The organism is Pseudomonas anguilliseptica (genome assembly GCF_021375795.1).
In the GTDB taxonomy this organism is placed as follows: Bacteria; Pseudomonadota; Gammaproteobacteria; order Pseudomonadales; family Pseudomonadaceae; genus Aquipseudomonas; species Aquipseudomonas anguilliseptica_A.
The window spans coordinates 1,127,047-1,239,914 of the sequence record NZ_JAEIOI010000001.1; the positions used below are offsets into that span (position 1 = coordinate 1,127,047).

Consider the following 112,868-nt stretch of genomic DNA (forward strand, 5'->3'; position numbering starts at 1 on the left):
CTTTGTTGTTTATGGGCTTGGTCTTTGTTTGCGCCGCTTTTGCAGCGTTTCGGATATTGGTTCCGCCCTTACGGCGGCTCACTTTTGGCAAACGCCCCAAAAGTAAGCAAAAAGTCTTGCCCCTTGCATCCGGGTCTCGCTGCGCTCGACTTCCCTCGTTCCATCATTGCTCCAGGGGCCCGCCGCGAAGGGCCATCCCTGGCCCATCGCGGCTCTCGCGGCATCCATGCCGCTCAACCCCTTCCGCAACGATTCCACTCGGCCTGCTGATGGGGCGTTTAGCGTCGTCTGCGAGATTGTGGGCAAGACAAAAGCCAAACCATCCAACGAATGTCCGCCGAACCTGTAGGAGCGGGCTTGCCCGCGATGCTTTTGCTTCCGCTTTTCCGTTCTGCTTTTGCCTTTCGCTCTGTCGTCCACAAATCGCCCAAACAACGCGGCCCCCCGAATCCCGTCAGGAGGCCGAGCGTAGGTGCTGTGGAGAGGGGCGTTTGGCATGGATGCCAAACGAGGAACGATGGGCCAGGGGTGGCCCACCGTGACGACCCTCGGAACAGCACCGGAGTGACGACTGAATGGATGCAGGAGGTAGGGCGACGCAGGATGCCAAAGCCGAGGGGAGTTGAGCGAAGCGAAACCCGGATGCCGGGCGCGCTTTCTCTTTGGTTACTTTCTGCGCGAGTGAAGAGATACGGAGCGAAGCGCAGTAACAGCCGAAGGCTGGCCCGCAGGGTGAGCGCAGCGAATCAAGTGACTCGCCGTAAGGGCGAAAAGGTGATTAGCACTCACCGCAGATGCGACGGTAGAGCATGTGATGGTTGGTAACTGGTGGACAAGCTTCGCGTTGTCCACCCTACGGGCCTTGTTGTGGTCAGAGATCGCCCAACGCAAGCTTTTTATCGCCATGTAGTTCTTGGCAGAAATCAGAGTTGTAGATGGCAAGTGCAAGGGTTTTTCCGGGATATTTGGACTGTTCGCTTCTGTCGATTTCTTGCTCAATCCTACTTATATGTCCTTTGACGATGTCGGCAAAATTGTCGACTTTTTTTCCAACCACAAAACCATTAAATCTATGTTCGATATTCTTGATCGACTTCGCACGACTTAATTGTTGGGCTGCGAAACTGCACTCGGAAAATCCTCTGATGTTCTCTTGTGCCGAGTCTGCATAAATAAAGCGTGCAGGGCCTCTTGGGGTTCCGGAAGCATCGATATGCCAGTCTTTTGGAAGTTCGTTCTGTTGTTCTAAGGCTCTTGAAAGGTCGTTAGCAGAAATACAGGGTAGGTAGCCGTATTCATAGTCATCTTGGCTGCACTCGCGTCGGGCTATTTGGCGCTCCTGGCTTTGTTTTGCCAGCAGAACTTTGTTCTCTTCACGCCATTTTTTGGCAGAAGGTCTGAGCTTTTGGTTGTAGGTGGCAATCATGTTGTTTCGTATAGATCGAGCGTCATGGGCGTTCATCAGCAGAGTTCTTTTGTCGCTGGAGGGCGAGAGTGCGAACAGTACCCAGCGGCTAAATATTCCAGGTCTTGCATCCTCAAGGTCTGCAATATAGGGATCAACTACCCCGTTTACGAAGTTTTCCCAGGCATCTTCTTCCTCAGCGTTTTTCAGGCCAACGATCTCATCGCCATTCTTTATGAGCTGATCGCGGGTGTTGCTGAGAATGGCGATGTTGAAGTCGATTTTCCTGGTTTCGCAGGAATTGGTGCTCTTGCCAGAGCAATCGTTTCTTATGCTATTGAGTTCCGATGAAAGCGATGCATCCGTATAAGAGTCACATCCAGTGACGAATAGCATGATGAAAACAAGCGACAGCTTACGATTCATGTTTTGATCCTTGTCCTGTCAAACTGAAACGCCCTTGGTTATTCAGACGCTTTGCAGGCTCTGGTAGTGGCGTTTTGCAAACTCTACCGGCGATAGCTGATTGTTGAAACCAGGCCAGTGTTTGGGGGGAAGAACGTCTTGATGTAATTTAGCGCATCAGCGTGAGCGTCCTGCCTGATGCTTTAGGTTTCTGCTGACCCGCTTTCACTTTGGTAATTGGAGAATGTGGGAAGGGAGGGAGACTTATCCCTCAATAAGTCAGACTTTCGCACAACCAAAAAAGCCAGACCCCAAGGTCTGGCTTTTGCACATCCACGTCACCCTTCTTACAACGCCCCAAACACCTTCTTCGCCAAACTGGTAGCCGCACCCGCCGGGTTTTCCCTAATGCTGGCTTCCTGCTCGGCGATCATGGCAAACAGACCATCCAGCGCCTGCTCAGTCACATAGTTCTCGATATTCGCGCTTTTCGCGTCGATCACGCCGAAGCTCGCGGCTTGGCCGGCGAAGCTGTTGTATTGCTTGGCCAGGCCGACCTGGTCGGTGGCTTGCTTGACGATGGGCAGGAACTTGGCGCGGATCTGTTCGCGGCTGGTCTTGTTCAGGTATTGAGTGGCGGAATCTTGCGGGCCGCTGAGGATGCTCTTGGCGTCCTGCACGGTCATCTTCTTCACCGAGTCCACCAGCAGCGCCTGGGCTTGCGGTACGGCGGCTTCGGCGGCTTTGTTCATGCTCGCTTCAAGCTGATCAACCTGCGCGCCCATGCCCATCTTCTTCATGGTTTTCGCGGCTTTGCCGAGGTTGCCCGGCAGTTCGATGCGTACGTCCGGGTTGTTGCTGAAACCGCCGGGTTTACCCAGTTGCTGCACGGCTACTTTGGCGCCTTGGGTGAGGGCATCCTTGAGGCCGCCGCTGGCGTCGCTTTGGGTGAGATCGGCCAGGGACAGGGCGAAGGCGCTGCTGGACAGGGCGAGGCCGGCGGCCAGGGAGAGTAGACGAAGCATGATGAGCATCCTTGTACGGTGGGAGGGAGAGCAGTTGCTGGAGCTTAACGGAGTGTAGCGCGCAGGCAAATCCGCATCCGTGTGCGCCTGGCACAGTCGCAGGGCCTGGGTCAGTATTTAGCCACGGCGTTAAGCAACGGCTTAGGCGGGGAGTGGTCATGCAGGGTTACCGAAGGATAGGCGGGTGTTTGCTGGCGGCGCTGTGGCTGTGGATGGCCAGCCCTGTGGCGCAGGCCGGGCTGTTTGACTGGATGTCGACGCAACTCGATGAGGCCGAAGAAGCCGAGGTGGATAACCTGGTGCTACCGGTGCCGGAGGATTGGATCGGCGACTTTGATGGCATGCGTGAGCGCCGCCTGGTGCGGGTGCTGGTGCCGTACAGCAAGACCTTCTTTATGGTCGATCGCGGCCGCCAGCAGGGCATCAGCTATGAGTTGGGCAAGGCGCTGGAGGCATGGCTTAACGCCAGGCATCCCTATCCGCAGAAGTCGTTGCGCTGGCAGGTGATGTTTATTCCGGTGGCGCGCAATGAGCTGATGCCGCGGTTGCTCAGCGGTGGTGGCGATATCGCCGCTGGTGGTCTGACGATTACCGAGGGGCGGCTGCAAACCGTGGATTTCGCCGCGCCGTTCGCCAGCAATATCCGTGAGGCGGTGATCACCGGGCCGGCCAGTGCGCCGCTGAGCAAGCTGGAGGATCTGGCCGGGCAAGAGGTGATGGTGCGCGCTTCAAGCAGCTATTTCGAGCACCTGGTCGCGATCAACCGGCAGTTCAAGGCGCGCGGTTTGAAACCGATCAAGATCATCGCGGCGGATGAGAACCTGGAGTCCGAGGACCTGCTGGAAATGCTCAATGCCGGGCTGCTCAATGCCATTGTGGTCGACCGCTATATCGCCGAGGCCTGGAGCCCGTTGTATAGCAAGCTGCAGATTCATGATGAGTTCTACATCCCTGAGGGCGCCGAGTTTGCCTGGGCGATCCGCAAGAGCAGCCCATTGCTCAAGCAGGAGCTGGCGGCTTTTGTGAGCAAACACAAGGCCGGTACGGCGTTTGGCAATAGCTTGCGCAACAAGTATGTGAAGAACAGCAAGCGCGTGCTGAATGCCGCCAGCGAGGCGGAGCTGAAGAAATTCAACGAGCTGGTCGGCTTGTTCGAGAAGCACGCCGGCACTTATGAGTTCGATTACCTGATGCTGATGGCGCAGGGGTATCAGGAGTCGCAGCTCAATCAGGCGGCGCGCAGCCCGCGTGGCGCGGTGGGCATCATGCAGTTGCTGCCGACCACGGCGGCAGACCCGATGGTGGGCATCAGGGGCATCGACAAGAGCGCCGACAAGAATATCGAGGCGGGCAGCAAGTACATGCGCGTGCTGGCTGACAAGTACCTGGACGACCCCGAGCTGACGCCGATGAACAAGACTCTGCTGAGCTTTGCCGCCTACAACGCCGGGCCTGGCAACCTGCGCAAGTTTCGCCGTCTGGCGGAGAAGTCAGGGTTGGACAAGAACGTCTGGTTCGGCAATGTCGAGCACTCGGCCGCACGGGTGGTCGGCCGTGAGACGGTCGATTATGTCGGCAATATCTACAAGTACTACGTGGCCTACAAACTGGCCGAGGCCAAGCACCGCTCACGCCGGGTGCTGACGCACAAGGCTGAGCACTAGCGCAGTGCGCGGGTTACGAGTGCTCGCTTAGCCGCTGCAACTCGCGGCGCACCATCTGTGCGTAGGCGGCAGGTTTTAACGCGTACAACTCGGCGGCAACCCAGCTAAGCCAGCGCGCATCCAGTTCGGCCTTGGCCGCCAACAGGCGCTGCGCTTCGGCTTCAGCGCGGGCCTGGTTGGCCTGGTGAAACTCGGCACGCGACGGTTTGCTGGTTTGATCGTGGTCTGGGGGCATGGCGGCGGGCGGTTGTGATCGGTCCTGGGGGTATGCATATCTCGCAAACTGTAGGCGCGGGCCATGCCCGCGATAAGGTTGCCTGACATGCCTTGATCGCGGCCATGGGCCGCGCCTACAGATTCCGTAGAGCCATGACCAAGCCGGCTTACACCGGCTCGGCGATATCCGCGTTGCGGTCCATGGCCACCTGGCGGATCGACAGGCGAATCTCCGCCGGCAGTACGCGCTTGGCGGCGCCTTCGGCCAGTTCGCTGAGCAGCGGGTGGTGGCTGAGCTTGCCGGCTTCGTCCTGACGCAGCACGCCCTGATCCAGCAGGCTCTGGATAAAGTGACGGAACAGGCTCTTGTCGAAGAACTCCGGGGCGTTGAGGCCATGCAGGATCGACAGGCGCTGGGCCATCACGGTGCAGAGGTCTTCCAGCTCTTCGGCGCTGATGGCGTTCTGCCCGGCATTCAGCAGCAGAGCGGTGGCCATATAGAAGCGCTGCAGTGTCTGCACGATGGCGCGGGCCAGCAGGGTCAGCAGCACGAATTCGCGCGAGCTCGGCGCCGGGCGCACGTACATATCGCCATCGAGCTTGAGCAGGCCCTGTTCGACAAAGGCGGCCAGCCACTGATCAACCACACCGTCCAGCTCGTCCAGGTTCCAGCGGATAAACAGCTCAGCTTGCAGGTAGGGGTAGAGCGCGCGGGTAAAGCGCAGGATCTGCTCGCGGCTCATCCGTGAACTGCTCTGGAAGAAGCTCGCCAGCAACGCCGGCAGGGCGAAGATGTGCAGCACGTTGTTGCGGTAGTAGGTCATCAGAACGGCGTTCTGCTCGTCCAGATAGAGGATCTTGCCGAGGGCGTCCTTCTGTTCGGCGAGCAGGTCCATCTTCTGCACGTATTCGATCAGCGCCTGGCCGTTGCCGTCTGGCAGGGTGGTGTGCGGCGAGTAGGGCACGCTGCGCAGCAGGGCCAGATAGAGGTCGAGCACCCGCGACAGGGCACGCTCGTCCAGGGCCAGCTTGCTGGTGGAGAGCAGCGCCAGGGCCACCAGGTTGACCGGGTTGATCGCCGCCGCCTCGTTGAGGTGCTGGGCCACGCGCTCGCCGAGGTTGTTGGTGACTTCATTGAGCCAGGCCGGACGGTACTGTGTGCCGTAATCCTGCTCGCGCCAGTTCGGTTGCTCGCTGTCGAGGAATTCCGCCAGTTTGATCGGTTCGCCGAAGTTGACCCAGACATGGCCAAAGCGCTGCTTGAGCGCGCCGATGACCTTGAAGATGTCGAAGATCGACTCCTTCTTCTTGCTCGCGCCGCGCAACTCGCCCAGATAGGTGCGGCCTTCCAGCACGCGCTCGTAGCCGATGTACACCGGCACGAACACCACCGGCAGGCGGTTGCTGCGCAAAAAGCTGCGCATGGTGATGGCCAGCATGCCGGTTTTCGGTTGCAGCATGCGCCCGGTGCGCGAACGGCCGCCTTCGACGAAGTACTCGACCGGGAAGCCCTTGCTGAACAGGGTGTGCAGGTATTCGTTGAACACCGCAGTGTACAGCGGGTTGCCCTTGAAGGTGCGGCGCATAAAGAACGCGCCGCCACGCCGCAGCAGGCCGCCGATCACCGGCATGTTGAGGTTGATGCCGGCAGCGATGTGCGGCGGCGTCAGGCCATTGCGGAACAGCAGGTAGGACAGCAGCAGGTAGTCGATATGGCTGCGGTGGCAGGGCACATAGATCACCTCATGGCCCTGGGCGACTTCCTGCACGCCTTCGATATGGTTGACCTTGATGCCGTCGTAGATCTTGTTCCAGAACCAGCTCAGCACCAGTTCGAGGAAGCGGATGGCGGTGTAGGTGTAGTCCGAGGCGATTTCGTTGCCATAGCGCAGGGCCTGGCTTTCGGCCTTCTCCAGGCTGATGTTCTCACGTTCGGCTTCTTCGATGATCGCCTGGCGCACCTGCGGACCGTGCACCAGGCCTTTGACCAGGTTGCGTCGGTGCGATACGTCCGGGCCGATCACGGCGGCCTTCTGGTTGCGGAAGTGCACGCGCAGGATGCGTTGCACCATGCGCAGGGTGCGCTCGTGGCCTTTGTCCTGCTCGATCAGCTCGCGCATATGGATCGGCGTGGAGAACTGCACGCGGGTCTTGCGGCCGAGAATCAGGATGCTCACCAGCCGGCGCAGACGCCCGGTGACCGCCCAGCTGTCGGCGAACAGCAGCTTCCACGGGCTGGTTTCACGGTCTGGCGACTGGCCCCAGAACACGCTGACCGGAATGATCTGCGCATCGTCCACAGCATGCTGGCTCAGCGCGCTGACCAGGCGTTGCAGGGTGGGCGAGATGCCGCGTTTGTCCTGCCGGCCGAGCCAGTCGGGCTCCGGGGTCAGGTAGAAGAAGGCGGCAGGCTCCAGCAGCTCACCCACGGCCACCGGCATTACCGGGCGCGGCAGGCCGGCCTTGCGGCATTCCGTATCGACTACCGCCAGGTCACTCAGCGACGGCTGCTGCAGCACGTAGAACACCGGCTTGCTGCGGTCGAGCTTGAGGGTAAAGGCGGACTGGTTGATGGTTTCCGAGCGTACCCAGAGGTAGAGCACGCGGCGCAGGGTGCCAAAAACGAGACGGCGGAGCGGAGATCGGGTCATACGGAGTCTGCAGGCTGAAAACGAGCATTTGCTCGGGGGGCGTAGTGTGCCGGATCGCTAGGCTGGCGGCAAAAATCTTCTAGGGTTTAGCCAGCGCGGAATTATTTTTACGGGTTGTCTGTAACAGCCGTGTGTCGGCCTCGTCTATTGGGCCGAGGCAGCCAATCGGCCGCCATTGTGAACCACCATTGGAGTGTTGCCATGAACCATCTGAACACTGTTGTTGCATCCCTGGGCGCGGTACTGCTGAGCAGCGCCGCATTGAGCGTACAGGCTGCGAGCAACCCGTTTGCTGCGCAGGAGCTGAGCAGCGGCTACAGTCTGGCTGCTGGCGAAAAATCCGCCGAAGGCAGCTGCGGTGAGGGCAAATGCGGCGGCGAGATGAAAAAAGCCGAAGGCGAAGGCAAGTGTGGCGAAGGCAAGTGCGGTGGTGAAGCCAAGGCCGAAGGCGAGGGCAAATGCGGTGAAGGCAAGTGCGGCGGCGAGAAAAAAGCCGAGTAATTGAGCGAGTGCGGGGGCAGAACATGCAGAGGGATTTCGTTAACGGTGCCGGGTTGGGCCTGCGTCGCGGCCTGCTTGGCGCGCTGCAGGAGTGCAGCACAGCCGAGGTGGATTTCCTCGAGCTGGCGCCGGAGAACTGGATCGGTGTTGGTGGGCGTCTGGGCAAGCAGCTGCGTGCCCTGAGCGAGCGCCTGCCGCTGCTCTGCCATGGTTTGTCCCTCAACCTCGGTGGCTTTGCCCCGCTGGATCTCGAGTTGCTCAAGGCGATCAAAGGCTTTCTCGACCTGCATGGCGTGCGCGGTTACAGCGAACACCTGTCGGCCTGTGCTGACCATGGCCAGCTGTATGACCTGATGCCGCTGCCGTTTTCCGCAGAGTCGGTGCGGCGCATCGCCGAGCGCGTGCGCATCGTGCAGGACGTGCTGGAGCGGCCGCTGATCATCGAGAACGTCTCGGCCTATGCGCAGTTGCCGGGTGAGCTGGATGAAGCGGCGTTTGTCCGCGCGGTGCTGGAGGAGGCCGACTGCCAGCTGTTGCTGGACGTGAACAACGTCTTCGTCAACAGCATCAATTTCAACTTCGCTGCGCCGGCCTATATCGCCAGCCTGCCCAGTGCGCGCATCGCCTATCTGCATGTGGCCGGGCATTACGATGAGGCCAGTGATCTGAAAATCGACACCCACGGCGCGCCGGTGATTGACCCGGTGTGGGCGCTGCTGGAACAGGCCTACGCCGTACACGGTGTGCGCCCGACCTTGCTGGAACGGGATTTCAACTTCCCGCCGATTGCCGAGCTGTATGCCGAGGTGGCGCAGATTCGTCAGTTGCAAGCAGCTGCGGCGCCTTTGCGGAGCTACGGCACATGAGTGGCGTTGACGCACAACGCGCCTTTGCTGCGCGGATTCGCCAGCCGGCAGAGCAGCCATTGCTTGCGGGTGTTACCGCCGAGCGGATGGCGGTGTATGAAGCGCTGTTCTTCAACAATATCGAAGGCTTTATCAGTGGCGCCTTCCCGGTGTTGCACCGGTTGATCGAGGCTGATCGCTGGCAGCGCCTGGTGCGCAGTTTTATTGCCGAGCATCAGGCGCGCACGCCGTATTTCTTGCAGATCAGCCAGGAGTTTCTCGCCTGGTTGCAGCAGGGCTCTGTCGCCGAAGTGGGCGATCCGCCGTTTATGTTGGAGCTGGCGCATTACGAATGGGTCGAGCTGGCGCTGGATGTCAGCGAAGCCGAGCTGCCTGCACAGGGCTGGTCGCCACTGGCCTGGCCGCTGGCGTATCGGTGGCCGGTGCAGCGTATTGGCGCCGACTTCCAGCCCAGTGAGCCAGAGGCTGAACCGACCTGTCTGCTGGTCTGGCGCGATGGGCAGGACAAGGTGCGCTTTATGCAGCTAAGCCCGTTTTCCTACCAGTTGGCGGCGCGTCTGCAGGCCGGCGAAGCGGCTGATGCGGTGTTGCTGGCGCTGGCCCAGCAGCATGGCCTGAGCGCCGATACGCAGTACTTCAATAACGCTCAAACTTTACTGGATGAGTGGCAGAGCCAGGCTGTCTGGCGTCCTTGAAACCCTCGCTGTACCTGACCTTCGGTGCCTCGCACCGGTTTGTGGAGATTCACCATGCTGAGCTTTTTCAATCGCCTCCAGGACGCCCTGGACGCTAGCCGTCGCTTGGATTTTCTCGGGCCGTTATTGCTGCGCTTGTACCTGGTGCCGGTGTTCTGGATGGCCGGCATGCACAAGCTGGCCGATATCGACGCCACCGCCGACTGGTTTGGCAACCCGGATTGGGGCTTGGGTTTGCCATTCCCCGAGCTGCTGGCTTGGGCTGCGGCCTTGACCGAGGCGGGCGGGGCGCTGCTGCTGTTGTTCGGCCTGGCAGTGCGTTGGGTGAGTATCCCCCTGATCGTCACCATGTTGGTGGCGATCTTTGCCGTGCATCTGCCTTATGGCTGGCAGGCGATTGCCGATGCCAGCGCACCGTTCGCCAATGAACGGGTTATGGACTCTGTGGGCAAGCTCGAGCGCGCCCGCGAGCTGCTCCAACAGCACGGCAATTACGATTGGTTGACCAGCAGCGGCAAACTGGTGGTGCTGAACAACGGCATCGAGTTTGCCGCCACCTACCTGGTGATGCTGGTGGCGCTGTTTTTCAGCGGCGCTGGGCGCTGGTTGAGTCTGGACTATTGGCTTGACCGGGCATTGCGTCAGCAGCCCTGAGCCCACTACGGCCCGCCGCTGCAAGGGTGGTGGGCCGTCGGCAAAGCAGCTGACTAGAGCGCTTTCTACTGCTTATAGGCAAAGGAAGTAAAAAGTTCCGCTGTAATCAAATATTTATATATCAGCAACTGCCCTGAAATATCCCGCCGCCAAGATTCCCTCCAGCACGAACGAGCCCCAGCGCTCGGGTGTTTTCAACACTTAAAAGTCCATTTAGAGGAATCTTCGATGATCCGTAAGCACAGCTTTCGTGGAGTAATGGCCGGCTTCGCTACCAGCGCTCTGGCCCTGGCCGTTTCCGCCCAGGCTTTCGCCGGTACCGTCACCACTGACGGCGCCGATCTCGTGATCAAGACCAAGGGTGGCCTGGAAGTCGCCACTACCGACAAAGAATTCAGCTTCAAACTGGGCGGCAAGTTGCAGTGGGATGCCACCAACTTTGACGGCCTGCAGGCAGCCGATCAGAACAACCCGTTCGATGACACCTTCAACACCTACATCCGTCGCGGTGAAATCGGTCTGGAAGGTGTGGCTTATAAGGACTGGGGCTGGGGCTTGCGTCTGAGCTATGACGGTTCTGCTGATGGTGCAGAGACTGCCGTTGACCGCGCCTATATCACTTACACCGGCCTGGATCTGGCCACCTTCACTGTTGGCCGTTTCGGCGTTGACTACGGCTTAGAGGGCACCACCAGCTCGTCGTGGATCACTGCCATTGAGCGTCCATTCATGTACGACTTCCTGCACGGTGACGAGGATGCTCAGTTCGGTTTGAACGTTAAGCACTCGGGCGACAACTACGGCCTGATGGCTCAGGTTGCGACCTACGATGACAGCGATAACGTCAACAACTTTGAGTCCGATGGCAACGACGAGCTGTTCGGTTACACCCTGCGCGCTCACTGGGCACCGTACCTGAATGGCACTGACGTTGTTCACCTGGCGGCCAACTACCACGACAGCAGCTCGGATGATGACCGCGCTCGTGCCCGTACCCGCATGGGTATCCGCAGTGACAACGATTTCCGCCTGACCTTCGGCGATGTGCGTGTAGCTGACAAAGACAGCGAATGGGTACTGGAGTCGGGCGCTCAGTTCGGTGGCCTGCGTGGTCAGGCTGAATACTTCCAGCGCAGCATTACCGGGGAGAACCTTGTAGGTGCTGATTCCGATGTGGAAATGAGCGGTTACAGCGCGCAGGTTTCCTACATGATCGGTGCCGCCCGTGGCTACAAGGGTAGCGACGGCAAGTGGGACAAACCTACTGACATGAAAGGCACCTGGGAAGTATTCGCTCGCTACGAGAGCACGACTATCGACTCTGATGCGACCGCCATCCCGGGCAACCTGGGTCTGGCCGGTATCGTGGCCGCGGATGCCAGCGATGAGTTCGAAGCCAGCGCCATGGTGGTGGGTGTCAACTACTTCGCCACTCCAGCTGTACGTATGAGCCTGAACTACGTTGACTACGAAGTGGACAACGTCAACACCACTGCTGTTGCTGGTGGCAACAACAAGAATGTTGATGACGGCAAAGCCATCATCGGCCGTCTGCAGTACGTGTTCTAAGCAACATCGCTTCACTGCTGCTCCTATCTTTGAGCCCCGCATCGTGCGGGGCTTTTTTTCGCAATTTTTATGGGGGAAGAACCGATGCGCGTGTATGCGCTGTTGTTACTGATGACGGGGTTGAGCACCGTGGCCATGGCCGAAGATTACCGCGCGGCTAAACCGGGTGAGCTGCTACAGGTTCGTCTTGAGCAGCTGCACCCGACCCAGGCGGTGGTGGGGTATGACCAGATCTATTACAAGCTCGGGCGCTTTAGCAAAGAGCCGAACAAGCTGTTCGACGAGTACTGCGAGGCTAACGGTCAGGGCGAAAGCAGCAAGGTGCCAAAGGGTGCCAGCCTGCATCGGCCGGACAGTTTCAGTTGTCAGGGGGCTGTTGGCTCGCACAGCAGCGAGATGAAAACCGTGGTGATCGGCCCTGAGGGCCGGCTGTACCTGACCGACGGACACCATACGTTCACCACCCTGTGGGAGCAGCCCGAAGGCGGCGCAACGCTGCCGATGTGGGTCAAGGTGACGGACAATTTCAGCGACAGCCCGGACCTGGCCAGCTTCTGGCGGCGCATGCAGGCCGCGCGCAAGGTCTGGCTCAATGACGGTCAAGGTCAGGCGATTACTCCAGAGCAGATTCCGGCCCAGCTTGGCCTGGCCACACTGGGTGATGATCCCTACCGCGCGCTGGTGTATTTCACCCGTGAGGTGGCCTACGACAAACCGCGTTCGGGTGATGTGGCTCCGGAGTTTCTGGAGTTCTACTGGGGTAACTGGCTGCGTGAACAGCTCAACCTGAGCGACTACGATTTGCGTGACAAGGGTGACTACCGCGATGCGATTGGCGAGGCTGCCAAGCTGATGGTCGCCCTGGCCCCCGACAGCCCGGTTGGTGACAGCGGTTTCAAGGCCCGTGAGTTGGGCGGCTACACCAGCATCGACCGCAAGGAGCTGGGCAAGATGGCTAACAATAAGCTGCCTTACATGATCAACCACAAGGCCACTCGCCGTTGATAGAAGGGTAGGCGCGGTTGCCGAGCATTCGCAGCGGCAACCGCGCCTGGCTTGACGCTATAGTGCAGCCTTGTCTGACCGCCACAGAGCCCGACCGAGCTGCCCATGTTGCCGACCTGCCTGACCGCCATCCATGACGTGACCGCCAGCCAGTGGGATGGCCTGCTGACGGAGCCGCAGCCGTTCTTGCAGCACGCCTTTCTCGCAGCGCTGGAGGACAGCGGCAGTGTCGGTGGGCGCAGCGGCTGGCAGCCGGCTCACGCCGCGTTGCTGGGTGCCCAGGGGCAATTGCTGGCGGCCATGCCGGGCTATGTGAAAAGCCACTCCTATGGCGAGTACGTGTTCGACCATGGCTGGGCCGATGCCTGCCATCGCGCCGGTATCGAGTATTACCCCAAGCTGCTTGGCGCGATTCCCTTCTCTCCAGTTACCGGCCAGCGTTTGCTCGGCACACCTGAGGCCGCTGGGCAATTGCTTGATGGCCTCAGCGCGGGGCTGCAGCAACAGGGCTTGTCGAGCCTGCATATCAACTTCACCACCGAGGCTGAAAATGCCGTGCTGCAGGGGCGCGACGGCTGGCTGCAGCGGCTTGGCTGTCAGTTCCACTGGCGCAATCGGGGTTACCGGGACTTTCAGGATTTTCTCGACGCGCTCAGCTCGCGCAAACGCAAGCAGATGCGCAAGGAGCGTGAGCAGGTGGCGGGGCAGGGCATCGAATTTGACTGGCGCGAGGGCCATCAGCTCAGTGAGCTGGAGTGGGATTTCGTCTATCTGTGTTATGCCAACACCTACCGCGTGCGCGGTCAGTCACCCTACCTGACGCGCGACTTTTTCAGCCTGCTGGCCGAGCGCATGCCGCAGATGATCCGCGTGGTGCTCGCTCATCAGACCGGCAGGCCGGTGGCCATGGCCTTTAGCCTGGTCGGCGGCGACAGCCTGTATGGGCGCTATTGGGGTTGTCTGGCCGAGTTCGACCGGCTGCATTTCGAAACCTGTTTCTACCAGGGCATGGACTTTGCCATCGCCCATGGCCTGCAACGTTTCGATGCTGGTGCCCAGGGCGAGCACAAGCTGATTCGCGGCTTCGAGCCGGTCATCACCCACTCCTGGCACTACCTCTGCCACCCCGGCCTGCGAGCGGCCGTGGCGAACTTTCTCGTGGAAGAACAGCAGGGTGTGCGCGGCTATGCCGAACAGGCCCGCGAGCTGTTGCCGTACCGCCAATAGCGCGCCCGCTCGCGCAGGTTGTCGGCGCGGCAACTACGCTCAGAACAGGTTCGCTGCTGCGCGAGGTGTGGTGTGAGTGTATGGGCTCTGCTTGATAAGTTCTGGCTGCTGCCGGGGGTGGCGGTCAATCTGACCTTGTTTATCAATATGCTCGGTGCCTTGCTGCTGGGGCTGCTGGTGGGCTACGAGCGCTCCTACCATGGCCGTGCGGCGGGCATGCGCACCTACGGCATGGTGTGCATGGCGTCCTGCGCGTTGACGGTGTTGTGCATCTATCCACAGCACTGGCTGGGTGATCACTCGCTGGCCGGGGTCGATCCGACGCGGGTGATTCAGGGTGTGGTCACCGGTATCGGTTTTCTTGGCGCCGGGCTGATCATGAAGGACGGCATGAGCATCAGTGGGCTGACTACGGCGGCTTCGATCTGGGCCTCTTCGGCGATTGGCGTGCTGGTGGGCGTGGGCTTTTATGGCGCGGCGCTGTTGCTCAGCCTGATTTCTGCCGGGTTGATGATGTGGGGCGCCAAGCTGGAGGCGCGGCTGCCGTCGCGGCCGGCGATTGCCATTGTGCTGCGTTTTGCGCCAGGGTTTGTGCGGCCGGAGGAGGCCACACTGCGGCGCATTGCCCGTGAGCGCGGCTATGTGATTGCCGGGGGCTCGTTCAGTGTGAGCTTCGAGCAGGGCCAGTTGGAATGGCGCTTTGTTGCGGTGGCGGTGGACGGGCAGAAGAGTGCGCGGATCAGCGACATGGCCGATGAGCTGGCGCAGCTGGACGGCGTGGCGAAGTTTCACCTGGCCCATGCGCGCAACTGACGGCTGGGCAGCGGGTGCCCAGCCGGTTGAACAAGGTTACAGGCGTTTGGCTTCGGTGATCAGCACCGGCTCACGCGGGACGTTCTGGTGGCCGCCACGGTTACCGGTCGGCACCTGGGCGATCTTGTCGACTACGTCCATGCCTTTAACCACCTTGCCGAATACGGCGTAGCCGAAATCACGCGAGCCGTGGTCGAGGAAGGCGTTGTCCTTGTGGTTGATAAAGAACTGGCTGGTGGCCGAGTCACGCACCTGGGTACGGGCCATGGCCAGTGTGCCGCGCACGTTGTGCAGGCCGTTGTCGGCTTCGTTCTTGATCGGCGCCTGGGTGTCTTTCTGCTGCATGTCAGCATCGAAGCCGCCGCCTTGCACCATAAAGCCCGGAATCACCCGGTGGAACTGGGTGCCGGCGTAGTAGCCGCTGTCGACGTAGGCGAGGAAGTTGGCGGTGCTGATCGGCGCTTTCTCGGCATTCAGCTCGATTTCGATGTCGCCAAGGCTGGTGGTCAGCAGCACTTTCGGGTTTTCGGCGGCCAGCAGGCTGCCGGCAAACAGGATGGAGCAGGCGGCGAGGGTAAGGGTCTTGAACATGCAGGGCGTCCTTATTGTTGGGTGGCAGTCGGTGCGGCCTGTTCGACTTCCGCAAGGAAGGCCAGCAGGCTGCGGTTGAAATGTTCGGGTTGGTCCATCGGTGTGGCGTGGCGCGAGTCTTCGATCACCAGCAGGCGGGCATTGGGCAGTTCATCGACATACGCCTGCTTTTGCGCCACCGGGGTGTAATCACGATCGGCTGTAACCACCAGGGTCGGACAGCTGATCCGGCTCAGGCGTTCCCGCACGCCCCAGCCGATAATCGCATCCAGGCTGGCCAGGTAAGCACGCTTGTCGTTCTGCGGCCAGCGTTGCAGGATTTTCTGGCGCAGTTCTTCCTGCTCGGGTTTGGGGAACAGCAGTTTGCCCAGGGCTTTGGCAATGGTATCGAGGCTGAGCAGGCGCGACAGGCTCCAGCGTTTGCCGATCTCGATATAGTCGCGCAGGCTTTTCGCCTTCACTTCCGGGCCGCTGTTGACGATGCACAGGCTTTTCAACAACTCGGGGCGATCCACGCCCAGCTGAAAGCCGATCATGCCGCCCATGGAAATGCCCACCAGATGCACCGGCGGCAGTTGCAGGTGTTCGATCAGCGCTGCCACATCCTCGGCAAATCCTTGAATGCTGTAACGCTCGCGGGGCTTGTCCGAGCGGCCGTGGCCGCGCATGTCGAGGGCGATCACCCGGTAGTGGCGGGCCAGTTCGGGAATCTGGTATTCCCAGTCGCGGGTGCTGGAGCCGAGGCCGTGAACCAGCAGCAGCGGCGCACCGTGGCCGTACTCTTCGTAGTGCAGTTGGCAGTCGTCGTTATCGAAAAATGGCATGCACAAATTCCTCTCAAGCAGAGGGCAGGGGCGCAGCAAAGGCTGCATTCAACGGGGCGGCATCGAAGCGCTGGATCAGCTCGACGAGAATCTGCGTGGCCGGGCCCAGGGGTTTGTCCTTGTTCGAGTAGAGAAAGAACAGCGGATTGCGGCTACCGCCTTGTTCCAGCGGCAGCGGTTTGAGCAGGCCGTCCTTGAGTTCGCGCTCGATCAGGTGGCGCGGCAACCAGGCAAAGCCCAGGCCATTGCTGACAAAGTTGGCGGCGGTGGCCAGGCTGCCGACTGTCCAGCGCTGTTCGGCGCCGAGCCAGCCGACATCGCGCGGTTGCTGGCGACCGGAGTCGCGAATCACCACCTGCATCTGGCTTTCCAGGTCCTGGAACGTCACCACGCGCTGCAAACGGTGCAGGGCGTGTTCCTGATGGGCCACGGCGACAAACTCGACAGTGCTCATTTCCGCACCGAGAAAACCGGGAATGTTCAGCGCGCTGATGGCCAGATCGGCCATGCCATCTTTAAGCACCTCTTCCACGCCGGACAATACTTCCTCGCGCAGGCGCACCCGACAGCCACGGCTTTGCGGCATAAAGGCGGTCAGCGCACGTACCAGGCGTGCGTTAGGGTAGGCGGCATCGACCACCAGGCGCACTTCGGCTTCCCAGCCTTGTTCCATGTGGTGCGCCAGGTCTTCCAACTGGCTGGCCTGCTTGACCAACTGACGTGAGCGGCGCAGCAGCACATCACCGGCTTCGGTGAGCACCGCCTTGCGCCCGTCGATGCGCAGCAGCGGCACGCCCAGTTGTTCCTGCATGCGCGCCACGGTATAGCTGACCGAGGATTGCGAGCGGTGCAGCACCTCGGCGGCTTGAGCAAAACCGCCGTGGTCGACCACCGCTTGCAGGGTGCGCCATTGGTCGAGGGTTACGCGGGGGGCTTTCATATTCGGTTCCTGTGCTTGCTCAAGTTCCAGGGTGCAAATGCTGACTCAATCAACCTAAACTGGCCGTCTTTTGCCGGAGACTGCCCTGATGAAAAAGCTCTGTTGCGCCCTGCTGGCCTGCCTGCCGTTGACTGTAATGGCCTACCCGATCGAGGTAGAGAAACAGCTTAACGGTGCCGAAGTGGCGGCCACCACCCAGGAAATCGATCACAACATGGGCGGCTTGCAGCTGTACAACTACGGCCGTGCGGACGCCAAGTGCACGGCGGTATTTCGCAACGGCCCGGAAGCCCCGCGTACTCGCAAGGTCAGCCTGCCTGCTGGTGAAAGCAGCAGCCTGGCGGTGAAGTTCAGCCGCAGCATTATCAAGCTGCGGATCAAACTGACCTGCGAACTGTCTTAAACTGCCCAGCCTGCTGCGCGTCGGCCCTGCTGCGTTAGAAACAGGCTCGGAATGCTCATGTACAACAGTACACTCCGCTTCCTCACCTGTTTCTGCCTTGCATGGCTCTAGCTCGCGAGGCTTTTAACAGGTTCTAGCCAAACGATTGTCCAGAGACTAAGCCTGGATTATGAATAAATCAATTTATTCGATTGTTTAGTGCGGGTATTTGCGCTTTTTAATCGATCAGTGCGCTCATATTCTTTGCCCATCGACGCTTACTTCCCCCCTTCGATGGAGCAAATAACATGGCTAATGTTCTGGTAATTGAAAGCAGCGCCCGTCAACAAGGTTCGGTTTCCCGTCAACTGACCGAGCAATTTATCGCCAACTGGCAAGCGGCGCACCCCGCTGATCAGATCAAGGTGCGTGACCTGGCGGTTGACCAGGTGCCGCATCTGGATGCCAACCTGCTGGGTGGCTGGATGACCCCCGCTGCGCAGCAGAGCGAAGCGGAGCAAGCGGCGCTGGCGCGCTCCAATCTGTTGACCGATGAGCTGCTGAACGCCGATGTGCTGGTGCTGGCAGCGCCCATGTACAACTTTGCCATTCCCAGCACCCTGAAGGCTTGGCTCGACCACGTGCTGCGTGCCGGGGTCACGTTCAAATACACCGAAACCGGCCCGCAAGGTCTGCTCAGCGGCAAGCGTGCTTTTGTGCTGACCGCGCGCGGCGGTATCTATGCCGGCGGCAGTCAGGATCACCAGGAGCCTTACCTGCGTCAGGCGCTGGCGTTTGTCGGTATCCACGACGTCAGCTTTATCCACGCCGAAGGCCTCAACCTGGGCGGCGAGTTTATGGAAAAGGGCCTGAACCAGGCCAAGGCGCAACTGGCCCAGGCCATCTGATTTACCGCTGCATCCTGCTCTCCTGGCGTCCGCTCCTCCTGGACGTCTCTGCCCGCGCTGCTCTTACAGTGCGGGCTTTTTTATGGGTGGCGCTTGGCTTTTTCGGCTGTATGGGTGTTTCAGTATCTAGCTGTGTCGCTTTGTGGCTGTGGTCTTAACTACAAGCCAGGCAAGATGCTGATGTTTGATTGAGCAGGGTGGTGTATGCAGCTGTCTGGGCGCGGTGTGGCGCTGTCGATTATCGCTTCGGGGTTGTTTGCCCTGGTGCCGGGCTATGTCGGGCTGTTGGCCCCCCTTGATGGCTTGCAGGTGTTTGCCCAGCGGGTGTTGTGGTCGATGCCGGCGGTGTTGCTGCTGATCACCTTGTCGCGGCAATGGCCCGTGCTACTCGCCGCCTGCGGCCGTGTGCGCCGTGAGCCGTTGCTGCTGGCCAGCTTGCCGCTGGCGGCGCTGCTGATGGGCATCCAGTGGGCGTTGTTTGTCTGGGCGCCGCTGGCGGGGCGCATGCTGGAAGTGTCGCTGGGCTATTTCCTCCTGCCGTTGGCGATGGTGCTGGCCGGGCGGGTGTTCTATGGCGAACGGCTGCGGCCGCTGCAGCGTCTGGCGGTGTTTTGCGCGTTGCTCGGTGTGGCCCATGAGCTGTGGCTGACCCAGGCTTTCTCCTGGGTGGTGATGGTCACGGTGCTGGGTTACCCGCCGTATTTCATGCTGCGCCGCTGGATGCGCCTGGATGCCTTGTCCGGTTTTGCCTTCGAGATGCTGTTTATGGCGCCGGTGGCGATCTGGCTGGTGCTGCAATGGAGCCCACCGCAGCTGTTCACCCAGGCGCCGCAGTTGTGGTGGCTGCTGCCGGGGCTGGCTATTCTCAGCTCGCTGGCCTTTGCCGCGATGATGGCTGCCAGCCGGCTGCTGCCAATGGGCCTGTTCGGCATTCTCAGTTATGTCGAGCCGGTGCTGCTGTTTCTGGTGGCGCTGCTATTTCTCGGCGAGCAGTTCAATAGCGCGCAATGGCTGACGTTCCTGCCGATCTGGCTGGCTGTGCTGCTGGTCGGCTGGGACAGTGCGCGCCTGCTGTTCAAGCAGGCACGACAAGGCTTATAGGCCATTGTCCACAGGGCTTTCCGGCAGTACTTGATAATGCAGCTGTACCACGCCGCTGCTGAAACTGCGTTGTTCATGCAGTTTCAGGCTGCGTTCCAGCCCGCTGGAGAACATCGGAATACCGGCACCCAGCAGATAAGGCACCACGCTCACCACCAGTTCGTCGAGCAAACCGGCAGCAAAACAGTTACCGGCCAGTGAGCCACCGCCTACCAGCCAGATACGTTGATGGCCCTGTTCGGCCAGCTCCGTTAGCGCTTCGACAGGTGTGCAGTGATGCATGCTCACGCCCTCGGGCAATTGTTCATGCGGGCGACGGGTCAGTACCCGGCAGGGTTTGCCGGAGTAGGGCCAGTCGCCCTCGAAATCCATCAGGGTATCGAAGGTCATGCGGCCCATCAGCAGCGCATCAATGCCGTCATAGAAGGCGTGGTAACCATGGTCGATGCCAGAGGCCTGGGTGGCTTCCAGCCAATCGACCCGGCCATCCGGGCGAGCGATATAACCGTCCAGACTGGCGGCCACGTAGTAGATCAAGGTGGGTTTCATGCTAAGCCCCCAAACACCGGCGAAGGGCTCGGCTGAAGCCCCTGATCAGTGGAGTGGCAATAGGGGGCAAAGTTTCCTTGCGATCTTCAATCCAGCACGTTCTGCAGGATTTCGTAGATCAGCCCCGTCGCCAGAGCTACCAGCACCACGTCGGTGCCAGCCTGCCGCCACTCATAGCCCTCGTAGTACGGCAGTTGGCCGAGCAGGCGATTGTCGAAACGCTTGGCGATGCCCGGCGGCAGGGGCTTGCCGCGCGCCAGATTCTTGCGAATACCCGGTGGCAGAGACTGGGCTGGGCCGATCAGGTCGCGGTTATCACCAAGGATGATGCGTACCTGGCCAATGTCGATGCTCGGGCCTCGCAAGTCGACGCGCACCTCGCTGTCATCGCCATGTTTATGGGCTTTGTCATGTTTGGGTGCGGCTTCTACGTTGGCGAGCGCTAGCGCCAGGCCAAGGCCGGTTAATAACAGGGGCAGCGAACGGGACATGGCGGAACTCCGTAGCGGGGTATGAACCTTGGAGATCGGCCTGACGTTAAGGTTCCTCAGGCCGACTTCGCCGTGGTGGCGGTCATGACGCGGAGTATGGCATTGAGCAGCATGCCGTAGAGCGGCACGAACAGCAGCAGGCTGACCGCCAGCTTGACCCCGTAATCCACCGTAGCAATTTCCACCCAGTGCTCGGCCATAAATGGGTTGCTGCTGTTCCAGAACGCCACCGAGAAGAATGTGTAGGTATCCAGCAGGTTGCCGAAGATGGTCGACACGGTTGGCGCTACCCACCACAGCGACAGCTGGCGCAGGCGGTCGAATACCTGAATGTCGAGGATCTGTCCCAGCACGTAGGCGAGGAAGCTGGCGATGGAGATGCGCAGAACGAACTCGTTGAATTCCAGCAGTGCACCGAAGCCGCGAAAGCTGGCTTCCTGAAACAGCACCGAAACGATGTAGGAAATCAGCAGCGCCGGCAGCATCACCTGGGCGATCACTCGGCGTGCCGCCTGTTTGCCGAGCAGGCGCACGGTCAGGTCGGTGGCCAGGAAGATAAACGGGAAGCTGAACGCGCCCCAGGTGGTATGCCAGCCGAACAGGGTGATCGGCAGCTGCACCAGGTAGTTGCTGGCGATGATGATCAGGATATGGAACAGCACCAGAACCATAAGCGCATTGCGCAGGCGCTGAGGGGCGGAAATAAGCATCACGTAACCTTTTTGCGAAATGGGGTTAGGGAACCCATGCCATCCGGGATTGAATGGCGGCGCGCATTCTACCGGCGCGACGTGGCGTGTGCGTAGTGGTCTGACCGGAGGCGCTGAATTGTGCTGTTTTCCCATGCTGTTGCATGGGTGGCGAACCAGGCTGCAGACGCCGTTGGCCAGGCCGTTCGGGCTTTTAGCCGGCAGAACCGGTAATCTATGCCGCTGTATTGCTGATTTTTTGTCGAGGTATACCCGTGTTTTCCCAATTCGCCCTGCATGAACGCCTGCTCAAAGCCGTGGCCGAGCTTAACTTTGTCGAGCCTACCCCGGTGCAGTTGGCGGCCATTCCGCTGGCGCTGCAAGGAAAAGACCTGCGGGTAACTGCGCAAACCGGCAGCGGCAAGACGGCGGCCTTTGTGCTGCCGATGCTCAATCGTCTGCTCGGCGATGGCGCTTCGCAGCCGCGCATGAGCGTGCGCGCGATGATCCTGCTGCCGACCCGTGAGTTGGCCCAACAGACGCTCAAGGAAGTCGAACGTTTTGCCCAGTTCACCTTCCTCAAGGCTGGCCTGATCACCGGTGGTGAAGACTTCAAGGTGCAGGCCGCCATGCTGCGCAAGGTGGATATTCTGATCGGCACGCCGGGCCGGCTGATTGAGCACGCCAACGCTGGCAATCTGCTGCTTGATGAAGTCGAAGTGCTGGTGCTCGATGAAGCCGATCGCATGCTCGACATGGGCTTTGCTGAGGACGTGCAACGTCTGGGTGAGTTGTGCAATGCCGAGCGCCAGACCTTGCTGTTCTCCGCCACTACTGGCGGTGCGGCGCTGCGTGAAGTGGTCGGCAAGGTGCTGAAAGACCCTGAACACCTGCAGCTCAACCGCGTCAGTCAGCTCAATGAGGGCACCCGCCAGCAGATCATTACCGCCGACCATAACCACCACAAAGAGCGTCTGGTTGACTGGCTGCTGGCTAACGAGACCTATGAAAAGGCGATCATCTTCACCAACACTCGGGTGCAGGCCGATCGTCTGTACGGCAAATTGGTGGCCAAGGAGTTCAAGGTCTTCGTTCTGCACGGCGAGAAAGACCAGAAGGACCGTAAACTGGCTATCGACCGTCTCAAGCAGGGTGCGGTAAAAATTCTGGTGGCCACCGATGTGGCGGCCCGTGGTCTGGACGTTGATGGCCTGGATCTGGTGATCAACTTCGATATGCCGCGCTCCGGTGACGAATACGTACACCGAATCGGCCGTACTGGCCGTGCCGGTGCGGAAGGTCTGGCTATTTCGCTGATCTGCCACAACGACTGGGCGCTGATGTCGAGCATCGAGCGCTACCTCAAGCAGCGTTTCGAGCGCCGCAATATCAAGGAGCTCAAGGGTATCTACCAGGGCCCGAAAAACCTCAAGGCGTCCGGTAAGGCAGTTGGCCCGAAAAAGAAAAAGGTCGACCCGAAAACCGGCAAGAAGCTGGCGAAAAAACCAGCCGCCAAAGCGCCGAGCAAGCGCAACACCATCAACAAACCCAAGGCAGAGACGCCGGTGCTGGTCAGCCAGGACGGCCTGGCACCGCTGAAGCGCCGCAAGCCTGCGGCGGAGTAACCTGAGCGCCGCATGTGCTGCGCGGGATCAACAACGGCGGATAGGCCAGGTGCTTATCCGCCGTTGTCGTTTCTGGGCTTATTTCGGCACGATCAGGATCTTGCCGTCGCGCTCACCACCGGCCGCAGCGGCCACGGCCTGCTTGATCTCGCTGACGTCATAGGTGGCGGCCACGCGGGTGTGCAGCTTGCCGCTGGCGATCAGTTGTACCAGTTCACCAAACACCTTCATCTGCTCAGCCTGGCTGGCGTTCTGGAACCACTTGGCCAGCCAGAAACCGCGCAGGCTGACATCACGGAACACGAAGGAGGCGGGTGAAACCTGGCATGGCTGGCGGCTCATCATGCCGTAGTTGACCAGCACGCCACCCTCACACAGGCTGGCGGCCAAGTGATCGGTGGCTTCGCCGCCCACCGCATCGATGCCCAAACGTACGCCTGCACCGCCAGTGGCTGCGCGCACGCGCTTGGCCAGGTCCGGGCCATCGACCAGCACCACATCGCCGCCTTCCGCTTCAACGCCGGCTACCGCCGACTCACGGCGCACCACGTTGAGGGTCTTGAAGCCGCGCAGTTTGGCCAGCTGGATCAGGTAGCTGCCGACGCCTGAGTTGGCGGCGTTCTGGATCACCCAGTCGCCGGGCTTGAGGTCAACGAACTGGCTGAGCATCAGCGAGGCGGTCGGCGGGTTGACCGTGAGCATCGCCAGTTGCTGTGGGTCGGCTTCGGGCAGCGGAATCAGCTTGTTCGCGGCTGCATTCAAATGGCTGACCCAAGTACCGCAGCCCACTGGTAACAGCACCATCTGGCCGACCTTTAGGTTGCCGACCTCGGCGCCCAGGGCTTCCACGCGGCCAACCCCTTCGTTGCCTCCAATTGCTGGTAGCGGTGGCAGCATGCCGTATTCGCCGGTGAGTGTAAGCACGTCGGATGGATTGATCGGCGCGGCCAGCACTTTGATGCGTACCTGGCCAGTACCAGGCTCGGGCAGGTGCAGAGCGACTGCGCTGATCACCTCGTGGGGTTGTGGGCCGCGCTGTTGGTATTCGGCTTTGAGCATGAACATTCTCCACATGGGCAACGACTGATTGGGGTGCACAGAGTCTAGCCCTGCACTCGCCCCTGGAGACTAATTCGCATGTATCGATTTCAGTGATGGCGCCGTGCAGAGTCGGGGCATAGCCGGCTATGCTGGGTGCTGGTTCAGCTCGGGTATCGCCATGAAGTGGATGTGGGTCTTATTGCTGCTGTCATGCAGCCTGGTGGTCTCGGCGCAAGGTCTGCGGGTTGGCTTTGGCACGCACAAGCCGCCATATCTCTTCGAGGGGCAGGGCCGGGGGCTGGAGTACGACATCGTTGTAAGTGCTGCGCAGCATGCCGGCCTTGAGGTTGAGCCGTACTATGCGCCGATGGAGCGTCTGCAGCTGATGCTTACTAAAGGGAAAATCGATGCGATTGCCACCACCAACGAGCGCAGTGGCGGCAATATCTTCTATTCCAATGTGTACATCCGTTATCAGAACGTGGCTGTTGCCCTGCGTTCGCGCAACCTGGATATACAGCGCATCAGCGATCTGGGGCGTTACTCGGTGAATGCCTTTCAGCGTGCGCGCTTTCTGCTGGGCAGCGAGTACCAGGCCATGGCTGAAACCAACCCGCGTTACCGTGAGGAAGCCTTTCAGATTGCTCGCAACCGCATGCTCTACAGCGGACGGGTGGATGTGGTGGTGACGGACATGCGCATCCTGCGCTACTTCAACCGCGAGGTGTATACCCAGGTCGATGTCACCCAGCCGCTGACGCTGTACCCGATCTTCGCGGCCACCGGCTACAAGCTGGGGTGCCGGCAGCAGGCTGACTGTCAGCGCTTCAATCTGGGCCTGGAAACCATTCGCAGCAATGGTGAATACGTGGCCATCGAGCGACGTTACGCCGTGCACTGATGGCTCGCGTGCTCACTGAGCGGGTATTACCTCTTCCAGCGACTCCTGGGCGGCGAGCAGTTTTTCCTCGTCTTGCAGTGGGGTGCTGCGCACGCTGAAATCGACAATCTCGATTGCCCCCTGGCCCTGGCCGACCAGGTGGAAGGAAAACGCTTTGCGTGCCTTGGGGTTGTCGAAGGTGAAACTGACCTCTACCGGTTGGTCGCGCGTCAGCAGCGGCAGTTCCGGGATGGGTAGGGCCACATCGCGGTCGTACTCCTTGGTTTTCAGCTGCAGCTTGGCGCCTTGCTTGCTCATGCGCAGTGCGCGAATTCTCAGCGTCACGCTGGTCTGGGTGTCGGCAGCCAGGGTCAGGTACTGCGCACCGACCAGGTTGTCGGCCCAGTCATCGCTTGCGTCGGGCTTGAGTTTGACGGGCTGCTGGTTGGCAAACTGGTAACTCTGCTCGCCCTGACTTGTGGTCAGCGATTGGTCGAGCAGGCTGGCCCGCTGGCTGACCAGCCGTGCCGGCTTGCCGGTGAAACGGCCCAGGTAACGGGCGCTGTCCGCAATGAACCCTGGGCTTTCGTAGCGGCGGCAGACGCTCTGGAAATCGCACTCGGTCAATGTGCCCTGGCCATCATGTTGGCGCAGTAGGCCATTGGTGTAGGACATGATCTCCCGCCCGTTACTGTAGTCACGCAGCATGGAGCGGCCGGAGATGCTTGCCGGTACGGGGAAGGCAAAGTAGTCGAGCACTGAGGCGGTCAGGTCGACGTGGCCGTAAATGCCATGTTTGAGGGCAGGCAGCTTCGACTGTTCGGGTGCCAGCAACAGGTTGAAACCCCAGGCCGAAGCCAGTCGTACATTCTCCACGCCATGAGATTCGTCCGAGGTGACGATCACCAGGGTATCTTTCATCACCCCTTGTTTTTCCAAGGCGTTGAGGAAGTCGGCCACCGCGTCATCCAGGTAGGCAATTGCGGCCAGTTTGGCGTTGGGGTGGCGGTCGAGGTAGTCCTGCGGCGCTGAATAAGGCTGGTGAGTCCCGACGGTGAGCAGTGTCAGCATCCAGGGTTGGCGTTTGCTGCGCAGTTGCTTGACATAGCCCAGTGCGCCTTCGAAATAGGCCTTGTCATCCATGCCCCAGGGGAACTCTATGTAAGGCTTGTTCTTGAACCAGTCGCGGCCAAGGGTTTTGTCGAAGCCCATGCGCGGCATGATCTGATCCTTGGCCATAAAGCGCAGCCCGGCACCTTGCAGAAAATGCGTGCTAAGGCCGCGCTCACGCAGTTGCGCGGGCAGGCAAAGCTCGCTGCGAGCAGGGTTGTTGAGCAGTTCCACACCTTTTGGGGTGCCGGAGTCGAGCTTGTTGTAGTCGCCGCAAAGCATGGCGTAGAGGCCGCGAATGGTCTGGTGACCGTGCAGCACGTAGTCATAGGTAAGCATGCCGCGCTCGGCCCATTGGCTCAGGCGTGGCATCGGCTGTTCCGTGTAGCTGCTGCCGATGGCCTGGCGACTGGCTTGTAGATAGGCTCCGGTTACGCCTTCCAGGGTAATGATCAGGACGTTGCGCGCACTGCCGGCCTGGGCCAGCAGCGGGGTGCCGTTGAGGTCGAGTTGGGTCAGGGCGCTGATATCCGGCAGGCTGCCGGGCTCATTGCCGTCCAGCCAGTCAGCCAGGTACTGCTGGCCGCTGCTCGTGCTTTCGGCCAGCAGTTTGTGCGGCAGGTTGAATTGCAGCCATTGATCGGCCTCGCTGGGCTTGAGTTGCTGACACACGCTGTGCACGGCAAACAGTGACAACGGCAACAACAGCCAGGTGCGTGACAGTGGTGCGGCGCGGCGCGGCGTCTGCCAGATTCGCAGGCCGAGATAGACTGCCACCAGCAGGGCCATGGCCAGCGCCAGCAGCGGCTGGCTCAAACCGCCGCCCTGCGTGGAGTGGCTGACAAACTGGGCGTCGCCCAGGTACTGCAGATCAGCTGGTTCCGGCATGCGGCCAACGGCATTGACCAGTTCGACGGTGCTCAGATTGAAGATGCACCAGACCAGCAACAGCGGCACTGCCAGCAGCCAGGAACGCTGATGCAGCACTACCAGCAGCAAGCTGCCAATCGCCAGGTCAGAGAGATAGCCATAAGGGTGAGACCAGCCCAGTGTGTAGCGGCTGAGCATCGGCAAGGCAAGCAACAACAGGCTGAGCGCCAACAGGGTGCTGGAAGGGGGTCGCAGCCAATTGCAAATAAAGCGCACGGGTACTCCTGGGGCATTCGCCATCATTCAGCAACGGCAATGCCGAAACAGCCGCAAGGTGCGGGCTGACATGATTTTGAAACAAGGCTGTGCTAAGCGCCAGAGGGCGAGGTGTAAATGAATAAAACAGTGGAGAGGGGGAGGGGCCAATCAAGCACTGGCCAGCGCCTTGTCATTGCGAGCAAAGCGCTGCGTGGCCAGAACGCGTTACTTCTTGCCGATGGTGATCTGCTTGGTGGTGCCGTACACCTGACCGCTGACACCTTTGGCGATTTGCTGGATTTCCCCGCCGGATTTCAGGAAGGCTTCGATCTGTGCGTCGATCGAAGCACTGGTTTCCACGGCTGGAGCCGGCTTGGGTTTAGTGTTGGAAGCTTTTACGCGCATGACGGCCATTTAACCTATTTAAAAATTAATTTGACCGCGCATGGTACTCGAAATGCTTGACAATTGCTTGGTAAATAACGGCCGGATGTCGTTTTGTGCCGCTGAGTAATTGTTCAATCGCTTGATTTAATACCGCAGTACTTCACTAAGTAATTGTTTTAATTGGCGACAAATTTTGCAGCAGACTTTCTGGCGAGCGATGTGCTGCCTCCGGCCACTGGTCAGTTGTGTCGGCTGGCACGTGTTTGGGCGGGTGCAGATGACCTCGGTTGTCGAGAAATTCAGGGGCGACTCGGCTAGAATGCCGGCCTGGTAATGAGGGTAGGGCATCATGGCGGTAATTGGACGGATGAATAGTTTACAGGTCGTGAAGCACACCGACTTCGGCCTGTATCTGGATGGCGGCGCAGACGGCGAAATTCTCCTGCCGAAACGCTATATCCCAAGCGACAGTCCAAGTGAAGTGGAAGACTGGTTGAATGTCTTTATTTACTTGGACAGTGAAGACAAATTGATTGCCACCACGGAAAAACCAAAAGTTCAGGTGGGTGAATTTGCCAGTTTGAAAGTTGTGGATATAAATCGCGTCGGTTTATTCCTTAATTGGGGGCTGCCGAAAGATTTATTGTTGCCGCACTCCGAAGAAAAACGCCCGCTGCAGATCGGTGATTACTGCGTGGTGCACGTGTTCCTCGACAAACGCAGCAAACGCATCACCGCCACCGCGCGTCTGGACCGCTACCTGGACAAGCTGCCGGCAAACTACCAGGCCGGTGAAGAAGTCGACTTGCTGGTGGTTGAAAGCACCGATATGGGCTTCAAGGCCATCATCAACGGCAAGCACTGGGGGCTGATCCACAAGAACGAAGCCTTCAAATTCCTCCGCTCGGGCATGCAGGAAAAAGGTTACATCAAGGAAGTGCGCAGCGACGGCAAGATCAGCCTGAGCCTGCAGCCGATTGGTGAAGACCTGCGTGACAGCCTGGGCGAACAGATCATGACCAAGCTGCGCGAGCAGGGTGGCACCCTGGCACTCAGTGACAAGAGTTCACCGGAGGCCATCAGTGCGCATTTCCGCGCCAGCAAGGGCAATTTCAAGAAGGCCATCGGCGGTCTGTACAAGCAGGGCCGTATCGTCATTCACGCGGACCGAATCGAGCTGTCAGAGCGCTGATACGCCCTCACAACACAGCTGCTAGGCTTGCAGCAAACGCCCCCACATTGCCGTGCGGGGCGGTGAGTCGTTTGACACCGCCGGTGTAGCTCAGTAGGTAGAGCAGCGCACTCGTAACGCGAAGGTCGGGGGTTCGATTCCTCTCACCGGCACCATCTGGTTTAGCCAATCCGTTAACCGCCACCAAACTGGGAGAACGACGCCGTTCGACTCGGCTTGGTTTTTTCTGGTGCGGCAATTCTGCCGGCGTAGCGCCAGTCCCAGGGTGCGACGATGTCTTCTGCGGGAAGCTGCCAGAGGCCTTTGCCCATGTTTCTGGCCAGCGTCTCGGCATCTTTGAGCCGATGATCCTTCAGCTGTTTGGTATAGGCCCAGGCGGCGCCCTGGGCGACCAGGGTGTAATTCACGTCGATGCCGCCGACGAAGGCACGCGCCAGTGTTCTGCCGTAGCGGTCCACCTCTTGCACATGCAGGAGCACCTGCTTGTCCACTATCAGCTCCGACAGGGCCTGCCTGGCTTCGGCGCCATAGGGCTGCTTTCTTTCCGGCGCGTCAATTTCCGCAAGGCGTACCCGCAGCCTGTTGTTGTCAGTCGTCAGGCAATTGAAGGTGTCGCCTTCGCTGATGGTCATCACCCGGCAGATGAATTGCTCGGCAAACGCCAGCTCGGGCAGGCAGACGAGAAGCAGTAGAGCGATACGGATAGGCATTGGGCTGGCGATGCTCTGAAGAGTACACAGCCGGTGATAGTAATAAATGCTCCACAGATTAAGCGGGACGGGCATCGCGAAACCGCACGGCGGGTTTACAGGGTGTCTTCCTGCTTAGGGCGCTTGTGCTTTTTCGTGATTCGCGGATGATTGCTTGATATTTGAGCAATTAAACCGCTCGCGTCAGTCTTGGCGGAGCAACGGGTGGAACCGCGGGTGGGCAGCTGTTGCCAAATCTTCAGGTTCGCTGCGCGCCGATGGCGCTGAGGTTGTGATGAAAATGTGCAGAGCTGTGCTCGCTTTTCTGGCGCTGTTACTGGTGACGCCACTGTATGCCGAGCAACAGACCCCGCAGACTCTGCGGGTCATTCCGAAAACCTACATCAGCCCAGGTGCCAGTGGCAGCATCGGCAGTTCGCAGACCATCGAAAGCCATAACCTCTATGGCGGGCAGCGCTTGCCTGACGGCTTGCAGCGCCATGAGCAACGCTATGACAGCCATTCGGTGGAAAGTCGCGGGGGGATTCAGCAGAGCATCGAATACCCCAACGGCTATCGAGTGCAGCAGTACCCTGGGCAGAGTACCCAGTACCAGCAGCGCAGCCGTTGATTCAAACGGCCACTGCCAATCCCCAGCGTAGCGCCAGAAACGCCAGCAGCCCCAGTGGGCCGAACATCAGGGTTAGCACATAGCAGGGCAGCAGTGCCCAGTGGCTGATGCCGGCGATGGCGCCTTCGTGGCGGATATACAGCCCCACCATCAGATCGAACGCCAGAATATGCACCCAGGCGGCCAGCGCGGCGGTGGGTTGGCGCAGCAGTGAGAGCACGCCGTCCAGGCTGAAGAAACCGGGCCTGCCGCTACCCGGTTCTGGGCGTTGGCGCATCGCGACAAACAGCAGCCAGCTATAGATGATGGCCAGCAGAACCACGCTAAGCCCCAGCACCAGTTCATCGGTATAGGACCAGAACGGCAGGCAGACCAGCATCAGCCAACCGCCCAGGGCGATCAGCGAGGTGAGTTTGAATAGGGGTTTCAACGGTGCCATGGTGAGCTCACTGCAACAGAGGTGAGCTCAACCATAGCGGATACGAAGACTGCCGCATCCTGGTATCAGCGGCTGAATACAGCGCCATCAGCCAGCGCGAGGGGCAACTGATGGGCGGCGGTTTACTGTTTCTTGCCCCAGAGTTGCTCCAGGCGCTGGTCGCGGCCGCAGCCGTGGCGGTAGTAGTTGTAACGCAGCGGGTTACGCTGGTGGTAATCCTGGTGATAGTCCTCGGCGGGGTAGAAGGTGCTGGCCGGGAGAATCTCCGTGACCACTGGGCCAGGCAGGCGGGCGGATTTGTCCAGGGCCGCCTTCGAGGCTTCGGCCAGTTGCTGTTCTTCGGGGTTGCTGTAGAAGATCGCGCTGCGGTACTGCGGGCCACGGTCACAGAACTGGGCATTGGCGGTAACCGGATCGATGGTTGGCCAGAAGGCTTCCAGCAGTTGGGCATAGCTGGTCTTGCTCGGATCAAAGCGCACGCGAACGGCTTCGATATGCCCGCTGGTGCCGGCCGAGACCTGTTCGTAGGTGGGGTTTTCGACATGCCCACCGATATAGCCGGATGTGGTTTCAATCACCCCAGGCATCTTGTCGAAATCAGATTCGGTGCACCAGAAGCAGCCGCCGGCAAAGATCGCCACGCCAGGGTTGGCCACCGCTTGTTGGGTAGCTTGTGGCTGTGGCGCCTGCGCGGCTGTAGGTTCGCAGGCAGCCAGCAGGCCGCCGAAAACGAGGATGGCGCTGGCCAGCAGACGGCGGCGCCAGGTGGAGATGGCAGTCATGTTCAGCTCCGCAGTTCGGGTAGAGGTTCGCCTTGGGGGATAAAGCGTAAGGCCACGCCGTTATTGCACCAGCGTTCGCCACGCGGTTTCGGGCCGTCATCGAAGACATGGCCTTGGTGCCCACCACAGCGTGCGCAGTGGTACTCGGTGCGAAGGAAAAACAGCTTGAAGTCGCGTTTGGTGCCCATATGCCCGGCAATCGGCTGGGTAAAGCTGGGCCAGCCGGTGCCGCTTTCATATTTGTCCTGGCTGGCGAACAGCGGCAGGTAGCAGGCGGCGCACAGGTAGGTGCCGTCGCGCTTTTCCTGGTTCAGCGGGCTGCTGCCTGGGGCTTCGGTGTCTTCCTCGAACAGCACGGCATAGGCTTCGGGCGTCAGCAGATCGCGCCAGTCACGGTGCGGTTTGTCGAGAGGTGTCACGCTGCTGGCAATGCTTTGCGCAAGGCTGAAGGGAGCGTGAATGAGCAGGGGGAGGGCTGGCAGCAGGGCCATTCCCTTGAGTAATGAACGTCTGTGCATGGCGGTGCTCTCCAGATGGTGTGGCCAATAGACAGAGACTGGCCCGAGTTGTTACAGGCCAGTCGCACGCTGATGCAGATTTTTCTGGAGAGCAGGGCGTAAACGACTGTTCAGTTTACGGACAGGGCATCGCCGGCCAGTGCGCCATCATCAATGATGATGCAGTTGCGCCCGGCGCTCTTGGCGCGGTATAGGCGTTGGTCGGCGCGTTGCAGCATGTCTTCCCAGTGTTCGTCACGCCGCAGGATGGCCCCGCCAACGGACATCGTCACTGCGCCGCCGGGCCCGCGCAGGTGCTGGGTTATCTGCTGTTGCAGGTGTTGCGCGGCCGCCAGCAGACCGCCCCTTTCGGTATTGGGCAGCAGCAGGAGGAACTCTTCACCGCCAAAGCGGAACAGGCGGTCTTCCTTGCGTGACGAGCTTTTGATCAGCTCGACAAAATCCACCAGTACCTGGTCGCCAGCCTGATGGCCGTAGTTGTCGTTGATCCGCTTGAAGTGGTCTAGGTCCATGATCAGCACGCCGTAGGTGTTGCCATGGCGACGGTAGGTGGAGGCGGCGATCTTCAGTTCTTCATTCATCGCGCGGCGGTTGCGTGCGCCGGTCAGCGGGTCATGAATGGCCAATTGCTGCAACTGGTCGCGCTGATTGTTGGTGCGGTAGGCAAAAATGAAGCTGAGGGTGCTGGCCATCATGCTGGTGACCAGAAATGACACCATCTGGTAGTCGCTCTCGAATACCGCATTGGGGTTGAGCTGCCCATAGGTGACCAGACTGATCAGCACCAGAATGGTGGCAATCAAGGCCTTGCCTGGCGATACCATAAAGAAGTTGAAGAGGATCAGCGGGTAGATCCAGAACAGGCCGTTGACGCCCAGGTTGACCGCAATCAGGGTGGCGCCGATAGAAAAGATGGTGGCCAGGTAAATCCCTGGTTTGATCGTGTCGCCCGTTCGCCAGGCATAGATCACGGCCAGGACGGTGGAGGTGACGATGATGCTGTCCGCCGAACCGACCAGATAATTGCCAGTGGCCAGACGGTAAACGGCGTAGGGGGTAATGCCAATTACGCCAAACAGGCCCATCAGCGTGATGATGGACAGCTGAAAGTCGTTACGCAGGCGCCTGAGCACGCGCGGTGTTCGCATAGGAATAAGCCAGCTTTGTAATTGTTATGGGGCAAGCATGCAGAGCTTTACCTGACTATAGCAATAGGAAAATTAAGCAAAGTGCCAGTATGCGCCACTATCTGCCGAGTGGTGTCTATGCCTTCTGGTACGGGCGTTCCAGGCTAGGAGTTGTATGGCTGTGTGCATTTAGCGGGTAAAAGCCAGCAAGGATTTGCTGCGTTGATAGCGGGCCAGACGCTCAGCCAAAACCAGCGGCAAGTCATCGGCGGGGGCAAATCCGAGGCGCTGATAGAACGCACTCAGCTGTGGGTGACAAAACAGCCACAACGGCGTGTGGCAACTGGCTTGGGCTGTGTCGATCAACTGGCGGGCCAGGCCCTGGCCGCGTTGTGGTGTCGCCACCAGCAGGCTGGTCAGCCAATGACCATGGGCAACCGGTTGCAGGCACAGGGCAGCGACGATTGCCGTGTGTTCCGCGACCCAGACCTGCGCGCCAGGCGCGGTACGCATGGGCGAGCGTTGGGCGCGGTAGAACTTGTCGGCCAGGGGTGTGAGTGCGGTGGGGAGTTGGCGGTAATGCATATGGCAAGGGTCGCAGGTGATGGTACGGCGCTGCAAGTCATGGGCGGTGCAGAGTGTTGTGGTGGGGGCTGGCTGCTCGATTGGTGAATGGTGTGACTTGATACGACAGTGCCAGGTGGATGCTTTGGCGTTAGGCTACGCATCTTCGTACTGCCGCCTGCTGTTGGAGTTGCCGTGAAGCCATTGCTGCTGTTGTTATCTGCCTGTTGCCTGGCTTGCCAGCCGTTGAGTGCATTGGCCTGGTCCAACCATTCGCTGGGCAGCCAATTGGCCTTGCAGAACCTGCCGGAGTTACAACGCAACCTCACATATGAGCCGCTGGAGGCTTTTATCGAGACGCAGGCTGTCGCCATCGAGCAACTGCTGGATGAGCAGGAGGCTTTTGCTCGCGTGCATTTCCCGGATTATCCAGTGCGCCCGGATGATCTGCGCTTCGATGCTGCGAGCACCTCGCCAGAGCAGCGCCGTCAGGCGTTTCTGCACGCGCTGCGGGTCAACCCGGAGATCCGTCTGGCCGGCTTTGTTCAGCAATTGCCAGGGCAGGCCGATGATGCCCGGCCACGCCTGAAAGCCGAGCAGGTGCTGGTGTTTCGCAAGATCGGCCCCTGGAGCCACTGGCGCTACCTGGCGTTGCAGCCGGGGGAGGCGGTCAATGCCGTGCAGGTGCTGAGCAGTGCTGCCGATGAGCCGGATTATGGTCACGATATCAACCTGTTCAGTGACAATCCGGGCGAGGTCGGCGCGCACTACAACTTTGGCGCGCAGCCCTTTGGCGATGCACGCTTCGAGTATTCCTCCCAGGCGCCGTTCCATATTGGCTATTACCACGAGCCGGAGCTGGTGTTTCAGGCGGCGCCCTACCTGCGTCGCACGCTGCCGCACTGGCGCATCTACCAGTACAGTGGCTTGGCGCGACTGGCCCTGGCCAGTGGGCATGACTACTGGGGTTATCGTTTCCTTGGCTGGGCGTTGCATTACATGCAGGACCTGACCCAGCCCTATCACGCCAAGACGGTGCCGGGCTTCAGCACGGCAGAGCTCATGCTGATTGCCCTCAAAGGCGCCGCCGGCTATCCCGAAGATCGTCTGGCAGCCATCGCCCGTGTGGCGGATCGGCACACGGCCATTGAGGAGTACCAGCTGCAGCGCATGCAGCAGTTGATGGGTGAGCATGCCGATTCAGCGTTGCTGCAGGCTTATACCGAGAACCCGGCAGGCAGTAGTTATCCGGCTTTCTCAGTGGACTATGCACAGCAGGTGGTGGCGGCTGAGGCCTACGCCAGCGCCGATGGTTTCGATGAACTGATCGGCCAGTGGCTGGCACGCAAGCCAGCGGTTACGCCAGGTTTCAGCGGCGGTAATCAATTGGCCCTGGCGCAGGCCGATCCCGTACTGGAGCAGGTGCTGGTGGAATTGTTCAAACGCTTCGGGGCGCACAGCCGCAATGCTGTGCAAACCACCCTGGCGGCGCCGGTCAGCGCTGCAGGGTTGCCGGACTGAACCACAGCTCGCGGCGCTGCAAGGGCGTCGCGCGAGGCAGCAAGGGGTTACGCAGCTCGATCACCTGGCGTTGTTCGAGTTGCGCGCGTTGCAGGCTGGCGGCGAAGTGCTGTTGAAACAGCTGTTCAAAGGATCCATCGGCAATTGCCTTTTCCATACCTTGGCGTACGGTCTCGGCCAGGTCCGGACGTTGGCGTGAGAAGAAGAAATACAGCGCCGTAGGGTAGTGCAGCAGCACATGTGAGTCGGCAACTAGATGCCGCCCACGGGGGTGCTCCAGCTCATCCCAGATTTCGATCACCGAGCGCGGAAAGTAGTCGAAGCGCTGCGCCTGCAGCATGCGAAACAGGCTGCCATAACTTGAGGAAACCTTGACCGGTAAACCATGACTGCGCAGGATCGCGCTGTCTGGCCAGTCATGGCCCTGGCCGGCGGAGAACCGGCGCAAGTCAGCCAGGTTATGTACATCCTTGAGCAACTGCGCGCGGTCTTTGGGCAGCAGGGCAATTCGCCAGCCGAACAGGCCCTTGTCCAGCGGAATACGCACCGGCAGCAAGCGCTGCTCGCGCTCAACACTGGTCATGCTCCAGGCAACATCGAGGTGGGCGTTGCGCTCCAAGTTAACCAGTGCGCGCTCCTGCTCCATGCTGTAGTGCGAAGGCTCCAGGCGCAGCGGACTGCCGGCTTTGTCCAGTGCCAGCTGCAGCTGAGCCAGGGCATAGACGGAACGAAATTCATCGCCATCGGCCCTGCGTGGATAGCGCAGGGAACCGTTTTCATCGGCCTTTAGCGGGGTTAACAGGCTGGCCAGCAGCAGGCCGCAAAGCCAGCGCCAGGCCACCTGCACAAGCATGCGGGGCATTTCGGTTAGAGTCCTTCCAATACCGGCCCGGGGTCGCGTGACCGGGCAGTGCGGCGCGCATTATGCCAGCCTGGTGCCGCCTCGGTGCACCGTAGGTCGCATCTAGCCCCGGCTGCGCAAGAACTCACCGTAACCGCGCGCCTGCCCCAGGTCGTTGGCGAACTGATTGTTCTGGAAGGCCACGCGGCCATTGATTAGCACAGCGTCCACTGCCGCACCGCGGTTAACCATACGCTGCAGGCCGCCGAAGGCCTCCATCGGTGCTTCCTGGTAGCTGGCCAGGGATTCATCCAGTGCCGCCGGGTCGATGATCACCAGGTCAGCCCTGGCCCCTTCGTAGAGGGTGCCCGCATCGATATTGAACCACTCACCTAGCTCACCGGTCAGGCGCCAGATGGCTGTTTCGATCGGCATTACCGGTTGCCCGCGCAGTTCGGCGTCGCGTACCAGTTTGAGCAAGCGCAGACCGAAGTTGTAGAAAGCCATATTGCGGATATGCGCGCCGGAGTCGGCAAAGCCGATCAGGGTGCTCGGCTCGCACACCAGTTTTTCCACCACCTCGGGGCGATGGTTGGCGATCAGGGTGCGCCAGCGCAGGCGCGGGCCGTGGGCCACCAGCAGGTCGAGAAAAAGGTCGGCAGGATGTTCATCGCGGCTCTTGGCCAGTTCGCCAACGCTTTTACCGACCACGCTGGCGTCCGGGCAATCGACGATCCAGGCGTCGTCGAAGTCGCGGTGCCAGACCCTCGGGCCGAATTTCTTTTCCACGTCCTGGCGAAAGCGCAGGCGGTAGGCCGGGTCCTGGAACAGTTGACTGCGCATATCGTGGTTGGCCAGGTGAAGGGCGGCCTGGCCGGCGGGGAATTCCTCGAAGACCACGAACTCCATCCCGTCGGCATAGGTTTCGAACGGTACCGGCAGGGTTTGCCAGCGGAAGTCAGCGTTACTCAGGCGATTGATCCAGCGCGTCAATGGGCCGAGGACCGGTGCCAGCCACGGATCGGCTTTGACGTCCATCAGGGTGATCAGGGTGGTCTTCAGCGGTTTGCGCCACCAGCCGCCGATGCTGTCCCAGAGAAAGGCCAGCACATTGAGCTTGGTCACCAGGTTCGGCGCGCCCTGATGAATGCGCCCGCGGCGGCGCAGGATCTTGTTCAGTCGCGCGTATTCGGCCCAGGGTGCATACACCGAGGGCAGGGATTTCGAGCGCTGGCGCTCGCCGTCGAGTTTGTCCCAGGGGTTGGTCATGCTCGACAGGCCGAGTAGGCCGGCATCCAGCGCCTCTTCGAGCAGGCGCTCCATCTGTTGCAGCTCGTTTTCGCTGGGGCGTACCTGGGCGTCTACCGCGCGCGCCAGGCCGAGCACGGCGACGCGCAAATCGGAGTGGCCGAGGAAGGAGCAGATATTTGGCCCCAGCGGATGCTGATCGAGAAAGGCGGCGAACTCGCTGGCGCTGTTCCAGGTCTTGCGCGCCTGGAGCAGTGGCAGCACATGCTCACGCGGCACCGATTCAACGCGAGTGAACAGGTCAGAGCAATCTTCCGCGCCGGACAGCACCATGCTGATCGAGCAGCTGCCGATCATCACCGTGGTCACGCCGTGGCGCACCGATTCTTTGAGCGCAGGGGCGGCCACCAGCTCGGCGTCGTAGTGGGTGTGCATGTCGATAAAACCGGGGGTTACCCAGCGGTTTTGCGCATCGATCACCTGCCCGCAGTCCTGTTCATCCAAGGCGCTGGCGCTGATGCAGGCCAGCTTGCCGTCACGAATGCCGAGGTGACGTACGACGCCGGGTGCTCCGGTGCCATCGAAAAACAGCGCGTTCTTGATCAGCACATCGAACATCGGCAGGCTCCTGGGCGAGTGAATCTGGCCAGACGAGCTTAGTCTGCTACGGGCAGCCGCTGTGAGGGTGTAAGTGAACAACCCTGGGTCGATTCGGCCACCTACTCATTCGCTCAAGCGTTCAGGCGTCGACGCTCGGCGCTGATTTCCGGCATATCGCTGCGGCGCACGTAGACCCGCAGCGGTTCGCTGATGTTCAGGCGCTCATCGATGTTCTGCTCCAGCAGCAGTTGCAGGCGCGTGCGGTCGAGGTTCATCAGCTCACCGTCAAAGGCGCGCCAGACAAATTCGCAGGTCGGCGTGATGCTCTTTTCAAGCACGTCGAGGCCGAAGGAATCTTCGGAGAAACGCACGATATAGCGTCCGGTCTTGGCGTTGAAACCGACAAAACCCTGCAATTGGTCGGCGGCGGCGCAGATGCTGGCAGAGGTGATGCTCATGGGGACCTCGTCGATGGCAATGGATGTCATCGGCATAGGCTAAAGCGCTGCGGGCAGAGGGTCTTGCGGTGGATCAATAAGTGGGGCGCGTAGCACCCGTTGTGGGTAGGTTGAGCAGTTTTTTAGTGTGAGGGGCGCTGCCTGGCGAGCCATTGCAGCTCGCCAGGGCGGTGTGTTCAGTCTTTGCGGGTGCTGGAGAAAGCGCTGATTTTGCCAAATGGCGAGCTGTTCATGCCCACCTTGACCGCCATCAGGGGCGAGTTGTTGACCCAGACATCGTCGATCACGATGGTCTGGCCGATGTCGTCGTTGTCGGCGGCCACCAGCAGGTAGTAGGTGCCGTCTTCGGCGGCTTCGCCATCCCAGCTGAGGCTGATCTGACCAACCACGGCTTCGGCGCGCGAGGGTTTGTCGGCAATCACTGCGCCGTAGGCGTCCAGCAGCATGGCGCGCGGTTTCAGGGCGTATTTGCTGACACCCATGCACGGCTCGTTGCACAGCGAATGCACATTGAGGGTGTAGCGCTCGCCTTTTTTCAGCTGCAGGGAAAAGATCCGGTAGTTGGAGATCGAACTGCCGAAGTCCAGGCGCGGCTCGTCGGCGCTGATCGGCCATTGCGGTGCCAGCAGGCCAGGGTTGAGCGGCAGAGGGATGGCCTGGGTGTTGTGGATGGCTTCCAGGGCGCTCTTGGCCATTGGCGTTTTGCCCGCCTTGACCTCTTGCTGGTAGGTCGTCTGCGGGTTGCTGGCGCAGGCGCCGAGCAGCAGGCAAGCGGCCAGAATCAGAAACTTGTGCACGGTAAAACTCCTGTGTGACGACGTCCTTGTGTACACGCCGGGCATGGGTGGCGCGGCGGGCGGCGATTCTACCCGCTTTGTCGGTCGCGGGCAGTGGTTAATCGGCCGAATCGACGAACTGCGCACATTGCATCGTGCCGTTCGTGGACCCGCTGCGCTTCCTGCACAGCGGGTCTGGACAGCCTGGGGTTAGCCGGAAAGCCCGACGTAGACGTTCTGCACGTCATCGTGAGCGTCGAGGGCTTCGAGGAAGGCTTCGACTTCTTCCAGTTGTTCTGCCGTCAGGCTGCTCACCGGGTTTTTCGGGATGTAGCCGATTTTCGCCGAGTTGACGCTGAAACCCTGCTCCGGCAGCGCGCGGCACACGGCGTCGAGGTCGGTCGGTTCGGTGATAAACAGGGTGTTGCCTTCATCGGCTGGCTCGAAATCCTGAGCGCCGGCTTCGATGGCGGCCATTTCCGGGTCAGCGTCGCTCTCGGTGCTGGCTTCGATCATGCCGACATGGTCGAAATCCCAGGCTACCGAGCCGGAGGCGCCCATCTGGCCCTTGCGGAACAGCACGCGGACTTCGGCCACAGTGCGGTTGATGTTGTCGGTCAGGCACTCGATGATCACTGGCACCTGATGCGGGGCGAAGCCTTCGTAGGTGGCAGAGTGGAAGGTCACAGTGTCGCCTAGCAGGCCAGCGCCTTTCTTGATCGCTCGCTCGAGGGTTTCCTTGGGCATCGAGGCTTTTTTCGCCTGATGGATGGCCAGACGTAGCTTGGGGTTCAGGTCCGGGTCGGCGCCGTTGCGGGCGGCGATCATGATTTCCTTGACCAGGCGGCCGAAGATTTTGCCTCTGGCGTTGGCCGCGGCTTCTTTAGGTTTGGCTTTCCACTGAGCGCCCATGGGTTATCTCGTCGTTGCGGGTTAATAGGTGAATTTCGGGCCTGCTGCGCGTCGGCGATTGCGCGTTAGAAATGGCTTCATTCGCGCGGCGCAAGTTCCGAAATAAATACGAAAGGCTGCGATTCTAGCCCTTCGAGACGTTTGCGGCACCTGTGGCGCAGCAATCTGCCGATCAGTGATGCGCTGTACGGCTTATTTGCCGGGTTTCTGTATGGGCGTGATGGCGTGGTTGGCCGCTTTAATAAGCACTGACTGATTAATCCGGAGCGCTTATGCAGCCCAAGGATTTACTGCTGGCCCTGGTGGTGATCGTCGTCTGGGGCATGAATTTTGTGGTGATCAAGATCGGCCTGCACGAGATGCCGCCGATGCTGCTGGGCGCCCTGCGTTTTCTACTGGCAGCCTTTCCGGCCGTGCTGTTTATCAAGCGCCCGCAGATTCCCCTGCGTTGGCTGCTGGCCTATGGCTTGACCATCTCGCTGGGGCAGTTTGCCTTCCTCTTCTCGGCCATGGCGGTCGGCATGCCGGCCGGGCTGGCGTCGCTGGTGCTGCAATCGCAGGCGTTCTTTACCTTGCTGTTTGCTGTATTGCTGCTGGGCGAGCGCTTTCGCCTGGTCAACCTGTTCGGGCTACTGGTGGCGGCCTGCGGTTTGCTGCTGATCGGTGCACAGGGCAATGGCTTGATGACCCTCGCTGGTTTTCTCCTGACGCTTTGCGCGGCGGCCATGTGGGCGCTGGGCAATATCGTCACGCGCAAGCTGGGCAAGGTGAATCTGGTGGGGTTGGTGGTGTGGGGCAGCCTGGTGCCGCCGTTACCGTTCTTTGCCTTGTCCTGGCTACTGGAGGGCCCTGAAACGATCGAGGCTGCGCTGCGAGGCTTTAACCTGAACAGTCTGTGGGTGCTGGGTTACCTGGCGTTCGGTGCGACCATTCTGGGGTATGGCCTGTGGAGTCGTTTGCTGTCGCGTTATCCGGCCAGCCAGGTGGCGCCGTTCTCGCTGCTGGTGCCGGTGGTGGGCATCACGTCATCGGCTTTGCTGCTGGATGAGCGGTTGGGCGGCTTGCAGTGGCTGGGTGCACTGCTGGTGATGCTGGGGTTGTTGTTGAATGTCGCGGGCGGTTGGTTGCAGGCGCGCTGGCGAAACGCGCGCCAGTAACACGCCGGATTGACTGTGCTGGGCCAAAAAGACCCAGCGAACACAATGGTTCAGTCCTGACGGCTGGTGACTTCCAGCAGGTGATAACCGAACTGGGTTTTCACCGGGCCTTGCACCACGTTGATCGGCGCGCTGAACACCACGGTGTCGAATTCCTTGACCATCTGGCCTGGGCCGAACGAGCCAAGGTCACCGCCATTGCGGCTGGATGGGCAGCTGGAGTTGTCTTTGGCGACTTGGGCGAAGTCGGCACCGCCTTCGATGGCAGCTTTCAGTTCGTTGCACTTGTCTTCAGTGGCAACCAGGATGTGACGGGCAGTAGCGCGGGCCATGGGCATTGCTCCTTATAAAGAAGCGGCAAAGCCTACCGTAATCGTTCGGTCAGGCAAACGCCGCAGGGATAACCGGTGATAAACCAGGCCTACTGCTGGAACAGGCCTGGTGCGCGGCTGGGGTTAGCTGCGTGGCTGAGCAGCCTGGCAGGCAGCTGCCGTAAACAGGACGTCAGTGGAGGAATTCAGCGCGGTTTCCGCCGAATCCTGCACGATACCGATGATAAAACCGACCGCCACGACTTGCATGGCCACCTCATTAGGAATGCCGAATAGGCTGCAAGCCAGTGGAATCAGCAGCAATGAACCGCCGGCCACGCCGGATGCACCGCAGGCGCTGATCGAGGCGAGCAGGCTGAGCAGCAGGGCTGTTGGCAGGTCGATGGCGATACCCAGGGTGTGCACAGCAGCCATGGTCAGTACGGTGATGGTGATCGCTGCACCGGCCATGTTGATGGTCGCACCCAGAGGGATCGACACCGAGTAGGTCTCTTCATGCAGGCCCAGGCGCTGGCACAGCTGCAGGTTGACCGGGATGTTGGCGGCCGAACTGCGGGTGAAGAACGCGGTAATACCGCTTTCGCGCAGGCAGGTCAGCACCAGCGGATAAGGGTTGCGACGAATCTTGCTGAAGACGATCAGCGGGTTGACCACCAGGGCCACAAACAGCATGCAGCCCACCAACACCAGTAGCAGGTGCAGGTAGTCGAGCAGGGCAGACATGCCGGACTCAGCCAGCGTGGCGGCTACCAGGCCAAAGACCCCTAGAGGTGCCAGACGGATCACCAGCTTGACGATGCTGGTCACGCCGGCGGAAAGGTCGGCGAGCATCTGTTTGCTGCTTGGGCTGGCATGACGGAAGGCAAAACCCAGGGCGATGGCCCAGGCCAGGATACCGATAAAGTTACCTTTGAGCAGGGCATTGATCGGGTTGTCCACCACATTAAGCAGCAGGGTTTTCAGAACTTCGAGAATTCCGCCAGGGGGTGACAGTTCAGCACTGTTGCTGGCCAGGGTCAGACTCGAGGGAAAGGCAAAACTGGCCGCCACGGCGATCAGCGCAGCGCTGAAAGTGCCGAGCAGATACAGCAGCAGAATGGGTTTGATATGGGTTTCCTGGCCCTGCTGGTGGTTGGCGATGGACGCTGCCACCAGCACCAAGACCAACACCGGTGCCACGGCCTTCAGCGCTGACACGAAGACCGTGCCGAGGAAGCTGGCGCTGGCGGCAGCTGCTGGAAAAAACAGCGCCAGAGCAATACCGGCCAACAGGCCGATGACGATTTGCAGTACCAGGCTGGTGCGATTGAGCAGCTGTATAAGTGGGTGTTGGGCAGCGGTCATGACAGGGATCTCTATCAGGGCGGGCAGCCTGCGCTTCCTTCTGGGCGTAATGGCTTGTGGCCAGGCGCCGGAGGCAGGGTTGCAGTAAGCGTTATGAAGTTTTCGCGGGGGTAAAGCAGGGCCACGCTGAAAAATAGCGCGCGACTCTATCACAATGATCCGCTTTTACACGTGCCGGCCAGGTTGCGCTGCCCAGTGGTACACATGTCTACCAACCGGCCGCCAGCTGGGCTAGGTTAGAGGCTTTGTCAGTAACGAGGTGGTTATGTCTAACGAGGAAACCCAGGCCGCAGCTATTGAAACCCTGAACGCTGTGGAAACGCGGGTATTGGGCTGTCTGATCGAGAAACAGTTGACCACGCCGGAAGCTTATCCATTGACTCTCAATGCGTTGGTGCTGGCCTGCAATCAGAAAACCAGCCGTGAACCGGTGATGAATCTGGCTGCCGGACAGGTCGGGCAGGCGCTGCGCAGCCTTGAAGGGCGTGGTATGGCACGCCTGGTTATGGGCAGTCGCGCCGATCGCTGGGAACATCGTGCCGACAAGGCGCTGGAGTTGGTGGCTGCTCAGGTGGCGTTGTTCGGCCTGCTGTTGCTGCGCGGCCCGCAGACGCTCAATGAGCTGCTGACGCGCAGTAACCGCATGCATGATTTTGATGACACCGAGCAGGTACAGCACCACCTAGAGCGCCTGATCAGCCGCGAGTTGGCCTGTCTACTGCCGCGCCAGAGTGGCCAGCGCGAAGAGCGTTATATGCACGTGCTGGGTGACCCGGCAGATTTACAGGTCATCCTTGAGGCTCGCGCCAGTGAGCCGCAGCGGTCAAGTGCAGGCGCTACGCAGGAAACTCGTATAGACGCACTCGAAGCTCGTATAGCAGCGCTGGAAGAGCGCCTGGCGCAACTGGAGGCGTAAAACGCATAAAGCCCCCAAGTGGGGGCTTTATGCGTTTTAGCGAGTGTTGTTTAGCTGGTGCGCATCATCTGCTGCTGGCGCTCGCTCAGGCGGTCAGCACCGCCTTCGGCAACACGCAGGCGATCCATTTGGCGTTCGTGGTTGCGGTCAGCGCCACCTTCGGCAACACGCAGACGCTCCAGCTGGCGTTCGTGAACGCGGTCAGCACCGCCTTCGGCAACACGCAGGCGATCCATTTGGCGCTCGTGGTTGCGGTCAGCTCCACCTTCGGCAACGCGCAGACGCTCCAGCTGGCGTTCGTGAACGCGGTCAGCACCGCCTTCGGCAACACGCAGGCGATCCATTTGGCGCTCGTGGTTGCGGTCAGCGCCACCTTCGGCAACGCGCAGACGCTCCAGCTGGCGTTCGTGAACTCGATCCGCGCCCCCTTCAGTCTGCAGGTTGTTACCAAAACCCATCAGGGTTTTGACGCTGCTGTCCTGCTTTTCACCCAGCAGCGGCTGCGGGTTGTTCTGTGGCAGGGCAAATGCGTTGATCGACAGGCTGCTCAGGATAAGGGCAGTAAGAATTTGCTTTTTCATGTTCAGGCTCCTCGTAAGGGCGGGTAGTAAGTGAGTACGGGGCCCATGATACGTATGAAAATTTGATGAAGAAGTGCAGCTGGAGCATGGTAATCATCGATGTGATCGATAGTGAGTTTATATTTATATAAATCAATTAGTTGAGATGTTTTTAAGGCGACTTTTCGTTCACCTTTGGCGTTTTTCTTGATGATTAAAACTATCCAGTTAATCGATAAATATGATTGGGAACGAGAAGAGTCCAGCTGCTGCTGCGTGCTTTGCTTGAAATATCGAACGGCTGATGCGTATTTTGTACGTTTCGCCGTTTGACGACGGCCTCTTGCATCAATAAGGACAAAAGCAAATGAGTACCCTCGACCGCACCGCCCTGGCTGAGCTACTGTGTGGTGTTGATGAAGTTGAATGTGTAACGCCGGACCTCAATGGCGTGCCGCGCGGCAAGGTGATGACGGCGGAGGGATTTCTCGAGGGGCGGCGTTTGCAGTTGGCGCGCGGGGTGTTGCTGCAGTGCATGATGGGGGGGTACCCGGCGGCACGCTTCTACGGCAGTGATGACGGTGACCTGGCGTTGAATGCTGTGGCAGGGCAGGTGCACCGCTTACCCTGGAGTGGCAAACCGCGGGCGTTGGCGATCTGCGATGCTGATGAGCTGGATGGGCGCAGTTCCGGTTTGTCGAGCCGTGGCCTGCTCAAGCAGGTTGTGGCGCGCTATGCCAGCCATGGCTGGCAACCGGTGGTGGCGACCGAACTGGAGTTTTTCGTGTTTGCCCGTAATGCCGACCCGCTGCAGCCATTCCAGCCACCGTTGGGTCTGGATGGGCGGCGTGAGGATGGCGCGTCGGCTTTCAGTGTCAGTTCCAACAATGGCCTGCGCCCCTTCTTTGATGAGGTGTATCAGTGCATGGCCGCCTTGGGGCTGCCGCGCGATACCTTTATGCATGAGATGGGCGTCAGTCAGTTTGAAATCAACCTGCTGCATGGCGACCCGCTGCTGCTGGCGGATCAGACCTTTCTGTTCAAGCACCTGCTCAAGGAAGTCGCCCTCAAACATGGCCTCACTGTGGTGTGCATGGCTAAGCCGTTGGCACACACGCCCGGCAGTTCCATGCATATTCACCAGAGTGTGGTGGAGCAGGGCAGTGGGCAGAATATCTTCAGTGCGGCCGATGGTCAGGCGACGCCGGCGTTCTACCAGTTTATTGCCGGCCAGCAGGCGGCCATGGCGGATTTCACCCTGCTATTTGCCCCGCATGTGAACTCCTATCAGCGTCTTTGCCATCCTTATGCTTCGCCGAACAATGCCTGCTGGTCAGAGGATAATCGCGCCGCGGGCCTGCGCATTCCTGCCAGTTCACCGGTGGCGCGGCGGGTGGAGAACCGTCTGCCGGGGGCTGATGCCAATCCCTATCTGGCGCTGGCGGCAAGTCTGGCTGCGGGTTTGTATGGGATTGAGCAGCAGCTGCAGCCCAGTGCGCCGATTCAGGGGGAGTTCGAAGTGCCAGACGAATTGGCGCTACCCTGTACCATGCATGCCTCGATTGAGCGTCTCAAGCGCAGTACGCTGGCGCCGGAACTGTTCGGCAAAGAGTTCATCGAAGGCTACATTGCCAGCAAGACGATGGAGCTCACCAGCTTCTTTGATGAAATTACCCCGTGGGAGCGTCGCGTGCTGGCGGCCCACGCCTAGTCGGTTGTCGAGTCTGTTTCGGCGGCCTTGAACGGAGCCAAGTGCCGCCTCATGTCTGTGATTCTCAAATCATTCAGTTCGCTGTATTTCGCCACCCTGTTGATGTTGCTCGGCTCAGGGTTGCTGAGTACTTATCTGGCACTGCGTCTGGCCGAAACGGCGGACGGCTTATGGGTTGGTGCGCTGATGGCGGCCAACTACCTGGGGCTGGTGCTGGGGGGCAAACTGGGGCATCGGCTGATCGCCCGGGTAGGACATATCCGCGCCTATGTGGCCTGTGCCGGGGTGGTCACGGCCGCCGTGCTGGGTCATGGCCTGAGTGACTGGCTGCCCAGTTGGCTGCTGCTGCGTATGCTGGTGGGCCTGGGCATGATGTGCCAGTACATGGTGATCGAGAGCTGGCTCAATGAGCAGGCAGATACCAGTCAGCGTGGCCAGGTATTTGCCGGTTACATGGGCGCCTCTTACCTGGGCTTGATCCTCGGTCAACTGGTGCTGGTGGTGCATCCTGCTCTGGGCCTTGAGTTGCTGATGCTGGTGGCGCTGTGCTTTGCCCTGTGTCTGGTGCCGGTGGCGCTCACCCGCAAGCTGCACCCGGCGCCGCTGCATCCGGCACCGCTGGAGATGCGTTTCTTTATCGAGCGAGTTCCCCTGTCGTTAACCACCATCGTGGTGGCTGGGCTGCTGATTGGCTCGTTCTACGGTTTGGCACCGCTGTATGGCACGCGCATGGGCCTGTCCACTGAGCAGGTTGGTCTGTTTATGGGCTGCTGCATCATTGCCGGCCTGCTGGTGCAGTGGCCGCTCGGCTGGCTGTCTGATCGGCATGACCGCGTGCGGCTGATTCGTGGTTGTGCCGCTTTGCTGGCGCTGGCTGCGCTGCCTCTGGCGCTCCTGCCGCAGGCGAACCTGGCGTTACTGTTCGTCGTTGGTTTTCTGGTATGTGCCCTGCAGTTCAGCCTTTACCCGTTGGCGGTGGCACTGGCCAACGACCATGTCGAGGCCGAACGGCGCGTCTCGCTGACAGCCATGTTGCTGGTGACTTTCGGCGTTGGTGCCAGTATCGGGCCTCTGCTGGCGGGCGTGCTGATGCGCTTTCTCGGCGCCAATATGCTGTATGCCTTCGTCTGCGGCTGTGCACTGATCCTGGTGCTGCGCGTGAGGCCGGAGCGGGTGACCCACCTGCACCAGGTTGAAGACGCGCCGCTGCACCATATCCCCATGCCTGACAGCACCACCAGCTCGCCGCTGACCGCGGCCCTTGATCCGCGCGTGGCTGAAGAGGTGGTGCAGGAGCAGATGCACGACAGCAGCGCCGCGTTTGGAGCAGACGAACGTGCACCAACGACGGCCGAGCCGCAGGTGCGCGGATGACGCCGCTGCTTAGCGTTGTGATTCCGGTGCGTAATGAAGCGCAGGCCTTGCCCGCTCTACTGGATGATCTGGCCGAGTTGCGGGCGGCGGGGGCTGAGCTGATCGTGGTTGATGGTGGTAGCAGTGATGGCACCGTTGAACGGGCGCAGGGGCGGGTTGATCAGGTGCTCAAGAGCGAACCCGGTCGTGCGCTGCAGATGAATGCTGGCGCTGCACATGCGCAAGGAGAGTACTTGTGGTTTGTGCATGCCGATACACGGATCAGTGGCCCTGCGCTGCGGCGCTTGCTGGATGTGTTGCAGCAGCGGCCGCTGTGGGGACGCTTTGATGTGCGTCTTTCCGGTCCAGGCCTGGCATTTCGTGTGATTGGCGCGATGATCAGCCTGCGTTCGCGGCTGACCGGTATTGCCTCTGGGGATCAGGGTATTTTTGTACGTAGGGCGGCCTTTGTCGCGTTAGGCGGTTACGCCCCAATTCCGCTGATGGAAGACTTGCAGCTATGTCGCCAGCTCAAGGTGCAAGCGCGCCCGCGCTGCCTGCGCCCGCCATTGTCGACCTCCAGCAGACGCTGGGAGCAGCACGGTATATGGCGTACCGTAATGCTCATGTGGTGCCTGCGTTTGGCTTATTACTGTGGCGTCAGCCCGGACAAGCTGGCTCGTCAGTACCGTCGAGGATCACTGCTATGAGCCTCTCGATTTCCTTGCATCTGTTGGCGCGTGCCCCCGTGGCCGGGCGAGTGAAGACCAGGCTGATTCCTGCTTTGGGTGCCCAGGGTGCTTGTGATTTGCAGCAGCTCCTGTTGGAGCGCGCCTTGCAGTTGCCGGCCAGTGGCTTTACTGAGCGCTTTCTGTGGCTCGATGATCTGCCCGGTGCCGAGTTGCAGGCGCTGGCTGATGCCCAGGCATGGACTTTGGTCGAGCAGCCAGTGGGGGATCTGGGGGAGCGCATGCGCCGTATCGCCACCCTGGGGCTGGCGGACAGCGATGCAGTGATTCTGATTGGCAATGATTGCCCGGCCCTTGACGGTGCTTACCTGCAGGCGGCTTGCCGCGCCTTGCAGGAGCAGTCGGTGGTGATTGGCCCGGCCGAGGATGGCGGTTATGTGTTGCTGGGGTTGCGGAGCATGGCGCCGACGCTGTTCAGTGACATGCCGTGGGGCACTGAGCAGGTGTTCGATTTGACCCTGCAACGCCTGCAGCAGCTGGGTTGGCCCCCGGCGGTGCTGCCTGCGTTGTGGGATGTGGATCGACCCGAGGACCTGTCGCGCCTGGCAGCGCTGAATATCCTGATTTAGGGCTAGAACAGACCGTCGCTGTCAAAGCGGCGGGCCTCGCGTTGCAGCTGGTAGACAAAGCGTTCTACCAGGCGTTGTTCCTGACCGTTGATGCGGTGAAAGCGGGCGCCGATAAAGGTGATGTCCAGCTTGTCTTCATACTGCACATGTCGCACTTCGACGGCGGTGGTCATCGGCCCAAAGGGGAAGCGCGCGGTGAAGCGCTCATACACCTGACCAGCCTGCAGGCTGCTGCTGATATTGCCGGGAAAGCGCAGTTTGCAGCCGGTTGCCGAGATATCCAGCAGCTGCCCTGTGATGGCTGTGCGCAACTTGTCGCCGGCCAGTTCGATCTTGATCAGCTCACCTTGTTTGAGTGGTGCGCGGAAGGCACTACGCCGCTGGTGGTAGGTGACTTCAGGTGGGATCGAGCTGAAATAGCAACGCGCGCCTTCATGCTCGGTAATGCGCACGCTTTGTTCGCATTTCCAGGCCACGCGTACGCCTTCGTGGAAGGCTTCGACATTGAAGGTTTCCCCGTTGGCCAGGTAGCGCTCGCCGTCATTGGGCATCAGCTCATCGAGAATCAGCAGGTTCTTGTCGCGATCAACTTCGATCACATAGCTTTGAAAGCGCTGATTGCGTTCTTCAAAGGTGATGATCAGTGGGTCATGGTTCTGTTGCAGCTGGCGCAGGTTGGCCACGATTTCCACAGGTGTCTTGAGCACCTTGGGGGGTTGCGGGCCATCTTCCTGGCTAAAAGGACTGGGCACGGTCCATTACACTCCGAGCAAATACTATGGCACTAGCATACTGGCTATATGACAACATGTCCCTGTGCCTTTTTAGGTTTCAGGCCTGGCTGAGCGGGCGCTGCTGGCCGATTCTAGCGGCACTGCCACGGCTGTCATAGAGGCTCGGGGTCTCGTTGCCACGCAGGATACTGAGCATGCTGTTGGCTGAAGCCTGGCTGGAACGGATCAGGCGCCCGTTGCGCAGATTGGCAGCCTGGCAGCGTTCCAGTAATGCGCTTAGCTGATCGCCGCGTTCAAGCAACAGGCCGCCCTGCTCGGACTGTGCCGCGAGGGTCTGCAAGCCGTTGCGATCAGGGCTGAGGTTGAGGCTGGCGAGCAACTGGCTACGTTCTTTGCCGTGCTGGTCGAGCAGACTCAGCAGTGGCAGCTTGTCGGTCAGAATGCTTTGCAGGCGGGGAAGGTCGCGATCACTGAGGGCTTGGAATTCAGTGTCGATGAGTTCAAGCAACTGCTCGGCGGTGCCGATATCGTTGATGAACAATTCAAGCAGCTTGGTATCGTGCATTGCGGGCTCTTAGGGGGTAACGGCATTCATTGCGTGTGCAGGAAATGTCCGTTGGGCGGCCAATACCCCCAGCGCAGCCCTGAGACTAGCGCTGGGATTCGAAATTAATCAGTTTGCTGGCAACGCGTTGGCTGTCGACCTGATAGCTGCCATCTTCAATGGCTTGCTTGAGCTGAGCCACGCGTTCCTTGTTGACGGTGGGCTGGTCGCGCAGTTTTTCGCTGACTTTCTGCAATTGCTGAGCATCGCGGCTCAGTTGTACCGACTCGCCGCTCTTGCCAGCTTGTTGGGCCTGAGTCGTAGGGTTGGGCACATTGCTGGGTTGCTTGTTGCCGATGGCTTCATTCTGGCCACCTGCCTGAGCACTGCCGGTACGCCCCGAATTGGCTGGCGTTGCGGCATTGTTGAGCCGGTTGATATCGATGACCATGATGCAAAACCTCGAACAGTGTTTGGACGCTTGCCTAGCTTGTCGGCGCTGCCTGGAAAAACTTTAGGGCAAAAAAGTGTGCGTCAGCTAACAGTCTAAACACAGTGTGGAAAATCGTCAGCCCGGTTGATACACAAAGTTTAATCAAGATTCATGCCTACATCGCAACTTCAACCTGACCTGGGCCGACGACACGCGCTCTGATAACTCGATTCGAGCGTTGGTTACGCACGCTGATCTGCTTGCCAATAGTGCCGTCCGAGAGCGCTTCGCCGGGCATGCGGACACTGATCCCGCCACTGCGTGCGCTGATTACCACCTGATCGCCTTTACGTATTGCTTCAGCCATTTGCACGTGAATGGGGGCAAGTACCTGATCCGGTAGCAGTGGTCGCGTCAATTTTTTGTCGATGGCCTGAGGCAGGGCTGTCAGATAACCCTGGTTGAGCAGGCCGACATCACGTTCGGCGAGCAGCACATCCATTTCTGTCAGCAGATTGTCGCGTTTCAGCGGGCGGCTGGCGATCACCACCTGCCGATACAGGCGCACCTGGCCGGGTACGAATACTGTCCAGGGCGAGTTGCCATCGCAGCGCACGCGCAAGGTGACGCGGCCAATCGGTTCGGCCGGACTTTCCAGGGTGGTTGTCAGGGGCTGCCCGCACAAAGGTAGGCGTAGACGTGGGTCGAGTCGGTTGATTTGAATCTCATGACGTCCGGCGATGTTGCTACGCTGTAAATAATCACTCACCGCCTGCTCAAGAAAAACTTCGCCAGCGCCGATAAGTTGTTCAGGCCGCGTGGCCTCGGCGCTCGCTACGGCGCTATAGCCGAGTGCCAGCAAAGCGGGTACAACTGCCAGCCAGTAGCGGCATTTTGCCAGTGAGCGTCGGTTAGTTGTCGTTTCAGTGTTCATATGGGTTAGATAGCAAGGCGCGTGCCGCCTGCTACGCTGACAGCAATCTGTTACTCAAATAAGGAGTTTGGGTATGGCCGGTGTGATGGATTCGGTTAACCAGCGAACTCAGTTGGTTGGTCAGAATCGTTTGGAGTTGCTGCTGTTTCGTCTGAACAGCAACCAGTTGTACGGCATCAACGTATTCAAGGTGAAAGAGGTGCTGCAGTGCCCGAAACTCACCATCATGCCCAAATCCAGTCCGGTTGTTCGCGGTGTGGCCAATATCCGTGGCGGCACCATTCCGATTCTTGATTTGTCCATGGCCACGGGCAACACCCCGCTGGCGAATATCGACAGCAGCTTCGTGATCATTACCGAGTACAACACCAAGGTGCAGGGTTTTCTGGTGCATTCGGTCGAGCGCATCGTCAACATGAACTGGGAGTCGATCCATCCACCACCCAAGGGCACCGGGCGCGATCATTACCTGACGGCGGTGACTCACCTGGACGACAAGATGGTCGAGATCATCGACGTCGAGAAAATCCTCGCAGAAGTGGCACCGACCTCTGAGGTGATCTCCGAAGGTGTACTCGATGCCCGCACCCAGGCCCGTGCCGTGAGCAAACGTGTGCTGACCTGCGACGATTCGTCGGTTGCACGCAAGCAGGTGACGCGCTGCCTGGAAACCGTCGGCGTGGAGGTGGTGGCGCTAAATGATGGCCGCCAGGCTCTGGATTATCTGAAGGCGATGGTCGAGGAGGGCAAGAAGCCTGAGGAGGAATTTCTCATGCTGATTTCCGATATCGAAATGCCCGAGATGGATGGTTACACCCTGACAGCGGAGATTCGTTCCGATCCGCGTATGCAAAAGCTGCACATCATCCTGCATACTTCGCTTTCTGGCGTGTTTAACCAGGCCATGGTCAAGAAGGTGGGCGCGGATGATTTTCTCGCCAAGTTTCGCCCGGATGACCTGGCCGCACGGGTAGCTGACCGCATCAATATAGCGGCAGGGGACTGAGGGCCTGGCCCTCAGTGAAACATATGTTCGTCGAGGCCTCGCGAGTGTCTACAGGTAATTTGGATTTCGAGCAGTTCCGGACTTTCCTGGAAAAAGCCTGCGGCATCCTGCTTGGCAGCAATAAGCAGTATCTGGTTTCCAGCCGGCTCAACAAGCTGATGGAACAGAACAGCATCAAAACCCTGGGAGAGCTGGTGCAGCGCATGCAAAGCCAGCCACGCAGTGGCTTGCGCGAACAGGTGGTCGATGCCATGACCACCAACGAAACGCTGTGGTTTCGCGATACCTACCCCTTTGAAGTGCTGAAAAACCGGGTGCTGCCCGAGATGATCAAGGCCAGCCCAGGGCAGCGCTTGCGTATCTGGTCGGCGGCCTGCTCTTCGGGGCAGGAGCCCTATTCGCTGTCGATGACCATCGATGAGTTTGAAAAAACCAACCTGGGTCAGCTCAAGAGCGGTGTGCAGATTGTTGCCACCGACCTGTCGCCGTCCATGTTGCTCAACTGCAAATCGGGTGAGTACGACAGCCTGGCAATGGGCCGTGGTTTGTCCCAGGAGCGGCTGCAGCGTTATTTCGACCCCAAAGGGCCGGGGCGCTGGGTGGTCAAGCCGGCCATTCGCAGCCGTATCGAGTTCCGTCCGCTGAACCTGCTGGACAGCTATGCCAGCCTTGGCAAGTTCGATGTGGTGTTCTGCCGTAACGTGCTGATCTACTTCTCTGCCGAAGTGAAGAAAGACATCCTGACGCGCATTCATGCGATGTTGAAACCGGGTGGTTACCTGTTCCTCGGTGCCTCCGAGGCACTCAACGGCCTGCCTAACCATTATCAGATGGTGCAGTGCAGCCCGGGGATCATCTACAAAGCGAAGTAGCCTGTGTGCTTGCAAATAAAAACGGGAGGCCTTGGCCTCCCGTTTTTATTGGGCTGAGTTAGTGTGTTGCCGGGGTTGTTTGTTCACTGCCTGTCACGTGGCACAGGCTGTGGGTGCCGGGTTGCAGGTAAGGCTGCAGGATCGGCGCCATGCCTTTGAGCACTTGCACCGGCAGTGCTGAGGTGAAGCGAAAGTTTTCCGCTGCGCGGCCGGGAACGAAGGCGGTGAGGGTGCCGTAGTGGTTGTCCCCCAGGTAGAAAACGAAGGTGGCGGTACGGTTCATCGCGCGCGAGCTGAGCACGCGGCCACCTGCCCCTACCGTTTCAATGCGGTTGTCCCCTGTGCCGGTTTTGCCACCAACCTTGAGTGGCTGACCATCGGCCAGGCTGAAGCTGCCAAGCAGCCGGCGTGCCGTGCCGTTCTCGACGACATCGGCCAGGGCGTTGCGCAGTGCGGCGGCCACTTCGGGCGCCATAACCCGTTTGCCTTCCTTGTGGTCGCGTACCACCACGGTGTCGTAGGGCGTGTCCGCAGCAAAGTGCAGGCTATCGATGCGGGCCGTGGTTTGCCGGATTCCGTCGTTCTGAATGATCCCCATCAGCTCAGCCAGGGCTGCTGGCCGATCACCTGAGCTGCCAATCGCCGTGGCCAGTGAGGGCACCAGGTGAGCGAAAGGGTATCCCAGGTTTTGCCAACGCCGATGAATATCGAGGAAGGCCTCAACCTCCAGCATGATGCGGATGCGGCTGTCACGGGCACTCTTGTGTCGGCTGCGGAACAACCAGCCGTAGACCTCCTGGCGTTCACCCTGACTGGCGGCGACGGCATCGCTGAAGCGTGCCTGCGGGTGTTCGATCAGATAACCCAGCAGCCACAGCTCCAGCGGGTGAACGCGGGCAATATAGCCCTGGTCGGGCAGGCTGTAGGCCCCAGGGCCATAACTGCGGTAAAGCTCGCTAATGCGTTTGTCGCTGAGCTGCTCCTGGGGCAGGTATTTGCGCAGGAAGGCAGCAAAGCTGGCTTCGTCGGCAGTGGGTTGCAGGTAGCGGTGTACGGCGGCCAGGCGTACCGAGGTGTGACGCAGACCGTTTAGGAAGGTGTCCAGACGTTGCTGTTCTGGCTGGCTTTGGTATTTGCGCCAGAAGCGCAACAGGAAGGTGGTGCCCTCGCGGTCGGCGAAGTCGCGCAGGTAGGCCTGGCGGCGCGGATCCTTGTCGTCCTTGAGCAGCTCGGCGCTGTTATTCGGGCCTTGATAAGTGGTGTAACGCACCAGATCGCGCATCAGGCGGATAAACGGCAGGTTGAGTGATTCACGCAGGGCTTCACGCATGCTGGCGATGCGTTGGTTGTCTTCACGGCGGAAGTTGTTGAAGGTGTGGATGCCGCCGCCAGTAAAGAAGCGTTCGCCAGGGTTAGCCGAGTATTTGCGCTCCAGGGCGGCGTCCAGCATGGCTGTCAGGCTGGCGTTGGGCGTGTTTTGCAGGTAATCAACGGCCCAGCGGGTCAGGTTGTCCTGGGCGTTCACGGCACGCAGTTCGCTGGCGCTCTGCCCGGCGTGGCGCTGGTGCAGTTCGGCGATGATTTCCAGGTAGGTGGCCAGCACTCGCAGCTTGGCCGTGGAGCCCAGCTCCAGCTTGCTGCCTTCGTTGATGTCGAAGGGCTGGTCGGTGTTATCGGTCTGTACCCGCACCACGCTGCCATTTTCAGTGCGCTCGAACAGAGTGAAGCTGTAGCGCACGTCAGCCGTTTTTTCCGGTGACAACAGGCGTTCGCCAAACAGCCCGATCTGCCCGGCAAAGGTGGGTTCGGCCAGTTGTTGCAGGTACTGGCTGACGGCTTGTTGCAGGTCATTGTTGAGGGTGCTGGTGGCGCTCAGATCGAGGCGATCGAGGTCGTACAGCGGCATGTTGAGCATGGCTGACAGACGCGCCCGTGACACGCTGATGCCTTTGTTGCTGTCCACCGGCTGCAGGTTCGGCTCCAGGACCCAGTCGCGGTAGTTGAGTGTTTGCTGCAGGGCGGCGTCGCGCAGGGCCGTGTCGATCAGACCACCGCCAGCCAGAAGGCGAATATGGCTGTCGGTCAGACTGGCCAGGTCGTTGCGACCCTGAGCCAGATAGTAGGACGGGCGGCGTTGGGCAATCATCAGGGCCAGTACCTGGCGCAGGGCTAGGCCACGCTCGGCCAGGCTGGCATCAGGTGACAGTGCTGGGTTGAGCAGCCGATTGACCTGGGCGAAGTCTGCACCAAACCAGATACGCAGGCCATCGGCCAGGCCATGCACTTCGCCATGTCCGGGGGCGGCGGAGAGTGGCACGCTGTTGAGGTAGTCGCGCACGATGTTTTCTCGCGCGGCCATGGTCTGCGGGCCGCTCTGGTAGGCGCGTACGCTGGCCGAGAGCATTTGCCGCAGCTTTTCCGTGGCTGACAGGGTCAGGCCATCCGGTGAGTGGCGGTATTTCTCCAGCTGAGTGGCCAGTGTGCTGCCGCCCGCCGACTGGTCCTGCATGTCGAGCAGCTTGCCGACCTGGGAAAGAGCGGCCATCACAAAACGTGGCCAGTCCACAGCCGGGTTGGCCATGGGGTGCTGTGGGTCAAGCAGGTGGCGGTTCTCGATAAATAACAGGCTGCCCGAGACCAAGGGTGGGATCGCGCTGAAACTCGGGTAACGCTGCTGCGGATAGCGAAACTCGTAGAACGGCGTGCCGCTGCAATCACTGATACTCAGGCCGCTCTGGATTTTCTCCGGGTAGGGGATAAACAGACCGCGTTGGGCATAGTCGAGCAGGGCCGGGGAGAACTGCGCCTGCTGCTGCACGATGAAGTTGCGCTGGCTGAGACGCTCCAGCATCAGTGGCAGGTAGGTGTAGCCCTGACGTTTATCAAAGGGGCCTTCCTTGGGGTAGATGATGGCACTGCTGGGGCCGGGCTCGACCCGGTAGCTGAGGGTTTGTGCGTAGCGGCTGAGTTCTTGCGCCTGGTAGCGCGAGGTGCGCAGTTCTTCGGCGAGCAGCAGACCCGCGACGATGCACAGGGCCAGAAGCAGCAGCCAGAAAAGGATTTTCAGTGTGCTGCGGCGTTTACGCGGTGCCGGCTGCTGCTGGCTTGCTGGAAGTGGGGTGATGCTGGGTTGCCATGATGCGCCCATATTCATTTAGCCTGATGTACTCATCCATAGGTTTGACAGGTTGCTGAATAACATCAGCGGGCTTGTTCACTGAGCTCCGCTCAGTTGGCCACTGTTTGCAGTTTAGCCGCTGCCTCGGCGCTCAGGCAGGGATGCGTTTGGCAGACGTGAGATTTTCCCGGTATTTATACAACGCATGAATAAGTGATCAGCGGCAATGCACACGGGCGCGAACAGGTGCAGGATTGCCAGGGCTGCATCTGTGCAGGCAGGTGCAAGTAACGGACGACTGAACAGGCAACGAGTGAGCTATGCAGCGCGACCATCGGGAGCAACTCAACCTCAGCTGGCAGGCCAATGCCGATGCCTGGACCGCCGCCGTGCGCGAGCAGCGCATCGAGAGTCGCCGGCTGGTCACTGATGCAGCCATCGTTCAGGCGATTCTGGCCCTGGCGCCGGAGCGTGTACTGGATCTCGGCTGTGGCGAAGGCTGGCTGTGCCGGGGGCTGGTCGAGCATGGCATCGAGGCGGTCGGCGTGGATGCCTCCGCGCCGCTGATTGCCGTGGCGCAACAGGCTGCGGCGGGTAAGTCGCAGTACCGCGTGTGCGGTTATGCCGAGCTGGAGAGCCAGGCTGAGCTACTGGGGCGTTTCGATGTGCTGGTGTGCAACTTTGCCCTGCTGGAAGAACCTCTGGCGCCGACCCTGAATGCTCTGCATGGTCTGCTGGCCGACGACGGCCGTTTGCTGATCCAGACCCTGCACCCCTGGCGGGCCTGCAACGATGCGAGCTATCGCGATGGCTGGCGGGTGGAAACCTTTGTCGGTTTTGGCGAGGGCTTTGCCCAGCCGATGCCTTGGTTCTTTCGTACGCTGGAGTCGTGGCTGGCGTTGTTCAGCGAAACCGGCTGGCGTTTGCAGTGGTTGCAGGAACCGCTGCATCCAGAGAGTGAGCAGCCGGTGTCATTGCTCCTGCTGCTTAGCTCCGAGCCTAACTGAGCCCAAATCAGGCGCGACGCTGACGATCTTCGGCGTAGCGGCGCATGACCCACTGCCCAGCCGGGTGGGCGTGCAGCTCATCGAGGAAGGCCTGGGTCTTGGCATCGTGTCCGGCAATGCCTTCCCATGGTGTGCCGGCAGGGGTGAACAGCGGGGCGAATAGCGCGGCGGCGCTGATGTCGGCCAGGGTCAGTTGTTCGCCGACCAGGTAGCGTGATGGATCGCCGTGGATACGCGACTCGATCAGTGCCAGACCTTCAAGCAGTTCAGCCTGGGATTTCGCCACACGCGGCGGCGTTACCCCGTACAGGCGCTGTACGCCGTTGATCAGTACCGGTTTCATCAGGTCGCGCAGGCCCAGCAGTGGGCGGTAGACCTTGAGCATGGCGTGCATCACCGAGTCCCATTGCTTGATCTGGCCATACAACCAGCGGCGCACATGTACACCCATGTGGTCGAAATGCGCTTCCAGCTCCAGCACCTCGGCCCGTTGCGCGGCATCGGCCGGCAGCAGGGGGTGTTCGGGATAGTGCTGCTCCAGGTACAGGGCAATTTCGGTGGAATCGCCGATCACCTTGTCGCCGTCCTTGAGGATTGGCAGGGTGACAATATTGGCCAGGCGCTTGCTTTTCAGCCGATGCAGACCGGGAAACAGGTTGTCCACCTGAAAGTCGAGGCCCTTGTGATCCAGGTGCCAGCGGGTTTTTTCGCAGTAGTGGGAAATCGGGAACTGATAAAGCGTGCGCATGGTGGGCCCTCGACAATAGTGTGCCGAGTGTACGGGCTGTTTGACCGACTACCCAGTCGCAATCGGCAGTCCAGGCTTTCGTTGGGGGAGCCATGCCCAGGCCGCTGCTGACCTGGGCGAACAGCTTAGGGCGTACGTTGCAGCTCGACCTTACCGGTGGCACTGGCCAGCAGATGCTCCGGCAAGTCGAGCAGGTCGTCGTCGAATGACTCCAGCGGCGGCGGGCGACGTTCGAAGCGCGAGCCAAGCACCAGCAGGCAAGGCGTCAACAGCAAGGTCAATACGGTGGCAAAGGTCAGGCCGCCGGCAATTGCGCTGGACAGCTGGGTCCACCATTGGGTCGACGGCGCACCAAAGCCCAGGCTGGGAGTGAGCAGGTCGACGTTGACCCCGATCACCATCGGCACCAGGCCGAGCACCGTGGTCACGGCGGTGAGCAGCACCGGGCGCAGGCGCAGGCTGCCGGTTTCCAGCGCTGCCTCACGCGGCTCCAGGCCCTGGCGGCGCAACTGGTTGTAGGTGTCGATAAGGATGATGTTGTTGTTCACCACGATGCCCGCCAGGGCGATCAGGCCCATGCCGACCATGACGATGCCGAACGACTGGCCGTTGACCAGCAGGCCCATCAGCACTCCCGCAGTGGACAGTACGATGGCCGAGAGCACCAGCAGCGACTGATAGATGCTGTTGAACTGGGTCACCAGGATGATAAACATCAGGAAAATTGCCACCACAAAGGCCGTGCCGAGGAAGGTCGCGGCTTCACGCTGGTCGGCGTCCTCGCCAGCGAACTTCACCTGCACATCAACGGGCACCTCACCCATTGCCTTGCGTAGGGCTTGCAGGCGTTCGTCCAGGCGTGCGCCTTCGGCGATGTCGGCTTGCAGAGTGATGGTGCGGTTGCCGTCGACTCGGCGCAGGGTGCCGACCTTCGGCGCCTGTTGCAGCGAGACGAAGTTGCTCAGCGGAATCTGCCCGGCCGGGGTGTTCAGGGTCAGTCGGCCGAGCTGGTCGAGAGAGCGCCAGTTGGCTGGCAGGCGCACGCGGATATCCACTTCATCGGTGGCGTCTTCCGGGCGGTAGGTGGCCAGTTTCAGACCGTTGGTGACCATCTGCACGGCATTGCCCACGCTCAGCACATCCGCTCCGAAACGCGCAGCTGCTTCGCGGTCGACCTTGATTCGCCATTCGATGCCCGGCAGGGCGCGGTCATCCTCGATGTCCTTGAAGCCGCCCAGGCGCTGCATGTTGGCGCGCACCTGTTCGACCCACTGATCGGCCTTGGCCGGATCCATGGAGCTGACCTGTAGCTTTACAGGTTTGCCGCTGCTGGGGCCTTCTTCCTGTTTGCGGAACTCCAGCACGATGCCCGGGATATCCGACGTTCGCGTGCTCATGTCGGCGAGAATCTGGCTGGCCGAACGCCGCTCATGCCATTCAATGAACTGGAACTGCAGGGTGCCGATCACGTCCGCACCGAGCTGGCCGTCCGGCTGCGCGAGGGAGCGGGCGTACAGCGCCTTGACCTCGCTCATGCCGAGCAGGCGTTTCTCCACCTGTTGCAGCAGCGCGTCTTTTTCCTGCACCGACAGATCGCCACGGGCGCGCAACCAGATCTGTGCGTTCTCCGGCTCGACTTCGGGGAAGAACTCCACGCCATGGTTGAAACGGCCATAGGCGGTGTAGATCAGCGCAATCAGCGCGAGCATGCCCAGCAGGGTCAGTCCAGGGCGCTTCAGCAGCGTGCCGAGCAGGCGGCGATAACCGACGGCACCGCGACCCGGTTGGGTGGGTTGCGGCATTGGCTGGCCGCCAGTGACGGCGCCGAGCACCGGCAGAAACACCAGGGCCATGGCCAGTGAAGCGAGCAGGCAGACGATCACCGTGGCCGGCAGGTATTTCATAAACTGGCCGACTACGCCGGGCCAGAACAGCAGTGGCAAAAACACCACCAGGGTGGTGGCGGTGGACGAGATAACCGGCCAGGCCATCCGCATCGCGGCATTGGCCCAGGCCTGGCGTGGCGTTTGACCCTGGTGCAGGTAACGGTCGGCCAACTCGGAGACGACGATAGCGCCGTCCACCAGCATGCCAGCCACCAGAATCAGGCTGAACAACACGACGATATTCAGGGTGAAACCGAACATCCAGATCACCAGGATGCCGGTCAGAAAGGCCCCCGGAATGGTCAGCCCGACTAATAGCGCCGAGCGCATGCCCATGCTCGCCACCACCAGAATCAGCACCAGCACGATGGCAGCCATCACGTTGTTGATCAGGTCGCTGAGCATGCTCTGCACCTGCTGCGACTGGTCCATGATGTAGCTGACCTTGAGACCTTCGGGCAGCAGCGGCTGGGCCTTGACCATCAGCGCCTTGACCTGCTCGATGGTGTCGATGATGTTGGCGCCGCTACGTTTGGACACCTCCAGCACCACCGCCGGCTGGCCGTTGATCCGCGCGTAACCGGTGGGGTCTTTGAAGGTGCGGTGAATGGTGGCGACGTCGCCGAAGGTCACCACGCTGTCGCCGACCACCTTGATCGGCATGGACAGCACGTCTTCGAGGTTTTCGATCACCCCAGGCACTTTCATGCTCATGCGCCCGGCGCCGGTGTCCAGGCTGCCGGCGGCGACCAGGCGGTTGTTGCGGCTGACCAGGTTGAACAGCTCGTTGTAATCGATGCCGTAGCTGTCGAGCACCTGCGGGTCGACAACGATTTCCAGCAGGTCTTCACGGTCGCCGCCGATTTCCACCGAGAGCACTTCGGCGATGCCTTCGACGTTCTCTTTCAGACGTCGGGCGATATACACCAGCTCGGTTTCGGCAATTGGCCCGGATAGACCAATCGACAGCACTGGAAACAGCGCCACGTTGACTTCATTGACCGTCGGTTCCTCGGCTTCTTCCGGCAACTTGCTGCGCGCGGTGTCGACTTTCTCGCGCACATCGGCGAGGGCCAGCTTGGCATTGAAGCCGGCGTCGAACTCCAGGGTCACCGAGGCATGGCCTTCGCTGGCCATGGAGCGCATTTCCTTGACCCCTTCTAGGCTGCGCAACTCCTGCTCCAGCGGGCGTACCAGCAGGCGTTCGGCGTCTTCCGGGCTGATGCCTTCGAGGGTTACCGAAACATAGATGATCGGGATGCTGACATCCGGGTTGGCCTCCTTGGGGATGGCGTAATACGCCGTCAGGCCGCCCAGCATAAGAAATAGCAGCACCAGCAGGCTGGTGCGGCTGCGATCCAGCGCCGCAGCGATCAGGCCGTGCATATCAGCTACCCCCTTTGGCCAGCTGGCTGATCACCTGTTGGCCCGGCTCGACAAAGCCCTGGCCGAGGGTGATCAAGGCCACCTTGTTGGGCAGGCCGCTGACCCAGGCGCCCTGGTTGTCGACGCTGATCAATTGCACCGGAGTGAACTCTACCTGTTGCTGTTCATTCACCCACTTGACGCCATGCCGACCGGCTTTATCCAGGCTCAGCAGGGCAGGCGACAGGCGATGCGCCAGGGCTTCACCGGTCTGAACATGCAGGGTCGCGCTGGCACCTGCCAGGCGCAGGGCCTGCGGGTTATCGACCTTGACCTCGATGCGGAAACTGCGCGAGCCGGGGTCGGCTGCGGCGGCGATAAAGTGCAGCTCGCCCTGCAATTCGCGGCCGTCGAGTAGTTCAACCTTAACCGGCTGACCGAGCTTGAGCTGGGTGACTTCCTGCTGGGCGATCTGTGCGCTGACCTTGAGCTGGCTGATGTCCACCAGGGTCAGCAGGCTTTGCCCGGGCTGGACGAAATCGCCCAGTTCAACCATGCGCTGGTCATACACCCCGGCAAACGGCGCGCTGATCCGTGTGTTGCGCAGCTGCAGGCGGGCGCTGTCGAGCTCGGCGCGCGCCTTGGCCAGTTCGCTTTCCAGGCGCAGCAGCTCGTTGGCTGAGATCAGGCTGCGTTCGCGTAGGCGTTTGGCTGCACTCACGTCGCTCTCGCGCTGACGCACGTCGGCCTCGCTGCGCGCCACCTGGGCTGGGCGGTCATCGGCTGACAGGCTCAGCAGCAGTTGCTCGGCGGCAACGCGGTTGCCCTTGTCCTGATCCAGGCGCGTTACCGTGCCGCTGACCTGTGAGCGCAGCTCGACCCGGCGCCAGGCTTCAATCTGCCCCTGCACCACGTGCTGGCGCTGCATCGGGCTGGCTTCCAGCCACTGCACTTCAACTTTGCTCAGGCCCTTTTCTTCCACTGGCGTATCGGCCGTGGCGGTTTCCTGCGTCTTGAACAGCGAGCCGCTGAACAGCCACAACACGAGTAGCAGACTGATGGCGACGGCGATCAACCAGGGGCGTTTGGACAGCTGACTGAACATGGTGGTTACTCGTGGCGATGGGGTTGAGCTAGCAAATCTGCGGCCTGAGTACGCAGGCCGGCAATGATGAAATCGGTGACGCGGGCGAAGTACTCATCCAGGGCAATTGGTTCGGCCCAATGGGCGAAGCCGCCGGAGGCGATACGCGCCATCACCCCGTTGACGCAGGCTTCGACGCCCCACAGCAGGTTCTGACAGTCGCTCTGGCTTAGCGCCTGGTTGTTCAGGGCGACACTGAGCATGTCGCTGAAGAACAGCTGAACTTCGCGCTCCATATCGAGGAACTGCTGGCGGTACGGGGTTTCCAGGCGCTCCTGAAACTCCGGGCGGTCGCAGTGCAGGCACAGCTGCGCCTGGATCGGGTTGCTCAGCATCTGCTCGAAGGCGCGACGAATGACCCGGCGCATGGCGTCCTGCGGCGGGCTGGCGGCATGCAGCTGGCGCAGTTCCAGCAGGTTGGCGCGACTGAGGTCGAGCACCAGACGCGCATACAGTGCTTCCTTGCTGGGGAAGTGCTTGTACACCGTGCCTTTGCCGATGCCAGCGGCGAGCGCCACTTCGGCAATGGTCACGCGGTCCCAGGGCTGCTCGGCAAAGAGCTGACGGGCCGCGTCGAGGAGGGCGTTCTCGCGTTGTTCGAAGAGTTGATCTTGGTAGCGCATTGGCATTAATCGAAGATTGTGACCGGCGGTCATCCTATGACTGTTGGTCACGACTGGGCAAGTCGGCAGTTGTAACAGGCTTTGCCGTGGCTTGATGGGGTTGGGTTTCAGGGATGGGGCGGGGTGCTGAACGATTGCCAGAGTTGCGCATAACGGCCGCTGTTTTGCAGCTCGCGCAGGCCTTGATCGAAGAGTTGCTGCAGGCGTTCGCTTTCGGGCAGTTGGCGGGAGAAGATCAGGTGGTAGTCCCAGGTCTCATAGGTTTGTGTGGTGGTCAGGCGGGCGCGATCCTTGGCGCTGAGCTGATTGAGCACATAGCTGCCTGAGCCTTTGACGATATCCACCGCATCGATACGCCCGGCGGCCAGCTTGCGCAGGTTGATCAGCTCATCTCCGCTGGCTTCGTACTGCACCCAGCCGCGCTGCTCGGCTTGTTCCAGCACAGGCTGTTTCGCCGATCCCAGTGGAATGCCGATACGCAGGCCTTTTAGTTGCTCGGCTGCGGCGAGGCTGCCATCCCAGTCAATCGGCTTGTCGCGGCGGTAGAACAACACCACTTCATCGCGATACACCACGGCGGAAAACAGGCAGTCGGCCTCGCGCTCCGGCGTGCGCCCCCAGATGGCCGAAGCTTGCCAGCGACCCTGCTTGACCTCCGTGTAGGCGCGCTTCCAGGGGAAGAAGCCGTATTCCACGCTGACGCCCTGGGTGGCAAAGGCTTCGCTGATCAACTGCGGCACCACGCCATAGTGCGGCAGCGCCGCACCGATAAAGGGCGGCCATTCGCCGATGGCAATGCGGATTTTTTCCTGGCTATGCAGTGGCTGGCAGAGGCCAGCCCAGAGCAGCAAAACGGAAAGCAAACAACGCATGCAGTGCTCGATATTCAGCTCGCGGGTTATTCGAGTTTAGCCGCGTGCCACACTGACGCCTTCCAGATTGGCGAAGGAGGTGTCCTTGGCGGTCAGCAGAAAGTCACGCATAAACGGCGCATCCAGCATATCGGTGCGGATGCCGGCGTACAGGGTAGCGAACAGGCCCTTGTCGCCCAGGCGTTTGGCGGTCACGTAGCCGCGCGAGCTGTACTCATGCAGCGCCCAGTTGGGCAGGCCGCACACGCCACGGCCGCTGGCCACCAACTGCATCATCATCACCGTCAGCTCGGAGGTGCGTACCTGGGCCGGCTCGACATCCGCCGGTTCGAGAAAGCGGGTGAAGATATCCAGGCGGTCGCGCTCCACCGGGTAGGTGATCAAGGTTTCCGTGGCCAGGTCCTGCGGCTTGATGCACGGTTTGCTCGCCAGCGGATGCTGGTTGGCTACCGCCAGCATGGCTTCATAGGTAAACAGCGGCACATAGGTAATACCGGCCAGTTCCAATGGGTCGCTGGTCACCACCAGATCCAGATCACCACGCGCCAGCGCCGGCAACGGGGCGAAGGAGAAGCCCGAGGCCAGGTCCAGCTCCACTTCCGGCCAGGCATCGCGGAACTGGTCGATGGTCGGCATCAGCCACTGGAAGCAGCTGTGGCACTCGATGGCCATATGCAGGCGCCCGGCAGTGCCGCCAGCCAGGCGCGCCAGGTCACGCTCGGCACTGCGTAGCAGCGGCAATACCGTGTCGGACAGCTGCAACAGGCGCAGGCCGGCGCTGGTGAAGCGCACCGGCTTGGTTTTGCGCACGAACAGCGGCATGCCCAGGCGCTCTTCCAGCTCCTTGAACTGATGCGACAGCGCCGATTGCGTCAGGTGCAGGCGCTCGGCGGCGTCCACCAGGCTTTCACTTTCGCGCAGGGCGTGCAGGGTTTTCAGGTGGCGCAATTCGAGCATGGCGGGCCTCAGGTGTCTCGCAGATGTGCTGTGTGTAGGAGCGAGCTTGCTCGCGATGCTTTAACGAATCTGATCGTGAGCAAGCTCGCCCCTACAGGTAGTTGGCTTAGCAGAACATGAGTAAAACTATAGATCAATACGAATAGATTGAGTTTGTCTCACGTAGACGGCTTATCGAGAATGGCGCCATCTTATTGATCTGTTGGAGCGTTTTGACATGGCCTTGTCTCATTCCCTGGGGTTCCCCCGTATCGGTCGTGACCGTGAACTGAAAAAAGCCCTGGAAGCCCATTGGAAGGGCGAACTGGATGATGCTGGCTTGCAAGCAGTGGGCCGCGAGCTGCGCGCCGAGCACTGGCAGCTGCAGAAGGATGCGGGCATCGACTTGCTGCCCGTCGGCGACTTCGCCTGGTACGACCAGGTGCTAACCCACTCGTTGACGTTCGGCGTGATCCCTGAGCGCTTCCGCCCGCATACCGGCAAGCCGACCCTGGATACCCTGTTTGGCATGGCCCGTGGCGTCAGCAACAGTTGTTGTGGCGGGGCTCACGCCCAGGAGATGACCAAGTGGTTCGACACCAACTACCACTACCTGGTACCTGAATTTACCGCCGATCAGCAGTTCCAGCTGAGCTGGGAACAACTGTTCGAGGAAGTCGAAGAAGCCCAAGGCCTGGGCCACCGCGTCAAACCGGTGCTGATCGGCCCGCTGACCTACCTGTGGCTGGGCAAGGCCAAGGGCAGCGAGTTTGATCGTCTCGACTTGTTGGAGCGGCTGCTGCCGGTCTACGGCGAAATTCTTCAGCGCCTGGCTGCTCAGGGCGTGGAATGGGTGCAGATCGATGAGCCGATTCTGGTGCTGGACCTGCCACAAGCCTGGAAGAATGCCTTCGAACGTGCCTACAACCTGCTGCAGCGCGAGCCGGGCAAGAAACTCATCGCCACCTATTTTGCCGGCCTGGAGGACAACCTCGGCCTGGCCGCCAGCCTGCCGGTGGATGGCCTGCATATCGACCTGGTGCGTGCGCCCGAGCAGTTCCCCACCATTCTCGACCGCTTGCCGGCGTACAAGGTGCTGTCGCTGGGCGTGGTCAACGGCCGCAACGTCTGGCGCACCGACCTGCAGCAAGCCCTGACGGTTCTGCAGCAGGCTCAGGAACGTTTGGGCGAACGTCTGTGGGTCGCGCCAAGCTGCTCGCTGTTGCACAGCCCGGTCGATCTGAGCCGTGAGGACAAGCTGGATGATGAGCTGAAAAGCTGGCTGGCGTTCGCCGTGCAGAAGTGCGAGGAGGTCGCACTGCTGACCACCGCCCTGAATGCCCCGCAGGATGCCCAGGTGCAGACCGCACTGTCGCAAAGCCGCGCCGTGCAGGCCAGCCGAGCGCAATCGCCGCGTATCCACAAACCAGCGGTGCAGGCGCGTTTGGCAGCCATTACCGCTGCCGACAGCCAGCGCCAGTCGCCATTTGCCACGCGCATCGAACAGCAGCGCAATCGCCTGCAGTTGCCGGTCTTGCCGACCACCACCATCGGCTCGTTTCCGCAGACTGCTGCCATCCGTCTGGCGCGTCAGGCGTTCAAGGCTGGCAAGCTGTCGGCGGGGGATTACACCGAGGCCATGCACAGCGAAATCCGTCATGCCGTCGAGGTGCAGGAAAACCTCGGCCTGGATGTGCTGGTGCACGGCGAGGCTGAGCGCAACGACATGGTCGAGTACTTCGCTGAGCAACTTGACGGCTATGCCTTCACCCGCTTTGGCTGGGTGCAGAGTTACGGCTCGCGCTGCGTCAAACCGGCGGTGATCTACGGCGATCTGAGTCGGCCCAAGGCCATGACCGTGAGCTGGATCGGTTATGCGCAAACCCTTACCCGCAAGGTGATGAAGGGCATGCTGACCGGCCCGGTGACCATGCTGATGTGGTCTTTCCCACGTGACGATATTTCCCGTGAGCAGCAGGCGCGCCAACTGGCGCTGGCCATTCGTGACGAGGTGGTGGACCTGGAAACGGCCGGGATCAAGATCATCCAGATCGACGAAGCCGCCTTCCGTGAAGGTTTACCGCTGCGCCAGGCGCAGTGGCAGGGCTACCTGAACTGGGCCACCGAAGCCTTCCGCCTGTGCGCCTCGGGTGTGCGTGACGAAACGCAGATCCACACCCACATGTGCTACAGCGAGTTCAACGATGTGATCGAGTCCATCGCCGCCATGGATGCCGACGTGATCACCATCGAAACCTCGCGTTCGGACATGGAGCTGCTGGAGGCCTTCGAGCGCTTCGACTACCCCAACGACATTGGTCCCGGCGTGTATGACATCCACTCGCCACGGGTGCCGGACAGCCGGGAGATGGTCAACCTGCTGCGCAAGGCTGCGCAGCGCATTCCGCTCGAGCGACTGTGGGTCAACCCGGATTGCGGCCTGAAAACCCGCGCCTGGCCGGAGACCGAAGCGGCGTTGATCAATATGGTGGCGGCGGCTCGTCAGCTGCGTAGCGAACTGGCCTGATCCGCGTCCTGTTGCGCCTAAAGCCCCTGCCATGGCCCTGATCGGCTGTGGTGGGGGCTTGGTTTTGCTGGCAGCAAAAATACCGCTCGTCCCCCTTCATCAAACTGTCACGCTTGTGTGGCAGCGCGCTCGTACAAACATCATCACACTCGCGTCTTAATGGGGGGCTGCGTTCTGCTGTCCCATGGCCGGGTGATGCCATGCGTAATTTGATTATTTTCGTCGCACTGCTGTGCGGCCTGCCGGCTTTTGCCGCACAACCTTGCAGTGTTCAGGTGCCAACGCTTACCGCCGAGGTCGGCGATGTGCGCCTGGCTTACCAGAGTATCGGGCGTGACGCGGACCCGGCCTTGCTGCTGGTGATGGGCCTGGGTGGCCAGTTGATCCACTGGCCGGATGAAGTGGTCGAGCGCCTGTGTCAGCAGGGTTTTCGGGTGATTCGCTTCGACAACCGCGATGTCGGCTTGAGCAATTGGGTCGCTGTGGCACCGGAAATCAACCTGACCTATGAAGCGCTGCGTTATCGCCTGGGGCTGTCGGTGACAGCACCTTACGGCCTGCGTGACATGGCTCGCGACGCCCTGGGGCTGCTGGATAACCTGAATATCGAGCGCGCCCATGTGCTGGGCGCCAGCATGGGCGGGATGATCGCTCAGCATATGGCCGACCTTGCGCCTGAGCGGGTGCAAAGCCTGACGTTGGTGATGACCAGCTCCGGTGCCCAGGGCTTGCCGGCGCCTAGCAGCGAATTGTTGAGCTTGCTGGCCCGGCGCGACGCGCCCAATCGCACCGTGGCGCTGGAGCAGCAGGCCGATCTGCTGGCGGCGCTGGGCAGCCCGGCAGTCAGTGATGATCGGCAGTTGTTGTTACAGCAGGCGCAAGTCGCCTTCGACCGCGCCTTCAACCCGGAAGGCGTGCAACGCCAGTTGTTGGCCATTCTCGCCGAACCGAGTCGGGTCGAGCTGCTCAACCGCTTGCAGGTGCCAACCCTGGTGGTGCATGGCACGGCGGATCCGTTGCTGCCGGTGATGCACGGCGTGCATGTGGCGGCGCATATCAAAGGCAGTGAGCTACGCCTGATTCCTGGGCTGGCCCATCGTTTTCAGGATGCGTTCAAGGAACCGTTGCTGGCCGCAGTGCTGCCGCACCTGCAGGCCCATCGTGCGGATGGGCAGTGGGCGCGGCTTTAAGGCGCAGAGTTACTTAACGAGTGCCGAGGAAGTCGCGTTTGCCGATGCTGACACCGTTGTGGCGCAGGATGGCGTAGGCGGTGGTGTAGTGGAAATAGAAGTTCGGCATGACGTGGTCGAGCAGGAAGGCCTGGCCCAGGAACTGGGTTTCCTTGTCGCGACGCTTGAGAACCACAGTACGTGCTTCGCTGCCGTCGATCTGTGCAGCGCTCAGGCTGGCGAGGAAATCCAGGGTCTTGCTGATGCGCGCCTGCAGCTCGGCAAAGCTGGTTTCGTCGTCGGCATGGCTCGGTGCGTCGACACCCGCCAGCAGGGCTGCGCCGGCTTTGGCACCATCACAGGCGATCTGCACCTGGCGGCTCAGCGGGAACATGTCGGGGGCCAGGCGAGCGTTGAGAAATACGCTCTGCTCGATCTTCTTCTCTTCGGCATGGGCGGCGGCGAGGCCGAGGATAGTCGAGAGGTTGTTCAGTTGGCGGGTAAACACCGGGATGGATGCTTGGTACATGGACAGGGACATGGAATTCTCCAGTGAAACAGTAGGGGTGGCTTAGCCGATGGTGATCGGCGGCAGTTGAGTCAGTTCAACGGTCTGCGCCTTGCGTGGGGCGAGGATTTCCGCTTCGCCATCGACCACCAGCTCGTCGTTCTGGTTGAACACACGGGTTGCTACACGCACGCGGAATTTCGGCAGTTTTTCCAGGATTTCCAGGCGCACGGTCAGGGTGTCACCGAGTTTCACCGGTGCGGTGAAGCGCATGCTCTGGCCGATATAGATGGTGCCCGGGCCGGGCAGCTCGCAGGCCACGGCGGCGCTGATCAGCGCACCGCTGAACATGCCGTGAGCGATACGCTCCTTGAACATGGTGGTGGCGGCATAGTCGGCGTCGAGGTGCACCGGGTTGTGGTCGCCGGACACTTCGGCAAACAGCTGGATGTCGCGTTCGCTGACAGTTTTGCTGTAACTGGCGGTCTGGCCGACTTCGAGGGCGTCGTAGGGCGTGTTGCTGCTCTGGGTCATGGGTGACTCTCTTGGCTCTGTTGGTGGCACTGGCGCGGTTGGCTTAGGGCCTGTTGCAGCCAGTCGATGATGTAGGTGGTGACTTCGTCACGGTTGCTCTCGTTGAGCAGTTCATGGCGCGCGTCGGGGTAAAGTTTGACCTGTACGTGCTGATTGCCGGCGGTGCTCAGGGCGTTACCCAGGTCTTGCTGACGGTGGCCATCGCTGACCGGGTCACAGGCACCGCCGATCACCAGCAGCGGCAGGCTGCTGTCGATCTGCGCCAGGTTTTCCAGTGGGGTGATCTGTTGCAGGCCGCCCAGCAGGTCAACCCACAGCTGGTTGCTGCAGCGGAAGCCGCACAGCGGATCGTTAATGTACTTGTCGACTTCCTGCGGGTCGCGGCTCAGCCAGTCAAAGGCCGTGCGGTTGGGCTTGAAGGCTTTGTTGAACGAGCCAAATGACACGAACTCCAGCAGGGCACTGCGTCCCAGCGGGCCTTGTCGCCAGCGCTCGAAGCGCGCCAGCAGTTGCCCGGCACGGTACAGCGCCACGGGTTGGTAGTTGGAGCCGGAGAGAATCGCCCCTTGCAGGCTGCAGCTGTGGTGCATCAGGTAGGCTTGGCTGATGTAGCTGCCCATGCTGTGGCCGAGCAGGAAGATTGGCACCTGCGGATGAGTCTGGCGCATATGGTGGTTGAGGCTGGCCAGATCATTGACCACCAGCTCCCAGCCCTTGCTGTCGGCATAGTGGCCGAGCAGACCGTGCTCGGCGGTTTTGCCGTGACCGCGCTGGTCGTGCGCGTAGACCTCGAAACCCTGCGTCACCAGCGCTTCGGCCAGGCGTGCATAACGCCCGCTGTGTTCGGCCATACCGTGGGCGACCATCAGCAAGGCTTTTGGCGGTTGTTCGGCATACCAGCGGTTGACAAAGAGGGGCGCTGCATCGGTGCTATTGAGCCAGAACGCTTGGTGGAGCATGGCGAATCCCTTGAGCCTGCAGAAGCTGCGCATTGTGCACCCCGCGCGGCGCGGCGCAAAGTCCGCGCAGGTGCAACGGTCGCTTGCAGGCATGTGCAGCTGTCTGCTGCCGGTAAGGCTGCGCCGAAGCAGCAGGATAGTTGCGCCGGGAGCGGCAAGATTCAGTGCGTCAATGACGCTGCTCGGCTATTTGCCTGTTTGGCGTTAGCTGTTAACGTCCAGCCAACTCCGCTAGAGGGTGCTTACAAAAATACTGCGCTCGCCCATGCTGCGTTGAACCCAGCCGCGAAATGCTCATGTACAACTCGTACATTCCGCTTTTCGGTTGACCTCGCCTTGCCTGGCTATCGCTCGCTGCTTTTGTAAGCACCTTCTTTTACGGATTAGGATCATCTCAGGGCAAGAGGATAAAAATAATGCAGCCTGATTTCTGGAGCGACAAACGTCCGGCCGGCGTTCCCAATGACATCGACCTGGGGGCTTACAAGTCGGTGATCGAGGTGTTCGAGCGCTCGTGCAAGAAGTTCGCTGACCGTCCGGCGTTCAGCAACCTGGGCGTGACTCTGACCTATGCCGAGCTGGATCGGCTCTCGGCGGCCTTTGCCGCCTACCTGCAGAAGAATACCGACCTGCAGCCGGGTGACCGCATCGCTGTACAGATGCCCAACGTGCTGCAATACCCGATCGCCGTGTTCGGTGCCATGCGCGCCGGGCTGATTGTGGTCAACACCAACCCGCTGTACACCGCCCGCGAGATGCGCCATCAGTTCAAGGATGCCGGCGTGCGCGCGCTGGTGTACCTGAACATGTTCGGCAAGCTGGTGCAGGACGTGCTGCCGGATACCGAGATTGATTACCTGATCGAAGCCAAGATGGGTGACCTGCTGCCAAGCCTCAAGGGCTGGCTGGTCAACACCGTGGTGAAAAAGGTCAAGAAGATGGTGCCGGACTACCATCTGCCGCAGGCTATAGCCTTCAAGAGTGCACTCAAGCAGGGCCAGGGCCACGCGCTGAAGCCAGTCAAGGTTGGTCAGGACGACATCGCCGTGCTGCAATACACCGGTGGCACCACCGGCGTCGCCAAGGGCGCGATGCTCACCCACGGTAACCTGGTGGCCAACATGCTGCAGGTCGATGCCTGCCTGTCACAGCTGGGCGATGACGGCACCCCGCTGATGAAACAGGGCCAGGAGATCATGATCGCGCCACTGCCGCTCTACCATATCTATGCCTTCACCGCGAACTGCATGTGCATGATGGTCAACGGTAACCATAACGTACTGATCACCAACCCGCGCGACATTCCCGGCTTCGTCAAGGAATTGGGCAAGTGGCAGTTCTCCGCGCTGCTGGGTCTCAACACGCTGTTTGTCGCGCTGATGGACAACCCCGAGTTCAAGAACCTGGATTTCTCCCATTTCAAATTGACCAACTCCGGCGGCACGGCGCTGGTAAAAGCCACTGCCGAGCGCTGGCAGGCCATGACCGGTTGCCCGGTGACTGAAGGCTATGGCCTGACCGAAACCTCCCCGGTAGCCAGCACCAATCCCTACGGTGACAAGGTGCGCTTGGGTACTGTCGGTATTCCGGTGCCGGGCACGGCGTTCAAAGTTATAAATGATGACGGTGTCGAGCAGCCACTGGGGGAGCGCGGCGAGCTGTGCATCAAGGGCCCACAGGTGATGAAAGGCTACTGGCAGCGCGAGGAAGCCACCGCTGAAGTGCTGGATGCCGAGGGCTGGTTCAAGACCGGTGATGTGGCGGTGATCGACCCAGATGGCTTTGTACGCATCGTTGACCGTAAGAAGGACATGATCATCGTCTCCGGTTTTAACGTGTACCCCAACGAGATCGAAGATGTGGTCATGGCCCACCCGAAAGTCGCCAGCTGCGCGGCCATCGGTGTGCCGGACGAGAAGTCCGGGGAAGTGGTCAAACTGTTTGTCGTGGCCCGTGACAGCAGCCTCAGTGCCGAAGAGTTGAAGGCCTACTGCAAAGAGAATTTCACCGGTTACAAAGTGCCCAAACAGATTGTCTTCCGCGACGCCCTGCCGATGACCCCGGTTGGCAAGATCCTCCGTCGCGAGCTGCGCGATATTGCATGAGTGCTTGCGTTTTGTGGTTGCTGTGCCGCCCGCGATGGGCGGCACAATGCGAGCGCAGGGGCTGTAGCGCGGCATTTGCAGGCGATTTATGAAAAGTGACCGCTATGCAATACCTGGTCACTTTTGTGACCGTTGCGGCGCTTATTGGTGCTAGTCGCTGTTTGGCAAAGCTGCTACTCTCGGGCAGCTTTTTTGTGATCCGCCATCCACGGCGAGCGGGCTCCAGGGCCTTCGCTGTGCGACGTCAGAAATTGCTTTTGGCAGTTTTTGGCCGTTCAAGTCGCAAGAAATCACGCGAACCTACAATAAACAACCGTCTACGCGCGGTGAAGATCAAGCTGTTGCTGAGGAGTGGGCTTCCATGACCGAAAACTTTTGGAAGGATAAGTATCCCGTTGGGATTGCTGCCGAAATCAATCCTGACCAGTACCCGAATATCCAGGCGGTACTGAAAAAGTCCTGCCAACGCTTCGCCGACAAGCCAGCTTTCAGCAATATGGGTAAAACCATTACCTACGGCGAGCTGTACGAGTTGTCCGGCAACTTTGCCGCTTACCTGCAGCAAAACACTGATCTGCAGCCCGGTGACCGCATCGCCGTGCAGCTGCCCAACGTGCTGCAATACCCGGTTGTGGTCTTCGGTGCTCTGCGCGCCGGCCTGGTGGTGGTCAACACCAACCCGCTGTACACCGCCCGGGAAATGGAACACCAATTCAACGACTCCGGCGCCAAAGCCCTGGTCAGCCTGGCCAACATGGCTCACCTGGCCGAGCAGGTTCTGCCGAAAACCGGGATCAAGACGGTCATCATCACCGAAGTCGGTGACATGCTCTCGCCGCTCAAGCGCCTGCTGGTCAACAGTGTGGTCAAGCATGTGAAGAAGATGGTACCGGCCTACAACCTGCCGCAAGCCGTCAAGTTCACCGCGGCCATGGCCAAGGGCCGTGGCCAGAGCGCCAAGGACGCTGCGCCGAGCAATGGCGATATCGCCGTGCTGCAATACACCGGCGGCACCACCGGTGTGGCTAAGGGCGCGATGCTCACTCACCGCAACCTGATCGCCAACATGCTGCAGGTCAAGGCGCTGATGGGCTCGGAAATGAGCGAGGGCAGCGAAGTGCTGATCGCGCCGTTGCCGCTGTACCACATCTACGCGTTCACCTTCCATTGCATGGCGATGATGCTGATTGGTGGGCACAACGTGCTGATCACCAACCCGCGTGATCTGCCATCCATGACCAAGGACCTGGCCAAGTACAAGTTCACTGGTTTTGTCGGTCTCAACACCCTGTTCGTTGCCCTGTGCAATAACGAAGACTTCCGCAAGCTGGACTTCTCCACCCTGAAAGCCACCTTCTCCGGCGGCATGGCCCTGCAACTGGCCACGGCCGAGCGTTGGAAGCAGGTGACCGGCTGCCCGATCTGCGAAGGCTTCGGCATGACCGAAACCAGCCCGGTGGCCTCGGTCAACCCGTTCAGCAATATCCAGATCGGCACCATCGGTATTCCGGTGCCGTCGACCGTGTGCAAAGTGATCGACGACGAAGGCGTCGAGCAGCCACTGGGTTCGATTGGCGAGCTGTGCGTCAAAGGTCCGCAGGTGATGAAGGGTTACTGGCAGCGCCAGGAAGCCACTGACGAAATCCTCGACGCTGAAGGCTGGTTGAAAACGGGCGACATCGCGGTGATTCAGGACGACGGCTACATGCGTATCGTCGATCGCAAGAAGGACATGATTCTGGTGTCCGGTTTCAACGTCTACCCGAACGAGCTGGAAGACGTACTGGCCACGCTGCCGGGCGTATTGCAATGCGCAGCCATCGGTGTGCCGGACGAGAAGTCAGGCGAAGCGATCAAGATCTTCGTGGTGGTCAAGCCGGGTGAAACCCTGACCAAAGAGCAGGTCATGGAGCACATGCGCGCCAACGTCACCGGTTACAAGGTGCCGAAAGCCGTGGAGTTCCGCGACGTGCTGCCGACCACCAACGTCGGCAAGATCCTGCGCCGCGAGCTGCGTGACGAAGAGCTGAAGAAACTGGGCAAGAAGTAAGCGCCCGGTTAAACAAAACCCCGCCTAGGCGGGGTTTTTTGTGTCTCTTTGAAACCGGTCGTTGAAAACGTAGCGAGCGATGGCTAGGCAAGGCGGAAGTAGCCGAAAAAGCGGAGTGTACATCTGCACATGAGCATTTGATTCGCTGCGCTCACCCCTTTGGGGCCGTGCTAAAGCACGTTCAGCCTTCGGCTGTGAGGCTGCTTTTCTCGCATCGCTCGCCCCTCGGATCCGCCTTCGGCTGTTACTCCTGTTGGTCTTTGCAACGCAGGATAGCCGAGCGCAGTAGTTTTCAGCGGTCGGTTAGCCGGTGCGCCAGGTGATTTCCTCCACCCCATCGGCGCTGATGCGCATCCAGCGGTCGGCCTGTTCGTCGCTTTCTTCTTCCTGCCAACCGCCTGGTGCGCAGCGTACTTCAACATTCAGCGCGGCGAAGGCGGCCTGGGCGCAGGCCAGGTCGTCGGCCCAGGGCGTGGCGTCGCTTTCCAGAAACAGGCTGTGCCACTTACCCACGGCCTTGGGCAGCCAGGTGACCGGAACGTTGCCAGCCATGCACTTGAAGGTCTGGCCTTTCTGCTGCCAGGGTGTGCAGCTGCCCAGGGTTTGGCTCAGCCACTCGCCGATAGCCGTGTGGTCGGCGTCTTTCAGGTAAATCTCGATATCCGGTTGGCGCATGGTCATAGTCTCTCGATCCAGTCGTAGCGGATGGCGACAGTCACGTCGCAGGGTTCGGCGATCACCGCCGCGCGGCGTTCGGCGCTGGCGCGCCAGCCGTGCGGGGTCATGGCCAGCAGGTCAGCGCGGGCTTCACTGCTATCCAATTGCAGGTTGAAGGTCAGCGTTTCGCTGTGGGCCAGGCGCATGCCTTCTGGGATCAGCTCCAGATGCTTTTGATCATCGTAGTCGCGTACTTCGTCATACAGCTTCTGGCGTAACTCCATCAGGTGCTCACGGGTCGGGCCCATGCGTAGCAGACCGCCACCCGGGGCGAGCAGGCGCTTGGCTTCCTGCCAGTCGAGCGGGCTGAAGACGCTGGACAGCAGTTGGCAGCTGGCATCACTCAGTGGCACGCGGGCCATACTCGCCACCAGCCAGGTCAGTTGCGGCGCGCGCTTGCAGGCACGTTTGACTGCCTCGCGGGAGATATCCAGTGCATAGCCATCGGCCTGCGGCAGGGCATCGGCGATCTGCGCGGTGTAGTAACCCTCGCCGCAACCGATATCCAGCCAGCGCTGCGGGTTATAGCGAGCTGCCAGTTCGGCCAGGCGCTGGGCCAGCGGTGCGTAATGGCCGCCGTCGAGAAAGCGCCGACGGGCTTCGACCATGGCGACGTTGTCGCCAGGGTCGCGGCTGTTCTTGTGCTGCACCGGCAGCAGGTTGAGGTAACCCTGGCGTGCACGGTCAAAGCGGTGATTGGCCGGGCAGACTACGCCGTTGTCAACGACGCTCAGCGGCTGCTGGCAGATCGGACAGGTCAGGCTCATGCGAGGAGATTGACCAACGTCTGGTAGTAGATTTCGGTCAGCACATCCAAATCACTGGCCAGTACGCGTTCGTCGACCTGGTGGATGGTGGCGTTGACCGGTCCGAGTTCGACCACCTGGGTGCCGAGGGTGGCGATAAAGCGCCCGTCCGAGGTGCCGCCGCTGGTCGAAGGCTGGGTATCGCGACCGGTGACGCCCTTGATGCTGGCGGCCACGGCGTCGAGCAATGCACCCGGCTCGGTAAGGAAGGGTAGGCCGGACAGTGCCCAGTCCAACTCGAAATCCAGGACGTGCTTGTTGAGAATGGCCTCAACGCGCTGTTGCAGCCCCTCGACCGTGGACTCGGTGGAGAAGCGGAAGTTGAAGATGGCCTTCAGCTCACCCGGAATCACGTTGGTGGCGCCGGTGCCGGCGTTCAGGTTGGAAATCTGGAAACTGGTCGGCGGAAAGAAGGCGTTGCCGTCATCCCAATGTTCGGCGGCCAGTTCAGCCAGGGCCGGTGCAGCCAGGTGAATCGGGTTGCGCGCCAGGTGCGGGTAGGCCACGTGGCCTTGTTTGCCGCGTACGGTCAGGGTGCAGCCAAGTGAGCCGCGGCGGCCGTTTTTCACTACGTCGCCGACCAGGGTGGTGCTCGATGGTTCGCCGACAATGCACCAGTCCAGACGCTCGTTACGTGCGCGTAGGCGTTCGACCACCGCCTTGGTGCCATGGTGCGCCGGGCCTTCTTCGTCACTGGTGATCAGGAAGGTGATACGGCCTTTGTGCTCTGGGTATTCGGCGACGAAGCGCTCAACGGCGATGACCATCGACGCCAGGCTGCCTTTCATATCCGCCGCGCCTCGGCCGCAGAGCATGCCGTCTTCGTCGATCAGTGCATCGAACGGCTGGTGCTGCCAGTTCTGCACCGGACCGGTGGGCACCACGTCGGTGTGCCCGGCAAAGCACAGCACCGGACCGTCGCCCTTGCCGTGGCTGGCCCAGAAGTTGTCCACTTCCTCAATCCTCATCGGCTCGATGGTGAAGCCACAGGCGGCCAGGCGACGCATCATCTGTTCCTGGCAGCCTTCATCGAGGGGGGTGACGGATGGACGGCGGATCAGCTCGCATGCAAGCTCCAGCGTCGGGGAAAGGGGCGTGGTGTGGGTGGTCATTACAGCTCCGGGGCGGCTTCAGGCACAAAGGCCGCCATCTTAAAGCAAAACGGCGACCATTGGCCGCCGTCTGGCATTCCGAAACGCCCGAGATCAGCTGGCCGCAGCAGTTTCCTGCGGGTTGGCCTGCGCGGCTGGCAGGGACGACAGCAGGGCCATGATCAGCGCAGCAAGGTACGGCAGCGACTGCACCAGCAGCATGGCCACCCAGAACTTCACGTCGGCGCTGGGTAGGCCCTGGACGATGCCAATGCCGATGGCGGCGCCCCACAGCAGCAGCATGATGAACACTTCTTCGCGGGCCTCGGCCAGGGCCACCAGGATGCCGTGGTTGCTGGCCATCTTCGGCGTGCGGAAGAACGGGATGGTCTTGGTGAAGGTGCCGTAGAGCACCGCCTTGGCAATCGTGTGCGACAGCGCCAGGCCCGCCAGTGCTGCCTGGAACGAACGCACCAGATCAACGCCCATGGCCTTGCGGTACAGAAACAGAATCTTGCCCAGCTTGAAGAAGAACAACGCCAGCGGCGGGATGGCGAAGATCATCAGCGGCGGGTCGACCCGCTGCGGCACGATGATCATCGCTGCCGACCAGAGCAGTGCACCGACGGTGAAGAAGATGTTCAGGCCGTCGGCAATCCACGGTAGCCAGCCGGCAACGAAGTGATAGCGCTGCCCCGTCTTGAGCTCCGAGCCCTTGCCGAGGAACAGGCTGCGGGCGTGGCCCTTCATGATCTGGATGGCGCCATAGGCCCAGCGGAAGCGCTGCTTCTTGTAGTCGATAAAGGTGTCCGGCATCAGCCCACGGCCAAAGCTCTGGTGGGCATAGGCGGCGGAGTAGCCTTTTTCGAACACACGCAGGCCCAGTTCGGCATCTTCGCAGATGGTCCAGTCAGCCCACTTCAGCTCGTCCATCACGGTGCGGCGGATCATGGTCATGGTGCCGTGCTGGATGATCGCGTCGCGGTCGTTGCGGGTGACCATGCCGATATGGAAGAAACCTTTGTATTCGGCGTAGCAGAGCTTCTTGAAGATGTTTTCGTTGCCGTCGCGGTAATCCTGCGGCGACTGCACCACAGCGATTTTCGGGTCGCTGAAGTGCGGCACCATGTACTTGAGCCAGTTCTTGTCGACGCAGTAATCGGCGTCGATCACCGCCACCACTTCGGCATCCTTTGCTGTGTGCGGCAGGATGTAATTCAGCGCGCCACCCTTGAAGCCGGCAATCGGTGAAACGTGAAAGAAACGGAAACGCGGGCCGAGGACCTTGCAGTAAGCCTCTACCGGTTCCCACACGGCCGGGTCCTTGGTGTTGTTGTCGATGATCAGAACTTCGTAATCCGGGTAATCCAGCGCCGCGAGGGCATCGAGAGTCTGTTTGACCATCTCCGGTGGCTCGTTGTAGCAGGGCACGTGGATCGATACCTTGGGCCGGTATGCGGTGTCGCTTTCCACCGGCTGGAACGGCCGACGGCGGGCGCGGGTCCAGGCGGTTTCGGCCAGCTCGTGGGCTTCGGTGAGCAGCACGATAAACACCCCGAAGGCTCCGACGCCTAGCAGCAGGCCGACCAGGGTGCTGAACCAAGTGCTGTATTGCTGGCTGTAGTCGTAGCCGATCCACACCAGCGCGGACCCTCCGGCGAAGGCGACAAAGGTCAGGAAGGTACGGCCGCGCTGACGCAGGGCGCTGCCATCGATCAGCATCAATGCCAGGCTGAGCAGGGCCAGTACCACCGAAGCAATGGCCAGCAGGCGCCATTGCGGGATGGCCACCACGGGCCCTTCAAAGGCGAATTTGGGCTGTCGATCAAGGTTGTAGACGCCCCAGTAAGCCCCCACCGAGCCTTCATCACTGGCCTTCCACGGTTGGTCGAAGGCTTCGATGACGAAGTAGTTGTAGCCCTTGGCGTTCAGTGTGTTGACCAGGGTGCGCAGGTAGATCGCCTGATCCGCCTGGGAGGCATCGGCGCCGCCGCGCATGCGGCCGTTGCTCGGCCAGCCGACTTCAGAGAGCAGCAGCGGTTTTTTCGGGAAGAGTTTTTTCAGGTCCTTGGCGCGTTCAAGAACGAAATCGGTGGAGTCCTCCATCGGCACGAATTCCCAGTAGGGCAGTACGTGCGCGGCAACCAGGTCGGTGTGCTGGGCCAGCTCGGGGTATTCCTGCCAGATGTGCCACTGCTCGGAGGTGGTCACTGGCACCTTGACCGCCGCGCGCACGCGGTCGATGTAAGCAATCAGGTCTTGCGGGGTGACTTCCTTGCGGAACAGGGCTTCGTTACCCACCACCACACGCACGACGCTGCGCGAATCGTTGGCGATTTCGATGGCCTTGGCGATTTCCCGCTCGTTACGCTCCAGATCCGGGCTGATCCAGATACCCAGGGTCACGCGCAGGCCGAATTCTTCGGCCAGGTAGGGAATCTTGCCCAGCGCACCGTCTACCGAGTAGGTGCGGATATTGTCGGTCTGTGTGCTCAGCAGCTCCAGGTCGGCACGCATCTGCTCGTCGCTGGGGTAGGTGTCCTGCTGCGGGTTTTGCCCGGCGCGGAAGGGGGAGAAGGAGAATCCGGAGATCTGCTCCGGCCAGTCAGGGGCAGTGACCGGGCGGTTGTACAGCGCCCAGAAACCGGTGAACAAGGCGGCAATCGCCAGGAACACGACCAGATTCAATCCAAACTTACGCGAAGGCATAGTGAGCAGGTCCAGCGAAGGGGCAATAAAAAGCGACAGGCGTCGGGTGGCGCATGCTACGCCGCCGCTACAGGGCTGTATAGCCCGGCCTGCGGGCATATTGATGGGATGCCGACGGTCGATAGAGGTTCAGTATCTGGCAATTTGCCACTGCTGTTCATCGGCTGCCGGGTGTAACCGCGATAGAGTGCTTGGGTGCCGCTTGCCAGCTCCCTATAATGCGCGCCGCCTGTGGCTGCTAAGAGATAGGAATGCCTGTGGATGAACAACGCTTTGCCGGAATAGCCCGCCTGTATGGCCGCGAAGGTGCCGAACGGTTGGCGGCTGCGCATGTGGCAGTGGTCGGTATTGGCGGTGTGGGTTCCTGGGCAGCCGAGGCCCTGGCGCGTTCTGGGGTCGGTGAAATCTCGCTGTTTGACCTGGATGACGTCTGCGTGAGCAACAGCAATCGTCAGGCGCATGCGTTGGACAGCACCGTTGGCCAGCCCAAGGTCGAGGTGATGGCGGCGCGTATCCGGGCGATCAACCCGGCCTGTGTGGTGCATGCGGTGGCGGATTTTGTCACCCGCGAGACCATGGCCGAGTACATTACCGAGCAGTTGGATGCAGTGATCGACTGCATCGACAGCGTTAATGCCAAGGCGGCGCTGATCTCCTGGTGCAAACGGCGCAAGATTCAGGTCATCACCACCGGTGGTGCGGGCGGGCAGATCGACCCGACGCAGATCCAGGTTGGCGATCTGAACAAGACCTGGAATGACCCGCTGGCCTCCAAGGTGCGCTCCACCTTGCGCCGCGATTATGGGTTTTCCCGTACGCCGGGGCGCAATTACAGCGTGCCGTGCGTGTTTTCCAGCGAGCAGCTGCGCTATCCCAAACCCGATGGCACGGTCTGCCAATACAAGGCGTTTGTCGGTGACGGTGTGCGCCTGGACTGCGCCGGTGGTTTTGGTGCGGTGATGATGGTTACCGCGACCTTCGGCATGGTGGCGGCGGCACGTACCGTCGACAAGCTGGTGGCCGGTACGCGGCGCCCGGCAGAGCGGCGCTCAGCGTCTGCTGATGTTGGCTAGGCTTCTTTAAATAATGACCGATTGCGGTCGATGTTCAGCAGGGATGTGCTGGTAGTTCTCGTTTGAGGTGTGTGGTGTTATCCCTGCTGCGTCATGTGTTGAGTAGTTGTCCGCGCTATGTGCTGCTGTTTGCAGCACTTTCTGCCTGCCTGGGCGCCAGTGCCCATCCGGTTGTGCGCATCGGTACCGGTGACTGGGTGCCTTATGTCGATCAGCAGCGTGCCGATGGTGGTGCGTTGGCGCGCCTGACGCGCGAGATCTTCATGGCCGCCGGTTATCAGGTCGAGTTCATGTTCTATCCCTGGGACCGCAACCTGCTGATGCTGGAGCAGGGCAGCCTGGATGCGGTCATGCCGTACTCCTGTTCAGAACAGCGCCGCCGTATCAGTGTGTGCAGTGATCCTGTGGTGCAGGGTGAGATCGTGTTGTTTCAGCGCACCGATCAGCAGCTGAACTGGACGAACATCGATGATCTCAAGCGTTTTCGTATTGCCACCACGCTCGGTTATTCCTATGGCCCGCAGTTCGATGCGGCGCTGCAGGCAGGACAATTGCAGGTGGAGCAGAGTGGCAAGGAAGACACCGGTTTACGGTTGTTGAACCTGGCCCGGGTCGATTTTCATCCGCAGGACCGGGCCGTGGGCTATGCCATGCTGCAGCGTTTGTTTTCGCCGCAGGAGCGTGCGCTGATCACTCATCATCCGCGCGTGCTGAATAGCGAACCGCTGCACCTGCTGTTTCGCAAGAACGATAGCCAGGCGAATCGGTTGCGTGAGGTATTCAATGCCGGTTTGCGCCGCCGGGCGAAAAACGGTGAGCTGGAGCGCCTGCAACAGGCGCTGTACTCTGGACAAGCCGATCAGTGGCGAGCGGCACCCTGAACGGCACCTGCCAGTAATTCCTGCATGCGCGTGAGCACGGCCTGTAGGCCATTGCTACGCGAGGGAGAGAGGTGGCGGGCCAGGCCCAGTTGAGTAAACCAGTCCGGTAGATCCAGCTGCGCCAGTTCGGCCAGGGTCAGGCCGTTGACCCTGGCCAGTAGCAGCGCAAGTAAACCATGTAGCAGGCGCGCATCACTGCCGGCGCGAAACTGCCAGTGTTCGCCGTGTGCCTCGGCCAGCAGCCACACCTGGCTTTCGCAGCCATTTACCCGGTTGTGTTCACAGCGCTCGTCATCACTGAGCGGGGCAAGCTGGTTGCCCCATTGCATCAGCAGGCGTGTACGTTGCTCCCAGCCAGGGCAATCAGCGAAGGCGCGTAGCGCCTCCTGAGCGCTAATGGGCAGGCTCATTGCAGCAGCTCCAGGGCCTGATCGAGGGCGCTAAAGAAGCGTTGCAGATCGCTGCCGTCGTTGTACAAACCCAAAGACACACGAACGGCACCGTTCAGGCCGAGCCCTTGCAGCAATGGCATCGCGCAGTGGTGGCCGGCACGCACGGCAATGCCCTGTTCGCTCAGCAGATGGGCGAGGTCGGCATGGTGCACGCCGTCGACTACAAAACTGGCCAGGGCGACGGCGGGCGTACCGAGCAGGCGTACGCCCTGGCGCTGCTGCAACCTGGCGATCAGCTCGGCATGCAAGCCCGCTTCGTGGGCGCTGACGGCACTGGCATCGAGGCTGTTCAGATAATCCAGGCTCGCGCCTAGGGCGATCACCGAGGCAATTGGCGGTGTGCCAGCCTCGAAGCCCAGTGGTGCGGGGCGAAAGCTGGCGTTGTGGTAGTCGGTGTGCAGCAGCATTTCGCCGCCAAACTGCCAATGCACCAGTTGCTGCAAGGCGTGTGTGCGGCCATAGAGCAGGCCGAGGCCATCCGGGCCATAGAGTTTATGGCTGGAGCAGATATAGAAATCGCAGCCCAAGGCCTGCATATCCTGGCGGCCATGTACCACGCCCTGCGTGCCGTCGACCACCGTCAGTGCGCCCTGCGCATGTGCCAGGGCCAGTAACGGCTGCAGTTGCTGCCAGCAACCGAGCACATTAGACAGCTGACTGACCGCCAACAGGCGTGTGCGTGGGCCAATCAACTGCGCGGCTTGCGCGAGGTCGATCAGCCCGTCGCTGTCCAGTGGCAGCACCACCAGCTTGAGCTGACGGCGTAGCGCCAGTTGCTGCCAGGGCAACAGATTGGCGTGGTGTTCCAGGGCGCTGATAACGATCTCATCGCCTGGTTGAAAACTTTGCTCCAGAGCATAGGCCAGCAGGTTGAAGGCCTCGGTGGCGCTGCGGGTGAAGATGATCTGTTCCGCGTTGGCGGCGTTGAGCCAGCGCGCAGCGTTCTCACGCGTTGCTTCGAAGGCACGGGTGGCGCGCTCGCCTGGTAGATGCTGGGCCCGGTGCACGTTGGCTGCACCACCGGCGTAATAGCCGAGCAGCGCATCGAGCATGGCCTGGGGTTTCTGCGCGGTGGCGGCGCTGTCCAGATAGGTCTGGCCTTCGGCCGCAAGGGCCAGAATGCCAGGGAAGTCAGCGCGCCAGGGGGAGATCAGTGACATGGTTTTTCAGCGTCTATCTGGCGGCTAAAAGTTGGGTTTAGCGCGTTGCGAGCGCAGCCGCGCTAAACCCAATTTTTTAGTTGTGGGCGTGCAGGGCTTCGTTCAACTCAATCGCCGACTTGTGGGTTTTGCACTCCACGGCGCCAGTTTGCGAGTTGCGGCGGAACAGCAGATCCGGCTGGCCAGCCAGATCGCGGGCCTTGAGCACCTTGACCAGTTGGTTGTCGGCATCAAGCAGCGCCACCTTGGTGCCGGCAGTGATGTACAGGCCGGACTCCACAGTGTTGCGATCACCCAGCGGAATGCCGATACCGGCGTTGGCGCCGATCAGGCAGCCTTCGCCCACAGAAATCACGATATTGCCGCCACCGGACAGGGTGCCCATGGTCGAGCAGCCGCCGCCCAGATCCGAGCCCTTGCCGACGAACACGCCCGCCGATACGCGGCCTTCGATCATGCCGGGGCCAGCGGTGCCGGCGTTGAAGTTGACGAAGCCTTCGTGCATCACGGTGGTGCCTTCGCCCACGTAGGCGCCCAGGCGGATGCGCGCGCTGTCAGCGATACGCACGCCGCTCGGCACCACGTAGTCGGTCATTTTCGGGAACTTGTCCACCGAGAACACTTCCAGCAGTTCGCCTTTCAGGCGCGCTTCCAGCTGACGCTCAGCCAGTTCGCCAAGGTCGACTGCACCCTGGCTGGTCCAGGCCACGTTCGGCAGCAGTGGGAAGATCCCGGTGAGGTTCAGACCGTGCGGCTTGACCAGGCGGTGCGACAGCAGGTGCAGCTTGAGGTAGGCCTCGGGTGTGCTGGTCAGCGCGGCGTCTTCGGCGAGCAGGGTGACCACCAGCGGCTTCTGGCTTTCGGCCAAGCGGGTGAGCAGGGCGGACTGCAGGCTGTCGACATTTTTCAGTGCTTCGGCCAGGTCGCCGGCCTGGTTGTTGCTGATGGGAATTGCCTGGTTGCCGCCCTGGTAGCCGAGTTTTTCCACGACCTTGGCCACCAGTTCGCTGGCCGGGTTGAGCAGCGGTTGTGCGTAAAAGACTTCCAGCCAGGTGCCCTGACGGTTCTGAGTGCCAACGCCGAAGGCCAGGCTGAAGAGGGTAGTGCTCATTGTGCTTTCCTTAACGCGAATTCAATGGGGGACGGATCAGGCCAGTTCAGCGGCATAACGCTCGGGCTTGAAGCCAACCAGGGTCTTGTTGCCGAGATCCAGCACCGGGCGTTTGATCATCGACGGTTGGGCGAGCATCAGTTCGATCGCCTTGTGCTGGTCGAGGTCACTCTTCTGCGCCTCGTCCAACTTGCGGAAGGTGGTGCCGGCACGGTTCAGGATGGTTTCCCAGCCATGCTCGTTGCACCACTTTTCCAGATTGCCACGGTCGATGCCGCAGGCTTTGTAATCATGAAAGGCGTAGCTTACCCCGTGCTCGTCGAGCCAGGTGCGGGCTTTTTTCATGGTGTCGCAAGCTTTAATGCCAAACAGGGTCTTGCTCATCAGAGGCTCTTCACAAAGTCACGGATACGTTCGGCCGCCGCCACACACTCGGCCAGCGGCGCAACCAGGGCCATACGCACACGGCCGGCGCCGGGGTTGCTACCGTCCACAGCACGCGACAGGTAGGAGCCGGGCACTACGGTGACATGCTCGCGGGCAAACAGCTCGCGGGTAAATGTTTCATCGTCTATCGGGGTTTTCGCCCACAGATAGAAGCCGCCATCCGGGCGCTGTACATCCAGCACACCGTCGAGAATCGCCAGCACGGCATCGAACTTCTCGCGGTACAGGTCGCGGTTGGCTTTGACATGAGCCTCGTCGTTCCAGGCGGCCACGCTGGCCAGCTGGGTTTGTACCGGCATGGCGCAGCCGTGGTAGGTACGGTACAGCAGGAAAGATTTCAGAATGTCGGCGTCGCCCGCTACAAAGCCCGAACGCAGCCCCGGCAGGTTGGAACGCTTGGACAGGCTGTGGAACACCACGCAACGCTTGAAGTCGTGCCGGCCCAGTTCGGCGCAGGCGGTGAGCAGGCCAGCCGGTGGATTGGCTTCATCGAAGTACAGCTCGCTGTAGCACTCATCCGCAGCAATCACGAAATCGAATTTGTCGGCCAGGGCGATCAGCTTTTTCAGGGTTTCCACCGGAATCAGCGCGCCGGTCGGATTGCCGGGCGAGCAGAGGAAGAGGATCTGGCAACGCTGCCACACCTCGTCGCTGACGGCGTCGAAGTCCGGGTTGAAGCCGTGCTCTTCCAGGCAGGGCAGGTAGTGCGGCTGTGCGCCTGCGAGAAAGGCCGCACCTTCATAGATTTGGTAGAAGGGGTTGGGGCTGACTACCAGGCCATCGACATCGCGCTTGACCACCGCCTGAGTAAAGGCAAACAGCGCCTCGCGGGTGCCGTTGACCGGCAGCACATGGCGCGCCGGATCAAGCACGCCGGCCGGCAGGCCAAAGCGGCGACCACACCAGTTGGCGATGGCTTCGCGCAGCGCCGGGATGCCCAGGGTGGTTGGGTAGACCGCCAGCTGGTCGAGGTTGGCGCTCAGTGCGTCGGCAACAAAATCCGGCGGACGGTGTTTCGGCTCGCCAATCGACAGTGCGATCGGGCTTTTATCGGCAGCTGTCTGCACGCTACCGAGCAGGGCGCGAAGCTTTTCGAACGGGTAGGGCTGCAGCTGGTTTAACGCGTCATTCATTGTGTCTTCCTGAGGTCTCCAGGCGCCCGGCAGCGTGGTAGCCGGGCAGCTCAAGGCGTAAGGGCAAAAGGGTTAAATGTTGATGCGAGTCGGTTCGGCCTGCAGGCTGGTGGTGTCAGACAGTTGTGCCACCATGGTTTCCTGCAGGCGCAGGCACAGTTCCGGATCGGCCAGTGGCTGGTTGTGCGCATCGGTGACGAAGAACACGTCTTCCACGCGCTCGCCCAGGGTGGCGATCTTGGCGTTCTGCAGCGACAGGTCGAAGTCGAGAAAAATCCGCCCGATACGGGCCAGCAGGCCAGGACGATCCGGTGCGGTGACTTCAAGGATGGTCACCGGGCGGTGCGCATCGTTGTGGATGGTCACCTGCGGGGCGAAGGCAAAGTGTTTGAGCTGACGCGGCACGCGGCGCTGGATGATGCTCGGGTACTCGTCGGGATTCTTCAGCGCATCGACCAGGCCCTGACGGATTTCTTTGATGCGCCCCGGGTTGTCACCGATCGAGCCGCCTTCTGCTTCCAGCACGATATAGGTGTCGAGGGTGAACTGGCTGGTGGAGGTGAGAATCCGCGCGTCATGGATGTTCAGGTTGAGCTGGGCCATGGCCGCCACCGTCACAGCGAAGAAGTCGTGCTGATCCGGGGCATAGATGAAGATCTGCGTACCGCCTTCGAACTCGCGCTGAGTGGTTTCCTTGATCAGCACCAGCGGATCGCCGTCAGCCGGATGTTGCAGGATGGCCTCGCTGTGCCAGGCGACATCGGCCGCGGTGTGGCGCAGGAAATAGTCATCGCCCAGTTGCGACCAGAGCTGCTCGGCATCGTCGGCGTCAGTGCCGCCACGCACCAGAATGTCCAGGGCGGCGCTCTGTGTCAGGCGAATCTGCTCTTCGCGGTCCAGTGGGTTTTCCAGGCCACGGCGCAGAGCGCGCTTGGTCTCGGTATACAACTGGCGCAGCAGGCTGGCACGCCAGGAGTTCCACAGGCTGGGGTTGGTGGCGTTGATGTCGGCCACGGTCAGCACGTAGAGGTAATCCAGGCGGGTCTGGTCGCCGACCAGGCGGGCAAAATCGAAGATCACCTGCGGGTCGGATAGGTCCTTGCGCTGCGCGGTGGTGGACATCACCAGATGGTGCTGCACCAGCCAGACAATCAACTTGGAGTCCCAGTTGGGCAGCTGGTGGCGTACGCAAAAGGCCTCCGCATCCACCGCGCCGAGTTCCGAATGGTCACCGCCACGGCCTTTGCCGATGTCGTGGTACAGCCCCGCCATATAGATCAGCTCGGGCTTGGGCAGCTTGTCGATCAGCTTGCTGGCCAGGGGGAACTTTTCCGCCAGCTCGGTCCACTTGAACTTGCGCAGGTGCTTGATCAGATTGAGGGTGTGCGCATCGACCGTATAGATGTGGAACAGGTCGTGCTGCATCTGCCCGACGATATGGCCGAACTCCGGCAGGTACAGGCCAAGGATGCCGTAACGGTTCATTCGCCGCAGGTTGCGGTGGATGCCCTGAGGGCTTTTGAACAGTTCGACGAACAGACTGGTATTGCGAATGTCCCGGCGAAAATCATCGTCAATCAGGTGGCGGTGTTCGCGCAGCAGGCGGATGCTGTTGGCGCACACGCCTTTGATCTCGGGGTGCTGCGCCATCAGCACGAAGATTTCCATGATGGCGAATGGCGTGCGCTTGAATACATTCGGGTGTGCCACCTCGATGTAACCGTCGCGCAGCAGGAAGCGGCTGTTGAGCGGCGTGGCTGGGCCGATTTCGCCGGCGCGCAGGATCTGCTCCTCGAAGTGCTGAACGATCAGGTCGCTGAGTTCGGCAATCGCCATTACCACGCGGTAGTACTTCTGCATAAAGCGTTCAATGGCGCGTTTGCTGTCGCTGTCTTCGAAGCCAAGCAGGGCGGCAACCTTGCTCTGGTGATCGAACAGCAGACGGTCTTCGGCGCGGCCGGCGAGCATGTGCAGGGCGTAGCGCACTTTCCAGAGAAACTCCTGGCTGGAGGCGAGCAGGGCGTATTCGCTTTCCAGTAGAAACCCTTGGCCTACCATGGCGTGCAGGTTCAGCGTGCCGAAATGCCGGCGCGCGACCCAGAGAATGGTCTGGATATCGCGCAAACCACCGGGGGAGCCTTTGACGTTGGGCTCCAGGTTGTATTCGGTGTCGTTGTATTTGCCGTGACGGGCGCGCTTTTCGCTGTGCTTGGCCAGAAAGAAGTCCTTGCTCGGCCACATCTGCTCGGTGCTGGTGACTGCCTGCATGCGCAGGCGCAGGCGTTCGGGGCCTGCAATGGTGCGGCTTTCCATCAGGTTGGTGATTACCGTCAGGTCGGCGCGGGCTTCGCTGGCGCACTCGTCAACGCTGCGTACGCTTTGCCCGACTTCCAGGCCGATGTCCCACAGCAGGGTCAGGAACTGCTCGATCGGCTCGCGGAAGGTTTCGTGATCGGCGTTGTCCAGCAGAATCAGCAGGTCGATGTCCGAGAAGGGGTGCAGTTCGCCGCGGCCATAGCCACCGACTGCGAGCAGGGCGATGTCGGCGTCTTCACTCCAGGGCAGGCGGTCCCAGGCTTCGCGCAGGATCTGGTCGACAAACCAGGCGCGGTCTTCCACCAGGCGACGTACATCGCGACCGGCCCGGAAGCGTTCGTCGAGCACTTCGCGGGCATGGCGGATGGCCTTTTTGAAGGCGGCGATGGGGCTGGCCTTGAGCGCCAGCTCCGCCTGGAACTGGCCGCGGTCGAACAGCTCGGGATCTACCTGCGGCATGACAGCTTTCCTTCTATTAAGAACCAGCGCGATGAGCGTGCCGTTGGCGATCAGGCCGAGGTACGCGCAATGGTGTCATCACTGCGCAGGGTGAAGATTTCATAGCCGTCGGCGGTCACCAGAATGGTGTGCTCCCATTGGGCAGAGAGCTTGCGGTCCTTGGTGATGGCCGTCCAGCCGTCGCCCAGGGTGCGGGTTTCCGGGCGGCCCTGGTTGATCATCGGCTCGATGGTAAAGGTCATGCCTTCCTTTAGCTCCATGCCGGTGCCGGCGCGGCCGTAATGCAGCACTTGCGGCTCTTCATGGAACACCGCGCCGATGCCGTGACCGCAGTACTCACGCACCACGGAGAAACCGTTCTTCTCGGCGTGCTTCTGAATCACTTCGCCGATATCGCCCAGGCGCGTGCCCGGCTTGACCAGCTCGATGCCTTTATACATGCATTCCTGGGTGATCTTGGCCAGGCGCTCGGCCCACTCGGGCACCTTGCCGACCATAAACATCTTGCTGGTGTCGCCGTGATAGCCATCCTTGATCACGGTGATGTCGATGTTGATCACGTCACCTTCTTTCAGCGGCTTGTCGTTCGGAATGCCGTGACAGACCACGTGGTTGACCGAGGTGCAGATCGACTTGGGGAAGCCTTTGTAGTTGAGCGGCGCGGGAATGGCCTGCTGCACGTTGACGATATAGTCGTGGCAGATGCGATCAAGCTCTTCGGTGGTGACGCCGGGCTTGACGTGTTCGCCGATCATTTCCAGAACTTCGGCAGCCAGGCGACCGGCTACGCGCATTTTCTCGATTTCGTCGGGCGTTTTAATGGTGACGGTCATAGTGCGGCTCTCGGGCGCGAACAGAAAGGGCGTTATCTTAACAGCTACCGGCGGCCTGCCATAAGCAGCACGTGACGCCGTTGTGCAGGTTTGCCGGGCTTTGCGTTGAGTGCGTGTAGCCTGTGCCTATCTTTTATGGTATAAAACGCGCCGCTTTACGGGCAGTACGCCCGAAAGCTTAAACCCACACACGTATCGACACGGTTTCCTGGGTGCCTTCCGACTGGTTCGGCGGGTTGGAGATCGGGATACGTGGAGGCCTAACCCGACTTATCAAGGAACTATCATGTCCCAAGTCAACATGCGCGATATGCTGAAGGCCGGTGTGCACTTCGGCCACCAGACCCGTTACTGGAACCCGAAAATGGGCAAGTACATTTTTGGCGCGCGTAACAAGATCCACATCATCAACCTCGAAAAAACCCTGCCAATGTTCAACGAAGCCCTGTCCTTCGTTGAGAAGCTGGCTGCTGGCAAGAACAAGATCCTGTTCGTTGGCACCAAGCGCTCCGCTGGCAAGATCGTGGCTGAAGAAGCAGCACGTTGCGGTTCGCCGTACGTCGATCATCGCTGGTTGGGCGGCATGCTGACCAACTACAAAACCATTCGCGCCTCGATCAAGCGTCTGCGTGATCTGGAAGCTCAGTCTCAGGACGGTACTTTCACCAAGCTGACCAAGAAAGAAGCCCTGATGCGCTCGCGCGATCTGGAAAAACTGGATCGCAGCCTGGGCGGCATCAAGGACATGGGCGGCCTGCCGGACGCACTGTTCGTGATCGACGTTGACCACGAGCGCATCGCGATCACCGAAGCCAACAAACTGGGCATTCCGGTCATCGGCGTTGTTGATACCAACAGCAGCCCAGAAGGCGTTGACTACATCATCCCAGGCAACGATGACGCCATTCGCGCCATCCAGCTGTACATGGGTGCCATGGCTGACGCCGTTGTGCGTGGCCGCAGCAACGCTGCTGGCGGCACCGACGAGTTCGTCGAGCAAGCGCCGGCTGTAGAAGCTGCTGAAGGCTAAGTAAAACGCGTAGAGCGTTTGCTTAGTTCGCAAAAAGGGGGCTTGGCCCCCTTTTTGCCACCTTGAAAACCATCGCCGACATACCGTTGCAAATGTTTCAGGTCATCGTCGGCAGTGCGTTACGAATTGAGCGCCCGTTTTTGGCGGGTGGAATGGTTAACAACCTATCCAGAGGATTTTGAAATGGCAGAAATTACTGCAGCGTTGGTTAAAGAACTGCGTGAGCGTACTGGCGAAGGCATGATGGATTGCAAGAAAGCCTTGACCAAGGCTGGCGGCGACATCGAAAAAGCCATCGACGACATGCGTGCTTCCGGCGCGATCAAGGCTGCCAAAAAAGCCGGCAACGTAGCTGCCGAAGGCGCGATCAGCATCAAGGAAGACGGCAAGGCTGCCGTTATCATCGAAGTCAACTCGCAAACCGACTTCCTGGCGCTGCAGGACGACTTCAAGAACTTCGTGGCTGCCAGCGTTGATAAAGCTTTCGCTGACAAACTGACCGAAGTTGAGCCGCTGATCGCCGCTCAGGAAGAAGCCCGTCTGGCCCTGGTTGCCAAGTGCGGCGAGAACGTCAACATTCGTCGTCTGGCGCGCATCGAAGGCGACGTTCTGGGTTCTTACCTGCACGGCAACAAGATCGGTGTTGTGGTTGTGCTCAAAGGCGGCAACGTCGAGCTGGCTAAAGACATCGCCATGCACGTAGCGGCCAGCAACCCAGAGTTCCTGCTGCCTTCGCAGGTTTCCGCTGAAGCCATCGAGCGCGAGAAAGCCGTGTTCCTGAGCCTCAACGAAGAGAAAATCAAAGGTAAGCCGGAAAACATTGTTGAGAACATGGTCAAGGGCCGTATCAACAAGTTCCTGGCTGAAGCCAGTCTGGTCGAGCAAGCGTTCGTTAAGAACCCTGAGCTGACTGTTGGCGCTCTGGCCAAGCAAGGTGGCGCTGAAATCGTTTCCTTCACCTACTTCAAAGTGGGCGAAGGCATCGAGAAGCCGGTCGACAACTTCGCTGAAGAAGTTGCCGCACAAGTGGCTGCTGCCAGCAAGCAGTAAGACGGTTCTTTACTGTCGACAGGAGAGGCTGCCCGCTAACGCGCGCAGCCTCTTTGTCAAATAAGGACGGGGAGTTGTTGTTCGCTTCTATCATTGAAGCGCACCAATTGTCCGGAGCGCGGTCCAAGCGCTCGATAATTCGGGCTCAAGCCCGTACAGAATTCAAACGCCGCAGGAGAGACTCGCAATGGCTCAGCAGATGAGTGGTCGTCAACCGCGCTACAAGCGCATTCTGCTCAAACTTAGCGGCGAGGCCCTGATGGGGTCGGAAGATTTCGGCATCGATCCCAAGGTGCTTGACCGCATGGCGCTGGAAGTCGGCCAGCTGGTCGGTATCGGCGTGCAAGTCGGTCTGGTTATCGGTGGTGGCAACCTGTTCCGTGGTGCGGCCTTGAGTGCTGCGGGCATGGACCGGGTAACCGGCGACCACATGGGCATGCTGGCCACAGTAATGAATGCCCTGGCCATGCGCGACGCCCTGGAGCGTTCGAACATTCCGGCCATCGTCATGTCGGCCATTTCCATGGTCGGGGTGACTGATCATTACGACCGCCGCAAGGCCATGCGCCATCTGAAAACCGGTGAGGTGGTGATTTTCGCTGCTGGCACTGGTAATCCGTTCTTTACCACCGACTCGGCCGCCTGCCTGCGCGCTATCGAAATCGATGCCGATGTGGTGCTCAAGGCGACCAAGGTCGATGGCGTGTACACTGCCGACCCATTCAAGGATCCGCATGCCGAGAAGTTCGATCGCCTGACCTATGACGAGGTGCTCGACCGCAAACTGGGTGTGATGGATCTGACGGCGATCTGCCTGTGCCGCGACCATAATATGCCGCTGCGCGTTTTCAACATGAACAAGCCCGGTGCCCTGCTGAACGTTGTAGTAGGTGGCGCTGAAGGCACTCTGATCGAGGAAGATAAGCATGATCAATGAGATCAAGAAAGACGCCCAAGTGCGTATGCAGAAGAGCCTGGAATCGCTGATTCACGCCTTCAGCCGCATCCGTACCGGTCAGGCTCATCCGAGCATCCTGGCGGGTGTGATGGTGCCGTACTACGGTGCTGATACCCCGATCAACCAGGTGGCTAACGTGACCGTCAAGGACTCGCGCACCCTGCAGGTGGTGGCGTTCGAGCGCAATATGCTGTCCGCAGTGGACAAGGCCATCCAGAGCTCAGGCCTGGGTTTTAACCCGACCAACCTGGGCGAGCTGTTGCTGGTGACCATGCCGGCACTGACCGAAGAAACCCGTAAGGGCTTCACCAAGCAGGCCCGCGATGCCGCCGAAGATGGCCGTGTTGCAGTGCGCAATATCCGTCGCGATGCCTTGAGCCAGTTGAAAGACCTGGTCAAAGAGAAGGAAATCAGCGAAGACGAAGAGCGTCGTGCGGCTGACGACATCCAGAAGCTGACCGACAAGTTCGTGGCTGAAATCGAAGTGGCGGTGAAGCAGAAAGAAGCGGATTTGATGGCCGTTTAACGGTCAGATTATCGCCATGGACAAAACCAACGACGGTAATCGGATTGCCGTGCCACGGCATGTGGCAATCATCATGGACGGCAATAACCGCTGGGCGAAGAAGCGTCTGCTGCCTGGCGTTGCCGGTCATAAGGCTGGCGTGGATGCCGTGCGTGCGGTGATCGAGGTGTGTGCTGAAGCCGGGGTCGAGGTGTTGACCCTGTTTGCTTTCTCCAGTGAAAACTGGCAACGCCCGGCCGAGGAGGTCAGCGCACTGATGGAGCTGTTCCTCAGTGCGCTGCGGCGCGAGGCGAAAAAGCTTGATGCCAATGACATCAGCTTGCGCATCATCGGTGATCGTTCACGTTTTCACCCCGAGTTGCAGGCGGCGATGCGCGATGCCGAGGCGCAAACTGCCGGCGATAAGCGCTTTGTCCTGCAGGTGGCGGCCAACTACGGTGGTCAGTGGGATATCGCTCAGGCGGCGCAGCGGCTGGCGCGTGAAGTGCAAGGCGGTCATCTGCGCGCCGAAGATATCACCCCGGAGCTGCTGCAAAGCTGTCTGGTGACCGGCGATCTGCCGTTGCCGGATCTGTGCATCCGTACCGGCGGTGAACATCGCATCAGCAATTTCCTGCTCTGGCAGCTGGCGTACACCGAGCTGTATTTCTCCGACCTGTACTGGCCGGATTTCAAACACGACGCCATGCGCAAAGCCTTGGCCGATTTTGCTAGCCGCCAGCGTCGCTTTGGGAAAACCAGCGAGCAGGTTGCAGCTGAGGCGCGTAACTGATGCTCAAACAACGAATTATCACGGCTCTGGTCCTGCTGCCGTTTGCGCTGTCTGGCTTCTTTCTGCTGGAAGGTGGTTGGTTTGCGCTGTTTATCGGCGCGGTGGTCAGTCTGGGTGCTTGGGAGTGGGCGCGTCTGGCTGGTTTTGCCGCGCAGGTGCAGCGTGTGGCTTATGCCGTGCTGGTTGCAGCGTTGCTGTTGGGCTTGTACCTGCTGCCGCAGCTGGCGCCCTGGTTGTTGTTGGTCGGGGTGGTTTGGTGGGTAATTGCCACGTTACTGGTGCTGGGCTACCCCGGCAGTAGCCGGTATTGGGTGGCAGCGCCGGTTCGGCTGCTGATCGGTCTGTTGATTCTGTTGCCAGCCTGGCAGGGTCTGGTGCTGTTCAAGCAATGGCCTGAAGCCAACTGGCTGATCCTGGCGGTGATGGTGTTGGTCTGGGGCGCTGATATCGGTGCCTATTTTGCCGGTCGCCGTTTCGGCAAGCGCAAGCTGGCGCCGCAGGTCAGTCCCGGTAAGAGTTGGGAAGGCGTGTTCGGCGGTCTGCTGGCGACGCTGCTGATTTGTATGGGTGTGGCCATTTATCGTAACTGGTCGATTTTCGGCGCGTTGCTGGCATTGCTCGGTACCGCGGTGGTGGTACTGATATCGGTGGTTGGTGATCTGACCGAAAGCATGTTCAAGCGCCAGTCGGGCATCAAGGACAGCAGCAACCTGCTGCCAGGGCATGGCGGCGTGTTGGATCGTATCGATAGTCTGACGGCTGCTATCCCTGTATTTGCCGCGTTGCTCTGGCTGGCGGGTTGGGGCGCGTTGTGAGCCAGCTGCAACAGATTACGGTGCTGGGGGCTACGGGCTCGATTGGCCTCAGTACCCTTGATGTGATTGCTCGTCACCCTGAACGCTATCAGGTGTTCGCGCTCTCTGGTTTCAGTCGCCTGGCTGAGCTGGAAGCCCTGTGCATGATTTATCGCCCGCGCTTTGCCGTGGTGCCGCAGGCTCTACAAGCTCGCCAGCTTCAGGAATGTTTGCGTGCGGCCTGCTTGGTCACCCAGGTGCTGCATGGTCCTGAGGGATTATGTGAAGTAGCGGCGCATCCCGACGTGGATGCGGTGATGGCGGCGATTGTCGGTGCTGCCGGCTTACCGCCGACCCTGGCGGCAGTTGAGGCTGGCAAGAAGGTGCTGCTGGCCAACAAAGAAGCCCTGGTGATGTCGGGCGCGCTATTTATGCAGGCAGTGCGTAAAAGCGGCGCTGTGCTGTTGCCGATCGACAGTGAGCACAATGCGATTTTTCAGTGTCTGCCGGGTGACTACGCTCGTGGTCTGCAACAAGTTGGTGTGCGGCGTATTCTGTTGACCGCTTCCGGCGGACCGTTCCGCGAGATGCCGCTGGAGCAGTTGCATGCTGTTACGCCCGAGCAGGCGTGCGCGCACCCCAATTGGTCGATGGGGCGCAAGATCTCGGTGGATTCGGCCAGCATGATGAATAAAGGGCTGGAGCTGATCGAGGCTTGTTGGCTGTTCGATGCTGCACCCGCTCAGGTTGAAGTGGTGGTGCATCCGCAGAGCGTGATCCACTCGCTGGTCGATTATGTCGATGGTTCGGTATTGGCTCAGCTGGGCAATCCGGACATGCGCACGCCGATCAGTCATGCCCTGGCCTGGCCGGAGCGTATTGACTCCGGGGTGGCGCCGCTGGATCTGTTCGCCATCGCCCGCCTGGACTTTCAGGCGCCAGATGAGCAGCGCTTCCCCTGTCTGCGCCTGGCGCGCGAGGCTGCTCAGGCCGGTGGCACTGCGCCGGCCATGCTCAATGCAGCCAATGAAGTGGCTGTCGCGGCTTTCCTGGCTGGGCGCATCCGTTTTCCCGAGATCGCGCGTATCATCGAAGATGTTCTGCACACTGAGCCCGCTCTGGCGGTTGAGAGTCTGGAAACAGTATTGGCGGCTGATGGCCGTGCTCGTTTCCTGGCCGAACAATGGCTGAGTCAGCGCTGATCGCTGACGCGGAGAAGTTTGATGAGTGCCTTGTATATGCTGGTCGGTACCTTGGTGGCGCTTGGGGTGCTGGTAACCATTCATGAGTTCGGTCATTTTTGGGTGGCTCGCCGTTGCGGGGTCAAGGTGCTGCGTTTTTCCGTCGGCTTTGGCAGTCCACTGTTGCGCTGGCATGACCGCCAGGGCACGGAATTTGTTGTGGCGGCCATCCCGCTGGGCGGCTACGTGAAAATGCTTGATGAGCGTGAGGGCGATGTTCCGCCCGAATTGCTTGACCAATCCTTCAATCGCAAATCGGTAAAGCAGCGCATCGCTATCGTGGCGGCGGGGCCGGTGGCGAACTTCCTTCTTGCGCTGCTGTTCTTCTGGGTGCTGGCGATGCTCGGTAGTCAGCAGGTGCGTCCGGTCATTGGCGCGGTTGAGGTTGGCAGCCTGGCGCAAGCGGCGGGTCTGCAGGCTGGGCAGGAAATTGTTGCGATAAACGGTAAGCCGACCACCGGCTGGGCTGCGGTCAACCTGCAATTGGTCACGCGGCTGGGTGAGACGGGGCAGCTGGATGTGGCTGTGCGCGAGCCAGGCTCTTCTGTCGACAGCCTGCGGCGGATCGAGTTGGACAACTGGTTGCGTGGCGCTGATGAGCCCGATCCGATTGCCTCCTTGGGGATTCGGCCATGGCGTCCGGCGCTGGAGCCGGTGCTGGCGCAACTTGATCCAAAGGGGCCGGCATTTGCTGCCGGACTGAAAGAGGGTGACCGCCTTCTGACGCTGAACGGTCAGGCGCTGGCTGATTGGCAGCAACTGGTCGATCAGGTGCGTGGTTTGCCGGGCAAAAAAATCACACTGCAAATTGAGCGGCAAGGGCAGCAGCTGGATGTGCCGCTAACCCTGGCTGCGCGAGGCGAGGGGCAGGCACTCACCGGTTATATGGGGGCAGGCGTAGCGGGTGGTGAATGGCCGCCTTCGATGCTTCGTGAAGTCCGCTTTGGTCCGCTGGAAGCGGTGGTCGAAGGGGCCAAAAATACCTGGGCAATGAGCGTTCTGACCCTTAATTCACTGAAGAAAATGCTGTTTGGTGAGCTCTCGGTAAAAAACTTGAGCGGGCCGATAACCATTGCTAAAGTGGCGGGCGCTTCCGCTGAGTCGGGCTTGAGTGATTTCCTGAAATTCCTCGCCTACCTGAGCATTAGCCTGGGGGTTCTTAATCTGCTGCCCATCCCCGTGCTGGATGGGGGGCATCTGCTTTTTTATCTGGTCGAGTGGGTGCGTGGTCGCCCACTGTCGGAACGGGTACAGGGTTGGGGGATGCAGATCGGCATCAGCTTGGTGATTGGGGTCATGTTGCTGGCCCTGGTAAACGACCTGAGTCGCCTGTAACCGCTGCTGAATTATGCTCTCGGTATGTACAAGAAGTGTCGCGCTAAGCGGCAGATTTTTTATTGTCAGTTGGAATAAGAAAGGACTTCATGAAACGTCTGCTGCTACCTGCGGTGCTTGCCGCACTGATGATCACCGAAGTTCACGCCGAGTCCTTCACCATCTCCGATATTCGGGTTACCGGCTTGCAGCGGGTTTCCGCTGGTAGCGTATTTGGTGCCCTGCCGCTCAATGTGGGCGCACAAGCCGATGACCGCGCGCTGGTCGAGGCGACCCGCGAGCTGTTCAAAACCGGTTTCTTTCAGGATATCCAGCTTGGCCGTGATGGCGATGTGCTGGTTATTACCGTCGTTGAGCGTCCATCGATTTCCAGCATCGAGATCGAAGGCAACAAGGCCATCAGCAGCGAAGACCTGCTCAAAGGCCTGAACCAGTCGGGTCTGGCCGAAGGCGAGATTTTCCAGCGCGCTACCCTGGAAGGTGTGCGCAACGAATTGCAGCGTCAGTACGTTGCCCAAGGCCGTTACTCTGCGGAAATCGAAGCCGAAGTAATCCCTCAACCGCGTAACCGCGTGGCCTTGAAGATCAACATCAACGAAGGCTCGGTTGCTGCGATTCAACACATTAACGTAGTGGGTAATACCGTCTTTTCCGACGAGGACCTGATCGCCCTGTTCGAGCTGAAGACCACCAACTGGCTGTCCTTCTTCAAGAACGACGACAAGTATGCTCGCGAAAAGCTGTCTGGTGACTTGGAACGTCTGCGTTCCTACTACCTGGACCGCGGCTACATCAATATGGATATCAGCTCGACCCAGGTATCCATTACCCCGGACAAGAAACACGTATATGTCACCGTCAACGTCGACGAGGGTGAGAAGTACACCGTACGTGAGGTCAAACTCAGCGGTGAGCTGAAAGTGCCGGAAGAAGAAGTCCGCGCACTGCTGTTGGTTCAGGAAGGCCAGGTGTTCTCGCGTAAGGTGATGACCACCACTTCCGAGCTGGTTACCCGTCGTCTGGGTAACGAGGGTTATACCTTCGCCAACGTCAACGGCGTGCCGGAGGCTCATGACGATGGCACCGTGTCGATTACCTTTGTGGTCGACCCAGGCAAGCGTGCTTACGTTAACCGCATCAACTTCCGTGGTAACACCAAGTCGGAAGACGAAGTGTTACGCCGCGAAATGCGCCAGATGGAAGGTGGTTGGGCCTCGACTTACCTGATCGATCAGTCCAAAACCCGCCTGGAACGTCTCGGTTACTTCAAGGAAGTCAACGTTGAAACCCCGCAGGTGCCAGGTACCGACGATCAGGTGGACGTTAACTACAGCGTCGAAGAGCAGGCCTCTGGTTCGATTACTGCCAGCGTTGGTTTTGCCCAGAACGCCGGTCTGATTCTGGGCGGTTCGATTACCCAGAACAACTTCCTCGGTAGCGGTAATAAGGTCAGCGTTGGTTTGACCCGCAGCGAGTACCAGAGCAACTACAACTTCGGTTTCGTTGATCCCTACTGGACGCCGGACGGTGTCAGCTTGGGCTATAACGCGTTCTTCCGTGAAACCGACTATGAAGAGCTGAATACCGATGTGTCCAGTTATGCGGTAGACAGTTACGGTGCAGGCGTCAGTATTGGTTACCCGATCAGTGATACCTCGCGCCTGACCTACGGCCTGACCATTCAGAATGACAGCATCAATACAGGTATTTATACCGTCGATGAGATCTTTGACTTTATCGAGGCAGAGGGGGATAGCTATCTCAACCTCAAAGCCTCGATTGGCTGGTCGGAATCAACTCTTAACCGTGGTGTTTTGGCTAACCGCGGTCACTCACAAAGTCTGGTGTTTGAGACCACTGTGCCAGGTAGCGATCTGTCGTTCTTCAAGATTGATTACCGCGGCCAGATTTTCAAACCCTTGAATGACACTTATACACTGCGCCTGCACAGCCAGTTGGGCTTTGGTGAAAGCTACGGTTCTACTTCCGATCTGCCGTTCTATGAACACTATTACGCAGGTGGCTTCAACTCCGTACGTGGTTTCAAAGACAGCAGTTTAGGACCCCGTAGTACCCCAAGTAAGGGGACCAACCCAGGTACAGCCGAAGATCCGGATCAAGACCCGCTGCCGTTTGGCGGCAACGTACTGGTTCAAGGTGGTGTAGAACTGTTGTTCCCCATGCCCTTCGTTAAAGATCAGCGCTCGCTGCGTACTGCGCTGTTTTGGGATGTGGGTAATGTCTTCGACACCAACTGCGGCAAGACTCAGAGCGACTGCAACAATATCGATCCGGGACAGCTGGCCAGTTCCGTGGGTGTTGGTCTGACCTGGATCACCGCGTTGGGGCCGTTGAGTTTCAGTCTGGCCATGCCAATCCTCAAGCCGGATGATGCTGATACGCAGATTTTCCAGTTCTCTCTCGGTCAGACGTTCTAAGCGTCAGATTATTGAATACCAACAGTTTTGCAGGAGTTGCACCGTGCGTAAGTTGACTCAACTGGTTTTGCTAAGCGTCACCATGCTGGCCACTCCGGCATTTGCCGAAATGAAAGTGGCGGTATTGAACTATCAGATGGCGCTGCTTGAGTCTGATGCAGCCAAGCGTTATGCCGTCGATGCCGAGAAGAAATTTGGCCCGCAACTGAACAAGCTGAAAACTCTGGAAAGCGATGCCAAGCGTATTCAGGATCGCCTGGTCAAAGATGGTGAGAAGATGCAGACCGCCGAGCGTGAGCGTCTGGAACTTGAATTCAAGCAGAAAGCCCGTGACTTCCAATTCCAGTCCAAAGAGCTGAACGAGTCCAAGGCTCGTGGCTGACCGCGAGATGCTGAAGAAGCTCAAGCCGAACCTGGACAAAGCTGTGGAAGAAGTGATCAAGACCGGTAACTTTGACCTGGTTCTGGAGCGCGGTGCAGTGATTGATGTCAAACCTCAGTTCGACATCACTCGCCAGGTTATCGAGCGCATGAATCAGCTGCGCTGATCATGAGTGCAATGGTTTATACCCTCGGTCAACTGGCCGAGCGCTTGGGAGCCACCCTGCGTGGCTCCGCAGAGCAGACTGTCAGCGGCCTGGCGACCTTGCAGGAAGCCAGTGCTGAGCAGTTGAGTTTTCTGGCCAATCCCCAGTACCGCAAGTACCTCTCCAGCAGCCAAGCAGGTGCAATCCTGCTGACAGCTGCGGATGCTGAAGGCTATGCCGGTAACGCTCTGATTGTCGCTAATCCCTACCTGGCGTATGCCGAACTCTCTCACTTGTTTGATCGCAAGCCGCGTGCTTTGGCAGGTGTGCATCCGACTGCAGTAGTAGCGGGCGACGCGCAGGTTGATGCCAGTGCCAGTATCGGTGCCTATGCGGTGATCGAGAGTGGTGCGCAGATCGCTGCTGGCGTAACCGTTGGTGCGCAGTGCGTGGTCGGTGCGCGCTCGGTCATTGGCGAGGGCGGCTGGCTCGCACCGCGAGTGACCCTGTATCACGATGTGCGCATTGGTAAGCGTGTGGTGATTCAATCCGGCGCAGTGATCGGCGGCGAAGGCTTCGGTTTTGCCAATGAGAAGGGCGTTTGGCAGAAGATCGCCCAGATCGGCGGGGTGACTATCGGTGATGACGTCGAAATCGGCGCCAATACCACAGTCGACCGTGGTGCGTTGTCGGACACGCTGATCGGCAACGGGGTGAAGCTGGATAACCAGATCATGATCGCGCACAACGTGCAGATCGGCGATAACACCGCCATGGCCGGTTGCGCGGGGATTTCCGGCAGCACCAAGATCGGCAAGAACTGCATGATTGCAGGCGGCGTTGGCATGGTGGGGCACATTGAGGTGTGCGACAACGTGTTCGTCACCGGTATGACCATGGTGACTCGTTCGATTACTGAGCCGGGCTCCTATTCGTCAGGTACCGCCATGCAGCCGGCTGCTGAATGGCGCAAGAGTGCGGCACGCATTCGTCAATTGGATGACATGGCGCGTCGCCTGCAACAGTTGGAAAAGCAGCTGGCCACCGTGACCTCGGCCGCCGACACTTCATCTGATGCCTGAGCCGGTTTTGCCGGCTTCTCTTTTTTCTCTTACAGGCTTCTCTTCACATGATGGACATTAACCAGATTCGCGAATACTTGCCGCACCGCTATCCGTTCCTGCTGGTGGATCGGGTGGCAGAGCTGGACCTTGAGGGCAAGAGTATTCGTGCCTACAAGAATGTCAGCATCAATGAGCCATTCTTCAACGGCCACTTCCCGGAACACCCGATCATGCCGGGCGTGCTGATCATCGAGGCCATGGCCCAGGCCGCCGGTATTCTTGGTTTCAAGATGATGGACCTGAAGCCGGCGGACGGCACCCTGTATTACTTTGTCGGCTCCGACAAGCTACGCTTTCGTCAGCCGGTGGTGCCGGGCGATCAGTTGATCCTCGAAGCCAAATACCTGGGTAACAAGCGCAGCATCTGGAAGTTCGAGTGCAAGGCCAGTGTCGACGGCAAAGAAGTCTGCTCGGCAGAAATCATCTGTGCGGAACGCAAGCTATGAGTTTGATTGACCCTCGCGCCATTATTGACCCCAGCGCCAAGCTGGCCGACGACGTTGTCGTTGGCCCTTGGTCGATAATCGGGGCCGATGTGGAAATTGGCGAGGGTACAGTGATCGGCCCCCATGTGATCCTCAAGGGGCCGACCAGGATCGGTAAACACAACCGTATCTATCAGTTCTCTTCCGTGGGCGAAGACACCCCCGATCTCAAGTACCAGGGCGAGGCGACTCGCTTGGTCATTGGCGATCACAACGTGATTCGTGAAGGCGTTACCATTCATCGCGGTACTGTGCAGGATCGCAGTGAAACCACCATTGGTAATCACAATCTGATCATGGCCTACGCCCACGTTGGCCATGACAGCGTGATCGGTAACCACTGCATTCTGGTCAACAACACTGCGCTGGCTGGGCACGTGTGGGTGGATGACTGGGCGATTCTGTCCGGTTACACCCTGGTGCATCAGTTCTGCCGTATTGGCGCGCACAGCTTTTCCGGCATGGGCACGGCGATTGGCAAGGATGTACCGGCCTTTGTCACCGTATTCGGTAATCCGGCCGAAGCACGCAGCATGAACTTCGAAGGCATGCGCCGTCGTGGTTTCAGCGCTGAGGCGATTGCCGCCTTGCGCCGTGCTTACAAGATTGTCTATCGGCAGGGGCTTACGGTTGAGCAGGCGATGGCCGAGTTGGCCGAGTCGTCCGCAGAATTTCCCGAAGTCGCGATCTTCCGTGACTCCATCCAGGCTTCCAGCCGCGGCATTACCCGTTAATTTATGACAGACCTGATGCGTGTCGCGCTGGTCGCTGGCGAGGCGTCCGGCGATATTCTCGGTGCGGGCCTGATGCAGGCCCTCAAAGCCCAATACCCGCAGATCGAATTTATCGGTGTCGGTGGCCCGCTGATGCAGGCCCAGGGGCTGACCTCCTACTTTCCGATGGAGCGCCTGTCGGTCATGGGGCTGGTCGAAGTACTCGGCCGTTTGCCTGAGCTGCTGTCGCGGCGTAAACGGTTGATCAACACCCTGATTACCGAAAAACCGGATGTGTTTATCGGCATCGATGCGCCGGATTTCAACCTGACCCTGGAGCTTAAGCTGCGTCAGGCAGGCATCAAGACCGTGCATTACGTCAGCCCGTCCGTGTGGGCCTGGCGGCAAAAGCGCGTGCTGAAGATTCGCGAGGCCTGCGACCTGATGCTGACCCTGTTCCCCTTCGAGGCACAGTTCTATCAGGATCACCAAGTGCCGGTGCGCTTTGTCGGCCACCCGCTGGCCGATGCCATTCCGCAGCAGGCGGATCGCGCTGCGGCCCGTGATGCGCTGAACTTATCGAATGATCAACCGGTGGTGGCCCTGTTGCCGGGCAGTCGCGGTGGCGAAGTGGCGCGGCTGGGGAGTCTGTTTCTCGATGCGGCGGTGCGGTTGCGTACCTTGCGCCCGGGTATCCAGTTTGTCTTGCCGTGCTCCAGCCCGGAGCGCCGCACCCAGCTTGAACAGTTGCTGGTGGGCCGCGATCTGCCGTTGACCCTGCTCGACGGGCGTTCCCATGAGGCATTGGCAGCATGCGATGCCGTATTGATCGCCTCCGGTACGGCGACCCTGGAAGCCCTGTTGTACAAGCGGCCCATGGTGGTGGCGTACAAGGTTGCGCCGCTCACCTACCGCATCCTCAAACGTCTGGTCACCAGTGCCTATATTTCCCTGCCGAACCTGCTGGCCGAGCGTTTGCTGGTGCCGGAAATGATTCAGGATGCGGCTACGCCAGAAGCGTTGGCCCAATTACTGGCGCCATTGCTGGATGGCGGTGAAGTGCAGACTGAAGGCTTCGATGTGATTCACCGTGCGCTGCGTCGCGATGCTTCGGTGCAAGCCGCCACGGCGGTATTGCAGCTGGCAGGTCGCGGCTGATGCAGTTGGGGTTGGATTTCACCCTGGTGCAGGAACTGGTCGCCGGCGTCGATGAAGTCGGTCGCGGCCCGCTCTGTGGTGCGGTGGTGACGGCTGCGGTGATTCTCGATCCGGCGCGGCCGATTCTGGGTTTGAACGATTCGAAAAAACTCAGCGAAGCCCGTCGCGACAAACTCTTCGATGAAATCCGCGAGAAAGCCCTGGCCTGGTGCATTGCTCGCGCCGAGGTTGAAGAGATTGACCGCCTGAATATTCTCCACGCCACCATGCTGGCCATGCAGCGTGCGGTCGAAGGCTTGAGCGTGACACCCAAGCTGGCGCTGATCGACGGCAACCGTTGCCCGAAACTGCAGGTGCCTAGCGCTGCGGTGATCAAGGGCGACAGTCAGGTGCCAGCGATTGCTGCAGCCTCGATCCTGGCCAAGGTCAGCCGTGATCGCGAGATGCAACTGCTGGATGCGCAATACCCCGGCTACGGCATCGCCGGGCACAAGGGGTATCCTACGGCGGTGCACCTGGACGCCTTGCGCCGCCTGGGGCCGACGCCGATTCATCGGCGCTCATTTGGCCCGGTGCGCGCGCTGCTCGACGACTAGGCTCGATCCGCTGATCCACAGGCTGGTGTTTGCACCTTGGCCCGGTACAATCCGGGCCTTATCGTTTTTGTGTTTTGTATAGGACTGCCATGACCGCCTCCTTCGTCCACCTGCGTTTGCACACCGAGTTTTCCCTGGTCGATGGGCTGGTGCGGGTCAAACCACTGATCAAGTCAGTGGCAGCAGCCGGGATGCCGGCGGTGGCGGTCACTGATATGAGCAATATGTGCTCGCTGGTGAAGTTCTATAAAGCGGCCATGGGCGGTGGCATCAAGCCGATCTGTGGCGCCGATATCTGGCTGGCCAGCGCTGAGGAAGACGGCCCACTAAGCCGCATGACCCTGCTGGCGATGAATGCCAAGGGCTATCGCAACCTTACCGAACTGGTCTCGCGTGGCTGGAGCGAAGGGCAGAGCAATGATCTGGTGATTATCCAGCGTGACTGGGTCAAGGAAGCGGCCGAGGGCCTGATTGCTTTGTCTGGCGCGAAAGAGGGAGAGGTCGGCCATGCCTTGCTTGATGGTGAGCTGGCCACGGCTGAAGCGCGGTTGCAGGAATGGATGGCCGTTTTCCCCGAGCGTTTCTACCTGGAAGTACAACGCACCAACCGGGTCAATGATGAAGAGCACCTGCATGCTGCCGTAGCCTTGGCTGACAGGTTCGGTGCGCCGTTGGTGGCGACCAACGATGTGCGTTTTATCAAGCCGGACGATTTCGAGGCCCACGAAACCCGTGTATGTATTGGTGAAGGCCGCAGCCTGGACGACCCGCGCCGGCCGCGCAGCTATTCCGATCAGCAATACCTGAAAAGCCCGCAAGAAATGGCCGAGTTGTTCAGCGACCTGCCCGAGGCGCTGGAAAACACTGTCGAGATCGCCAAACGCTGCAACATCGAAGTGCAGCTGGGTAAATACTTCCTGCCGGACTTCCCCGTGCCGGCGGGTATGACCATCGACGAGTACTTTCGTCAGGTGTCCTTCGAGGGCCTGGACGAGCGGCTGGAAGTGCTGCTGCCCAAGGACACTCCGGACTATGAGGCGAAGAAGCAGGTCTATATCGACCGGCTGAATTTCGAGCTGGATATCATCATCCAGATGGGCTTCCCCGGTTACTTCCTGATCGTAATGGACTTCATCAAGTGGGCGAAGAACAACGGCGTGCCGGTCGGCCCTGGCCGGGGCTCGGGCGCCGGTTCGCTGGTGGCTTACGTGCAGAAGATCACCGACCTTGATCCGCTGGCCTATGACTTGCTGTTCGAACGTTTCCTCAACCCGGAACGGGTCTCCATGCCCGACTTCGACGTCGACTTCTGTATGGATGGCCGCGACCGGGTAATCGACTACGTGGCCGAGAAATACGGGCGTAACGCGGTGAGCCAGATCATCACCTTCGGCACCATGGCGGCCAAGGCGGTGGTGCGTGACGTGGCACGGGCCCAGGGCAAGTCCTACGGCCTGGCCGACCGCCTGTCGAAGATGATCCCCTTCGAAGTCGGCATGACCCTGGAAAAAGCCTACGAGATGGAGGAGCCGCTGCGCGACTTCCTCAAGGTTGACGAAGACGCCCGGGAAATCTGGGACATGTCGCTCAAGCTCGAAGGCATCTGTCGCGGTACCGGTAAACACGCCGGTGGTGTGGTGATCGCGCCCACCAAACTCACCGACTTCTCACCGATTGCCTGTGACGACGAAGGCGGCGGTCTGGTTACCCAGTTCGACAAGGATGATGTGGAGCAGGCCGGTCTGGTGAAGTTCGACTTCCTCGGCCTGCGTACCCTGACCATCATCAAATGGGCGATGGAGACCATCAATCGCGAGCAGGCCAAGCAGGGTCTGCCGGATTTGAACATCGATTTCATTCCGTTGGACGACAAGCCAACGTTCGCCATGTTGCAGAAGGCTGAAACCACCGCGGTGTTCCAGCTTGAATCGCGCGGCATGAAGGAGCTGATCAAAAAGCTCAAGCCCGACTGCCTGGAAGACATGATCGCTCTGGTGGCGCTGTTCCGTCCTGGCCCGCTGCAATCGGGCATGGTGGACGACTTCATCAACCGTAAACACGGTCGCGAGCCGATTTCCTATCCGCATCAGGACTACCAGTACGCCGGCCTTGAGCCGGTACTGAAACCGACCTACGGCATCATCCTGTACCAGGAGCAGGTGATGCAGATTGCTCAGGTGATGGCCGGCTACACCCTCGGCGGTGCGGACATGCTGCGCCGCGCCATGGGTAAGAAAAAACCTGAGGAAATGGCCAAGCAGCGCGGCGGCTTTATTGAAGGTTGTGCCAATAACGGCATCGATGCCGACCTGGCCGGTAACATCTTCGACCTGGTGGAAAAGTTCGCCGGTTACGGCTTCAACAAATCTCACTCCGCCGCCTATGGCCTGGTGTCCTATCAGACTGCATGGCTCAAGGCGCACCATCCGGCGCCATTTATGGCCGCGGTGCTGTCGGCGGATATGCACAACACCGACAAGGTGGTCACCCTGATCGAGGAGTGCCGCAGCATGAAGCTGCGCCTCGACGCGCCGGATGTGAACATCTCCGAGTTCAAGTTCACGGTGAACAACGAGGGCTGGATCGTTTACGGCCTGGGTGCGATCAAGGGTGTCGGTGAAGGGCCGGTGGAGGCGATTGTCGAGGCGCGCGAGGCTGGTCCGTTCACGGATCTGTTCGACTTCTGTGCGCGGGTTGACCTCAAGCGCATCAACAAGCGCACCCTGGAAGCGCTGATTCGCAGCGGTGCACTGGATCGCCTCGGCCCGCATTTCCATGAAGAACTGAAAGCCTACAATGCCAATATCGACCGTAACCGCGCGGTGCTGTTGGCGGCGATGGAAGAGGCCGTACAGGCCGCCGAGCAGACCGCGCGTAGCGCTGAAAGCGGGCACATGGACCTGTTTGGCGGCGTCTTTGCCGATGCCGAGGCGGATGTTTACCTCAATCATCTGCGTGCCCGCGAGTTGACGCTAAAGGAGCGTCTCAAGGGCGAGAAAGACACTCTTGGGCTGTACCTGACCGGTCACCCGATTGATGAGTACGAAGGTGAGGTGCGGCGCTTTGCTCGCCAGCGCATTGTCGACCTGAAGGCCGCGCGCGGTGACCAGACGATTGCCGGGCTGGTGGTCAACCTGCGCGTGATGAAGAACAAGAAAGGCGACAAAATGGGCTTTATCACTCTCGACGATCGCTCCGGGCGCATCGAGGCTTCGCTGTTTGCCGAAGCCTTCAACAGTGCTCAGGCCTTGCTGCAGACCGATGCTCTGGTGGTGGTCGAGGGTGAGGTGAGCAACGACGACTTCTCCGGTGGCCTGCGCCTGCGTGCCAAGCGGGTGATGAGCCTGGAAGAGGCGCGCACCGGCCTGGCCGACAGTTTGCGCCTTAAAGTCGCCAGCAGTGCGCTGCAGGGCGACCGCCTGCGCTGGTTGGCCGAGCTGTGCAGTCGTCATCGCGGCGCGTGCCCGATCACCGTCGACTACAGCGGCAGCGAGGCCAAGGCGCAGCTGCAATTTGGCGATAACTGGCGCATCGAGCCGGCTGACAGTCTGATTCAAGCATTGCGTGACCAGTTCGGTCGCGACAACGTCTTTTTGCACTACCGCTGATTTGCGGGGCTGCGGCCTCGCCGGTTGGTCGTGATACGCCGCAATGTGCACGGAAAACTTTCCTGCCATTTCGGGTGTCGACCTGAATGCGCCCGCTGCTATATGGTAGGGCGCGATAACGGATACAGCTCCCGGCCACTTGGCCGTCGACGCAAGACGGATGACTATGAACCCGAATTTTCTCGATTTCGAACAGCCGATCGCCGACCTGCAAGCCAAGATCGAAGAGCTTCGCCTGGTCGGTAACGACAACTCGTTGAACATCACTGATGAAATCGCCCGCCTGCAAGACAAGAGCAGCGCGCTGACCGAAAGCATTTTCGGCAACCTCAGCAGCTGGCAGATCGCTCAGCTGGCGCGTCACCCGCGCCGCCCCTACACCCTGGATTACCTGCAGCACATCTTTACCGAATTCGACGAGCTGCACGGTGACCGCCACTTCTCCGACGACGCTGCCCTGGTCGGTGGCGTGGCGCGTCTGGATGGCCAGCCGGTCATGGTGATTGGTCATCAGAAAGGCCGCGAGATTCGCGAAAAGGTCCGTCGCAACTTCGGCATGCCGCGCCCTGAAGGCTACCGCAAGGCCTGCCGTCTGATGGAGATGGCCGAGCGCTTCAAGATGCCGATTCTCACCTTTATCGATACGCCAGGTGCGTATCCGGGGATTGACGCGGAAGAGCGTGGGCAGAGTGAGGCGATTGCCTGGAACCTGCGTGTCATGGCACGTCTGAAAACCCCGATTATCGCCACCGTGATCGGTGAGGGCGGCTCCGGCGGCGCACTGGCCATCGGTGTGTGCGACCAGCTGAATATGCTGCAGTACTCCACCTACTCGGTGATTTCGCCGGAAGGCTGTGCCTCGATTCTGTGGAAGACTGCCGAGAAGGCACCTGATGCAGCCGAAGCCATGGGGATCACCGCCGAGCGTCTGAAAGGACTGGGCATTGTCGATCAGGTCATCGGTGAGCCGCTGGGCGGCGCACATAGTGACCCGGCAGCTGCGGCCGAATCGATTCGTCAGGCGCTGCTGGCTCAGCTGAAAACCCTCAAGAGGCTCGATACCGATGCGCTGCTCAAGCGTCGTTATGAGCGTCTGATGAGCTACGGCATTGCCTGATTGCTCAGACGTAGCGCATACAACGGGCCTTCGGGCCCGTTGTTGTTTTAAGCTTGGCCAATGAACGCTCTGCATACCCGTCTATACGATGCTTTACAGCCCTGGAGGAATGCTCCGGGCTGGTGTGTGGCGCTGTCCGGCGGGCTGGATTCCACGGTGCTGTTGCACCTGCTGGCCAGCCTCGCGCAGCGAGAGACGTTGCCGCCTCTTTCCGCTATTCATATTCATCACGGCATGCAGGCTGTGGCTGATGCCTGGCCGGCGCATTGTCGTGAGCTTTGCGCCGCCTTGTCTGTGCCGTTGCAGGTTGAATATGTGCAGGTGGCGCCTGGCGCCAGTCTTGAGCGTGCTGCGCGCGATGCCCGCTATGCGGCCTTTGTGGCCCGTCTCGGCACAGGCGAATTGCTGCTGACCGCGCAGCATCGCGATGACCAGGCGGAAACCCTGCTGTTTCGTCTGCTGCGCGGCGCGGGTGCGCAGGGCTTGGCGGGTATGCCGGTCAGTCGCGCGCTGGGGGCAGGGTATTTGCTGCGGCCCTTGCTGGGCTACTCGCGCGCCGAGTTGCTGGCCTATGCGCAAGCTCACGGGCTGGTCTGGATCGATGATCCGTCGAATGCCGATGAGCGTTTTTCACGTAACTACTTACGGCGTCAGGTATTGCCTGCGCTGCTCAGTCGCTGGCCGCATGCCTCAGCTAATATGGCTCGTAGCGCTGCTCACTTGAGTGAGGCAGCGCAGTTGCTCGATGAATTGGCGCAGCAGGATATAGCTGCCACGCAGAGGTCAGCGGAGTTTTCATGGCTGTCGTTACCCAACCTGGCATTGCCTACGCTGCGCGACCTGAGTGAGCCGCGCCAGCGCAATGCTCTACGTTACTGGTTGAGGCCGCTGACGGCGATGCCCGATAGCGAGCACTGGGCCGGTTGGCAGGCGTTGCGTGATGCAGCGTCGGATGCTGCACCAATCTGGAGGCTGGCGGCGGGGGAGTTGCGCCGCAGTGATGACCGTCTGTGGTGGTTGGCGGGTGATTGGCTGCGCGAGCCAGCAGCGCTCAGCGCTGTGGTTCAAGGTAGTCAGCAGATGGCATTGCCCGCTAATGGTCATGTGCGGATTAACGGTCAGCTGCCTGCGGGCAATTGGCGGTTGGGCTATCGCCAGGCCAGTGACCAGATATTGTTACCTGGGCGCGGACGCCGCGATCTCAAACGTCTATTTAATGAGCTGCGTGTACCGACCTTTGTTCGCGACCGTCTGCCACTGCTGCGCCTGGATAACCAGGTGGTAGCAATCGCCAACCTGCCAGGTTTGCAGGGCGCCGCCGATGGCAGCTGGCAATTGCATTGGCAACCGCCGACCAATGATCAAGGTTTGAGCTGATAAGCCCTTTCCGGTAGACTACGCTCCCGTCTTACTAGAGCTTTTGTTGACTCCCTTGGGAATCGACAGGGCTAGCTCATTGCAGAGCATTGCAGAGAGCCGCTTCGGTATTCCTTCGCTTTCCCTGGCGGCATTGACCGCTTAAACGCAGACTTCTAGGGTTTTTCATGACGCGCTACATATTCGTCACGGGTGGTGTTGTTTCTTCATTGGGGAAAGGCATCGCCTCGGCTTCATTGGCGGCTATCCTGGAGGCGCGGGGCCTGAAGGTCACCATGCTCAAGCTGGATCCCTATATCAACGTCGATCCGGGCACCATGAGCCCGTTTCAGCACGGTGAGGTGTTCGTCACCCACGACGGCGCTGAGACCGACCTCGACCTGGGCCACTATGAGCGGTTTATCCGCACCACCATGACCCAGAACAACAACTTCACCACTGGCCGCGTCTACGAAGACGTGCTGCGACGCGAGCGCCGTGGTGATTACCTGGGTGCGACCATTCAGGTCATCCCGCACATCACCGATGAAATCAAGCGCCGCATTATCAAGGGTGCTGGCGATGCCGACGTGGCCATGGTCGAAATTGGCGGTACGGTGGGTGACATCGAGTCGCAGCCGTTTCTTGAAGCCATTCGCCAGTTGCGTGTAGAAGTGGGCGCCAAGTGTGCCATGCTGATGCACCTGACCCTGGTGCCGTACATCGCCACAGCTGGCGAAACCAAGACCAAACCGACTCAACACTCGGTAAAAGAGCTGCGCTCCATCGGCTTGCAGCCTGACGTGCTGATCTGCCGCTCTGACCATCCGGTGGATGTGTCCTCGCGCCGCAAGATCGCCCTGTTCACCAACGTCGAAGAGCGTGCGGTGATCAGCCTGGAAGACGTCGACACCATCTACAAGATTCCGGGTGTGCTGCATGCTCAAGGGCTGGATGACTTTGTTGTCGAGCGTTTCGGTCTGGAATGTGGCGGTGCCGATCTGTCCGAGTGGGACCGCGTGGTAGATGCCAAGCTCAACCCGGAAAAAGAAGTCAACATCGCCATGGTCGGCAAGTACATGGAGTTGCTGGACGCTTACAAGTCGCTGATCGAAGCGATGAGCCATGCCGGCATCCAGAACCGCACCAAGGTCAACCTGCGTTATATCGACTCCGAAGACATCGAGAACAAAGGCACCAGCCTGCTCGAAGGTGTCGATGCCATTCTGGTTCCGGGCGGGTTCGGCCTGCGCGGTGTGGAAGGCAAAATCAAGACCGTGCAGTACGCCCGTGAGAACAAGATTCCCTACCTGGGTATCTGCCTTGGCATGCAGGTCGCGGTTATCGAGTTCGCCCGCAATGTGCTGGGTTGGACGGATGCCAACTCCACTGAGTTTGATACCTCCAGCCAACATCCAGTCGTTGGTTTGATCACTGAATGGCAGGACGCGACAGGTGAAGTTGAAACGCGCAGCGATTCTTCTGACCTGGGTGGCACCATGCGTCTTGGCGCACAGGATTGCCAGCTGCAGGCCGGTTCGCAAGTACATGCCTGCTACGGCAAGGATGTGATCGTCGAGCGCCATCGTCATCGCTATGAAGTGAACAACAACCTGCTGCCGCAATTGATCGATGCCGGCCTCAAGGTCACCGGTCGCTCGGGCGACGGCGCGCTGGTTGAAGTGGTTGAAGCGCCCGATCATCCGTGGTTCGTCGCTTGCCAGTTCCACCCGGAGTTCACCTCGACGCCGCGTGATGGCCACCCGCTGTTCAGTGGTTTCGTCAATGCCGCCCTGGCCCAGCAAGCGAAGAAGGCCTGAGGCATGACCCAGAAGATCATCAAGGTCGGCAACATCGAGATCGCCAACGACAAGCCTTTTGTGCTGTTTGGCGGGATCAACGTCATTGAGTCGCGCGACTTGGCCATGCGTGCGTGCGAAGAGTATGTGCGGGTTACCGAAAAGCTCGGTATCCCCTACGTGTTCAAGGCCAGTTTCGACAAGGCCAATCGTTCGTCCATCACCTCCTTCCGTGGCCCTGGCCTGGACGAGGGCATGAAGGTTTTCGAGGAAGTGAAGAAGACCTTCGGCGTGCCGGTGATTACCGATGTGCATGAGCCTGAGCAAGCCGCACCAGTGGCGGCGGTCTGCGACATTATCCAGTTGCCGGCGTTTCTCTCGCGGCAGACCGATCTGGTCGTGGCCATGGCCAAGACGGGTGCGGTGATCAATATCAAGAAGGCCCAGTTCCTCGCACCCCAGGAGATGAAGCACATCCTGACCAAGTGCGAAGAGGCCGGTAATGATCAACTGATTCTCTGCGAGCGCGGTTCCAGCTTCGGCTACAACAACCTGGTAGTGGACATGCTCGGCTTCGGCATCATGAAGCAGATGAACTACCCGGTGTTTTTCGACGTGACCCACGCCCTGCAAATGCCAGGTGGTCGC

The 112,868-nt window shown here is 60.3% G+C and carries 103 protein-coding genes, 1 tRNA gene and 2 pseudogenes (1 of these 106 running past the window's edge); 53 read left to right on the forward strand and 53 right to left on the reverse strand.

Going from position 1 to position 112,868, the window contains the following annotated elements:
- Positions 1–871 precede the first annotated feature (871 nt).
- The 3 genes and pseudogenes from IOD17_RS05195 to IOD17_RS05200 all read right to left on the reverse strand — a co-directional run bounded on the left by IOD17_RS05195 (position 872) and on the right by IOD17_RS05200 (position 2,835).
- On the reverse strand, positions 872–1,831 hold the full coding sequence (locus tag IOD17_RS05195; RefSeq protein WP_233684012.1) for a hypothetical protein: 960 nt from the start codon (positions 1,829–1,831) through the stop codon (positions 872–874).
- 42 nt (positions 1,832–1,873) lie between these two features.
- Positions 1,874–2,007, reverse strand: a pseudogene (locus IOD17_RS19465) (IS3 family transposase); the annotation flags it as partial.
- Between the two features lie 150 nt (positions 2,008–2,157).
- Complete coding sequence (locus IOD17_RS05200; RefSeq protein ID WP_233684013.1) at positions 2,158–2,835, reverse strand: DUF4197 domain-containing protein; 678 nt, start codon at positions 2,833–2,835, stop codon at positions 2,158–2,160.
- Positions 2,836–3,047: 212 nt separating this feature from the next.
- Here IOD17_RS05200 and IOD17_RS05205 point away from each other — a divergent pair, with 212 nt between their 5' ends.
- On the forward strand, positions 3,048–4,499 hold the full coding sequence (locus IOD17_RS05205; RefSeq protein ID WP_233684524.1) for a lytic transglycosylase F: 1,452 nt from the start codon (positions 3,048–3,050) through the stop codon (positions 4,497–4,499).
- 13 nt (positions 4,500–4,512) lie between these two features.
- Here the strand turns inward: IOD17_RS05205 and IOD17_RS05210 are convergent, their stop codons facing one another.
- Positions 4,513–4,734, reverse strand: a complete 222-nt coding sequence (locus tag IOD17_RS05210) for a hypothetical protein (protein ID WP_233684014.1) — start codon at positions 4,732–4,734, stop codon at positions 4,513–4,515.
- Between the two features lie 148 nt (positions 4,735–4,882).
- Positions 4,883–7,366: a glycerol-3-phosphate 1-O-acyltransferase PlsB gene (gene plsB, locus IOD17_RS05215; RefSeq protein ID WP_233684015.1), complete on the reverse strand. Its 2,484-nt coding sequence runs from the start codon at positions 7,364–7,366 to the stop codon at positions 4,883–4,885.
- Positions 7,367–7,567: 201 nt separating this feature from the next.
- Here plsB and IOD17_RS05220 point away from each other — a divergent pair, with 201 nt between their 5' ends.
- The 8 genes from IOD17_RS05220 to IOD17_RS05255 all read left to right on the forward strand — a co-directional run bounded on the left by IOD17_RS05220 (position 7,568) and on the right by IOD17_RS05255 (position 14,696).
- On the forward strand, positions 7,568–7,867 hold the full coding sequence (locus IOD17_RS05220; protein WP_233684016.1) for a hypothetical protein: 300 nt from the start codon (positions 7,568–7,570) through the stop codon (positions 7,865–7,867).
- A 23-nt stretch (positions 7,868–7,890) separates the two neighbouring features.
- Positions 7,891–8,733 carry a DUF692 domain-containing protein gene (locus tag IOD17_RS05225; protein WP_233684017.1) on the forward strand — a complete coding sequence of 281 codons (843 nt, stop codon included), beginning with the start codon at positions 7,891–7,893 and terminating at the stop codon, positions 8,731–8,733.
- Entirely contained in the window at positions 8,730–9,428 is a 699-nt protein-coding gene (locus IOD17_RS05230; RefSeq protein ID WP_233684018.1) for a DNA-binding domain-containing protein, read from the forward strand. The genes IOD17_RS05225 and IOD17_RS05230 overlap by 4 nt, the downstream gene beginning before the upstream one ends.
- Before the next feature lie 54 nt (positions 9,429–9,482).
- Positions 9,483–10,082, forward strand: coding sequence for a DoxX family protein (locus IOD17_RS05235; RefSeq protein ID WP_233684019.1), 600 nt, complete (start codon positions 9,483–9,485; stop codon positions 10,080–10,082).
- A gap of 228 nt (positions 10,083–10,310) precedes the next feature.
- Positions 10,311–11,651 carry an OprO/OprP family phosphate-selective porin gene (locus IOD17_RS05240; RefSeq protein ID WP_233684020.1) on the forward strand — a complete coding sequence of 447 codons (1,341 nt, stop codon included), beginning with the start codon at positions 10,311–10,313 and terminating at the stop codon, positions 11,649–11,651.
- An 84-nt stretch (positions 11,652–11,735) separates the two neighbouring features.
- A complete protein-coding gene (locus tag IOD17_RS05245) occupies positions 11,736–12,656 on the forward strand; it encodes a ParB/Srx family N-terminal domain-containing protein (protein WP_233684021.1) in 921 nt (306 codons plus the stop codon).
- A 105-nt stretch (positions 12,657–12,761) separates the two neighbouring features.
- Positions 12,762–13,883 (forward strand): GNAT family N-acetyltransferase, encoded by a 1,122-nt coding sequence (locus IOD17_RS05250; RefSeq protein ID WP_233684022.1) that lies wholly within the window; start codon positions 12,762–12,764, stop codon positions 13,881–13,883.
- A 72-nt stretch (positions 13,884–13,955) separates the two neighbouring features.
- On the forward strand, positions 13,956–14,696 hold the full coding sequence (locus IOD17_RS05255) for an MgtC/SapB family protein (RefSeq protein ID WP_233684023.1): 741 nt from the start codon (positions 13,956–13,958) through the stop codon (positions 14,694–14,696).
- A 36-nt stretch (positions 14,697–14,732) separates the two neighbouring features.
- Here IOD17_RS05255 and IOD17_RS05260 read toward each other — a convergent pair whose 3' ends face one another.
- Genes IOD17_RS05260 through IOD17_RS05270 form a run of 3 tightly spaced genes read right to left on the reverse strand, consistent with a single transcriptional unit; the run spans position 14,733 to position 17,051 of the window.
- Positions 14,733–15,287 carry a peptidylprolyl isomerase gene (locus tag IOD17_RS05260; protein ID WP_233684024.1) on the reverse strand — a complete coding sequence of 185 codons (555 nt, stop codon included), beginning with the start codon at positions 15,285–15,287 and terminating at the stop codon, positions 14,733–14,735.
- A gap of 11 nt (positions 15,288–15,298) precedes the next feature.
- A complete protein-coding gene (locus IOD17_RS05265) occupies positions 15,299–16,111 on the reverse strand; it encodes an alpha/beta fold hydrolase (protein WP_233684025.1) in 813 nt (270 codons plus the stop codon).
- A 13-nt stretch (positions 16,112–16,124) separates the two neighbouring features.
- Positions 16,125–17,051 (reverse strand): LysR family transcriptional regulator, encoded by a 927-nt coding sequence (locus IOD17_RS05270; RefSeq protein ID WP_233684026.1) that lies wholly within the window; start codon positions 17,049–17,051, stop codon positions 16,125–16,127.
- An 88-nt stretch (positions 17,052–17,139) separates the two neighbouring features.
- Here IOD17_RS05270 and IOD17_RS05275 point away from each other — a divergent pair, with 88 nt between their 5' ends.
- From IOD17_RS05275 to rarD, 3 genes are all read left to right on the forward strand, one after another.
- Positions 17,140–17,454: a 3-phosphoglycerate kinase gene (locus IOD17_RS05275; protein WP_233684027.1), complete on the forward strand. Its 315-nt coding sequence runs from the start codon at positions 17,140–17,142 to the stop codon at positions 17,452–17,454.
- Positions 17,455–17,741: 287 nt separating this feature from the next.
- A complete protein-coding gene (locus IOD17_RS05280) occupies positions 17,742–18,341 on the forward strand; it encodes an FMN-dependent NADH-azoreductase (RefSeq protein WP_233684028.1) in 600 nt (199 codons plus the stop codon).
- 204 nt (positions 18,342–18,545) lie between these two features.
- The gene (gene rarD, locus IOD17_RS05285) at positions 18,546–19,442 is read left to right on the forward strand and encodes an EamA family transporter RarD (protein ID WP_233684029.1); all 897 of its coding nucleotides are present in this window, start codon (positions 18,546–18,548) and stop codon (positions 19,440–19,442) included.
- On the opposite strand, the gene IOD17_RS05290 is transcribed toward rarD, so the two are convergent.
- The 3 genes from IOD17_RS05290 to IOD17_RS05300 form a co-directional block, all read right to left on the reverse strand.
- Entirely contained in the window at positions 19,437–19,991 is a 555-nt protein-coding gene (locus tag IOD17_RS05290) for a dihydrofolate reductase family protein (RefSeq protein ID WP_233684030.1), read from the reverse strand. The genes rarD and IOD17_RS05290 overlap by 6 nt on opposite strands.
- Positions 19,992–20,077: 86 nt before the next feature.
- Positions 20,078–20,482 carry an anti-virulence regulator CigR family protein gene (locus tag IOD17_RS05295; protein WP_233684031.1) on the reverse strand — a complete coding sequence of 135 codons (405 nt, stop codon included), beginning with the start codon at positions 20,480–20,482 and terminating at the stop codon, positions 20,078–20,080.
- Between the two features lie 56 nt (positions 20,483–20,538).
- Complete coding sequence (locus IOD17_RS05300; RefSeq protein WP_233684032.1) at positions 20,539–21,192, reverse strand: 7-cyano-7-deazaguanine/7-aminomethyl-7-deazaguanine transporter; 654 nt, start codon at positions 21,190–21,192, stop codon at positions 20,539–20,541.
- Between the two features lie 254 nt (positions 21,193–21,446).
- On the opposite strand from IOD17_RS05300, the gene IOD17_RS05305 reads away from it, so the two are divergent.
- Positions 21,447–22,796: a DEAD/DEAH box helicase gene (locus tag IOD17_RS05305; protein ID WP_233684033.1), complete on the forward strand. Its 1,350-nt coding sequence runs from the start codon at positions 21,447–21,449 to the stop codon at positions 22,794–22,796.
- A gap of 78 nt (positions 22,797–22,874) precedes the next feature.
- Here IOD17_RS05305 and IOD17_RS05310 read toward each other — a convergent pair whose 3' ends face one another.
- Positions 22,875–23,855 (reverse strand): zinc-dependent alcohol dehydrogenase family protein, encoded by a 981-nt coding sequence (locus IOD17_RS05310; protein ID WP_233684034.1) that lies wholly within the window; start codon positions 23,853–23,855, stop codon positions 22,875–22,877.
- A 160-nt stretch (positions 23,856–24,015) separates the two neighbouring features.
- Here IOD17_RS05310 and IOD17_RS05315 point away from each other — a divergent pair, with 160 nt between their 5' ends.
- On the forward strand, positions 24,016–24,738 hold the full coding sequence (locus IOD17_RS05315) for a substrate-binding periplasmic protein (RefSeq protein WP_233684035.1): 723 nt from the start codon (positions 24,016–24,018) through the stop codon (positions 24,736–24,738).
- A gap of 12 nt (positions 24,739–24,750) precedes the next feature.
- Here IOD17_RS05315 and IOD17_RS05320 read toward each other — a convergent pair whose 3' ends face one another.
- On the reverse strand, positions 24,751–26,973 hold the full coding sequence (locus IOD17_RS05320) for an LTA synthase family protein (protein WP_418904248.1): 2,223 nt from the start codon (positions 26,971–26,973) through the stop codon (positions 24,751–24,753).
- A 207-nt stretch (positions 26,974–27,180) separates the two neighbouring features.
- Positions 27,181–27,369: a hypothetical protein gene (locus tag IOD17_RS05325; protein WP_233684036.1), complete on the reverse strand. Its 189-nt coding sequence runs from the start codon at positions 27,367–27,369 to the stop codon at positions 27,181–27,183.
- Between the two features lie 322 nt (positions 27,370–27,691).
- Here IOD17_RS05325 and IOD17_RS05330 point away from each other — a divergent pair, with 322 nt between their 5' ends.
- Both IOD17_RS05330 and IOD17_RS05335 read left to right on the forward strand, forming a co-directional pair.
- Positions 27,692–28,534 carry a S1 RNA-binding domain-containing protein gene (locus tag IOD17_RS05330; RefSeq protein ID WP_233684037.1) on the forward strand — a complete coding sequence of 281 codons (843 nt, stop codon included), beginning with the start codon at positions 27,692–27,694 and terminating at the stop codon, positions 28,532–28,534.
- 79 nt (positions 28,535–28,613) lie between these two features.
- Positions 28,614–28,689: transfer RNA gene (locus tag IOD17_RS05335), tRNA-Thr, on the forward strand.
- Between the two features lie 18 nt (positions 28,690–28,707).
- Here the strand turns inward: IOD17_RS05335 and IOD17_RS05340 are convergent.
- Positions 28,708–29,244, reverse strand: a complete 537-nt coding sequence (locus IOD17_RS05340) for a thermonuclease family protein (protein ID WP_233684038.1) — start codon at positions 29,242–29,244, stop codon at positions 28,708–28,710.
- Between the two features lie 274 nt (positions 29,245–29,518).
- Between IOD17_RS05340 and IOD17_RS05345 the strand changes: the two genes are divergently transcribed.
- Positions 29,519–29,854, forward strand: a complete 336-nt coding sequence (locus IOD17_RS05345; RefSeq protein ID WP_233684039.1) for a hypothetical protein — start codon at positions 29,519–29,521, stop codon at positions 29,852–29,854.
- Between the two features lies 1 nt (position 29,855).
- On the opposite strand, the gene IOD17_RS05350 is transcribed toward IOD17_RS05345, so the two are convergent.
- From IOD17_RS05350 to IOD17_RS05370, 5 genes are all read right to left on the reverse strand, one after another.
- Entirely contained in the window at positions 29,856–30,293 is a 438-nt protein-coding gene (locus IOD17_RS05350; RefSeq protein WP_233684040.1) for an ABA4-like family protein, read from the reverse strand.
- A 122-nt stretch (positions 30,294–30,415) separates the two neighbouring features.
- On the reverse strand, positions 30,416–31,075 hold the full coding sequence (gene msrA, locus IOD17_RS05355) for a peptide-methionine (S)-S-oxide reductase MsrA (RefSeq protein WP_233684041.1): 660 nt from the start codon (positions 31,073–31,075) through the stop codon (positions 30,416–30,418).
- Positions 31,076–31,077: 2 nt separating this feature from the next.
- On the reverse strand, positions 31,078–31,593 hold the full coding sequence (msrB, locus tag IOD17_RS05360) for a peptide-methionine (R)-S-oxide reductase MsrB (RefSeq protein ID WP_233684042.1): 516 nt from the start codon (positions 31,591–31,593) through the stop codon (positions 31,078–31,080).
- Between the two features lie 110 nt (positions 31,594–31,703).
- On the reverse strand, positions 31,704–32,741 hold the full coding sequence (locus tag IOD17_RS05365; RefSeq protein ID WP_233684043.1) for a GGDEF domain-containing protein: 1,038 nt from the start codon (positions 32,739–32,741) through the stop codon (positions 31,704–31,706).
- 168 nt (positions 32,742–32,909) lie between these two features.
- The gene (locus tag IOD17_RS05370; protein ID WP_233684044.1) at positions 32,910–33,305 is read right to left on the reverse strand and encodes a GNAT family N-acetyltransferase; all 396 of its coding nucleotides are present in this window, start codon (positions 33,303–33,305) and stop codon (positions 32,910–32,912) included.
- A 174-nt stretch (positions 33,306–33,479) separates the two neighbouring features.
- On the opposite strand from IOD17_RS05370, the gene IOD17_RS05375 reads away from it, so the two are divergent.
- Positions 33,480–34,805 (forward strand): phospholipase, encoded by a 1,326-nt coding sequence (locus tag IOD17_RS05375; protein ID WP_418904249.1) that lies wholly within the window; start codon positions 33,480–33,482, stop codon positions 34,803–34,805.
- Here IOD17_RS05375 and IOD17_RS05380 read toward each other — a convergent pair.
- From IOD17_RS05380 to IOD17_RS05400, 5 genes are all read right to left on the reverse strand, one after another.
- Complete coding sequence (locus tag IOD17_RS05380) at positions 34,780–35,667, reverse strand: transporter substrate-binding domain-containing protein (protein WP_233684045.1); 888 nt, start codon at positions 35,665–35,667, stop codon at positions 34,780–34,782. The two genes, IOD17_RS05375 and IOD17_RS05380, sit on opposite strands and share 26 nt — an antisense overlap.
- 102 nt (positions 35,668–35,769) lie before the next feature.
- Positions 35,770–37,512 (reverse strand): N-acyl-D-amino-acid deacylase family protein, encoded by a 1,743-nt coding sequence (locus IOD17_RS05385; RefSeq protein ID WP_233684046.1) that lies wholly within the window; start codon positions 37,510–37,512, stop codon positions 35,770–35,772.
- A gap of 113 nt (positions 37,513–37,625) precedes the next feature.
- Positions 37,626–37,952 (reverse strand): DUF2025 family protein, encoded by a 327-nt coding sequence (locus IOD17_RS05390; RefSeq protein ID WP_233684047.1) that lies wholly within the window; start codon positions 37,950–37,952, stop codon positions 37,626–37,628.
- Positions 37,953–38,128: 176 nt separating this feature from the next.
- On the reverse strand, positions 38,129–38,749 hold the full coding sequence (locus IOD17_RS05395) for a hypothetical protein (protein WP_233684048.1): 621 nt from the start codon (positions 38,747–38,749) through the stop codon (positions 38,129–38,131).
- Positions 38,750–38,938: 189 nt separating this feature from the next.
- Positions 38,939–39,640 carry a YebC/PmpR family DNA-binding transcriptional regulator gene (locus IOD17_RS05400; protein ID WP_233684049.1) on the reverse strand — a complete coding sequence of 234 codons (702 nt, stop codon included), beginning with the start codon at positions 39,638–39,640 and terminating at the stop codon, positions 38,939–38,941.
- A gap of 272 nt (positions 39,641–39,912) precedes the next feature.
- Between IOD17_RS05400 and IOD17_RS05405 the strand changes: the two genes are divergently transcribed.
- Positions 39,913–40,797 (forward strand): EamA family transporter, encoded by an 885-nt coding sequence (locus IOD17_RS05405; RefSeq protein WP_233684050.1) that lies wholly within the window; start codon positions 39,913–39,915, stop codon positions 40,795–40,797.
- A gap of 50 nt (positions 40,798–40,847) precedes the next feature.
- On the opposite strand, the gene IOD17_RS05410 is transcribed toward IOD17_RS05405, so the two are convergent.
- Both IOD17_RS05410 and sstT read right to left on the reverse strand, forming a co-directional pair.
- The gene (locus IOD17_RS05410) at positions 40,848–41,129 is read right to left on the reverse strand and encodes a peptidylprolyl isomerase (protein ID WP_233684051.1); all 282 of its coding nucleotides are present in this window, start codon (positions 41,127–41,129) and stop codon (positions 40,848–40,850) included.
- Between the two features lie 123 nt (positions 41,130–41,252).
- The gene (sstT, locus tag IOD17_RS05415; protein ID WP_233684052.1) at positions 41,253–42,473 is read right to left on the reverse strand and encodes a serine/threonine transporter SstT; all 1,221 of its coding nucleotides are present in this window, start codon (positions 42,471–42,473) and stop codon (positions 41,253–41,255) included.
- Positions 42,474–42,738: 265 nt separating this feature from the next.
- On the opposite strand from sstT, the gene IOD17_RS05420 reads away from it, so the two are divergent.
- Positions 42,739–43,389 (forward strand): YceH family protein, encoded by a 651-nt coding sequence (locus tag IOD17_RS05420; RefSeq protein WP_233684053.1) that lies wholly within the window; start codon positions 42,739–42,741, stop codon positions 43,387–43,389.
- Between the two features lie 50 nt (positions 43,390–43,439).
- Here IOD17_RS05420 and IOD17_RS05425 read toward each other — a convergent pair whose 3' ends face one another.
- The gene (locus IOD17_RS05425) at positions 43,440–43,970 is read right to left on the reverse strand and encodes a phage infection protein (RefSeq protein WP_233684054.1); all 531 of its coding nucleotides are present in this window, start codon (positions 43,968–43,970) and stop codon (positions 43,440–43,442) included.
- A 448-nt stretch (positions 43,971–44,418) separates the two neighbouring features.
- On the opposite strand from IOD17_RS05425, the gene IOD17_RS05430 reads away from it, so the two are divergent.
- From IOD17_RS05430 to IOD17_RS05445, 4 genes are read left to right on the forward strand one after another with little or no spacing between them, the layout of a single operon-like run.
- Positions 44,419–45,660: a glutamine synthetase family protein gene (locus IOD17_RS05430; protein ID WP_233684527.1), complete on the forward strand. Its 1,242-nt coding sequence runs from the start codon at positions 44,419–44,421 to the stop codon at positions 45,658–45,660.
- 51 nt (positions 45,661–45,711) lie between these two features.
- Entirely contained in the window at positions 45,712–47,034 is a 1,323-nt protein-coding gene (locus IOD17_RS05435; RefSeq protein ID WP_233684055.1) for an MFS transporter, read from the forward strand.
- Positions 47,031–47,723, forward strand: a complete 693-nt coding sequence (locus IOD17_RS05440) for a TIGR04283 family arsenosugar biosynthesis glycosyltransferase (RefSeq protein ID WP_233684056.1) — start codon at positions 47,031–47,033, stop codon at positions 47,721–47,723. The genes IOD17_RS05435 and IOD17_RS05440 overlap by 4 nt, the downstream gene beginning before the upstream one ends.
- Positions 47,720–48,331: a TIGR04282 family arsenosugar biosynthesis glycosyltransferase gene (locus IOD17_RS05445; RefSeq protein WP_233684057.1), complete on the forward strand. Its 612-nt coding sequence runs from the start codon at positions 47,720–47,722 to the stop codon at positions 48,329–48,331. Before IOD17_RS05440 ends, IOD17_RS05445 begins: the two co-directional genes overlap by 4 nt.
- Before the next feature lie 2 nt (positions 48,332–48,333).
- On the opposite strand, the gene IOD17_RS05450 is transcribed toward IOD17_RS05445, so the two are convergent.
- The 4 genes from IOD17_RS05450 to flgA form a co-directional block, all read right to left on the reverse strand.
- On the reverse strand, positions 48,334–49,083 hold the full coding sequence (locus tag IOD17_RS05450; RefSeq protein ID WP_233684058.1) for a flagellar brake protein: 750 nt from the start codon (positions 49,081–49,083) through the stop codon (positions 48,334–48,336).
- Positions 49,084–49,162: 79 nt separating this feature from the next.
- On the reverse strand, positions 49,163–49,630 hold the full coding sequence (locus tag IOD17_RS05455) for a flagella synthesis protein FlgN (protein ID WP_233684059.1): 468 nt from the start codon (positions 49,628–49,630) through the stop codon (positions 49,163–49,165).
- An 85-nt stretch (positions 49,631–49,715) separates the two neighbouring features.
- Positions 49,716–50,060, reverse strand: a complete 345-nt coding sequence (gene flgM, locus IOD17_RS05460) for a flagellar biosynthesis anti-sigma factor FlgM (protein WP_233684060.1) — start codon at positions 50,058–50,060, stop codon at positions 49,716–49,718.
- Between the two features lie 157 nt (positions 50,061–50,217).
- Positions 50,218–50,976, reverse strand: coding sequence for a flagellar basal body P-ring formation chaperone FlgA (flgA, locus tag IOD17_RS05465; protein ID WP_233684061.1), 759 nt, complete (start codon positions 50,974–50,976; stop codon positions 50,218–50,220).
- Between the two features lie 73 nt (positions 50,977–51,049).
- Here flgA and IOD17_RS05470 point away from each other — a divergent pair, with 73 nt between their 5' ends.
- Both IOD17_RS05470 and cheR read left to right on the forward strand, forming a co-directional pair.
- Entirely contained in the window at positions 51,050–51,982 is a 933-nt protein-coding gene (locus tag IOD17_RS05470; RefSeq protein ID WP_233684062.1) for a chemotaxis protein CheV, read from the forward strand.
- Between the two features lie 44 nt (positions 51,983–52,026).
- Positions 52,027–52,854: a protein-glutamate O-methyltransferase CheR gene (cheR, locus tag IOD17_RS05475; protein ID WP_233684063.1), complete on the forward strand. Its 828-nt coding sequence runs from the start codon at positions 52,027–52,029 to the stop codon at positions 52,852–52,854.
- 58 nt (positions 52,855–52,912) lie between these two features.
- Here the strand turns inward: cheR and IOD17_RS05480 are convergent, their stop codons facing one another.
- Positions 52,913–56,002, reverse strand: coding sequence for a transglycosylase domain-containing protein (locus tag IOD17_RS05480; RefSeq protein WP_233684064.1), 3,090 nt, complete (start codon positions 56,000–56,002; stop codon positions 52,913–52,915).
- A gap of 290 nt (positions 56,003–56,292) precedes the next feature.
- On the opposite strand from IOD17_RS05480, the gene IOD17_RS05485 reads away from it, so the two are divergent.
- Positions 56,293–56,979: a class I SAM-dependent methyltransferase gene (locus tag IOD17_RS05485; protein WP_233684065.1), complete on the forward strand. Its 687-nt coding sequence runs from the start codon at positions 56,293–56,295 to the stop codon at positions 56,977–56,979.
- Between the two features lie 7 nt (positions 56,980–56,986).
- Here the strand turns inward: IOD17_RS05485 and IOD17_RS05490 are convergent, their stop codons facing one another.
- The 6 genes from IOD17_RS05490 to metR all read right to left on the reverse strand — a co-directional run bounded on the left by IOD17_RS05490 (position 56,987) and on the right by metR (position 64,574).
- Entirely contained in the window at positions 56,987–57,727 is a 741-nt protein-coding gene (locus IOD17_RS05490; RefSeq protein ID WP_233684066.1) for a glutathione S-transferase family protein, read from the reverse strand.
- A 125-nt stretch (positions 57,728–57,852) separates the two neighbouring features.
- Positions 57,853–60,999, reverse strand: a complete 3,147-nt coding sequence (locus IOD17_RS05495) for an efflux RND transporter permease subunit (protein ID WP_233684067.1) — start codon at positions 60,997–60,999, stop codon at positions 57,853–57,855.
- 1 nt (position 61,000) lies between these two features.
- Positions 61,001–62,083, reverse strand: a complete 1,083-nt coding sequence (locus IOD17_RS05500; protein ID WP_233684068.1) for an efflux RND transporter periplasmic adaptor subunit — start codon at positions 62,081–62,083, stop codon at positions 61,001–61,003.
- A gap of 5 nt (positions 62,084–62,088) precedes the next feature.
- Positions 62,089–62,745, reverse strand: coding sequence for a TetR/AcrR family transcriptional regulator (locus IOD17_RS05505; RefSeq protein WP_233684069.1), 657 nt, complete (start codon positions 62,743–62,745; stop codon positions 62,089–62,091).
- A gap of 107 nt (positions 62,746–62,852) precedes the next feature.
- Entirely contained in the window at positions 62,853–63,617 is a 765-nt protein-coding gene (locus IOD17_RS05510; RefSeq protein ID WP_233684070.1) for a substrate-binding periplasmic protein, read from the reverse strand.
- Positions 63,618–63,653: 36 nt separating this feature from the next.
- Complete coding sequence (gene metR, locus IOD17_RS05515) at positions 63,654–64,574, reverse strand: transcriptional regulator MetR (RefSeq protein WP_233684071.1); 921 nt, start codon at positions 64,572–64,574, stop codon at positions 63,654–63,656.
- Positions 64,575–64,791: 217 nt separating this feature from the next.
- Here metR and metE point away from each other — a divergent pair, with 217 nt between their 5' ends.
- Together metE and IOD17_RS05525 are read left to right on the forward strand one after the other, a co-directional pair.
- Positions 64,792–67,080, forward strand: a complete 2,289-nt coding sequence (gene metE / locus IOD17_RS05520) for a 5-methyltetrahydropteroyltriglutamate--homocysteine S-methyltransferase (RefSeq protein WP_233684072.1) — start codon at positions 64,792–64,794, stop codon at positions 67,078–67,080.
- Between the two features lie 200 nt (positions 67,081–67,280).
- Positions 67,281–68,270, forward strand: coding sequence for an alpha/beta fold hydrolase (locus tag IOD17_RS05525; protein WP_233684073.1), 990 nt, complete (start codon positions 67,281–67,283; stop codon positions 68,268–68,270).
- Positions 68,271–68,283: 13 nt separating this feature from the next.
- Here the strand turns inward: IOD17_RS05525 and IOD17_RS05530 are convergent, their stop codons facing one another.
- From IOD17_RS05530 to IOD17_RS05540, 3 genes are read right to left on the reverse strand one after another with little or no spacing between them, the layout of a single operon-like run.
- Positions 68,284–68,790: a DUF1993 domain-containing protein gene (locus IOD17_RS05530; RefSeq protein ID WP_233684074.1), complete on the reverse strand. Its 507-nt coding sequence runs from the start codon at positions 68,788–68,790 to the stop codon at positions 68,284–68,286.
- A 30-nt stretch (positions 68,791–68,820) separates the two neighbouring features.
- Positions 68,821–69,291, reverse strand: coding sequence for a MaoC family dehydratase (locus tag IOD17_RS05535; RefSeq protein ID WP_233684075.1), 471 nt, complete (start codon positions 69,289–69,291; stop codon positions 68,821–68,823).
- Complete coding sequence (locus IOD17_RS05540; protein WP_233684076.1) at positions 69,288–70,250, reverse strand: alpha/beta hydrolase; 963 nt, start codon at positions 70,248–70,250, stop codon at positions 69,288–69,290. Before IOD17_RS05540 ends, IOD17_RS05535 begins: the two co-directional genes overlap by 4 nt.
- Positions 70,251–70,666: 416 nt before the next feature.
- Here IOD17_RS05540 and fadD2 point away from each other — a divergent pair, with 416 nt between their 5' ends.
- Together fadD2 and fadD1 are read left to right on the forward strand one after the other, a co-directional pair.
- Positions 70,667–72,355 (forward strand): long-chain-fatty-acid--CoA ligase FadD2, encoded by a 1,689-nt coding sequence (fadD2, locus tag IOD17_RS05545; RefSeq protein WP_233684077.1) that lies wholly within the window; start codon positions 70,667–70,669, stop codon positions 72,353–72,355.
- Positions 72,356–72,716: 361 nt separating this feature from the next.
- Complete coding sequence (gene fadD1 / locus IOD17_RS05550) at positions 72,717–74,405, forward strand: long-chain-fatty-acid--CoA ligase FadD1 (RefSeq protein WP_233684078.1); 1,689 nt, start codon at positions 72,717–72,719, stop codon at positions 74,403–74,405.
- Positions 74,406–74,708: 303 nt separating this feature from the next.
- On the opposite strand, the gene IOD17_RS05555 is transcribed toward fadD1, so the two are convergent.
- The 4 genes from IOD17_RS05555 to IOD17_RS05570 all read right to left on the reverse strand — a co-directional run bounded on the left by IOD17_RS05555 (position 74,709) and on the right by IOD17_RS05570 (position 79,728).
- Entirely contained in the window at positions 74,709–75,080 is a 372-nt protein-coding gene (locus IOD17_RS05555; protein WP_233684528.1) for a hypothetical protein, read from the reverse strand.
- A gap of 2 nt (positions 75,081–75,082) precedes the next feature.
- Positions 75,083–75,889: a putative RNA methyltransferase gene (locus tag IOD17_RS05560; RefSeq protein WP_233684079.1), complete on the reverse strand. Its 807-nt coding sequence runs from the start codon at positions 75,887–75,889 to the stop codon at positions 75,083–75,085.
- Positions 75,886–77,040: a succinyl-diaminopimelate desuccinylase gene (gene dapE, locus IOD17_RS05565; protein ID WP_233684080.1), complete on the reverse strand. Its 1,155-nt coding sequence runs from the start codon at positions 77,038–77,040 to the stop codon at positions 75,886–75,888. Before dapE ends, IOD17_RS05560 begins: the two co-directional genes overlap by 4 nt.
- Before the next feature lie 93 nt (positions 77,041–77,133).
- Positions 77,134–79,728, reverse strand: a complete 2,595-nt coding sequence (locus IOD17_RS05570) for a glycosyltransferase (protein WP_233684081.1) — start codon at positions 79,726–79,728, stop codon at positions 77,134–77,136.
- Between the two features lie 251 nt (positions 79,729–79,979).
- On the opposite strand from IOD17_RS05570, the gene tcdA reads away from it, so the two are divergent.
- Both tcdA and IOD17_RS05580 read left to right on the forward strand, forming a co-directional pair.
- Complete coding sequence (gene tcdA / locus IOD17_RS05575; RefSeq protein ID WP_233684082.1) at positions 79,980–80,801, forward strand: tRNA cyclic N6-threonylcarbamoyladenosine(37) synthase TcdA; 822 nt, start codon at positions 79,980–79,982, stop codon at positions 80,799–80,801.
- Between the two features lie 74 nt (positions 80,802–80,875).
- On the forward strand, positions 80,876–81,682 hold the full coding sequence (locus IOD17_RS05580; RefSeq protein WP_233684083.1) for a substrate-binding periplasmic protein: 807 nt from the start codon (positions 80,876–80,878) through the stop codon (positions 81,680–81,682).
- Here the strand turns inward: IOD17_RS05580 and IOD17_RS05585 are convergent.
- The 7 genes from IOD17_RS05585 to map all read right to left on the reverse strand — a co-directional run bounded on the left by IOD17_RS05585 (position 81,661) and on the right by map (position 89,593).
- Complete coding sequence (locus tag IOD17_RS05585; protein WP_233684084.1) at positions 81,661–82,092, reverse strand: SufE family protein; 432 nt, start codon at positions 82,090–82,092, stop codon at positions 81,661–81,663. The genes IOD17_RS05580 and IOD17_RS05585 overlap by 22 nt on opposite strands.
- Positions 82,089–83,294 carry an aminotransferase class V-fold PLP-dependent enzyme gene (locus IOD17_RS05590; protein ID WP_233684085.1) on the reverse strand — a complete coding sequence of 402 codons (1,206 nt, stop codon included), beginning with the start codon at positions 83,292–83,294 and terminating at the stop codon, positions 82,089–82,091. The genes IOD17_RS05585 and IOD17_RS05590 overlap by 4 nt, the downstream gene beginning before the upstream one ends.
- A 76-nt stretch (positions 83,295–83,370) precedes the next feature.
- Complete coding sequence (dapD, locus tag IOD17_RS05595) at positions 83,371–84,405, reverse strand: 2,3,4,5-tetrahydropyridine-2,6-dicarboxylate N-succinyltransferase (protein ID WP_233684086.1); 1,035 nt, start codon at positions 84,403–84,405, stop codon at positions 83,371–83,373.
- 36 nt (positions 84,406–84,441) lie between these two features.
- The gene (locus IOD17_RS05600) at positions 84,442–84,789 is read right to left on the reverse strand and encodes an ArsC family reductase (protein ID WP_233684087.1); all 348 of its coding nucleotides are present in this window, start codon (positions 84,787–84,789) and stop codon (positions 84,442–84,444) included.
- On the reverse strand, positions 84,789–85,985 hold the full coding sequence (dapC, locus tag IOD17_RS05605; protein WP_233684088.1) for a succinyldiaminopimelate transaminase: 1,197 nt from the start codon (positions 85,983–85,985) through the stop codon (positions 84,789–84,791). The genes IOD17_RS05600 and dapC overlap by 1 nt, the downstream gene beginning before the upstream one ends.
- Before the next feature lie 72 nt (positions 85,986–86,057).
- Complete coding sequence (locus IOD17_RS05610) at positions 86,058–88,760, reverse strand: [protein-PII] uridylyltransferase (RefSeq protein WP_233684089.1); 2,703 nt, start codon at positions 88,758–88,760, stop codon at positions 86,058–86,060.
- A 50-nt stretch (positions 88,761–88,810) separates the two neighbouring features.
- Positions 88,811–89,593 carry a type I methionyl aminopeptidase gene (map, locus tag IOD17_RS05615; RefSeq protein WP_090248397.1) on the reverse strand — a complete coding sequence of 261 codons (783 nt, stop codon included), beginning with the start codon at positions 89,591–89,593 and terminating at the stop codon, positions 88,811–88,813.
- Between the two features lie 286 nt (positions 89,594–89,879).
- Here map and rpsB point away from each other — a divergent pair, with 286 nt between their 5' ends.
- The 20 genes and pseudogenes from rpsB to kdsA all read left to right on the forward strand — a co-directional run.
- Positions 89,880–90,623 (forward strand): 30S ribosomal protein S2, encoded by a 744-nt coding sequence (rpsB, locus tag IOD17_RS05620; RefSeq protein WP_233684090.1) that lies wholly within the window; start codon positions 89,880–89,882, stop codon positions 90,621–90,623.
- A 183-nt stretch (positions 90,624–90,806) separates the two neighbouring features.
- On the forward strand, positions 90,807–91,673 hold the full coding sequence (gene tsf / locus IOD17_RS05625) for a translation elongation factor Ts (protein ID WP_233684091.1): 867 nt from the start codon (positions 90,807–90,809) through the stop codon (positions 91,671–91,673).
- A gap of 187 nt (positions 91,674–91,860) precedes the next feature.
- Entirely contained in the window at positions 91,861–92,610 is a 750-nt protein-coding gene (gene pyrH, locus IOD17_RS05630; protein ID WP_160015693.1) for a UMP kinase, read from the forward strand.
- Positions 92,600–93,157 carry a ribosome recycling factor gene (frr, locus tag IOD17_RS05635; RefSeq protein WP_233684092.1) on the forward strand — a complete coding sequence of 186 codons (558 nt, stop codon included), beginning with the start codon at positions 92,600–92,602 and terminating at the stop codon, positions 93,155–93,157. Before pyrH ends, frr begins: the two co-directional genes overlap by 11 nt.
- Before the next feature lie 16 nt (positions 93,158–93,173).
- On the forward strand, positions 93,174–93,929 hold the full coding sequence (uppS, locus tag IOD17_RS05640) for a polyprenyl diphosphate synthase (protein WP_233684093.1): 756 nt from the start codon (positions 93,174–93,176) through the stop codon (positions 93,927–93,929).
- Positions 93,929–94,744 carry a phosphatidate cytidylyltransferase gene (locus IOD17_RS05645; protein ID WP_233684094.1) on the forward strand — a complete coding sequence of 272 codons (816 nt, stop codon included), beginning with the start codon at positions 93,929–93,931 and terminating at the stop codon, positions 94,742–94,744. Before uppS ends, IOD17_RS05645 begins: the two co-directional genes overlap by 1 nt.
- Positions 94,741–95,925, forward strand: coding sequence for a 1-deoxy-D-xylulose-5-phosphate reductoisomerase (gene ispC, locus IOD17_RS05650; RefSeq protein ID WP_233684095.1), 1,185 nt, complete (start codon positions 94,741–94,743; stop codon positions 95,923–95,925). The genes IOD17_RS05645 and ispC overlap by 4 nt, the downstream gene beginning before the upstream one ends.
- 21 nt (positions 95,926–95,946) lie before the next feature.
- Positions 95,947–97,299 (forward strand): sigma E protease regulator RseP, encoded by a 1,353-nt coding sequence (gene rseP, locus IOD17_RS05655; protein ID WP_233684096.1) that lies wholly within the window; start codon positions 95,947–95,949, stop codon positions 97,297–97,299.
- 89 nt (positions 97,300–97,388) lie between these two features.
- Positions 97,389–99,737: an outer membrane protein assembly factor BamA gene (gene bamA, locus IOD17_RS05660; protein ID WP_233684097.1), complete on the forward strand. Its 2,349-nt coding sequence runs from the start codon at positions 97,389–97,391 to the stop codon at positions 99,735–99,737.
- Between the two features lie 43 nt (positions 99,738–99,780).
- Positions 99,781–100,285 (forward strand): annotated as a pseudogene (locus IOD17_RS05665) (OmpH family outer membrane protein).
- Positions 100,285–101,346, forward strand: coding sequence for a UDP-3-O-(3-hydroxymyristoyl)glucosamine N-acyltransferase (lpxD, locus tag IOD17_RS05670; protein ID WP_233684529.1), 1,062 nt, complete (start codon positions 100,285–100,287; stop codon positions 101,344–101,346). The pseudogene IOD17_RS05665 and the gene lpxD overlap by 1 nt, the downstream one beginning before the upstream one ends.
- 47 nt (positions 101,347–101,393) lie before the next feature.
- On the forward strand, positions 101,394–101,834 hold the full coding sequence (fabZ, locus tag IOD17_RS05675) for a 3-hydroxyacyl-ACP dehydratase FabZ (RefSeq protein WP_233684098.1): 441 nt from the start codon (positions 101,394–101,396) through the stop codon (positions 101,832–101,834).
- Positions 101,831–102,607, forward strand: coding sequence for an acyl-ACP--UDP-N-acetylglucosamine O-acyltransferase (lpxA, locus tag IOD17_RS05680; protein ID WP_233684099.1), 777 nt, complete (start codon positions 101,831–101,833; stop codon positions 102,605–102,607). Before fabZ ends, lpxA begins: the two co-directional genes overlap by 4 nt.
- A 3-nt stretch (positions 102,608–102,610) precedes the next feature.
- Positions 102,611–103,744: a lipid-A-disaccharide synthase gene (gene lpxB, locus IOD17_RS05685; RefSeq protein ID WP_233684100.1), complete on the forward strand. Its 1,134-nt coding sequence runs from the start codon at positions 102,611–102,613 to the stop codon at positions 103,742–103,744.
- Positions 103,744–104,340, forward strand: a complete 597-nt coding sequence (gene rnhB / locus IOD17_RS05690; protein ID WP_233684101.1) for a ribonuclease HII — start codon at positions 103,744–103,746, stop codon at positions 104,338–104,340. Before lpxB ends, rnhB begins: the two co-directional genes overlap by 1 nt.
- Before the next feature lie 89 nt (positions 104,341–104,429).
- A complete protein-coding gene (gene dnaE, locus IOD17_RS05695; RefSeq protein WP_233684102.1) occupies positions 104,430–107,948 on the forward strand; it encodes a DNA polymerase III subunit alpha in 3,519 nt (1,172 codons plus the stop codon).
- 166 nt (positions 107,949–108,114) lie between these two features.
- Positions 108,115–109,065, forward strand: coding sequence for an acetyl-CoA carboxylase carboxyl transferase subunit alpha (gene accA, locus IOD17_RS05700; protein ID WP_233684103.1), 951 nt, complete (start codon positions 108,115–108,117; stop codon positions 109,063–109,065).
- A gap of 60 nt (positions 109,066–109,125) precedes the next feature.
- Positions 109,126–110,442, forward strand: coding sequence for a tRNA lysidine(34) synthetase TilS (gene tilS, locus IOD17_RS05705; protein ID WP_233684104.1), 1,317 nt, complete (start codon positions 109,126–109,128; stop codon positions 110,440–110,442).
- Positions 110,443–110,609: 167 nt separating this feature from the next.
- Complete coding sequence (locus tag IOD17_RS05710) at positions 110,610–112,241, forward strand: CTP synthase (RefSeq protein ID WP_233684105.1); 1,632 nt, start codon at positions 110,610–110,612, stop codon at positions 112,239–112,241.
- Between the two features lie 3 nt (positions 112,242–112,244).
- On the forward strand, positions 112,245–112,868 hold the 5' portion of the coding sequence (gene kdsA, locus IOD17_RS05715; protein ID WP_233684106.1) for a 3-deoxy-8-phosphooctulonate synthase. Its footprint extends 222 nt past the window's final position; only the first 624 of its 846 coding nucleotides appear in the window; the start codon lies at positions 112,245–112,247; its stop codon lies beyond the right edge, outside the window.

Bases quoted from the DNA above. Each gene is read 5' to 3' on its own strand.
- IOD17_RS05195 (WP_233684012.1), bottom strand. From the start codon at position 1,831: ATGAATCGTAAGCTGTCGCTTGTTTTCATCATGCTATTCGTCACTGGA.
- IOD17_RS05200 (WP_233684013.1), bottom strand. From the start codon at position 2,835: ATGCTTCGTCTACTCTCCCTGGCCGCCGGCCTCGCCCTGTCCAGCAGC.
- IOD17_RS05205 (WP_233684524.1), top strand. From the start codon at position 3,048: ATGGCCAGCCCTGTGGCGCAGGCCGGGCTGTTTGACTGGATGTCGACG.
- IOD17_RS05210 (WP_233684014.1), bottom strand. From the start codon at position 4,734: ATGCCCCCAGACCACGATCAAACCAGCAAACCGTCGCGTGCCGAGTTT.
- plsB (WP_233684015.1), bottom strand. From the start codon at position 7,366: ATGACCCGATCTCCGCTCCGCCGTCTCGTTTTTGGCACCCTGCGCCGC.
- IOD17_RS05220 (WP_233684016.1), top strand. From the start codon at position 7,568: ATGAACCATCTGAACACTGTTGTTGCATCCCTGGGCGCGGTACTGCTG.
- IOD17_RS05225 (WP_233684017.1), top strand. From the start codon at position 7,891: ATGCAGAGGGATTTCGTTAACGGTGCCGGGTTGGGCCTGCGTCGCGGC.
- IOD17_RS05230 (WP_233684018.1), top strand. From the start codon at position 8,730: ATGAGTGGCGTTGACGCACAACGCGCCTTTGCTGCGCGGATTCGCCAG.
- IOD17_RS05235 (WP_233684019.1), top strand. From the start codon at position 9,483: ATGCTGAGCTTTTTCAATCGCCTCCAGGACGCCCTGGACGCTAGCCGT.
- IOD17_RS05240 (WP_233684020.1), top strand. From the start codon at position 10,311: ATGATCCGTAAGCACAGCTTTCGTGGAGTAATGGCCGGCTTCGCTACC.
- IOD17_RS05245 (WP_233684021.1), top strand. From the start codon at position 11,736: ATGCGCGTGTATGCGCTGTTGTTACTGATGACGGGGTTGAGCACCGTG.
- IOD17_RS05250 (WP_233684022.1), top strand. From the start codon at position 12,762: ATGTTGCCGACCTGCCTGACCGCCATCCATGACGTGACCGCCAGCCAG.
- IOD17_RS05260 (WP_233684024.1), bottom strand. From the start codon at position 15,287: ATGTTCAAGACCCTTACCCTCGCCGCCTGCTCCATCCTGTTTGCCGGC.
- IOD17_RS05265 (WP_233684025.1), bottom strand. From the start codon at position 16,111: ATGCCATTTTTCGATAACGACGACTGCCAACTGCACTACGAAGAGTAC.
- IOD17_RS05270 (WP_233684026.1), bottom strand. From the start codon at position 17,051: ATGAAAGCCCCCCGCGTAACCCTCGACCAATGGCGCACCCTGCAAGCG.
- IOD17_RS05275 (WP_233684027.1), top strand. From the start codon at position 17,140: ATGAAAAAGCTCTGTTGCGCCCTGCTGGCCTGCCTGCCGTTGACTGTA.
- IOD17_RS05280 (WP_233684028.1), top strand. From the start codon at position 17,742: ATGGCTAATGTTCTGGTAATTGAAAGCAGCGCCCGTCAACAAGGTTCG.
- rarD (WP_233684029.1), top strand. From the start codon at position 18,546: ATGCAGCTGTCTGGGCGCGGTGTGGCGCTGTCGATTATCGCTTCGGGG.
- IOD17_RS05290 (WP_233684030.1), bottom strand. From the start codon at position 19,991: ATGAAACCCACCTTGATCTACTACGTGGCCGCCAGTCTGGACGGTTAT.
- IOD17_RS05295 (WP_233684031.1), bottom strand. From the start codon at position 20,482: ATGTCCCGTTCGCTGCCCCTGTTATTAACCGGCCTTGGCCTGGCGCTA.
- IOD17_RS05300 (WP_233684032.1), bottom strand. From the start codon at position 21,192: ATGCTTATTTCCGCCCCTCAGCGCCTGCGCAATGCGCTTATGGTTCTG.
- IOD17_RS05310 (WP_233684034.1), bottom strand. From the start codon at position 23,855: ATGCTCAAAGCCGAATACCAACAGCGCGGCCCACAACCCCACGAGGTG.
- IOD17_RS05315 (WP_233684035.1), top strand. From the start codon at position 24,016: ATGAAGTGGATGTGGGTCTTATTGCTGCTGTCATGCAGCCTGGTGGTC.
- IOD17_RS05325 (WP_233684036.1), bottom strand. From the start codon at position 27,369: ATGGCCGTCATGCGCGTAAAAGCTTCCAACACTAAACCCAAGCCGGCT.
- IOD17_RS05330 (WP_233684037.1), top strand. From the start codon at position 27,692: ATGGCGGTAATTGGACGGATGAATAGTTTACAGGTCGTGAAGCACACC.
- IOD17_RS05340 (WP_233684038.1), bottom strand. From the start codon at position 29,244: ATGCCTATCCGTATCGCTCTACTGCTTCTCGTCTGCCTGCCCGAGCTG.
- IOD17_RS05345 (WP_233684039.1), top strand. From the start codon at position 29,519: ATGAAAATGTGCAGAGCTGTGCTCGCTTTTCTGGCGCTGTTACTGGTG.
- IOD17_RS05350 (WP_233684040.1), bottom strand. From the start codon at position 30,293: ATGGCACCGTTGAAACCCCTATTCAAACTCACCTCGCTGATCGCCCTG.
- msrA (WP_233684041.1), bottom strand. From the start codon at position 31,075: ATGACTGCCATCTCCACCTGGCGCCGCCGTCTGCTGGCCAGCGCCATC.
- msrB (WP_233684042.1), bottom strand. From the start codon at position 31,593: ATGCACAGACGTTCATTACTCAAGGGAATGGCCCTGCTGCCAGCCCTC.
- IOD17_RS05365 (WP_233684043.1), bottom strand. From the start codon at position 32,741: ATGCGAACACCGCGCGTGCTCAGGCGCCTGCGTAACGACTTTCAGCTG.
- IOD17_RS05370 (WP_233684044.1), bottom strand. From the start codon at position 33,305: ATGCATTACCGCCAACTCCCCACCGCACTCACACCCCTGGCCGACAAG.
- IOD17_RS05380 (WP_233684045.1), bottom strand. From the start codon at position 35,667: ATGCCCCGCATGCTTGTGCAGGTGGCCTGGCGCTGGCTTTGCGGCCTG.
- IOD17_RS05385 (WP_233684046.1), bottom strand. From the start codon at position 37,512: ATGTTCGATGTGCTGATCAAGAACGCGCTGTTTTTCGATGGCACCGGA.
- IOD17_RS05390 (WP_233684047.1), bottom strand. From the start codon at position 37,952: ATGAGCATCACCTCTGCCAGCATCTGCGCCGCCGCCGACCAATTGCAG.
- IOD17_RS05400 (WP_233684049.1), bottom strand. From the start codon at position 39,640: ATGGGCGCTCAGTGGAAAGCCAAACCTAAAGAAGCCGCGGCCAACGCC.
- IOD17_RS05405 (WP_233684050.1), top strand. From the start codon at position 39,913: ATGCAGCCCAAGGATTTACTGCTGGCCCTGGTGGTGATCGTCGTCTGG.
- IOD17_RS05410 (WP_233684051.1), bottom strand. From the start codon at position 41,129: ATGGCCCGCGCTACTGCCCGTCACATCCTGGTTGCCACTGAAGACAAG.
- sstT (WP_233684052.1), bottom strand. From the start codon at position 42,473: ATGACCGCTGCCCAACACCCACTTATACAGCTGCTCAATCGCACCAGC.
- IOD17_RS05420 (WP_233684053.1), top strand. From the start codon at position 42,739: ATGTCTAACGAGGAAACCCAGGCCGCAGCTATTGAAACCCTGAACGCT.
- IOD17_RS05425 (WP_233684054.1), bottom strand. From the start codon at position 43,970: ATGAAAAAGCAAATTCTTACTGCCCTTATCCTGAGCAGCCTGTCGATC.
- IOD17_RS05430 (WP_233684527.1), top strand. From the start codon at position 44,419: ATGACGGCGGAGGGATTTCTCGAGGGGCGGCGTTTGCAGTTGGCGCGC.
- IOD17_RS05435 (WP_233684055.1), top strand. From the start codon at position 45,712: ATGTCTGTGATTCTCAAATCATTCAGTTCGCTGTATTTCGCCACCCTG.
- IOD17_RS05440 (WP_233684056.1), top strand. From the start codon at position 47,031: ATGACGCCGCTGCTTAGCGTTGTGATTCCGGTGCGTAATGAAGCGCAG.
- IOD17_RS05445 (WP_233684057.1), top strand. From the start codon at position 47,720: ATGAGCCTCTCGATTTCCTTGCATCTGTTGGCGCGTGCCCCCGTGGCC.
- IOD17_RS05455 (WP_233684059.1), bottom strand. From the start codon at position 49,630: ATGCACGATACCAAGCTGCTTGAATTGTTCATCAACGATATCGGCACC.
- flgM (WP_233684060.1), bottom strand. From the start codon at position 50,060: ATGGTCATCGATATCAACCGGCTCAACAATGCCGCAACGCCAGCCAAT.
- flgA (WP_233684061.1), bottom strand. From the start codon at position 50,976: ATGAACACTGAAACGACAACTAACCGACGCTCACTGGCAAAATGCCGC.
- IOD17_RS05470 (WP_233684062.1), top strand. From the start codon at position 51,050: ATGGCCGGTGTGATGGATTCGGTTAACCAGCGAACTCAGTTGGTTGGT.
- IOD17_RS05480 (WP_233684064.1), bottom strand. From the start codon at position 56,002: ATGGGCGCATCATGGCAACCCAGCATCACCCCACTTCCAGCAAGCCAG.
- IOD17_RS05485 (WP_233684065.1), top strand. From the start codon at position 56,293: ATGCAGCGCGACCATCGGGAGCAACTCAACCTCAGCTGGCAGGCCAAT.
- IOD17_RS05490 (WP_233684066.1), bottom strand. From the start codon at position 57,727: ATGCGCACGCTTTATCAGTTCCCGATTTCCCACTACTGCGAAAAAACC.
- IOD17_RS05495 (WP_233684067.1), bottom strand. From the start codon at position 60,999: ATGCACGGCCTGATCGCTGCGGCGCTGGATCGCAGCCGCACCAGCCTG.
- IOD17_RS05500 (WP_233684068.1), bottom strand. From the start codon at position 62,083: ATGTTCAGTCAGCTGTCCAAACGCCCCTGGTTGATCGCCGTCGCCATC.
- IOD17_RS05505 (WP_233684069.1), bottom strand. From the start codon at position 62,745: ATGCGCTACCAAGATCAACTCTTCGAACAACGCGAGAACGCCCTCCTC.
- IOD17_RS05510 (WP_233684070.1), bottom strand. From the start codon at position 63,617: ATGCGTTGTTTGCTTTCCGTTTTGCTGCTCTGGGCTGGCCTCTGCCAG.
- metR (WP_233684071.1), bottom strand. From the start codon at position 64,574: ATGCTCGAATTGCGCCACCTGAAAACCCTGCACGCCCTGCGCGAAAGT.
- metE (WP_233684072.1), top strand. From the start codon at position 64,792: ATGGCCTTGTCTCATTCCCTGGGGTTCCCCCGTATCGGTCGTGACCGT.
- IOD17_RS05525 (WP_233684073.1), top strand. From the start codon at position 67,281: ATGCGTAATTTGATTATTTTCGTCGCACTGCTGTGCGGCCTGCCGGCT.
- IOD17_RS05530 (WP_233684074.1), bottom strand. From the start codon at position 68,790: ATGTCCCTGTCCATGTACCAAGCATCCATCCCGGTGTTTACCCGCCAA.
- IOD17_RS05535 (WP_233684075.1), bottom strand. From the start codon at position 69,291: ATGACCCAGAGCAGCAACACGCCCTACGACGCCCTCGAAGTCGGCCAG.
- IOD17_RS05540 (WP_233684076.1), bottom strand. From the start codon at position 70,250: ATGCTCCACCAAGCGTTCTGGCTCAATAGCACCGATGCAGCGCCCCTC.
- fadD2 (WP_233684077.1), top strand. From the start codon at position 70,667: ATGCAGCCTGATTTCTGGAGCGACAAACGTCCGGCCGGCGTTCCCAAT.
- fadD1 (WP_233684078.1), top strand. From the start codon at position 72,717: ATGACCGAAAACTTTTGGAAGGATAAGTATCCCGTTGGGATTGCTGCC.
- IOD17_RS05555 (WP_233684528.1), bottom strand. From the start codon at position 75,080: ATGCGCCAACCGGATATCGAGATTTACCTGAAAGACGCCGACCACACG.
- IOD17_RS05560 (WP_233684079.1), bottom strand. From the start codon at position 75,889: ATGAGCCTGACCTGTCCGATCTGCCAGCAGCCGCTGAGCGTCGTTGAC.
- dapE (WP_233684080.1), bottom strand. From the start codon at position 77,040: ATGACCACCCACACCACGCCCCTTTCCCCGACGCTGGAGCTTGCATGC.
- IOD17_RS05570 (WP_233684081.1), bottom strand. From the start codon at position 79,728: ATGCCTTCGCGTAAGTTTGGATTGAATCTGGTCGTGTTCCTGGCGATT.
- tcdA (WP_233684082.1), top strand. From the start codon at position 79,980: ATGCCTGTGGATGAACAACGCTTTGCCGGAATAGCCCGCCTGTATGGC.
- IOD17_RS05585 (WP_233684084.1), bottom strand. From the start codon at position 82,092: ATGAGCCTGCCCATTAGCGCTCAGGAGGCGCTACGCGCCTTCGCTGAT.
- IOD17_RS05590 (WP_233684085.1), bottom strand. From the start codon at position 83,294: ATGTCACTGATCTCCCCCTGGCGCGCTGACTTCCCTGGCATTCTGGCC.
- dapD (WP_233684086.1), bottom strand. From the start codon at position 84,405: ATGAGCACTACCCTCTTCAGCCTGGCCTTCGGCGTTGGCACTCAGAAC.
- IOD17_RS05600 (WP_233684087.1), bottom strand. From the start codon at position 84,789: ATGAGCAAGACCCTGTTTGGCATTAAAGCTTGCGACACCATGAAAAAA.
- dapC (WP_233684088.1), bottom strand. From the start codon at position 85,985: ATGAATGACGCGTTAAACCAGCTGCAGCCCTACCCGTTCGAAAAGCTT.
- IOD17_RS05610 (WP_233684089.1), bottom strand. From the start codon at position 88,760: ATGCCGCAGGTAGATCCCGAGCTGTTCGACCGCGGCCAGTTCCAGGCG.
- map (WP_090248397.1), bottom strand. From the start codon at position 89,593: ATGACCGTCACCATTAAAACGCCCGACGAAATCGAGAAAATGCGCGTA.
- rpsB (WP_233684090.1), top strand. From the start codon at position 89,880: ATGTCCCAAGTCAACATGCGCGATATGCTGAAGGCCGGTGTGCACTTC.
- tsf (WP_233684091.1), top strand. From the start codon at position 90,807: ATGGCAGAAATTACTGCAGCGTTGGTTAAAGAACTGCGTGAGCGTACT.
- pyrH (WP_160015693.1), top strand. From the start codon at position 91,861: ATGGCTCAGCAGATGAGTGGTCGTCAACCGCGCTACAAGCGCATTCTG.
- frr (WP_233684092.1), top strand. From the start codon at position 92,600: ATGATCAATGAGATCAAGAAAGACGCCCAAGTGCGTATGCAGAAGAGC.
- uppS (WP_233684093.1), top strand. From the start codon at position 93,174: ATGGACAAAACCAACGACGGTAATCGGATTGCCGTGCCACGGCATGTG.
- IOD17_RS05645 (WP_233684094.1), top strand. From the start codon at position 93,929: ATGCTCAAACAACGAATTATCACGGCTCTGGTCCTGCTGCCGTTTGCG.
- rseP (WP_233684096.1), top strand. From the start codon at position 95,947: ATGAGTGCCTTGTATATGCTGGTCGGTACCTTGGTGGCGCTTGGGGTG.
- bamA (WP_233684097.1), top strand. From the start codon at position 97,389: ATGAAACGTCTGCTGCTACCTGCGGTGCTTGCCGCACTGATGATCACC.
- fabZ (WP_233684098.1), top strand. From the start codon at position 101,394: ATGATGGACATTAACCAGATTCGCGAATACTTGCCGCACCGCTATCCG.
- lpxA (WP_233684099.1), top strand. From the start codon at position 101,831: ATGAGTTTGATTGACCCTCGCGCCATTATTGACCCCAGCGCCAAGCTG.
- lpxB (WP_233684100.1), top strand. From the start codon at position 102,611: ATGACAGACCTGATGCGTGTCGCGCTGGTCGCTGGCGAGGCGTCCGGC.
- rnhB (WP_233684101.1), top strand. From the start codon at position 103,744: ATGCAGTTGGGGTTGGATTTCACCCTGGTGCAGGAACTGGTCGCCGGC.
- dnaE (WP_233684102.1), top strand. From the start codon at position 104,430: ATGACCGCCTCCTTCGTCCACCTGCGTTTGCACACCGAGTTTTCCCTG.
- accA (WP_233684103.1), top strand. From the start codon at position 108,115: ATGAACCCGAATTTTCTCGATTTCGAACAGCCGATCGCCGACCTGCAA.
- tilS (WP_233684104.1), top strand. From the start codon at position 109,126: ATGAACGCTCTGCATACCCGTCTATACGATGCTTTACAGCCCTGGAGG.
- IOD17_RS05710 (WP_233684105.1), top strand. From the start codon at position 110,610: ATGACGCGCTACATATTCGTCACGGGTGGTGTTGTTTCTTCATTGGGG.